100 protein-coding genes and 1 tRNA gene (2 of these 101 cut by a window edge) are annotated in these 115,343 nt (G+C 62.2%); 56 read left to right on the forward strand and 45 right to left on the reverse strand.

Annotated elements, in window-relative coordinates; genetic code table 11:
* Nucleotides 1-222: the 5' portion of an ABC transporter ATP-binding protein gene (locus NP503_RS06030; RefSeq protein WP_127272218.1), read on the reverse strand. Its footprint begins 519 nt before the window's first position; 222 of the gene's 741 nt are visible here — the first part of the coding sequence; the start codon lies at nucleotides 220-222; the stop codon falls past the left edge of the window.
* 7 nt (nucleotides 223-229) lie between these two features.
* On the reverse strand, nucleotides 230-1,117 hold the full coding sequence (locus tag NP503_RS06035) for an ABC transporter permease (RefSeq protein WP_236382859.1): 888 nt from the start codon (nucleotides 1,115-1,117) through the stop codon (nucleotides 230-232).
* A 321-nt stretch (nucleotides 1,118-1,438) separates the two neighbouring features.
* Between NP503_RS06035 and NP503_RS06040 the strand changes: the two genes are divergently transcribed.
* From NP503_RS06040 to NP503_RS06050, 3 genes are all read left to right on the forward strand, one after another.
* Nucleotides 1,439-3,427: a nucleoside-diphosphate sugar epimerase/dehydratase gene (locus NP503_RS06040; protein ID WP_164748808.1), complete on the forward strand. Its 1,989-nt coding sequence runs from the start codon at nucleotides 1,439-1,441 to the stop codon at nucleotides 3,425-3,427.
* A gap of 33 nt (nucleotides 3,428-3,460) precedes the next feature.
* Nucleotides 3,461-4,396: a glycosyltransferase family 2 protein gene (locus NP503_RS06045; protein WP_127272219.1), complete on the forward strand. Its 936-nt coding sequence runs from the start codon at nucleotides 3,461-3,463 to the stop codon at nucleotides 4,394-4,396.
* Between the two features lie 122 nt (nucleotides 4,397-4,518).
* Nucleotides 4,519-5,061, forward strand: coding sequence for a sugar transferase (locus NP503_RS06050; protein WP_127271926.1), 543 nt, complete (start codon nucleotides 4,519-4,521; stop codon nucleotides 5,059-5,061).
* Between the two features lie 52 nt (nucleotides 5,062-5,113).
* Here NP503_RS06050 and NP503_RS06055 read toward each other — a convergent pair whose 3' ends face one another.
* Together NP503_RS06055 and NP503_RS06060 are read right to left on the reverse strand one after the other, a co-directional pair.
* The gene (locus NP503_RS06055) at nucleotides 5,114-6,049 is read right to left on the reverse strand and encodes an NAD-dependent epimerase/dehydratase family protein (RefSeq protein ID WP_127270009.1); all 936 of its coding nucleotides are present in this window, start codon (nucleotides 6,047-6,049) and stop codon (nucleotides 5,114-5,116) included.
* Nucleotides 6,046-7,371, reverse strand: a complete 1,326-nt coding sequence (locus NP503_RS06060) for an O-antigen ligase (protein WP_127270015.1) — start codon at nucleotides 7,369-7,371, stop codon at nucleotides 6,046-6,048. The genes NP503_RS06055 and NP503_RS06060 overlap by 4 nt, the downstream gene beginning before the upstream one ends.
* A gap of 480 nt (nucleotides 7,372-7,851) precedes the next feature.
* Here NP503_RS06060 and cysD point away from each other — a divergent pair, with 480 nt between their 5' ends.
* From cysD to cysQ, 3 genes are read left to right on the forward strand one after another with little or no spacing between them, the layout of a single operon-like run.
* Nucleotides 7,852-8,757, forward strand: a complete 906-nt coding sequence (cysD, locus tag NP503_RS06065) for a sulfate adenylyltransferase subunit CysD (protein ID WP_027035869.1) — start codon at nucleotides 7,852-7,854, stop codon at nucleotides 8,755-8,757.
* Between the two features lie 2 nt (nucleotides 8,758-8,759).
* On the forward strand, nucleotides 8,760-10,697 hold the full coding sequence (gene cysN, locus NP503_RS06070; RefSeq protein WP_164748813.1) for a sulfate adenylyltransferase subunit CysN: 1,938 nt from the start codon (nucleotides 8,760-8,762) through the stop codon (nucleotides 10,695-10,697).
* A gap of 10 nt (nucleotides 10,698-10,707) precedes the next feature.
* The gene (gene cysQ / locus NP503_RS06075; protein ID WP_164748814.1) at nucleotides 10,708-11,496 is read left to right on the forward strand and encodes a 3'(2'),5'-bisphosphate nucleotidase CysQ; all 789 of its coding nucleotides are present in this window, start codon (nucleotides 10,708-10,710) and stop codon (nucleotides 11,494-11,496) included.
* 15 nt (nucleotides 11,497-11,511) lie between these two features.
* Here cysQ and NP503_RS06080 read toward each other — a convergent pair whose 3' ends face one another.
* From NP503_RS06080 to NP503_RS06095, 4 genes are all read right to left on the reverse strand, one after another.
* A complete protein-coding gene (locus tag NP503_RS06080; protein WP_127270003.1) occupies nucleotides 11,512-12,654 on the reverse strand; it encodes a DegT/DnrJ/EryC1/StrS aminotransferase family protein in 1,143 nt (380 codons plus the stop codon).
* A gap of 248 nt (nucleotides 12,655-12,902) precedes the next feature.
* Entirely contained in the window at nucleotides 12,903-13,826 is a 924-nt protein-coding gene (locus NP503_RS06085; RefSeq protein WP_127270001.1) for a carbohydrate kinase, read from the reverse strand.
* Nucleotides 13,823-14,269, reverse strand: a complete 447-nt coding sequence (locus NP503_RS06090; protein WP_023808513.1) for an RbsD/FucU family protein — start codon at nucleotides 14,267-14,269, stop codon at nucleotides 13,823-13,825. Before NP503_RS06090 ends, NP503_RS06085 begins: the two co-directional genes overlap by 4 nt.
* Complete coding sequence (locus NP503_RS06095) at nucleotides 14,269-15,495, reverse strand: ROK family transcriptional regulator (protein WP_127269999.1); 1,227 nt, start codon at nucleotides 15,493-15,495, stop codon at nucleotides 14,269-14,271. The genes NP503_RS06090 and NP503_RS06095 overlap by 1 nt, the downstream gene beginning before the upstream one ends.
* A 266-nt stretch (nucleotides 15,496-15,761) precedes the next feature.
* Between NP503_RS06095 and NP503_RS06100 the strand changes: the two genes are divergently transcribed.
* From NP503_RS06100 to NP503_RS06145, 10 genes are all read left to right on the forward strand, one after another.
* Nucleotides 15,762-16,739 (forward strand): sugar ABC transporter substrate-binding protein, encoded by a 978-nt coding sequence (locus NP503_RS06100; RefSeq protein ID WP_372958880.1) that lies wholly within the window; start codon nucleotides 15,762-15,764, stop codon nucleotides 16,737-16,739.
* Between the two features lie 159 nt (nucleotides 16,740-16,898).
* Complete coding sequence (locus NP503_RS06105) at nucleotides 16,899-17,960, forward strand: ABC transporter permease (RefSeq protein ID WP_127269995.1); 1,062 nt, start codon at nucleotides 16,899-16,901, stop codon at nucleotides 17,958-17,960.
* Between the two features lie 2 nt (nucleotides 17,961-17,962).
* Nucleotides 17,963-18,745 carry an ATP-binding cassette domain-containing protein gene (locus NP503_RS06110; RefSeq protein ID WP_164748811.1) on the forward strand — a complete coding sequence of 261 codons (783 nt, stop codon included), beginning with the start codon at nucleotides 17,963-17,965 and terminating at the stop codon, nucleotides 18,743-18,745.
* Between the two features lie 233 nt (nucleotides 18,746-18,978).
* On the forward strand, nucleotides 18,979-21,447 hold the full coding sequence (locus NP503_RS06115) for a glycogen/starch/alpha-glucan phosphorylase (protein WP_127269993.1): 2,469 nt from the start codon (nucleotides 18,979-18,981) through the stop codon (nucleotides 21,445-21,447).
* A 107-nt stretch (nucleotides 21,448-21,554) separates the two neighbouring features.
* Nucleotides 21,555-23,768 (forward strand): 1,4-alpha-glucan branching protein GlgB, encoded by a 2,214-nt coding sequence (gene glgB, locus NP503_RS06120; protein ID WP_127268704.1) that lies wholly within the window; start codon nucleotides 21,555-21,557, stop codon nucleotides 23,766-23,768.
* Between the two features lie 35 nt (nucleotides 23,769-23,803).
* Entirely contained in the window at nucleotides 23,804-25,069 is a 1,266-nt protein-coding gene (gene glgC, locus NP503_RS06125; RefSeq protein ID WP_127273144.1) for a glucose-1-phosphate adenylyltransferase, read from the forward strand.
* A 3-nt stretch (nucleotides 25,070-25,072) separates the two neighbouring features.
* Nucleotides 25,073-26,518, forward strand: coding sequence for a glycogen synthase GlgA (gene glgA, locus NP503_RS06130; RefSeq protein WP_127269989.1), 1,446 nt, complete (start codon nucleotides 25,073-25,075; stop codon nucleotides 26,516-26,518).
* 3 nt (nucleotides 26,519-26,521) lie between these two features.
* Entirely contained in the window at nucleotides 26,522-28,150 is a 1,629-nt protein-coding gene (locus NP503_RS06135) for an alpha-D-glucose phosphate-specific phosphoglucomutase (RefSeq protein ID WP_127269987.1), read from the forward strand.
* Nucleotides 28,151-28,358: 208 nt separating this feature from the next.
* Nucleotides 28,359-30,362 carry a glycogen debranching protein GlgX gene (gene glgX / locus NP503_RS06140; protein ID WP_127269985.1) on the forward strand — a complete coding sequence of 668 codons (2,004 nt, stop codon included), beginning with the start codon at nucleotides 28,359-28,361 and terminating at the stop codon, nucleotides 30,360-30,362.
* Nucleotides 30,349-31,974: an alpha-glucosidase family protein gene (locus NP503_RS06145; protein ID WP_127267929.1), complete on the forward strand. Its 1,626-nt coding sequence runs from the start codon at nucleotides 30,349-30,351 to the stop codon at nucleotides 31,972-31,974. Before glgX ends, NP503_RS06145 begins: the two co-directional genes overlap by 14 nt.
* A gap of 13 nt (nucleotides 31,975-31,987) precedes the next feature.
* On the opposite strand, the gene NP503_RS06150 is transcribed toward NP503_RS06145, so the two are convergent.
* Together NP503_RS06150 and NP503_RS06155 are read right to left on the reverse strand one after the other, a co-directional pair.
* Complete coding sequence (locus NP503_RS06150) at nucleotides 31,988-33,742, reverse strand: TadG family pilus assembly protein (protein ID WP_127267928.1); 1,755 nt, start codon at nucleotides 33,740-33,742, stop codon at nucleotides 31,988-31,990.
* Nucleotides 33,743-34,156, reverse strand: a complete 414-nt coding sequence (locus NP503_RS06155) for a TadE family protein (protein ID WP_164748810.1) — start codon at nucleotides 34,154-34,156, stop codon at nucleotides 33,743-33,745. It abuts the gene before it with no gap.
* Nucleotides 34,157-34,567: 411 nt separating this feature from the next.
* On the opposite strand from NP503_RS06155, the gene NP503_RS06160 reads away from it, so the two are divergent.
* The 4 genes from NP503_RS06160 to NP503_RS06175 all read left to right on the forward strand — a co-directional run bounded on the left by NP503_RS06160 (nucleotide 34,568) and on the right by NP503_RS06175 (nucleotide 39,998).
* Entirely contained in the window at nucleotides 34,568-36,160 is a 1,593-nt protein-coding gene (locus tag NP503_RS06160; protein WP_127267926.1) for a peptide ABC transporter substrate-binding protein, read from the forward strand.
* Between the two features lie 164 nt (nucleotides 36,161-36,324).
* Complete coding sequence (locus NP503_RS06165) at nucleotides 36,325-37,248, forward strand: ABC transporter permease subunit (RefSeq protein WP_027035849.1); 924 nt, start codon at nucleotides 36,325-36,327, stop codon at nucleotides 37,246-37,248.
* Nucleotides 37,241-38,362 carry an ABC transporter permease gene (locus tag NP503_RS06170; protein ID WP_127267925.1) on the forward strand — a complete coding sequence of 374 codons (1,122 nt, stop codon included), beginning with the start codon at nucleotides 37,241-37,243 and terminating at the stop codon, nucleotides 38,360-38,362. Before NP503_RS06165 ends, NP503_RS06170 begins: the two co-directional genes overlap by 8 nt.
* A 16-nt stretch (nucleotides 38,363-38,378) precedes the next feature.
* Nucleotides 38,379-39,998 (forward strand): ABC transporter ATP-binding protein, encoded by a 1,620-nt coding sequence (locus tag NP503_RS06175; protein WP_127269983.1) that lies wholly within the window; start codon nucleotides 38,379-38,381, stop codon nucleotides 39,996-39,998.
* Between the two features lie 33 nt (nucleotides 39,999-40,031).
* On the opposite strand, the gene NP503_RS06180 is transcribed toward NP503_RS06175, so the two are convergent.
* The 4 genes from NP503_RS06180 to NP503_RS06195 all read right to left on the reverse strand — a co-directional run bounded on the left by NP503_RS06180 (nucleotide 40,032) and on the right by NP503_RS06195 (nucleotide 42,126).
* Nucleotides 40,032-40,376, reverse strand: a complete 345-nt coding sequence (locus NP503_RS06180) for a hypothetical protein (protein WP_127270013.1) — start codon at nucleotides 40,374-40,376, stop codon at nucleotides 40,032-40,034.
* 225 nt (nucleotides 40,377-40,601) lie between these two features.
* Nucleotides 40,602-41,045, reverse strand: a complete 444-nt coding sequence (locus NP503_RS06185; RefSeq protein WP_236382860.1) for a hypothetical protein — start codon at nucleotides 41,043-41,045, stop codon at nucleotides 40,602-40,604.
* A 6-nt stretch (nucleotides 41,046-41,051) separates the two neighbouring features.
* Entirely contained in the window at nucleotides 41,052-41,267 is a 216-nt protein-coding gene (locus NP503_RS06190; RefSeq protein WP_164748709.1) for a hypothetical protein, read from the reverse strand.
* A 782-nt stretch (nucleotides 41,268-42,049) separates the two neighbouring features.
* A tRNA-Pro gene (locus NP503_RS06195) sits at nucleotides 42,050-42,126 on the reverse strand.
* Between the two features lie 200 nt (nucleotides 42,127-42,326).
* Here NP503_RS06195 and NP503_RS06200 point away from each other — a divergent pair.
* Together NP503_RS06200 and NP503_RS06205 are read left to right on the forward strand one after the other, a co-directional pair.
* Nucleotides 42,327-43,847, forward strand: coding sequence for a phosphomannomutase/phosphoglucomutase (locus tag NP503_RS06200; protein WP_127269880.1), 1,521 nt, complete (start codon nucleotides 42,327-42,329; stop codon nucleotides 43,845-43,847).
* Between the two features lie 11 nt (nucleotides 43,848-43,858).
* Nucleotides 43,859-46,099 carry a mannose-1-phosphate guanylyltransferase/mannose-6-phosphate isomerase gene (locus tag NP503_RS06205; RefSeq protein WP_127269980.1) on the forward strand — a complete coding sequence of 747 codons (2,241 nt, stop codon included), beginning with the start codon at nucleotides 43,859-43,861 and terminating at the stop codon, nucleotides 46,097-46,099.
* A 7-nt stretch (nucleotides 46,100-46,106) separates the two neighbouring features.
* Here NP503_RS06205 and betB read toward each other — a convergent pair whose 3' ends face one another.
* From betB to betI, 5 genes are read right to left on the reverse strand one after another with little or no spacing between them, the layout of a single operon-like run.
* Complete coding sequence (gene betB / locus NP503_RS06210) at nucleotides 46,107-47,570, reverse strand: betaine-aldehyde dehydrogenase (protein ID WP_127267971.1); 1,464 nt, start codon at nucleotides 47,568-47,570, stop codon at nucleotides 46,107-46,109.
* Nucleotides 47,571-47,626: 56 nt separating this feature from the next.
* Nucleotides 47,627-49,279: a choline dehydrogenase gene (betA, locus tag NP503_RS06215; protein ID WP_127267970.1), complete on the reverse strand. Its 1,653-nt coding sequence runs from the start codon at nucleotides 49,277-49,279 to the stop codon at nucleotides 47,627-47,629.
* The gene (locus NP503_RS06220) at nucleotides 49,272-50,273 is read right to left on the reverse strand and encodes a threonine/serine dehydratase (RefSeq protein ID WP_127267969.1); all 1,002 of its coding nucleotides are present in this window, start codon (nucleotides 50,271-50,273) and stop codon (nucleotides 49,272-49,274) included. Before NP503_RS06220 ends, betA begins: the two co-directional genes overlap by 8 nt.
* The gene (gene betC / locus NP503_RS06225) at nucleotides 50,273-51,802 is read right to left on the reverse strand and encodes a choline-sulfatase (protein WP_127267968.1); all 1,530 of its coding nucleotides are present in this window, start codon (nucleotides 51,800-51,802) and stop codon (nucleotides 50,273-50,275) included. The genes NP503_RS06220 and betC overlap by 1 nt, the downstream gene beginning before the upstream one ends.
* Nucleotides 51,799-52,389, reverse strand: coding sequence for a transcriptional regulator BetI (gene betI, locus NP503_RS06230; RefSeq protein WP_127267967.1), 591 nt, complete (start codon nucleotides 52,387-52,389; stop codon nucleotides 51,799-51,801). Before betI ends, betC begins: the two co-directional genes overlap by 4 nt.
* A gap of 203 nt (nucleotides 52,390-52,592) precedes the next feature.
* Here betI and NP503_RS06235 point away from each other — a divergent pair, with 203 nt between their 5' ends.
* Nucleotides 52,593-53,759, forward strand: coding sequence for an acetyl-CoA acetyltransferase (locus NP503_RS06235; RefSeq protein ID WP_127267966.1), 1,167 nt, complete (start codon nucleotides 52,593-52,595; stop codon nucleotides 53,757-53,759).
* A 25-nt stretch (nucleotides 53,760-53,784) separates the two neighbouring features.
* The gene (locus tag NP503_RS06240; protein WP_127269978.1) at nucleotides 53,785-54,789 is read left to right on the forward strand and encodes an asparaginase; all 1,005 of its coding nucleotides are present in this window, start codon (nucleotides 53,785-53,787) and stop codon (nucleotides 54,787-54,789) included.
* Here NP503_RS06240 and NP503_RS06245 read toward each other — a convergent pair.
* On the reverse strand, nucleotides 54,782-56,158 hold the full coding sequence (locus NP503_RS06245; protein WP_127269976.1) for a TIGR03808 family TAT-translocated repetitive protein: 1,377 nt from the start codon (nucleotides 56,156-56,158) through the stop codon (nucleotides 54,782-54,784). The two genes, NP503_RS06240 and NP503_RS06245, sit on opposite strands and share 8 nt — an antisense overlap.
* Nucleotides 56,159-56,278: 120 nt before the next feature.
* Between NP503_RS06245 and greA the strand changes: the two genes are divergently transcribed.
* Complete coding sequence (gene greA / locus NP503_RS06250) at nucleotides 56,279-56,752, forward strand: transcription elongation factor GreA (RefSeq protein ID WP_127269974.1); 474 nt, start codon at nucleotides 56,279-56,281, stop codon at nucleotides 56,750-56,752.
* Here greA and NP503_RS06255 read toward each other — a convergent pair.
* The 4 genes from NP503_RS06255 to NP503_RS06270 all read right to left on the reverse strand — a co-directional run bounded on the left by NP503_RS06255 (nucleotide 56,749) and on the right by NP503_RS06270 (nucleotide 60,989).
* Nucleotides 56,749-57,138 (reverse strand): type II toxin-antitoxin system death-on-curing family toxin, encoded by a 390-nt coding sequence (locus NP503_RS06255; RefSeq protein ID WP_127269972.1) that lies wholly within the window; start codon nucleotides 57,136-57,138, stop codon nucleotides 56,749-56,751. The genes greA and NP503_RS06255 overlap by 4 nt on opposite strands.
* Nucleotides 57,135-57,356, reverse strand: coding sequence for an AbrB/MazE/SpoVT family DNA-binding domain-containing protein (locus NP503_RS06260; RefSeq protein ID WP_127269970.1), 222 nt, complete (start codon nucleotides 57,354-57,356; stop codon nucleotides 57,135-57,137). Before NP503_RS06260 ends, NP503_RS06255 begins: the two co-directional genes overlap by 4 nt.
* Nucleotides 57,357-57,426: 70 nt before the next feature.
* Entirely contained in the window at nucleotides 57,427-59,550 is a 2,124-nt protein-coding gene (gene scpA, locus NP503_RS06265; protein WP_127269968.1) for a methylmalonyl-CoA mutase, read from the reverse strand.
* A complete protein-coding gene (locus NP503_RS06270; RefSeq protein WP_127269966.1) occupies nucleotides 59,547-60,989 on the reverse strand; it encodes a methylmalonyl-CoA mutase subunit beta in 1,443 nt (480 codons plus the stop codon). Before NP503_RS06270 ends, scpA begins: the two co-directional genes overlap by 4 nt.
* Nucleotides 60,990-61,298: 309 nt before the next feature.
* Here NP503_RS06270 and NP503_RS06275 point away from each other — a divergent pair, with 309 nt between their 5' ends.
* Nucleotides 61,299-62,846, forward strand: coding sequence for a helicase HerA-like C-terminal domain-containing protein (locus NP503_RS06275; RefSeq protein ID WP_127268345.1), 1,548 nt, complete (start codon nucleotides 61,299-61,301; stop codon nucleotides 62,844-62,846).
* 89 nt (nucleotides 62,847-62,935) lie between these two features.
* On the opposite strand, the gene NP503_RS06280 is transcribed toward NP503_RS06275, so the two are convergent.
* From NP503_RS06280 to NP503_RS06300, 5 genes are all read right to left on the reverse strand, one after another.
* Nucleotides 62,936-63,412 carry a nuclear transport factor 2 family protein gene (locus NP503_RS06280; protein WP_236382862.1) on the reverse strand — a complete coding sequence of 159 codons (477 nt, stop codon included), beginning with the start codon at nucleotides 63,410-63,412 and terminating at the stop codon, nucleotides 62,936-62,938.
* A gap of 57 nt (nucleotides 63,413-63,469) precedes the next feature.
* Nucleotides 63,470-64,258: an N-acyl homoserine lactonase AttM gene (gene attM / locus NP503_RS06285; RefSeq protein ID WP_127268346.1), complete on the reverse strand. Its 789-nt coding sequence runs from the start codon at nucleotides 64,256-64,258 to the stop codon at nucleotides 63,470-63,472.
* Nucleotides 64,255-65,853 (reverse strand): sugar ABC transporter ATP-binding protein, encoded by a 1,599-nt coding sequence (locus NP503_RS06290; RefSeq protein WP_236382864.1) that lies wholly within the window; start codon nucleotides 65,851-65,853, stop codon nucleotides 64,255-64,257. Before NP503_RS06290 ends, attM begins: the two co-directional genes overlap by 4 nt.
* A complete protein-coding gene (locus NP503_RS06295) occupies nucleotides 65,810-66,850 on the reverse strand; it encodes an ABC transporter permease (RefSeq protein WP_236382866.1) in 1,041 nt (346 codons plus the stop codon). Before NP503_RS06295 ends, NP503_RS06290 begins: the two co-directional genes overlap by 44 nt.
* 168 nt (nucleotides 66,851-67,018) lie before the next feature.
* Nucleotides 67,019-68,122: a substrate-binding domain-containing protein gene (locus NP503_RS06300; RefSeq protein ID WP_127269964.1), complete on the reverse strand. Its 1,104-nt coding sequence runs from the start codon at nucleotides 68,120-68,122 to the stop codon at nucleotides 67,019-67,021.
* 284 nt (nucleotides 68,123-68,406) lie between these two features.
* Between NP503_RS06300 and NP503_RS06305 the strand changes: the two genes are divergently transcribed.
* Nucleotides 68,407-69,117, forward strand: a complete 711-nt coding sequence (locus tag NP503_RS06305) for a FadR/GntR family transcriptional regulator (RefSeq protein ID WP_127269962.1) — start codon at nucleotides 68,407-68,409, stop codon at nucleotides 69,115-69,117.
* Nucleotides 69,118-69,277: 160 nt separating this feature from the next.
* On the opposite strand, the gene NP503_RS06310 is transcribed toward NP503_RS06305, so the two are convergent.
* Both NP503_RS06310 and NP503_RS06315 read right to left on the reverse strand, forming a co-directional pair.
* Nucleotides 69,278-70,102, reverse strand: coding sequence for a L,D-transpeptidase (locus NP503_RS06310; RefSeq protein ID WP_127269960.1), 825 nt, complete (start codon nucleotides 70,100-70,102; stop codon nucleotides 69,278-69,280).
* Between the two features lie 170 nt (nucleotides 70,103-70,272).
* Complete coding sequence (locus tag NP503_RS06315) at nucleotides 70,273-70,935, reverse strand: haloacid dehalogenase type II (protein WP_127269958.1); 663 nt, start codon at nucleotides 70,933-70,935, stop codon at nucleotides 70,273-70,275.
* A gap of 157 nt (nucleotides 70,936-71,092) precedes the next feature.
* Here NP503_RS06315 and NP503_RS06320 point away from each other — a divergent pair, with 157 nt between their 5' ends.
* From NP503_RS06320 to NP503_RS06335, 4 genes are all read left to right on the forward strand, one after another.
* Entirely contained in the window at nucleotides 71,093-71,971 is an 879-nt protein-coding gene (locus tag NP503_RS06320) for a branched-chain amino acid aminotransferase (RefSeq protein WP_127269956.1), read from the forward strand.
* 106 nt (nucleotides 71,972-72,077) lie between these two features.
* On the forward strand, nucleotides 72,078-72,677 hold the full coding sequence (locus NP503_RS06325; RefSeq protein WP_013532667.1) for a superoxide dismutase: 600 nt from the start codon (nucleotides 72,078-72,080) through the stop codon (nucleotides 72,675-72,677).
* 157 nt (nucleotides 72,678-72,834) lie between these two features.
* Entirely contained in the window at nucleotides 72,835-73,272 is a 438-nt protein-coding gene (locus NP503_RS06330; RefSeq protein WP_127269954.1) for a cytochrome c, read from the forward strand.
* Nucleotides 73,273-73,281: 9 nt separating this feature from the next.
* A complete protein-coding gene (locus NP503_RS06335; RefSeq protein WP_127269952.1) occupies nucleotides 73,282-74,232 on the forward strand; it encodes a cytochrome c in 951 nt (316 codons plus the stop codon).
* Here the strand turns inward: NP503_RS06335 and NP503_RS06340 are convergent.
* The 3 genes from NP503_RS06340 to NP503_RS06350 form a co-directional block, all read right to left on the reverse strand.
* Nucleotides 74,229-74,633, reverse strand: coding sequence for an SET domain-containing protein (locus NP503_RS06340; RefSeq protein WP_127269950.1), 405 nt, complete (start codon nucleotides 74,631-74,633; stop codon nucleotides 74,229-74,231). The genes NP503_RS06335 and NP503_RS06340 overlap by 4 nt on opposite strands.
* A gap of 156 nt (nucleotides 74,634-74,789) precedes the next feature.
* Nucleotides 74,790-75,416 carry a LysE family translocator gene (locus NP503_RS06345; RefSeq protein ID WP_127269948.1) on the reverse strand — a complete coding sequence of 209 codons (627 nt, stop codon included), beginning with the start codon at nucleotides 75,414-75,416 and terminating at the stop codon, nucleotides 74,790-74,792.
* Nucleotides 75,413-77,536 carry a S9 family peptidase gene (locus NP503_RS06350; RefSeq protein WP_127268167.1) on the reverse strand — a complete coding sequence of 708 codons (2,124 nt, stop codon included), beginning with the start codon at nucleotides 77,534-77,536 and terminating at the stop codon, nucleotides 75,413-75,415. The genes NP503_RS06345 and NP503_RS06350 overlap by 4 nt, the downstream gene beginning before the upstream one ends.
* A gap of 180 nt (nucleotides 77,537-77,716) precedes the next feature.
* Here NP503_RS06350 and NP503_RS06355 point away from each other — a divergent pair, with 180 nt between their 5' ends.
* From NP503_RS06355 to NP503_RS06365, 3 genes are all read left to right on the forward strand, one after another.
* A complete protein-coding gene (locus tag NP503_RS06355) occupies nucleotides 77,717-78,085 on the forward strand; it encodes an SH3 domain-containing protein (protein ID WP_127268166.1) in 369 nt (122 codons plus the stop codon).
* A gap of 40 nt (nucleotides 78,086-78,125) precedes the next feature.
* The gene (locus tag NP503_RS06360) at nucleotides 78,126-78,377 is read left to right on the forward strand and encodes a hypothetical protein (protein ID WP_127269946.1); all 252 of its coding nucleotides are present in this window, start codon (nucleotides 78,126-78,128) and stop codon (nucleotides 78,375-78,377) included.
* 151 nt (nucleotides 78,378-78,528) lie between these two features.
* Nucleotides 78,529-78,954 (forward strand): MucR family transcriptional regulator, encoded by a 426-nt coding sequence (locus NP503_RS06365; protein ID WP_013532660.1) that lies wholly within the window; start codon nucleotides 78,529-78,531, stop codon nucleotides 78,952-78,954.
* A 167-nt stretch (nucleotides 78,955-79,121) separates the two neighbouring features.
* Here NP503_RS06365 and NP503_RS06370 read toward each other — a convergent pair whose 3' ends face one another.
* The gene (locus NP503_RS06370) at nucleotides 79,122-79,550 is read right to left on the reverse strand and encodes a SufE family protein (protein ID WP_127268169.1); all 429 of its coding nucleotides are present in this window, start codon (nucleotides 79,548-79,550) and stop codon (nucleotides 79,122-79,124) included.
* 100 nt (nucleotides 79,551-79,650) lie between these two features.
* Nucleotides 79,651-80,004: a DUF5330 domain-containing protein gene (locus NP503_RS06375; RefSeq protein ID WP_127268168.1), complete on the reverse strand. Its 354-nt coding sequence runs from the start codon at nucleotides 80,002-80,004 to the stop codon at nucleotides 79,651-79,653.
* A 536-nt stretch (nucleotides 80,005-80,540) separates the two neighbouring features.
* Here NP503_RS06375 and NP503_RS06380 point away from each other — a divergent pair.
* From NP503_RS06380 to NP503_RS06390, 3 genes are all read left to right on the forward strand, one after another.
* Nucleotides 80,541-82,271 (forward strand): PAS domain-containing sensor histidine kinase, encoded by a 1,731-nt coding sequence (locus NP503_RS06380; RefSeq protein WP_127268165.1) that lies wholly within the window; start codon nucleotides 80,541-80,543, stop codon nucleotides 82,269-82,271.
* Nucleotides 82,246-83,043 (forward strand): peptidoglycan-binding protein, encoded by a 798-nt coding sequence (locus NP503_RS06385; protein WP_127268164.1) that lies wholly within the window; start codon nucleotides 82,246-82,248, stop codon nucleotides 83,041-83,043. Before NP503_RS06380 ends, NP503_RS06385 begins: the two co-directional genes overlap by 26 nt.
* 69 nt (nucleotides 83,044-83,112) lie before the next feature.
* On the forward strand, nucleotides 83,113-83,460 hold the full coding sequence (locus NP503_RS06390; RefSeq protein ID WP_127268163.1) for a DUF1491 family protein: 348 nt from the start codon (nucleotides 83,113-83,115) through the stop codon (nucleotides 83,458-83,460).
* Here NP503_RS06390 and NP503_RS06395 read toward each other — a convergent pair.
* Nucleotides 83,438-84,475 carry a hypothetical protein gene (locus NP503_RS06395; RefSeq protein WP_127272731.1) on the reverse strand — a complete coding sequence of 346 codons (1,038 nt, stop codon included), beginning with the start codon at nucleotides 84,473-84,475 and terminating at the stop codon, nucleotides 83,438-83,440. The two genes, NP503_RS06390 and NP503_RS06395, sit on opposite strands and share 23 nt — an antisense overlap.
* 188 nt (nucleotides 84,476-84,663) lie before the next feature.
* Here NP503_RS06395 and NP503_RS06400 point away from each other — a divergent pair, with 188 nt between their 5' ends.
* A complete protein-coding gene (locus tag NP503_RS06400) occupies nucleotides 84,664-84,852 on the forward strand; it encodes a hypothetical protein (RefSeq protein WP_127272037.1) in 189 nt (62 codons plus the stop codon).
* A gap of 134 nt (nucleotides 84,853-84,986) precedes the next feature.
* Here the strand turns inward: NP503_RS06400 and NP503_RS06405 are convergent, their stop codons facing one another.
* From NP503_RS06405 to NP503_RS06430, 6 genes are all read right to left on the reverse strand, one after another.
* On the reverse strand, nucleotides 84,987-85,556 hold the full coding sequence (locus NP503_RS06405; protein ID WP_127271883.1) for a DUF1254 domain-containing protein: 570 nt from the start codon (nucleotides 85,554-85,556) through the stop codon (nucleotides 84,987-84,989).
* Nucleotides 85,549-86,133 (reverse strand): DUF1214 domain-containing protein, encoded by a 585-nt coding sequence (locus NP503_RS06410; protein ID WP_127271885.1) that lies wholly within the window; start codon nucleotides 86,131-86,133, stop codon nucleotides 85,549-85,551. Before NP503_RS06410 ends, NP503_RS06405 begins: the two co-directional genes overlap by 8 nt.
* 205 nt (nucleotides 86,134-86,338) lie before the next feature.
* Nucleotides 86,339-88,492, reverse strand: a complete 2,154-nt coding sequence (locus tag NP503_RS06415) for a transglycosylase domain-containing protein (RefSeq protein WP_127272265.1) — start codon at nucleotides 88,490-88,492, stop codon at nucleotides 86,339-86,341.
* Nucleotides 88,493-88,722: 230 nt separating this feature from the next.
* A complete protein-coding gene (locus NP503_RS06420; RefSeq protein ID WP_127272266.1) occupies nucleotides 88,723-90,162 on the reverse strand; it encodes an FAD-binding oxidoreductase in 1,440 nt (479 codons plus the stop codon).
* A 239-nt stretch (nucleotides 90,163-90,401) separates the two neighbouring features.
* Entirely contained in the window at nucleotides 90,402-91,334 is a 933-nt protein-coding gene (locus tag NP503_RS06425) for a dimethylarginine dimethylaminohydrolase family protein (RefSeq protein ID WP_127267591.1), read from the reverse strand.
* A gap of 28 nt (nucleotides 91,335-91,362) precedes the next feature.
* Entirely contained in the window at nucleotides 91,363-92,958 is a 1,596-nt protein-coding gene (locus tag NP503_RS06430) for an amidohydrolase (protein WP_164748712.1), read from the reverse strand.
* An 84-nt stretch (nucleotides 92,959-93,042) separates the two neighbouring features.
* Here NP503_RS06430 and NP503_RS06435 point away from each other — a divergent pair, with 84 nt between their 5' ends.
* The 5 genes from NP503_RS06435 to NP503_RS06455 all read left to right on the forward strand — a co-directional run bounded on the left by NP503_RS06435 (nucleotide 93,043) and on the right by NP503_RS06455 (nucleotide 97,998).
* A complete protein-coding gene (locus NP503_RS06435) occupies nucleotides 93,043-93,939 on the forward strand; it encodes a LysR substrate-binding domain-containing protein (RefSeq protein ID WP_013532647.1) in 897 nt (298 codons plus the stop codon).
* Between the two features lie 119 nt (nucleotides 93,940-94,058).
* Nucleotides 94,059-95,153, forward strand: coding sequence for an ABC transporter ATP-binding protein (locus NP503_RS06440; protein WP_127267593.1), 1,095 nt, complete (start codon nucleotides 94,059-94,061; stop codon nucleotides 95,151-95,153).
* Between the two features lie 67 nt (nucleotides 95,154-95,220).
* Nucleotides 95,221-96,336, forward strand: a complete 1,116-nt coding sequence (locus tag NP503_RS06445) for an ABC transporter substrate-binding protein (RefSeq protein ID WP_023812803.1) — start codon at nucleotides 95,221-95,223, stop codon at nucleotides 96,334-96,336.
* Nucleotides 96,337-96,361: 25 nt separating this feature from the next.
* Nucleotides 96,362-97,195 carry an ABC transporter permease gene (locus tag NP503_RS06450; protein ID WP_127267594.1) on the forward strand — a complete coding sequence of 278 codons (834 nt, stop codon included), beginning with the start codon at nucleotides 96,362-96,364 and terminating at the stop codon, nucleotides 97,193-97,195.
* The gene (locus tag NP503_RS06455) at nucleotides 97,195-97,998 is read left to right on the forward strand and encodes an ABC transporter permease (protein ID WP_127267595.1); all 804 of its coding nucleotides are present in this window, start codon (nucleotides 97,195-97,197) and stop codon (nucleotides 97,996-97,998) included. Before NP503_RS06450 ends, NP503_RS06455 begins: the two co-directional genes overlap by 1 nt.
* Here the strand turns inward: NP503_RS06455 and NP503_RS06460 are convergent.
* The gene (locus NP503_RS06460; RefSeq protein WP_127272267.1) at nucleotides 97,995-98,783 is read right to left on the reverse strand and encodes a 2-keto-4-pentenoate hydratase; all 789 of its coding nucleotides are present in this window, start codon (nucleotides 98,781-98,783) and stop codon (nucleotides 97,995-97,997) included. The genes NP503_RS06455 and NP503_RS06460 overlap by 4 nt on opposite strands.
* A gap of 272 nt (nucleotides 98,784-99,055) precedes the next feature.
* On the opposite strand from NP503_RS06460, the gene NP503_RS06465 reads away from it, so the two are divergent.
* From NP503_RS06465 to NP503_RS06525, 13 genes are all read left to right on the forward strand, one after another.
* Nucleotides 99,056-99,463, forward strand: a complete 408-nt coding sequence (locus tag NP503_RS06465; protein WP_127269159.1) for a DUF3168 domain-containing protein — start codon at nucleotides 99,056-99,058, stop codon at nucleotides 99,461-99,463.
* Nucleotides 99,464-99,638: 175 nt separating this feature from the next.
* The gene (locus tag NP503_RS06470; protein ID WP_127269164.1) at nucleotides 99,639-99,941 is read left to right on the forward strand and encodes a hypothetical protein; all 303 of its coding nucleotides are present in this window, start codon (nucleotides 99,639-99,641) and stop codon (nucleotides 99,939-99,941) included.
* Nucleotides 99,942-100,078: 137 nt separating this feature from the next.
* The gene (locus NP503_RS06475) at nucleotides 100,079-100,744 is read left to right on the forward strand and encodes a response regulator transcription factor (RefSeq protein WP_023812809.1); all 666 of its coding nucleotides are present in this window, start codon (nucleotides 100,079-100,081) and stop codon (nucleotides 100,742-100,744) included.
* Complete coding sequence (locus NP503_RS06480; RefSeq protein WP_127269160.1) at nucleotides 100,728-102,161, forward strand: ATP-binding protein; 1,434 nt, start codon at nucleotides 100,728-100,730, stop codon at nucleotides 102,159-102,161. The genes NP503_RS06475 and NP503_RS06480 overlap by 17 nt, the downstream gene beginning before the upstream one ends.
* Nucleotides 102,162-102,345: 184 nt before the next feature.
* Entirely contained in the window at nucleotides 102,346-102,783 is a 438-nt protein-coding gene (locus NP503_RS06485; protein ID WP_127269161.1) for a hypothetical protein, read from the forward strand.
* Nucleotides 102,784-102,876: 93 nt separating this feature from the next.
* A complete protein-coding gene (ccmI, locus tag NP503_RS06490) occupies nucleotides 102,877-104,016 on the forward strand; it encodes a c-type cytochrome biogenesis protein CcmI (RefSeq protein ID WP_127269162.1) in 1,140 nt (379 codons plus the stop codon).
* An 8-nt stretch (nucleotides 104,017-104,024) separates the two neighbouring features.
* Entirely contained in the window at nucleotides 104,025-104,468 is a 444-nt protein-coding gene (gene ccmE, locus NP503_RS06495; protein ID WP_127269163.1) for a cytochrome c maturation protein CcmE, read from the forward strand.
* Between the two features lie 32 nt (nucleotides 104,469-104,500).
* Nucleotides 104,501-106,492: a heme lyase CcmF/NrfE family subunit gene (locus tag NP503_RS06500; RefSeq protein WP_127270960.1), complete on the forward strand. Its 1,992-nt coding sequence runs from the start codon at nucleotides 104,501-104,503 to the stop codon at nucleotides 106,490-106,492.
* A complete protein-coding gene (locus tag NP503_RS06505) occupies nucleotides 106,489-106,956 on the forward strand; it encodes a cytochrome c-type biogenesis protein (RefSeq protein WP_127270956.1) in 468 nt (155 codons plus the stop codon). The genes NP503_RS06500 and NP503_RS06505 overlap by 4 nt, the downstream gene beginning before the upstream one ends.
* Nucleotides 106,957-107,086: 130 nt before the next feature.
* Nucleotides 107,087-108,640, forward strand: a complete 1,554-nt coding sequence (locus NP503_RS06510) for a Do family serine endopeptidase (protein WP_127270962.1) — start codon at nucleotides 107,087-107,089, stop codon at nucleotides 108,638-108,640.
* Between the two features lie 353 nt (nucleotides 108,641-108,993).
* Nucleotides 108,994-109,668, forward strand: coding sequence for a response regulator transcription factor (locus tag NP503_RS06515; RefSeq protein WP_023812818.1), 675 nt, complete (start codon nucleotides 108,994-108,996; stop codon nucleotides 109,666-109,668).
* A 7-nt stretch (nucleotides 109,669-109,675) separates the two neighbouring features.
* Complete coding sequence (locus NP503_RS06520) at nucleotides 109,676-111,154, forward strand: HAMP domain-containing sensor histidine kinase (protein WP_127269422.1); 1,479 nt, start codon at nucleotides 109,676-109,678, stop codon at nucleotides 111,152-111,154.
* Nucleotides 111,154-114,102 (forward strand): bifunctional [glutamine synthetase] adenylyltransferase/[glutamine synthetase]-adenylyl-L-tyrosine phosphorylase, encoded by a 2,949-nt coding sequence (locus NP503_RS06525; protein WP_127270965.1) that lies wholly within the window; start codon nucleotides 111,154-111,156, stop codon nucleotides 114,100-114,102. Before NP503_RS06520 ends, NP503_RS06525 begins: the two co-directional genes overlap by 1 nt.
* 93 nt (nucleotides 114,103-114,195) lie before the next feature.
* Here NP503_RS06525 and NP503_RS06530 read toward each other — a convergent pair whose 3' ends face one another.
* A protein-coding gene (locus tag NP503_RS06530; RefSeq protein WP_127270967.1) for a PAS domain-containing sensor histidine kinase crosses the window boundary here: on the reverse strand, nucleotides 114,196-115,343 show its 3' portion. Its footprint extends 1,174 nt past the window's final position; only the last 1,148 of its 2,322 coding nucleotides appear in the window; the start codon falls outside the window, past its right edge; the stop codon is at nucleotides 114,196-114,198.

Below are 115,343 nucleotides of genomic sequence, written 5' to 3' on the forward strand. Positions count from 1 at the left end.
GAGCAGTGTCGTCTTGCCGGCCCCGTTTGGGCCGACCAAGCCTAACCGATCGCCTGCTTTGAGTTCAAAGCTGACATCTTCCAGCGCCTGCACGACCTGCTTGCCGCCGGAACGTCCGATTTTGCCTCCAAGACCACCCAGGCGCCGGTCAGGCGCCGTAAGCGTCAACTTTTCGTAGAGGCGGTAGGCGAGGCTGACATTGTCCAGCTTGATGGAAATCATTTTGAGCTCAGATCAGGAAAACGACGCGCTTGCGATATCCGCCCAGCAGCAGCAACGCAACCGCCCAGAAAGCCAAAGAGATGTAGGCGGTCACAGCAAAGGCATGCATTGGGAAGTCGCCGCTCGCGATTGGCGCGCGCACCACTTCCAGAAAATATGTGAACGGATTCCAATGATAGGCATAGTTCTGTATACCGCCTTGCCCATGATAGGCCCAGAAGACTGGCGTAAGAAACGTACCGACCCGCATGATGTTGCCGACGATGAACTGGGCATCGGGAAAGAATGCACCCAGGAATGCGAAAACCGTTACGATTGCAGGGGTCGCGAGCACAATCAGCAATAACCCCGGGACAGACAATAGCCACTCAGCGCTGATTCCCAAGCCGCTCAGCAGCAGGATGACGATGCAACCCGCCACCGAATAGCTCGCTCGGATGACACATTGCACCGTCAGCCGCATCACATACACGAAGAGTGGCAGCCTCGTGCCTTGAATGAAACTGGCTTCGCGGGAGAACAGGGGCACGCTCAGGCTGATCATCTCCATGAGGTAGAACCAGACAACCAGGCCGATCGAAGCATAGGCCGTGTATCCGGCCGAATCCGTGTCTTTGGTCTTGAAAACGAAGATGAAAGTGCCAATGAATGCCAGATAATTGACCAGCATCCAAAGCGGGCCGAGCGTCGTGCGTCTGTGCTGATCGCCGATGTCCTCGTGGGCAAGCGCGATCCAGACCCGGTGTAATCTCATGGCCTTTGAGATGTCGTCAAAAGCGCCGTTTAGTGCCGCAATCATAGCTGGGAGTATCGCAATCCGTTGTTCTGGCGCATTATTCTTCGCTGGCCATAGCGAACCACCAAGCCCGTCTCTAATAGCCATTTCGATGGGCATATGGCAACGCATTGCGTCGTAACGCGGTGGGGAGCAGAGTCAACTGCGGCAAAACTGAGCGCATGCTGATGCTGCGTGGCTTATCTATTAGCGTTTGATAATGTTGACTTTACGGCAATCGCCCGAGCATGATCCATGTTCTCCACTGGAAGCCTCTTGTCCGAAAAAAAACCTCTAGCTATGCCCCCGCCCCCGAAGTATGCGATATAGGACGGCGGGGGCCGGGGATAGCACTTGAGCAAGGTGATTGGTCGCGAAGTAACTTCGTGTTCGCACCTCGCTGGTGTCGATGCCCTTGAGCCTGGAGTCTAGTGCCGTCCAATGAATTCCCACCTAGAAGCTGTGTTCGGGCTCAGGCCACAGATGCGGCGCGCCTTCATCATGGTCCAGGACGTGGTCATGGTCCTGGTCGCCGTGGCACTCAGCCTCGTGCTTTCGCGGTCTAATCTTTCGTTCGACGCGCTCTCCAAGGAGGGTCTGGCGACATGGGCGGGCATCGTCGTCATCAGCCATTTGCTGTTCCGCTACAGTGGCCTCTACACCACCGTCTGGCGCTTCGCCTCGACGCCGGACTTTTTCAACATCCTGAAGAGCTGCGCGATTTTGACGTTCACTCTTTACATGGCATCGCTGCTGCTGCGTTTTTACCGGCCGGTGGCGGGGCTCAACGAGCGTCAGTTCATCGTCTTCTTCCTCGTCTCCTTCACCATCATATCGGCACCCCGGCTATTCTACCGCTTCCTGCGTGACGGCGCGAGCTGGGGCATTCTTGGCCGCAAGTCCGATGATACTGAGCCCAAGCGCGCGCTGTTCGTTGGCCGGCTCGGCGAGGCCGACCTGATCATTCGCTTCACGCGCACGGCGCAACCGGCTGACTATTCCATCGCAGGCATCATGGCGACCGAGCGCGGCGCGCCATTGGGCACGCGGATTCAGGGTGTTCCCGTGGTGGCGACCCTGCCGCGTCTGATCGATGTCCTGGAAGATTACGCGACCGGCACCAAAAGCCTGGACCTGCTGATTTTCGGCAGCGGCGCCGAGCACGAAATCGAGGACTATTCGGAACTCGTGCGCATTGCCCGGCACGGCGACATAAATGTGGTGCAGTTCTCAGGCCTTTCGGAGTTGGAACAGCACGGAAAGCTGGTTCTCGACACCGTCGAGATGGAAACGATCCTGCGCCGTCCGGCGGTCGCGTCCGACATCCAGCGCATCGGCGCCTTTGTCAGCGGCAGACGCGTTCTGGTGACCGGCGGCGCCGGTTCTATCGGCCAGACGCTGGTCAAGCGGTCGCTGGAACTGGGAGCCGAGGCGGTGCTGGTCGCCGACAACTCCGAGTTCGGCATCTTCCAGCTGAGCCAGTATGTTGACGAGAAGGACCATGACCGACTCAAGGTCCGCATCGTCGATGTCTCCGACCGGCGCCAGATAATGCGTGTCGTCACGGAATTCCGGCCGGACATCATCTTTCACGCCGCGGCGCTCAAGCACGTGCCGCTGCTCGAGGAGAACTGGGATTCGGCCATTCAAACCAACATTTTCGGAACGCTCGTCTGCGCCGAGGTTGCCGCCAAGTGCGGGGTTGCGCAATTTGTCCTGATATCGAGCGACAAGGCGGTGGATCCCTCATCGGTGCTTGGCATGACGAAGCGGGCCGCCGAACAGATCATCAGTGCCTTGCACGGCACGCCGGCAGGCGAGACGGGCGGGCGCCTCCCGGCCACCAAGTTCATTGCAGTGCGGTTCGGCAATGTCTTCGGCAGCAATGGTTCGGTGGCGACCATATTCCAGGCGCAGATCGAGGCTGGGGGGCCCGTCACCATCACCGACCGGCGCATGACGCGCTATTTCATGACCGTGGCCGAAGCCGTCGATCTCGTCATCATGTCGGCGGCCGATGCCGGGTCGCGGCAGAGCGGAGACGATTATGCCGTCTATATGCTCGACATGGGCAAGCCGGTGCCGATCCTTGAAGTGGCCGAAACGATGATCCGCTTGTCCGGAAAGAGCCCATACAAGGACATCGCGATCCGGTTCACGGGCATCAGGCCGGGCGAAAAACTTCACGAAACGCTGCATGGCGAAGACGAGGAACTCGTCGAACTCGGCATCTCGAAGGTTTTCGGTCTCAGCACGGACGTCGTGGAATGGTCGGATGTCCAGGTCGCGCTCTCGGCCCTGCAGCAGTCGGCGAAAAATCAGGACAAGGCTGCCGCGCTCGCCGCATTGGCAGGTCTCGACCGCGCCAAGAAGGCCAGGGCAAGTGCACGTCAAGACGCGATCCCGAAAACGGCGGGGCAGGCGAGCTAGGCCCGGTTCAGAATTCAGAAAGCGATCTTGCTCGTGAGCAAAGATGATCTGCGCATCGCGGTCCTGATGGGCACGAAAGACGGCGCCGCCTTCATCGAGGAGCAGCTGCAGTCCCTGCTCGAGCAGTCGCACCCTCTGGTCGACTTGTGGATTTCAGACGATGGCTCCACCGATGGCACGACCGCCATCATCGAGACATGGAAATCCCGCTGGCGGCCCAAGGGGCGGATGACGCTGGTAGAGGGGCCGCGGCAAGGCTTCGCCGCCAATTTCCGCTCCATGATCGTCGACCGACGCATCGAGGCGGACTGCTATGCCTTCTGCGACCAGGACGATATCTGGGAGCCCGACAGGCTGGAGAGCGCTATCAGCTGGATGCGGACCCAAGATGCGAAAACCCCGCTGATGTTTTGTTCGCGAACCGCAACCATGACGGAAACAGGAAGCCTTGTCGGCCATTCGCCGCTGTTTGCCCGGCCGCCATCCTTTCGCAACGCGCTTGTGCAAAGCATCGCCGGCGGCAACACAATCCTGCTCAACGCCGCGGCACGCGACCTGCTGGCCAGGGCCTCCACGCGGACCGGGTTCGTCAGCCATGACTGGTGGGCCTATCTCATCGTGACCGCCGCCGGCGGCATCGTCCGCTACGATCCGCAGCCGCTGGTGCGCTACCGGCAGCACGCGGCGAACCTGGTCGGCGCCAACGTGTCCTGGAAAGCAAGGTTCTCCCGGCTTGGCCGCCTGTTCAAGGGGGAATTCGCCGGCTGGACGGACCTCAACCTCGACGGTCTCGCCGTCAATCGCGATCTCCTGACCGAGGACGCGACGGCGTGCCTCGACCTTTTCATCCGCGGGCGCAACGGTGGCCTTTCCCGCCGCTTGGCAGGCTTGCGCCAAAGCGGCGTCTATCGGCAGACCGTTTCCGGAAACATTGGGCTCTATCTCGCCTTCATCCTGGGGCGCATCTGAACATTGCGACGGCTGCGTGGCGCGCTTGGTCAAGAGATCGGCTCATGCTACGTCGACCGGATTGACGGCATTGGCCTGCGGCGTTGCCTCGGGACTTCGGCAGGGAGCACTATCGGCCGTTCATGAAGGCAGCCAAGCAAATCTTCGATATTGCCGGTGCGGCTCTGCTGCTGGTGGCGACATCTCCTGTCTTGGCGCTCACCGTCCTTGCCGTTCGAGCATCGTCGCCGGGCCCGGCTATTTTTTCACAGGTGCGGGTCGGCCGTGACGGTCGGCTTTTTCGCTGCCACAAGTTGCGCACCATGTATGTCGGGACGCCGTCACTACCCTCGCATGAGGCGCCGGCGGATTCCGTGACATCGGTCGGGAAGGTCCTACGGAAGTTCAAGCTCGACGAGCTGCCGCAATTCTGGAATGTCCTGAAGGGCGAAATGAGCCTGGTCGGGCCGCGCCCCTGCCTGCCGACCCAAACCGAGTTGATCGAGTGTCGCAGGCGGCTGGGGGTTTTGGCGGCGCTGCCGGGCATAACCGGCCTGGCCCAGATCAGGGGCATCGACATGTCGAACCCGGAGCTTTTGGCCGAAACGGATGCTGCCTACCTCCGCACTGCGTCGTTCTGGCTCGACCTTCGGATCCTGTTTGGAACGCTCTACCGCAGACCATGATCCCAAAAAGTGGAAGCCGGTTTTTGGAAAAGATCATGGTCAAGCAAGAAAGTCAGGATCTACCGAGCCGCGCCAGCTCGACCAGCCGCTCGAGCGTGCCGGCTTCAGGCGTCCACCCCTGCGATACCAGCAGGGCGGGGTCGCATATCTGTGTCGCGGTCAGGCTGTCCCAGAACGCCCGCCTGCCGAGCGCGGCCACGACCGGCCGTATCAGACCGGCCGGCACAGCCATCAGGCGCACAGGCCGCCCCAAACCTCTGCGAAAGGCGGCGATGATGGCCTCGGCGGCGACCGGCGGCACATCGGCGCCGACATAGATCGGGCGAAGCGGTCCGGAATGGCTGAGCAGGTGCGACACTGCTCGCACCGCGGCCTCGGAAGACATCAGCGAGCGGATTCCGGTCAAGGCACCCGTCGGCAGCGGCAGCGGCGTATCGGCAAGGCGCATCAGCGTTGCCAGATTCCCCCTCATGCCGCTTCCATAAACCGGAGGCAGGCGCAACACGGCGGCGTCCGAGCGGCCGTGTAACGCGTAGGCGTCCAAAACCTTGATCTCGCCTTCGCGCTTCGAGCGTCCATAGGCGCATTGTGGGGCAGGAAGCGTGTCCTCGTCGATCGTTGCGCTGACATGCGCGCCGATCACCGCTCGGATCGAGGAGAGATGGATGAAACGTCCGCTTATCTGGGCGGCCGCGGCATGCGCCAGCCTTGCGCTCAGTTCCACATTGGCCGCCTGGTAATCGGCTTCGGTTGCATTTCCCTGATCATTGTTGAGGCCGGCGCAATGGACGACGTCAGTAATATGCCGGGTCAGTTCCAGGAAGGCGGCGGCCGGCGCATCGAAGCCGGGCATCGGCACAGTCTCGTTCTCCGAACCAAGCCTCTCGGGATGGCGGGAGGCGAGGCGAAGCTCGGCACCGGCTTCGCGAAGGTGGCGCACGACAAGGCGCCCGATGAAACCTGTCGCGCCCGTGACCAGAACCTTCATGGCCTTACCCGAAACAGCTCTCTGGTGACTGATGGAAGTGCTCGCTCTTCCATCACTGGTGCAAGTGCCTGCTCTTCCAACAAAGGAACATGGCGTCCGGAGGCGAGATATGTTCCGCTCACCATGAAGACCATCAGCACCGAGTCCAGAATGTCATGGCCGATCAGGATGCCTGTCATTCCGGCCGTCAGATAGGTGATCACCACGACAACAATCATGGTCGCGCCGAACCGCTCGCTCGGATCGTTGCTGTTTCGCAAGACCCGGGCGGCATTTCCGGCGGCAACGATAAAGATCGCCGCCAGCGTCACGGCACCCAGAATTCCCGCTTGCACCAAGGCGGTCAGGAAGCCGTTGTGAAAATGGTTGAAGCCTGTGTCCATCGCGAACTGCTCATGAAAGCCCTGCTTGATCAGATGCTGGGTTGCACCCACACCGTGCCCGAACAGTGGCATGTCATGGAATGCTTTGAGGCCGATCTCCCAAAGCGCAACACGTATTCCCAACGAGGTGTCGTAATTGCCGCCAGCCCCAAGCGCACCCCAATCGGAGCGCAAAAAGTCGACCCGCCCGGATATCGCCTGGAAGCTGGAAGCGGCGATCACGACGCCGACCGCTGCCAGCAGCAGCAGCAGGCGAACGGCATTCCTGCCTCTGAGCCTGTGCCGGTTGATCAGCATGACGGCGATGCCGGCGATCAGCAGTGCCAGCCAGACGATACGCGAGCCGGAATAGATGACGGCGATCGTCCCGGCCAGTGCCGCGTAGAAGAGTGGGGTCCGGGCTTGCTCAACACCGGACAAGGCGCCAGCCACACACATCACCACGGCAAGGCACACCACGGTTGCGAAGACGATCGGATTTCCGGCTCCCCCCTCGGCCCTGACGCCAATCCAATATTGCTGGATGACGGCCATGAGCAGCGCGGCAAAACAGGCGGCCATGCTGGAAAGCACGATGATGCGGGTAAGCGTGGTTTTCTGCGTGATGCTCCAGGTCGAATAGGACACGGGAAAAAACAGGAAGGTGACGAGCGGGATAAGATGTGGCGCATCACGGGCGAACGAATTGTTGACGATGGAAGCCAGGAGATTGGAGGCGCAGTAGGCATAGATCGCGACCGTCAACCAGATCATGGGCCGGTCGGCGTTGAAGCGCCTTTTCCGTAAAGCAATCAGCAGGGCTGACGAAAGGCCTCCGCCAGCGAATACAAAGCTGACCACCGATCCCAGTACCGGTGGAAAAAAGAAGCAAAGGACGGAGAAGTAGTTGTTGATCCGCGAAGGCGTGAATTGCTGTCTCAGGGGTGAAAGCCGGGTCAATTTTCGGGCTCGCTGTCTTCGGCAAGTTTCATGCGGCGGATCTTGTTTAGCGAAGTTGAATACGCTCGCCTCGAAATTGCCCATGATGCACTTGCCCACTTCCCGAGGCTGGTATAGCGGCTGCCCCCCATTTTCGATAGTGTATAGGGCAGATTGCCACCGAAAAGCGGCGGCAGGCGCGGGCCGACCAGAGGAAGTCCCTTGAAAGCCGCAGCTGATCCATTCAAGCAATATTTTCCCCGCGTTTTCTGGGCCGTTGAGCTTGCAGGCAGGAATTTCCGGATTTGCCGGCATCTGTGGAAAATTCATTCTCGAACCATGTGCGGCCGGGTCAGTACAGCATTGTTCTTGATAATGGCGATCTGCTAGAACGCCGGCACGAGAAGATTGTCCAGAAACAAGGCTCGAACCGGGTGCGAAGAGCTCGATGATTTGAGGCAAGGTCTTCTGTTGGAAGATACGAAAGAACGCCCACGGCCCATGACAACAGCGCTTACGCATCTTCAACGGCTTGAAGCCGAGTCCATCCATATATTCCGTGAGGTTGCGGCCGCTTTTGCCAAGCCGGTCATGCTCTATTCGGTTGGCAAGGATTCATCCGTGTTGATGCATCTGGCGATGAAGGCGTTTTATCCCGCCAAGCCGCCGTTCCCCTTTCTTCACGTCGACACGACGTGGAAGTTCCGCGAGATGATCGCCTTTCGCGATCAGATGGCGCAGAAACTCGGCTTCGATCTCCTGGTTCATGTCAATGAAGACGGCGTGCGCGACAACATCAATCCCTTCGACCATGGTTCGAACACCCACACCCATGTCATGAAGACCGTGGCGCTGCGCCAGGCGCTCGACAAATACGGTTTCGATGCGGCCTTTGGCGGCGCTCGTCGCGACGAGGAGAAATCGCGCGCCAAGGAGCGCATCTTTTCCTTCCGCAACGCCCAGCATGTGTGGGATCCGAAGAACCAGCGCCCCGAAATGTGGAAGATATTCAACACCCGCATCGCATCGGGTGAATCGATCCGCGTCTTTCCGCTGTCGAACTGGACCGAACTCGATATCTGGCAGTACATCCTGCAGGAAAGTATCCCGATCGTGCCGCTCTATTTCGCCAAGGAACGACCGGTGGTGGAACGCGACGGCATGCTGATCCTGCGGGACGACGAGCGCATGAAACTGCGCCCCGGCGAGACGGTGGAGAACAGGCTGGTGCGGTTCCGCACGCTTGGCTGCTATCCGCTGACCGGCGCCATCGAATCGGATGCCGACACGCTGGAAGCCATCGTCGGCGAAATGCTGACGGCACGCACGTCCGAACGGCAGGGTCGCCTGATCGATCGCGATGAAGCCGGCTCGATGGAAAAGAAGAAGCGCGAGGGGTACTTTTGACCATGCGCCACATCATGGCAAAGAGCCTCGCCCCCACCGACGGCGTTCGCGACTATCTGGCGGCGCAGGAGAAGAAGTCGCTGCTGCGCTTCCTGACCTGCGGCTCGGTCGATGACGGCAAGTCGACGCTGATCGGGCGCCTGCTGTCCGATACCAAGCAGATTTTCGAGGACCAACTCGCCGCGCTCGAACGCGATTCGCGCAAGCATGGAACGACGGGCGACGACATTGATTTCGCGCTGCTGGTCGACGGTCTGGAGGCCGAGCGCGAGCAAGGCATCACCATCGACGTCGCTTACCGCTTCTTCGCCACGCCGAAACGCAAATTCATCGTTGCCGACACACCTGGCCACGAGCAATACACCCGCAACATGGCCACCGGCGCCTCGACCGCCGACCTGGCGATCGTGCTGATCGATGCCCGGCAGGGTGTGCTTCGCCAGACAAGGCGGCATTCGATCATCGCCTCGCTGCTCGGCATCCGCCACGTCGTGCTGGCCGTCAACAAGATCGATCTTGTCGATTTCGATCAGGCGGTTTTCGACCGGATCGTCGAAGACTACGGGCAATTCTCGCGCGATCTCGGCTTCCAGACCATTGTGCCGATCCCGATGTCGGCCCGTTATGGCGACAATGTCAGCCGCCGGTCGGAAAGCATGGAATGGTATTCCGGTCCGACGCTGATCGAGCATCTCGAAACCGTGTCGGTCGACGAAGCGATGGTCGAACTGCCGTTTCGTTTCCCTGTCCAGTATGTCAACCGTCCCAATCTCGACTTTCGCGGCTTTGCCGGCACGGTCGCCTCCGGCTCGGTTGCGCCCGGCGACGAGGTCGTTGTCGCCAAGTCCGGCAAATCCTCGCGCGTCAAGCGGATCGTCTCGTATGGCGGCGATCTCGCCCAGGCGGCCGCCGGCCAGGCCGTCACGCTCGTCCTCGATGACGAAGTCGAAATCTCGCGCGGCAACATGCTGGTTTCGCCTGCCGCACGGCCGCAGGTCGCCGATCAGTTCGCCGCCAACATCGTCTGGTTCGACGAGCATGCGTTGCTGCCAGGCCGCTCTTACATCCTGCGCACCGAGACCGACCAGACCAGCGCCACCGTCACCGACCTGAAATATCGGATCAACGTCAATGACTTTGCCCATGAAGCGGCAAAGTCGCTCGAAATGAACGAAGTCGGCATCTGCAACATTTCGACGCGGACGCCGATCGCCTTTGATCCCTTCGCCGAAAACCGCACCACCGGCGCCTTCATCCTGATCGACCGCATCTCCAACGCCACGGTCGGCGCCGGCATGATCCTGCACTCGTTGCGCCGCGCCGAAAACATCCATTGGCAGTCGCTCGATGTCGGCAAGCGCGTGCGCGCCGACATGAAGAACCAGCGGCCCGCCGTGTTCTGGTTCACCGGGCTGTCGGGTTCCGGCAAGTCGACCATCGCCAACCTGTTCGAAAAGAAGCTGTTCGCCACCGGCCGCCACACTTATATCCTGGACGGCGACAACGTCCGTCACGGTCTCAACCGCGATCTTGGTTTCACCGACGCCGATCGCGTCGAGAACATCCGCCGCGTCGCCGAAGTGGCGCGTTTGATGGCCGATGCCGGGTTGATCGTCATTGTTTCGTTCATTTCGCCCTTCAGCGCCGAGCGGCGCATGGCACGTGAATTGATGGCCGACGGAGAATTCGTCGAGGTGTTCGTCGATACGCCTTTCGAGGAATGCGCCAGGCGTGATCCGAAGGGCCTCTATGCGCGCGCGCTGAATGGCGAGATCAAGAATTTCACCGGCGTCGATTCCCCTTATGAAGCGCCGGAAACCCCGGAGGTCCATCTGCGGACACTCGGCAAGTCGGCCGAAGAGATGGTCGACGCCCTGGAACACTGGCTGAACGAGCGCGACATTGCCGAAGACCAATACGATAGCGGCGGCGGCATCTGACGACAGGCTGATGCTTGAAATCTTCGAGCGCTTGGCCTTGTCGGCCGGGCGCGAGGTGATGCGCGTGTTCCACGCCGGCTGTGCGGTTGACCGTAAGTCCGACGCCTCGCCGGTGACCGAGGCGGACCGCGAGAGCGAAAAGATCATACTCGCCGGACTGCGTGCCGCATTTCCCGATATCCCCTGCGTGGCCGAGGAAGAAGCTTCCGCCGGCATCGTGCCGCCCGATCTGGACGGGGCTTTTTTTCTGATCGATCCGCTCGATGGGACCAAGGAGTTCGTTAACCGCCGCACCGATTTCACGGTCAACATAGCGCTGGTTCGCGATGGCGTGCCGGAAGTCGGCGTCGTCTTTGCGCCCTGCACGGGCCGCTTCTTTTCCGGCCTGCCGGGCAGGGCGGAATCACTCGAAATCGATGGCGATTACCAGATCGTCGGCCGCCGGCCGATCGCGGCGAGAACGGCCGCGACGCCGCTGGCCGTCGTCGCCAGTCGGTCTCACAACACACCGGAAACCGAGGCCTATATTCGCGACCTCGGTGCCGCCGAAATCGTTTCGGTCGGTTCGTCCTTGAAGTTCTGCCTTCTCGCCAGCGCCGAGGCTGATGTCTATCCGCGCTTCGGCCGCACCATGGAATGGGACACAGCGGCGGGCGACGCCATCCTGCGCGCCGCCGGCGGCATGACGCGCACGCTCGACGGCCAACCTCTGGTCTATGGCAAGCGCAGGCAAAGCGACGACGAGGATTTTGCCAATCCGCATTTCATTGCCAGCGGCAGGGCGGCGGGCCCCGGCTGAGAAAGGCTCGGCAGCTTACTCTGCCGCGGCCTGCGCCGAATTCGAGCCGATATAGTTGCGGATCGTCTCGATGATGCGGTCCTGGTCGGCTTCGCTGAGATAAGGGTGCATGGGCAGGCACAGGATCCGCTTCGGCAGGTCTTCCGATACGGCAAGGCCGGTCGGCGTGCGCGGGTAGTCGCGATAAGCGACCTGGGCATGCAGCGGCTTCACGTAGTAAATGACAGACGGAATGCCCTTTTCGCCGAGATGCGCCCTCAGCCCGTCGCGCTTGGGCGTCTCGATCGCGTATTGCGCCCAGGCCGAACGGCTGCCGTCCAGATTGCGCGCCGCAGTGACGATATCGCCAAGCCCTTCGGCATAGCGCTTTGCCACCACCTGCCGGGCGACCATCTCGTCTTCCAGGATAGCCAGCTTCTCGATCAGGATCGCCGCCTGGATCGTGTCGAGTCGCGAATTGATGCCGACGCGGACATTGTCGTACTGCGTCTCGCCCTTGCCATGGAAGGCGAAGGAGCGAAGCTGCTCGGCCAGCGCATCGTCATTGGTGAACATCGCGCCGCCGTCGCCGTAGCAGCCAAGCGGCTTGGCCGGATAGAAGCTGGTCGATCCGACATGGCCGAAAGCACCGCACATCTTGCCGTCGAGCGAACCGCCCATCGACTGGGCGGCATCCTCGATCACCATCAGCCCTTCGCGGTTGGCGATCGCCATGATCGCCTCGTAATCGGCGGCTAGGCCAAACAGATCGACAGGAATGATAGCCTTCGGCTTCAGCCTTCCTTCCTTCTTGATCATGGCGATGGCCGCTTCGAGGCTGGCAATGTCGATGTTGTAGCTATGCGGGTCGACATCGACGAACACCGGCTCGGCCTTGGCCAGTGCCACCACTTCGGCGGTGGCGGCGAAAGTGAAGCTCGGCACGAACACCGCGTCACCCGGGCCGATGCCGGCCGCAAACAGTGGCAACAGCAGCGCGTCGGTGCCGTTGGCGCAGGCCACGACATGCTTGGTGCCGATATAGGCGGCAAGCTTATTCTCGAATTCGGTGACTTGCGGGCCAAGAATATAACGGCCTTCGTCGACGACACGGTCGATCGCGGCCTTCAGCCGGTCGCGGATTTGTTCGCGCTGCGCGCCAAGATCGATGAACTGCATGTCGGCCTCAAAACGGGTTAGCCAGATAATCGGCCGCTGGTACCAGAGTTGCGCTTGCCGAGAAAGCCGGGCAGGCGGAGCCCTAAATTGCCCAAGTGTCGCAGTCCGTTACCAGTATTTCCCGGCGAATGTCAGTCAGATGCCGGAAATCCGGGCTTCGTCGGGCACCATCCCGCCCTTATAGCCCTGTAAAGAGCCCCTGCGAAACATAAAGTGATCGATTGGGCTCAACTTATGTTGAGCGTTGCTCAGGCGATTTCATGTCGCCAGGGTGGATTGGCGCCGGCCCGCGACACGGTCACTGCCGCCGCCTTCGCACCGAGCGCCAGCGCCTTGTGGATGGCGTCTTTCGACAAGCGGGAAATCGCCGCCTTGGTCAGCAGGCCCTGCTCATGCAAGGAGGCGAGGATGCCGGCGTTGAAGGTATCGCCGGCGCCGACCGTGTCGACCACCTCGACCTTTTCCGGCATGACGGTGACGGCATGTTCCCTGGTATAGCCGACGGCGCCTTCGCTGCCATGGGTGACGACGATCAGCTTCGGGCCTCGATCCAGCCAGTTGCGGATGACATCCTCGTGCGAGCCGGCTTCGCCGAACCAGGTCAGGTCTTCGTCCGACAATTTCACGATATCGGCCATCGCCATCATCGCGCGAATGCGCCTGAGGTGCTTGGCCTTGTCCGGTATGAAGTTCGGCCGGATGTTGGGATCGAGCATCATCACTCGACTTTCATGCTCGCGCCGCATGAACTCCTCATAGGCACTGCCGGCGGGCTCCGAAATCAGGCTGATGGCACCGAACAGCATGGCTTCGATCTCGCTGCCAAGCTGCGGCAGGTCGTCGACGGTCAGCATGCGGCCGGCGGTGTTCTCGTCATAAAAAGTGTAGGTCGCCTGGCCGTTGGTGAGCTTGACGAAGGCCAGCGTCGTTGGCCGTGGTGAGGTGTGCGCATAGGTGGAGCTGACCTTGCTTGCCCCCAGCGCATCCCGGAACTGGCCGCCGAACAGATCCGACGACAGGCCTGAAAAGAAGCCTGCCGGCGCGCCGAGCCGGCCAAGCGCGATCGCCGTGTTGAACACCGCGCCGCCGACATAAGGCGCAAAGGCCGGCTCACCCGCTGTCGTCGTGCGCGGCAGCATGTCGATCAGGGCTTCGCCGCAGCAGAGGATCATGGCTTCCTGGTCTCCGGCGGATGGATCACGCCCTTGCGTATGATGATGTTGGCGTAGAGCCGCGGCTCGCTTGTCGCGACGATGGCATGCGCCGATTTGACCCGTGCATAGAAGTCGGCGCCGGCTAGCGCAACCACCTTGCGGCCTGGCGCCCGTTTGGCGCAGATCGCCTCGATCTCATGATGGACGGGATCGGCAAGCGAGGGATCGCCCTTGACCGAGGCGCGAAACAGCGCCTCCGGCACGGCGTCATCGACAGGCAGCACACTCAATATCGCGTCGAGTACGGGGATAAGAGGGTGACCATCGGCGCGCACCAGCCGGGTTGCCTGCTGTTCCGCCGGATAGTTTCCGTCGACAAGGGCGATTTCGTCGCCATGACCCATGCCGCGCAGGATCGCCAGAAGCTCCGGACCGAGCAGCGCCGGAATTCCGATCAGCATCAGGCGCTCCTGGAAATCGTCGTCGAGCCGATCAGGAAGCGTTCGGAAAGTGGCAGGCTGGCGCCGCCGAGCGCCCGGGCATGGATGCCGACGGTTCCCTCGCGAATGGCGGGCAGCTTCAAGCCTTCGCCATCGATCGTGGCGATTGCCGCGATGATGGCGTCGACCAGCCGGCGGCGCACCGCCTTCGGCATCCAGCCGTCGATCACCGCCGCTTCGAAATCGATGATCGAGGATGCGGCGACGATGGCGTAGGCGAGCGCCCTTGAGGCGCTGGCGATCCAGTCGTCAAGCTCGGGTCCGATCTCGCCCCAATCTTCCGGCGAGGTCCACAGATGCGAGGCTTCGGTGCCGCGCGCATTGAGCGCCTTTTCGAGCATGGCGATGGAAGCGACATCGATCAGTTGGGTCGGCTTGCCGTCCGGCCCGGGCACCGGCATGGAGCCGAGCGCTCCGGCATTGCCGGTCGGGCCGCCAAAAAGCCGGCCGTTCAGCACAATGCCGCCGCCGGCAAAGGCGCCGATATAAAAATAGACGAAGTCGCGCGCAGCGCCCGCCTGGCCGAAGACGAGCTCGGCGCCGCAGGCCGACGTGGCATCGTTCTGCAAATAGACCGGAAAATCGCATTGCGCCTGGATGTCGGCCCGGATGTCGCGGTGACGCCATTCGTCCATCACGTCGCGGGGGGCGCCGGCGGTATCGGCCCAGTTCCACAATTCGAACGGCATGGCGATGCCGAGCCCGGCGATGCGCTTGTCTTGCGCGGGCGTCAGCGCACCGCGCATCTGCCGCATGCCGTTGCTGACGAAGTCCACCGTCTCGCGCGGCGCCGGGTAGCGATAGGAATGCTGCAGCATCGAACGGACATGGCCAAGGAAATCTATCAACACCAGTTCGGCGCTGCGGCGGCCGATCTTCAGCCCAATGAAGAAAGCGCCTTCGGGATTGAGCGCCATCGGAATGGAAGGCTGGCCGATCTTGCCGCGCAACGGCGCCTGGCGCAGCAGGAGGCTTTCTTCCTCCAACTCGCGCATGATGACCGAAACCGTCTGCGCCGAAAGGCCGGTCATGCGGGCGATGTCGGATTTTGCCAGGCTGCCGTGCTGGCGCACCAGCGACAGCACCAACCGCTCATTGTGGTCGCGCATGCCGCTCTGGTTGGTGCCGCGGTGAATGAGACTGTCATTCACCTCGGGCGAACCGTGCCTCGCAATGGCCGTTTCCACCCTGTTCCTCCCGTCGTTTCCCCTCAATGCTTTTGGGCCAGAATGGGTGAACGAAGCAAGGCTGTCAATAATAAATAAGAGTGATTTAATTATTGACAGAGGCTTCGTGCTGGTGTCTGTTGAGGCAGCGTCCACGCTGGGAGAATTTCGTTGGACGCGCTGCAGGTGCCGGTTGGCCGGCATCCGGATGGATCCACTGGGAGGAAATCGTGACCAATACAAAACTGTTGAAATCGACCGTGTTTGCCGCCGCGGCTCTGGGGCTGATGGCGTTTGCGTCGTCCGCATCCGCGGCTGGTGTCGGTGCCTGCCTGATCACCAAGACCGACACCAATCCCTTCTTCGTCAAGATGAAGGAAGGCGCGACCGCGAAGGCCAAGGAACTCGGCGTCGACCTCAAGACCTATGCCGGCAAGATCGACGGCGACAGCGAGAGCCAGGTCGCGGCCATCGAGAGCTGCATCGCCGACGGCGCCAAGGGTATCCTGATCACTGCATCCGACACCAAGGGCATCGTGCCGACCGTGAAGAAGGCGCGTGACGCCGGCCTGCTGGTGATCGCGCTCGACACGCCGCTCGATCCGATCGACGCCGCCGACGCGACCTTTGCGACGGACAATCTCGAAGCCGGCAAGCTGATCGGTGCCTGGGCAGCCGCCACGCTCGGCGACAAGGCCAAGGACGCCAAGATCGGCTTCCTCGACCTGACGCCTTCGCAGCCGACTGTCGACGTGCTGCGTGATCAGGGCTTCATGATGGGCTACGGCATCGACGTGAAGGATCCCAACAAGATCGGCGATGAGGACGATCCCCGCATCGTCGGCCACGACGTCACCAACGGCAACGAAGAGGGCGGCCGCAAGGCGATGGAGAACCTCCTGCAGAAGGACAACACCATCAACGTCATCCACACCATCAACGAGCCTGCCGCTGTCGGCGCCTACCAGGCGCTCAAGGCTGTCGGCCTCGAAAGCCAGGTGTTGATCGTTTCCGTCGACGGCGGCTGCCCCGGCGTGAAGTCGGTGGCCGAAGGTGTCATCGGCGCGACGTCGCAGCAATATCCGTTGCAGATGGCAGCACTCGGCATCGAGGCGATCGCTGCTTTCGCCAAGGACGGAACCAAGCCGAAGCCGACCGAAGGCAAGGACTTCTTCGATACCGGCGTCAACCTGGTGACCGACAAGCCGGCCACCGGCGTGAAGTCCATCGACACCAAGGAAGGCCTCGCCAAATGCTGGGGCTGATGCCGGTCTGACAGGCATCTACCGAACCTGGGCGGCTGGGGCTTGATCCCCGGCCGCTTCGGGTGGACGATGGCTCGCGTGACCGCGAACAATCCCGGCGACAGACCGGAAAGGCGTGGACTGGCGTCGGCGTTTGGCTGAAGCCTTCGGGGAGAAAACATGGCTCAAGCTCAGGAATTCGAGAAAGTTCTTTCGAGCAGCGACACAAGCGTTGCCGCTTTCGACGAGCACAAATCGGCCGTCAAGCGCATCCAGCATTTCCTGCATTCGACGCCGGCCGCAGTGCCGCTGATCGTCCTGGTTCTGGCGATCATCGTTTTCGGCATCACCATCGGTGGGCGGTTCTTTTCGTCCTACACGCTGACGCTTATCCTGCAGCAGATCGCCATTATCGGCATTCTGGGTGCTGCGCAGACGCTGGTCATCCTGACCGCGGGCATCGACCTGTCGATTGGCGTGATCATGGTGATTTCAGCGGTGATCATGGGCAATTGCGCGGTCAGCTACGGTATGCCGAGCGCGCTCGCCGTGGCGATCGGGCTTGCCGCCGGCGCGGCATGCGGGCTGCTCAACGGCGTGCTCGTCGCCTACATGAAGCTGCCGCCCTTCATCGTGACGCTTGGCACCTGGAACATCGTCATGGCCACGAACTTCATCTATTCGGCCAACGAGACGATCCGCGACACCGACGTCGACACCCAGGCGCCGCTCCTGCATCTCTTTGCCATCAGCTTCAAGGTCGGCACGGCGGTGCTGACGCTCGGCGTCATTGCCACGGTCGTGCTCGTGATGATCCTCTGGTACGTGCTCAATCACACGGCATGGGGTCGCCATGTCTACGCCGTTGGCGATGATCAGGAGGCGGCGAAGCTGTCGGGCATCCAGACCAAGAAGGTGCTGATGACGGTCTACACCCTTGCCGGGCTGATCGCCGCTTTCGCTGCCTGGGTCTCTATCGGTCGCAACGGCTCGATCTCGCCGTCGGCTGCCGTCACCGACTACAATCTCCAGGCGATCACCGCGACGGTGATCGGCGGTATTTCCCTGTTCGGCGGACGCGGCTCGATCCTGGGCACGCTGTTCGGCGCGATGATCGTCGGCGTCGTCTCCATGGGCCTCAACATGCTGGGCGCCGATCCGCAATGGAAGGTGCTGCTCACCGGTGTGCTGATCATCGGCGCCGTGGCGGTCGACCAATGGATCAGAAAGGTTTCGGCATGACCATGACCCAGGAACCCATTCTCACCGCGCGTGGCCTAGTCAAGCGCTACGGCCGCGTCACCGCCCTCGACAACGCCGACTTCGACCTCTACCCCGGCGAAATCCTTGCTGTCATCGGTGACAATGGCGCCGGCAAATCGTCGCTCATCAAGGCGATTTCCGGCGCTGCCGCGCCCGATGAAGGCGAGATCCGGCTCGAAGGAAAACCCGTCTCCTTCAAATCGCCGATGGAGGCCCGCGAAGCCGGCATCGAGACCGTCTACCAGAACCTGGCGCTGTCGCCGGCGCTGTCGATCGCCGACAACATGTTCCTTGGCCGCGAAATCCGTAAACCGGGTTTTCTGGGCGATTGGCTTCGCATGCTCGATCGCCCGGCGATGGAAAAGCGCGCCCGCGACAAGCTTACCGAACTTGGCCTGATGACCATCCAGAACATCAGCCAGGCTGTGGAGACGCTCTCGGGCGGCCAAAGGCAGGGCGTTGCCGTGGCGCGTGCGGCCGCCTTTGGCAGTCGTGTGGTGATCATGGACGAGCCGACAGCCGCCCTTGGCGTCAAGGAAAGCCGCCGCGTGCTCGAGCTGATCCTCGACGTCAAGAAGCGCGGCCTCCCGATCGTGCTGATCTCGCACAACATGCCGCATGTCTTCGAAGTGGCCGATCGCATTCACATCCATCGGCTGGGCCGTCGCCTCGCCGTCATCGACCCCAAGCAATATACGATGTCCGACGCCGTCGCCTTCATGACAGGAGCCAAGGCCCCGCCGGAGGCGGCGCTGGCGGCTTGATACATGTCGCCCAAGTGGCTGGCGCATGGCGACACGGCAAGCACGGAACAGGGATTTGAAGCGCGGCGCGCGGGCCGTCTTGGCGCGTCACACTTCAGAATTGCCAAATTGCCGCAGGGGGCAAGCCGGATCGAACCTGTTTAAATCGATTGAATAGTTGGCGGTATCAGCTAGCATGGGCTGGGAGGAGCGATGAAAGCCGGTATGATCATGGCAACCGCACGAGAGGCATCATGACGAGCGCGATGACATCCGAACCCCTTCCGCCACTGCTCGAAAATCCTGACCCAAAGACGCTCGCACGTGAAGTCTTGGTTGCCCTCAAATACAGGGTCGGCAAGGACACCACCGTTGCGACCCAGTACGACTGGCTAACCGCCTCGATCAAGGTCGTGCGCGACCGGATCGTCGATCACTGGATGCAGGCGACGAGAGAGGCTTACGACCAGAAGGAAAAGCGCGTCTATTATCTGTCGCTGGAATTCCTCATCGGCCGCCTGATGCGCGATGCTTTCTCCAATCTGGGCCTGATGGACAACATGCGCGAGGCGCTGTCGTCGTTGGGTGTCGACCTCGACTTGATTGCAGCACTCGAGCCCGATGCGGCGCTCGGCAATGGCGGTCTCGGGCGGCTCGCGGCCTGCTTCATGGAAAGCATGGCGACCGTCGACATTCCCGCGCATGGCTACGGCATTCGCTATGCCAATGGCATGTTCCGGCAGGAGATTCACGACGGCTGGCAGGTCGAACTGCCAGAGACCTGGCTTGATCACGGTAACCCGTGGGAATTCGAACGTCGCGAACGCTCCTTCGAGGTTGGTTTCGGCGGTTCGGTGGAATCGATCACCTCCAAGGACGGCCGCCTCGAACGCCATGTCTGGAAGCCGACCGAGCATGTGCTGGCCGTCGCCTATGACACGCCCGTCGTCGGCTGGCGGGCCAATCGCGTCAACACGCTGCGGCTCTGGTCGGGCATGCCGATCGATCCGATCCTGCTCGACAAATTCAATGCCGGCGACCACATCGGCGCGCTCGCCGAAAGCAACAAGGCCGATGCCTTGTCGCGCGTGCTCTATCCCGCCGATTCCCACAAGGCCGGGCAGGAACTGCGGCTCCGGCAGGAGTATTTCTTCTCCACCGCCTCGCTGCAGGACATCGTGCAGCGTCATCTGAGCCAATATGGCGACCTGAAGTCGCTGCCCGACAAGGCTGCGATCCACCTGAACGACACCCATCCGGCCATCGCCGTGCCGGAGTTGATGCGCCTGTTGATGGACGTCCACGGCATGGACTTCGACCAGGCCTGGGATATCACCCAGCGCACCTTCGGCTACACCAACCACACACTGCTGCCCGAGGCGCTGGAAAGCTGGCCGGTGCCGCTGTTCGAGCGGCTTTTGCCGCGCCACATGCAGATTGTCTATGCCATCAACGCTGAAGTGCTTCTGGAGGCGCGTGCTTCCAACCAGTTCTCGGACGAGCAGATTGGCCGCATCTCGCTGATCCAGGAAAATGGCGATCGCCGGGTGCGCATGGGCAATCTGGCCTTTGTCGGCTCGCATTCCATCAACGGCGTTTCGGCTCTTCACACCGACCTGATGAAGGAGACGGTGTTCGCCGACCTGCACAAGCTCTATCCCGATCGCATCAACAACAAGACCAACGGCATCACGCCGCGGCGCTGGCTGATCCAATGCAATCCCGGACTGACGTCGCTCGCCCGCGAGGCGATCGGCGACCGTTTTCTCGATGACATCGACGCCATCAAGGATCTCGACGGTTTCGCCGGCGATGCCGCCTTTCGCGACAAGTTCGCCGCCGTCAAGCGCGCCAACAAGGCGCGATTGGCCAACCTCGTCGCCGACCGGCTCGGCATCAAGGTCGATCCTTCGGCGCTTTTCGACATCCAGATCAAACGCATCCACGAATACAAGCGCCAGCTTCTGAACATTCTCGAGGCGATCGCGCTCTATGACCAGATCCGCTCGCACCCCGAGCGCGACTGGATGCCGCGCGTGAAATTCTTCGGCGGCAAGGCGGCGCCCAGCTACCACAATGCCAAGCTGATCATCAAACTCGCCAACGATGTCGCAAAAGTCATCAACCGCGATCCGGCCGTGCGCGGTCTGCTTAAGGTGGTGTTCCTGCCGAATTACAATGTCAGCCTGGCCGAGATCATGATGCCGGCTGCCGACCTTTCCGAGCAGATCTCGACCGCCGGCATGGAAGCGTCGGGCACCGGCAACATGAAGTTCGCGCTCAACGGCGCGCTGACCATCGGCACGCTCGACGGTGCCAATGTCGAGATCAAGGAATGCGTCGGCGACGACAACATCTTCATCTTCGGCCTGACCACCGCCGAGGTCGCCGAGCGGCGCAACAACGGTTACGACCCTCGCGCCGTCATCGAGGGATCATCTGAGCTGGCGCAAGCGGTCGCTGCCGTCTCGTCGGGCGTCTTCTCGCCGGACGATCCGGAGCGTTACCGCGACCTCGTCAACGGCCTCTACAACAGCGACTGGTTCATGGTCGCCGCCGATTTCGATGCCTATGCCACCGCCCAGCGCGAGGTCGATGCGGTCTGGCGCAACAGTCCCGACTGGTACGCCAGGGCAATCCGCAATGTGGCGCGTGTCGGCTGGTTCTCCTCCGATCGCACGATCCGCCAATATGCGAAAGAAATCTGGAACGTGCCTGCCTGATGTGATTGCATGAGGCCGCAAACAATGTGGTCCCGGTGGTGTGAACTTGAAAGTCGGATCACACCACTAGAAACAAACACTCGGTGCCTGGGGAGGGACACTGCCTGATGAAGAAGCCGCGCGCGACCGCTGCGACAAGCGGGCCGGACGGACTGGCGGCAGCCAGCGATGTTGCGGCGATTGTTGCCGGCACGCATGGCGATCCGTTTGCCGTTCTCGGTGTTCAGGAGGCTGGGAAGGGTTTTGTGGCCCGCTGCTTTGTTCCGAATGCCGAATTCGTCACTGCCTATACGCTGACCGGCATCATCGCGGGTGAATTGTCCAGGCGCGACGATGGCGGCTTTTTCGAAGGCAAGCTCTCGATCAAGAAGCGGCAGCCGCTTCGCTATCACGCGCGCAATGCCGGCGGCGACTGGTGGCTGACCGATCCCTATTCGTTCGGTCCGGTGCTCGGGCCGATGGACGACTACTACATCGCCGAGGGATCGCATCTCAGGCTGTTCGACAAGCTCGGCGCCCATGTCATCGAGCACGAAGGCGCCACGGGCGTGCATTTCGCCGTCTGGGCTCCCAATGCGCGGCGTGTCTCTGTGGTCGGCGATTTCAACGAATGGGACGGCCGCCGGCACTCGATGCGGGATCGCCGCGACACCGGCATCTGGGAGGTGTTCATTCCCGATATCGGTGCCGGCCGGCCCTACAAATACGAGATCATCGGCCCCGACGGCGTCAGGCTGCCGCTGAAGGCCGATCCGTTCGCCTTCAAGTCCGAACTGCGTCCGGCCACCGCTTCGGTCGTGGCCGTGCCGCCGGCGCATGAGTGGGGCGACGAGGCGCATCGCAATTTCTGGCGCAATGCCGATCACCGGCGCGAAGCCATTTCGATCTACGAGGTCCATGCCGGCTCCTGGCAGCTTCGCGACGACGGTACGTTCCTGTCATGGGACGAACTGGCCGACCGGCTGATCCCCTATGTGGTCGAGACCGGCTTCACCCATATCGAATTCATGCCGATCTCCGAACACCCGTATGACCCGTCCTGGGGCTACCAGACGACCGGCCTCTACGCGCCATCGGCCCGCTTTGGCGATCCGGACGGCTTTGCCCGCTTCGTCGACGGCGCCCACCGTGCCGGCGTCGGCGTTATTCTCGACTGGGTGCCCGCGCATTTCCCGGTCGATGAGCACGGCCTGGCCAATTTCGATGGCACCGCGCTCTATGAACATGCCGATCCGCGCAAGGGGTTTCATCCCGACTGGAACACCGCGATCTACAATTTCGGCCGCCGCGAGGTGGTGTCGTTCCTGGTCAACAATGCGTTGTTCTGGGCCGAGAAATACCATGTCGACGGACTTCGCGTCGATGCGGTCGCCTCGATGCTGTACCTCGACTATTCGCGCAAGGCCGGCGAATGGATCCCCAACGAGAAAGGCGGCCGCGAGAATCTCGAGGCGGTCAGCTTCCTGCAGAAGATGAACAAGGAGGTCTACGGCCACCATCCGGGCGTGATGACCATCGCCGAGGAATCGACCTCTTGGCCGAAGGTCTCGGCACCGGTGCATGAAGGCGGGTTGGGCTTCGGCTTCAAGTGGAATATGGGCTTCATGCACGACACGCTGGAGTATTTCTCCAAGGAACCGATCTTCCGAAAACACCACCACAACGACCTCACCTTCGGCCTGACCTACGCCTTTTCGGAGAATTTCGTGCTGCCGCTCTCGCACGACGAGGTTGTGCACGGCAAAGGCACGCTGCTTGGCAAGATGGCCGGCGACGACTGGCAGAAGTTTGCGACGCTGCGCGCCTACTACGCTTTCATGTGGGGCTATCCCGGCAAGAAGCTGCTTTTCATGGGGCAGGAGTTCGCGCAGCGCCGCGAATGGAGCGAGGCGCGCGCGCTCGACTGGAACCTGCTTGAATTCCGGCCGCATCGCGGCGTCTGGCAGACGGTGCGCGATCTCAACTATCTCTACCGTTCGCGCCCGGCACTGCATGGCCGTGATTGTGAGCCGGAAGGGTTTTCCTGGCTGATCGTCGATGACAGCCAGAATTCGGTTTTTGCCTGGCTGCGCAGCGCACCGGGCGGCAGCCCGGTGGCCGTCATTTCCAATTTCACGCCGGTGCCGCGTGACAATTATCGCGTGCCGTTGCCGAAATCAGGCAAATGGCGCGAGATCATCAACACCGACGCTTCGGAATATGGCGGTTCCGGCAAGGGCAATGGCGGCATGGTCGAGGCGCGGGCGGAGGGAGGAAACATCTCAGCGACGATGCTTTTGCCGCCGCTGTCGACGATCATGCTTGAACTCGTTGCCGACTGAGCCATGTCGATATCGAGTAACTTGGGAGGGTAGAAATGGCAGACTTGAAACGGACCCAGCCGCTGGCGCGCGATGCCATGGCCTATGTATTGGCCGGCGGCCGTGGGAGCCGCCTCAAGGAACTGACCGATCGGCGTGCCAAGCCGGCCGTCTATTTCGGCGGCAAGACGCGCATCATCGATTTCGCGCTCTCCAACGCGCTTAACTCCGGCATTCGACGCCTCGGCGTCGCCACCCAGTACAAGGCACATTCGCTGATCCGCCATCTGCAGCGCGGCTGGAACTTCCTGCGCCCTGAACGAAACGAGAGTTTCGACATCCTGCCGGCCAGCCAGCGCGTCTCGGAAACGCAGTGGTATGAAGGCACCGCCGATGCCGTCTATCAGAACATCGACATCATTGAGGCCTACGGCCCCGAATACATGGTCATCCTGGCCGGCGACCACATCTACAAGATGGACTACGAGATGATGCTTCGCCAGCACGTCGACGCCAATGCCGACGTCACCGTCGGCTGCCTCGAAGTGCCGCGCATGGAAGCCACCGGCTTCGGCGTCATGCATGTCGATGCCAAGGACAACATCATCGCCTTCGTCGAAAAACCCGCCGATCCGCCCGGCATTCCCGATAAGCCGGAATTCGCGCTGGCTTCGATGGGCATCTACGTCTTCAAGACCAAATTCCTGATGGAGCAGTTGCGCCGCGATGCGGCCGAGGCGGGCTCAAGCCGCGACTTCGGCAAGGACATCATCCCCTATATCGTCCAGCACGGTAAGGCGATCGCGCATCGCTTCGCTAAATCCTGCGTCCGCTCGACCGCCGAGAACGAAGCCTACTGGCGCGACGTCGGAACGGTCGATGCCTATTGGGAAGCCAATATCGACCTGACCGATATCACGCCCGAGCTCGATCTCTACGACCGCGACTGGCCGATCTGGACCTATGCCGAATTGAAGCCGCCGGCAAAGTTCGTGCATGACGAGGATGGCCGCCGCGGTTCGGCTGTGTCTTCGCTTGTCTCGGGCGATTGCATCGTCTCGGGGGCTTCGCTGAAAAAAAGCCTGATCTTCACCGGCGCGCGCATCAATTCCTATTCGACGCTGGAAGAAGTCGTCATGCTGCCCGACGTTCATGTCGGCCGGAACGCAAAGTTGAAGCGCGTGGTCATCGACCATGGTGTTAGGATACCGGAAGGGCTGGTGGTCGGCGAAGATCCTATTCTCGACGCCAAGCGCTTCCGCGTTTCCGAAAAGGGCATCTGCCTGGTCACGCAGGACATGATCGACAAGTTAGGGCTCTAACGCATGCAGGTTCTGTCGGTCACGCCCGAGATCTTTCCGCTGATCAAGACCGGAGGGCTTGCCGACGTGACCGGCGCGCTGCCCATCGCCTTGGCGGCCAAGGGCGTGACCGTGCGCACGCTCATCCCGGGCTTTCCGACCGTCATGGCCGCCTTCAAGAAGAAGCGGGCGGTTCTGCAATATCCCTTGCTGCAGGGCGGCAAGGCCTCCGTCCATTCAGTCCAACTCGCCGGGCTCGAACTGTTCGTGCTCGATGCGCCGCATCTGTTCGACCGTCCCGGCGGTCCCTACGGCAATGCCACCGGCGTGGACTGGCCAGACAACTGGCGGCGCTTCGCAGCACTAAGCCAGGTCGGCGGCGATATCGCCGGCGGCGCCATCTCGGGCTACCAGCCCGACATCGTCCATGCCCATGACTGGCAGTCTGCGATGACCCTGGCCTACATGCGCTACGGCAAGGCAGTTGGCATTCCCTCGATGATGACCGTCCACAATCTCGCCTTCCAGGGCCAGTTCGGCGCCGGCATCTTCGGTGAACTCGGCTTGCCGGCGGCGGCGATGGCGCTCGACGGCGTCGAATATTATGGTGGTGTCGGCTTCCTCAAGGCTGGCCTGCAGGCCGCCTGGGCGATCACCACGGTCAGCCCGACCTACGCGCAGGAGATCCGCTCGGCGGAATTCGGCATGGGTCTCGACGGCCTCATCAACATGCGCTCCAGCGATCTCTATGGCATCGTCAACGGCATCGACACCGGCATCTGGGATCCGGAAACCGACAAGCATCTGGTATCCCCCTACAAGGCGAGCACACTGAAGGCGCGCGCGCCCAACAGGACTGCCGTGGAGGACCGCTTCAGTCTTGAGCGTGACGACAGCCCGATCGTCTGCGTGGTCAGCCGGCTGACCTGGCAGAAGGGGATGGACATACTGGCGCTGGTGATCGACGGCATCGTTGCCACTGGCGCGCGGCTGGCCATCCTAGGATCGGGCGATGCTGGTCTCGAAGGCGCGCTGCTTGCCGCTGCCGCCCGGCATCGCGGCCGTATCGGTGTGGTCGTCGGCTACGATGAGGGGCTGTCGCACATCATGCAGGGTGGCTGTGACGCCATCGTCATCCCCTCGCGCTTCGAACCGTGCGGGCTGACGCAGCTTTACGGCCTGCGCTATGGCTGCGTGCCGGTGGTCGCGCGCACCGGGGGCCTCGCCGATACGGTCATCGACGCCAATGAGGCCGCCGTCTCTGCCGGTGTCGCCACCGGCCTCCAGTTCGCGCCCAACAATGGCGGTGCCTTGCTGCACGCCATCCGCCGCCTCGTCGACGCCCATGCCAGTCCGACGGTCTGGGAATCGCTGCAGCGCCAGGGCATGAAGGCCGATGTGTCGTGGGACAAGAGCGCCGAAAAATATGTCGAACTCTATCGCTCGCTACTTTCGAAAAGGGTTGCCTGAAGCATGATACGGACCGTCCCCACCAAGCCTTATTCCGACCAGAGGCCCGGCACGTCGGGCCTGCGCAAGAAGGTGCCTGTCTTTCAGCAGGAGCACTATGCCGAGAATTTCATCCAGTCGATCTTCGACGCGCTCGACGGTTTCAAGGGCAAGACCCTGGTGATTGGCGGTGACGGCCGGTTCTACAATCGCGAGGTCATCCAGAAGGCCATCGCCATGGCCGCCGCCAACGGCTTCGGCAAGGTGATGGTCGGGCAGGGCGGCATCCTGTCGACGCCGGCCGCCTCGCATGTCATCCGCAAGTACAAGACCTTTGGCGGCATCATCCTGTCGGCCAGCCATAATCCCGGCGGCCCGCATGAGGATTTCGGCATCAAGTACAATGCCGGCAATGGCGGCCCGGCGCCGGAAAAGCTGACCGACGCGATGTTCGAGAAAACCAAGACAATCTCAAGCTTCAAGATCGCCGATATCGATCCGATCGACATCGACACAACAGGCACGGTCAAGGCCGCCGGCATGACGGTCGAGATCATCGACCCGGTCGCCGACTATGCCGAACTGATGGAAAGCCTGTTCGATTTCGATGCCCTGCGCAAACTGTTCAAATCCGGCTTCCGCATGCGCTTCGACGCCATGCACGCGGTGACCGGCCCCTACGCCAAGGAGATCCTGGAGAACCGGCTTGGCGCGCCCAACGGCACCTGCCGCAATTTCAAGCCGCTGCCGGATTTCGGCGGCCATCACCCGGATCCGAACCTCGTCCATGCCAAGCACCTCTATGACGAGATGATGGGACCGGACGCGCCGGATTTCGGCGCTGCCTCGGATGGCGACGGCGACCGCAATCTGATCATCGGCAAGGGCATTTTCGTCACCCCGTCGGATTCAGTTGCCATGCTCGCCGCCAATGCCCGCCTGGCGCCCGGCTACAAGGCCGGTTTGAAGGGTATCGCCCGCTCGATGCCGACCAGTGGCGCTGCCGACCGCGTCGCTGAAAAACTCGGCATCGCCCTCTATGAGACGCCGACCGGCTGGAAGTTCTTCGGCAATCTGCTGGATGCCGACATGGCGACGATCTGCGGCGAGGAGAGTGCGGGCACCGGCTCCAACCATGTCCGCGAAAAGGACGGCCTATGGGCGGTGCTTTTGTGGCTCAACATCCTTGCCGCGCGCGGCGAAAGCTGCAAGCAGATCGTCACTGAGCACTGGGCGACCTACGGTCGCAACTACTATTCGCGGCACGATTATGAAGAGGTTGAGAGCGACCGCGCCAACGCATTGGTCGACGAACTGCGCGCCAAGCTCGGCGCGCTGCCGGGTACCAGCGCTCGCGGCATGAAAATCGCCAGCGCCGACGATTTTGCCTATCGCGATCCGGTCGACGGTTCGATCAGCGAGCATCAGGGCATCAGGGTGCTGTTCGAAGGTGGTTCGCGGGTCGTCTTCCGCCTCTCCGGCACCGGCACGTCGGGCGCGACGCTGCGCGTCTACATCGAACGTTACGAGCCGGACAAGTCGAGGCACGACCTCGACACCCAGGCCGCCCTTGCCGATCTGATAGCCGCAGCCGATGATATTGCCGGGATTCACAGCCATACCGGCCGCCCCAAGCCAAGCGTGATTACTTGAGGGTGGCGGTTCGCGCTTTCCCTTCTCCCCTTGTGGGGTTCGAAGGACGGGGCGAGACCCGTGGCTCGCCCCAGGGCGGTGGATCGGCGCGTAGCGCCGAGACGGTTGAGGGGTGCGCGAAGGATCGCTGTCCTTGCCAAGCGGGAACATCCCTCATCCGTCGCCTTCGGCGACACCTTCTCCCACAAGGGGCGAAGGGGGAGACTGCATGACCCAGCTCGGCGCCACCGTCACCCGCGAAGGCATCCGCTTTGCCGCCTGGTCGCAGGCCGCCCGTCGGCTTTGGGTCTCGATCTTCGACGAGCAGGGCAACCGGGAAATCGAACGGCTCGAACTGCAGCCGGAAGGTGAGGGCGTCCATGCGCTGTTCATTGCGGGCCTTGGCCAGGGCATCCGCTACGGCTTTCGCGCCGATGGCGACTACGCGCCGGAACGCGGACTGTGGTTCGATCCCGCCAAGCTCCTGACCGATCCATATGCCGTCGAGATCGACAGGTCCTATGTCTATGACTGGCGGCTGGCCCAGCGCCGGGGCGAGGGCGCCGATACCGCACCGCTGATGCCGAAGGCGATTGCCGCTGCGCTGCCGAAGCCGGTGCAGGCTGCCCCGCCGCTATTCCAGCCGGGCGGCCTTATTTACGAAGTGCCGGTGCGCGCCTTCACCATGCTGCATCCGGACATTCCCGAAAAATTGCGCGGAACAGTCGCCGCACTTGCTCACCCGGCGGTTATCGAGCATCTGAAAAAACTGGGGGTTGACGCGGTCGAACTGATGCCGGTGACCGCGTGGATTGACGAGCGACATTTGCCGCCGCTCGGGCTGCGCAACGCCTGGGGCTACAATCCCGTGACTTTCATGGCCCTCGATCCGCGTTTGGCGCCGGGCGGCATCATGGAGTTGCGAAACACGGTCGCCGTGCTGCGTGAGGCTGGCATCGGCGTCATCCTCGACCTCGTCTTCAACCACACCGGCGAGAGCGACTGGCTTGGCCCGACGCTGTCGCTGCGCGGCCTGGACAACCAGGCCTACTACCGGCACTCATCAGACGGCGGGCTGGCCAACGATACCGGCACCGGCAACACGGTCGCTTGCGATCATCCTGTCGTCCAGGAGATGGTCCTCGACACGCTTCGCCATTTCGTCAGGGATGCCGGCGTCGACGGCTTCCGCTTCGACCTGGCGCCCATTCTGGGCAGGGTTGAAGGAACATTCGATGCCGAGGCGCCGATGCTGAGAGCGATGCGCGACGACCCGCTGCTGGCCGATCGCGTGTTGATCGCTGAGCCGTGGGACATCGGTTCCGACGGCTATCAGCTCGGTAATTTCCCGCCGCCCTTCCTCGAATGGAACGACAAGTATCGCGATGACGTCAGGCGCTTCTGGCGCGGCGACGCCGGCATGGTCGGTGCGCTGGCGACCCGGCTTGCCGGTTCGTCCGATGTGTTCGCAACGAACCGGCAAAACGCCAGTCGGACCGTCAATTTCATCGCCGCCCATGACGGCATGACGCTCGCCGATATCGTGCGCTACGAGCGCAAGCACAACGAAGCCAATGGCGAGCAGAACCGCGACGGTCACAATGAAAACCTATCCTGGAACAACGGCGTCGAAGGGGATGCGGACGATCCGGCCGTATGGGAGTCTCGCCAGAACGATCAGTGCGCGCTGCTCGCCACGCTGTTTGCCTCGCGCGGCACCATCATGCTGACCGCAGGCGACGAGTTCGGCCGCACCCAGCAAGGCAACAACAACGCCTATGCGCAGGACAACGAGATCACCTGGCTCGACTGGGCCGGCCGTGACCAGGTGCTGGAGCGCTACACGGAGGAACTCTCGAGGCTGCGCCGGTCGATGCCGGCGCTCTCCGATACAAGCTTCCTCACTGGCCAGCCACCGGCAGGTTCAGAGATACCGGACGTCGCATGGCTGACCGAGACAGGCGCGCCGCTCAATGAACAGTGCTGGCAGGACCCGCAGCGGTACCGCCTCGTCATGATCCTGGGTGGCGTCAGCCGCCTTGCCGTCATCATCAACGGCGATCGCCGGGCCTGCATGTTCACCTTGCCTGAGCGAGACGGATTCTTCTGGGCTCCAGCCATCGAAGCGCCGGATGCGGCGGACAGATCGCGACCGATATCGGGACGGGCGGTGATCTTCATGATCGAACGAGCGCAAGCCGGCACAGGGGAGAAGCGCAATGGCGGCGAGTGACAAGACCGGATGGTGGCGTGGTTGCGTCATCTACCAGATCTATCCGCGCTCCTTCCAGGACACGACCGGCGATGGCAGCGGCGATCTCGCCGGTATCACCTCGAGGCTCGCCCATGTCGCCTCGCTTGGTGTCGATGCCGTCTGGCTGTCGCCTTTCTTCAAGTCGCCGATGGCCGATATGGGCTACGACGTGTCGGATTACTGCGATGTCGATCCGATGTTCGGCACGCTCGAGGATTTCGATGCGCTGGTCGCCGAGGCGCATCGTCTCGGCCTGAAGATCGTCATCGACCAGGTGCTGTCGCATTCGTCCGACAGGCACGACTGGTTTGTCGAAAGCCGCGCCAGCCGCGATAACCCCAAGTCGGACTGGTATGTCTGGGCCGATGCCAAGCCAGATGGCGGGGCACCCAACAACTGGCTCTCCGTGTTCGGTGGCCCGGCCTGGGAATGGGATTCGACCCGCCGGCAATACTACATGCACAACTTCCTAGCCTCGCAGCCCGACCTGAATTTCCACAACCCGGAGGTCCAGGACGCGCTTCTCGACACGGTGCGGTTCTGGCTGGAGCGCGGCGTCGACGGCTTCCGGCTCGATACGGTCAATTACTATGTCCACGACCGCTGGCTGCGCAGCAATCCGCCCCTGGCGTCGAGCGTCGCCGGCACCAACGGCGAGACCAACACCTACCTCTACCAGGAGCATCTGTTCGACAAGACGCAGCCGGAAAACCTGGCGTTCCTGCGCCGCTTCAGGGCGCTGCTCGATGAATATGACGACCGCGCCGCGGTTGGCGAAATCGGCGATGAAGGCCGCTCGCTGCAGACGCTCGCGGCTTACACCTCAGGCGGCGACAAGCTGCATATGTGTTACACCTTCGACCTGCTCGGTCCGCAGTTCTCGGCCGCGCATGTGCGTGGCTGCGTCGAAGCCTTCGAGGCGGCCGTCTCCGACGGCTGGGTCTGCTGGGCGTTCTCCAACCATGACGTGGTGCGCCATGTCAGCCGCTGGACAAGGCCGGGCAGCGATCCCGACGCCGTCGCAAGATTCTCGATCATGCTGTTGTCCTGCCTGCGCGGCTCGATCTGCCTCTATGAGGGCGAGGAGCTGGGCCTGGAGGAGGCGGAGCTGGCCTATGAGGATCTGCGCGATCCCGTCGGCATCCGCTTCTGGCCAGGCGTCAAGGGCAGGGATGGGTGTCGCACGCCAATGGTCTGGGAGGCCGGCGCCGACAATGCAGGCTTCTCCACGGCCAGGCCCTGGCTGCCGATACCGGCCAGCCATCGCACCCGCGCGGTCGACGTCCAGAATGCCGACACGGCCTCGGTGCTGAAGTCCTATCGGACCACGCTGGCCTTGCGCGGGAAGCATGAGGCGCTGGTATCAGGCTCGATCCGCTTTCTCGACGCCGAGGGTGACGTGCTGGCTTTCGTTCGCGAGGGCGGCGGCGAAAGACTGCTCTGTGTCTTCAATTTTGCTGGAGGACCGGCCAATTGGCCGTTGCCGCAAGACTTAGGAGCGGTTACGGAACTTGACGGCGATGCCTCGCTCACCAGGGAGGTCGAGCTTTTGCTGCCGGGACTTGGATGCTTCCTCGGTAGGCTCGACTGATGCCTCGACTGCTCTACTGCACCAGCACGGAGCGTCCACAAGTCGCGCCGGTGACCCGGACATCCGCCTCGCCGAGACGCACGCCAAGGGCTCCAAGCAGGTTGGCAAGCAAGGTATCGATCGGGGCCGCCACGCTGTTCAGAAGTGCCACCACCGGCGGCTTCACAAATCCCAGAAGGGCGTCAAGATTCAGCGGCAGGCCGAGTAAATTCGCCGTCAGCGACAGGCCGCTGACCAGCGACGTAGTCAACGATTGGGTAAAATTTTGCGTGTAAGCGGTCCTTATCGTCTTGGCATCGATGTCGGCCTTGTTGAAAGTCAGCGTCGTCGCGGGGTTATTGGCCATGTTAAACGCCGCTGAGCCCACTACGGACACCACGGGGATGAGCAGAAGTTTCACGGCCGCGATTTCGGTGTTGGAAAACGTCTCCTTATTGGTGAAATCGGCAAAGCCGGCGCTGCTGCTGTCACCGAGATGTCCTTCGACGATACCGGGACGTGTAGCAACGGTGACCTTGATACTGTCAGGGCCTGTTGGACAACTTATGTCCATGAGCTTGGCCTCGGCATAGGCGACTTCGACATGCAGGGGCAAACTGACCGATACCAAGGTGATACCGCCTCCGACATTTTTGTTACCGCCCCCGATCTTCACTATTAGCTTGATGCGGGTCTGCGCCGTCCGCACAATGGCGCCGACCTCGCCAACCGCCAGCCATGGCGAGGATTGCGGCGGTTCGCCGATGGCGATGGCGAGCGTGGTCGACAGCACCCCCGGAATGGCGGCGCCGAGGGCGACGTCGACCTGCTTCGAACCGTTTGCCAGTCCGGCGGCGGCGGTCAGCATGCCCATCGCGCTGGCATCGACGCCAAGGCCGGCCGGCTTTTGACCGAGGCCCAACTTGCCGACGGAGCCGAGATCGATCAGATGACTGAGCGGGATCTGGACCGTACTGGTCGACTTGGAAGCGATCGTCTGCAGGGCGACCTTGGCCGTGTTGCCAAGCCCCGGCACATTGGCCATGGCCGTGGCGATCTGGCCGACGGTCGCCTTCGATGCCAGCACATCCGAATACGACACGCCGGTCAGGTTCAGCTGTGTGGCAAGGCCGTCGACGAAGGAGAGCACGCTCACATCGGCGGAGAGCAGCGCGTTGTAGTCCATGACGCTGAGCGAGATGTTGCTGCCGAGAAGTCCGCCGAGAAGCGCGTTGAGGATACCGCCATCGAGGCTGGCGAGCCTCGATCCGACCGAGAACGTCGCCTGCGGCGTCATGCTGGCGATGGCTTGGGTGCCGATGACGGGAGTTGGGATCAGCGAACTCGCGAAATAGCGGGCCGGGATCTTCTTCAGGGTGACATGGACGGCATTGTAGGGTGTTACGCTGGCCTGGAAACGCTGGCCCACATTGGCGCCGGATGCCACATATCGCCCGGGCGTGACCGTCACGACGGTTTTGCCGGCCGCCGGCTCGATCGTCTGTCCCGAGCTTTGAACGATAACCCCTGGCATGCCGTTGTCGGTCAGTGTGGTGACAACCGCGGTGTTGACATTGGTCATGTTCGAGGCGGCGGTGATCGCCGCCAGGTCCACCATTGCCTGGGCTTCGCGGCGCTCGGTGTAGATCGAGGCTTCGTCGATGGCCACCGCGGCCAGCGCCAGCGCCACCGGCGCGCTCAATGCCGCCATGACGGTGAAGTTCGCTTTCCTGTCACTCAGCATCAACCGGGCAAGCCGACCGATCCCATTGCACGCATGCAGCAGCATTCAAATGCCCCCGACCCTGATCGTTGACTGGCGCTTGATCGTGGTCCCGGGCATGGCTATGCCCGGGAAAAGGTTCCAGATCGGCAGGTTGCGGGCGTCGTACTGGATGGAAACCACGAACTGGCTTCCATCAGCCGTGCTGTCGTTGGCCTGGTAGGTCAACTTGCTGACATCCACGAAGGGATATCCGCCGGCATTGTTGGTGACGAAGCTGGCTACGAGCGTCTGGCGTTCGGTCTGGTTCAACCCGGCAATTGCCGTGCGGGCGGCATCCGCTGCGATCTGTTGGATCGAGTTGGCGGCGCCGAAGTATATACCATATGCAACCATTCCGAGTAGAAGAAGAATGAAAATCGGTGAAAGCAAGGCAAATTCGACCGCAGAAGTGCCGTGTTCTTCTTGAAGTTTCCGCATTAATTGACGGATTTTGGGCAATTTACTTGCTCTGTTACTCATAGCCGCCACGCGTCTGAAGTTCGAACCATATAGAAGGTACTCATAATGTAACCCCAGGTTGCTTAAGAACGCATTAAGACATTCCGGCAAACTGGCATGGCTCCGATTCGCGGTGAAAAATGGCGTCGAGGTGAAGAAACCAAGTCAAGCTTCTGGTTTCGGCTGCTGTTTCAGCGGCCACGCCATAGCTTTCGTCCGCCTTACTTTGGGTGACCCAGAGAGTCTGTTGAAATAAAAATTCTCCGCGTTAGTGTCTGGGCACGAGCCGCAGGACGGGAACCAGCGGCGCGCTCAAAGGGGTCAGATATCGGCTTCAGGGCGTCAACACTTAATAGGCGCGCCAACGGCAGCGCCGACAGGGAGAACTTCATGCTGAAAAACATGCTGAAGGCGACGGTGCTCGCCACGACCATGGCGCTGGCCGCCGGCACCTTCTACACGCCGGCTTTCGCCGAGACCGTCTATAACAGAGGCAGCGCCGCCGAAGCGGAGACGGTCGATCCGCACAAGACCTCGACCGTCTACGAAGCCGATATCATACGCGACCTGTTCCAGGGCCTGGTCATGCATGACCAGAAGACGAACCTCATTCCGGGCGCGGCCGAAAGCTGGACAGTGTCAGACGACGGGACTGTCTACACCTTCAAGCTGCGCAAGGATGGCCTCTGGTCGGATGGCAGCCCGGTGACGGCGGACGACTTCGTCTATTCGTTTCGTCGGCTGGAAGACCCGGCCACCGCTGCCGAATACGCCTCGATGCTGTACCCGGTGAAGGGTGCGGAGGACGTCAACACCAAGAAGGGCAAGCCGGAGGATATGGGTGTCAAAGCGATTGACGCAAATACCCTCGAAGTCACGCTGAAGGCGCCGACGCCTTACTTCCTGGAGATGCTGACCCACCAGGCCGCCTATCCGGTCAACAAGGCTTCGATCGACAAGCTCGGCGCCGACTGGATCAAGGCGGGTAATCTCGTTTCGAACGGCGCCTATACGCTGGCCGAGTGGATACCCAACGACCACATGAAGCTGGTCAAGAATCCGAAATTCTGGGACGCCGCGACCGTCAAGATGGACGTCGTCAACTATATCCCGACCGAAGACCGCTCATCGGCGATGAAGCGGTTCGAGGCCGGCGAACTCGACAGCTACGGCGACCTGCCGACCGAACAGCTCGCTGACCTCAAGACCAAGTTCGGCGACCAGGTCCGCGTCGGACCTTATCTCGGCACCTATTATTATGCGATCAAGACCGACAAGGCGCCGTGGGACAATGTCGAACTGCGCAACGCCATCTCGATGGCGATCGACCGCGACTTCCTCGCTGAGAAGGTCTGGCAGAACTCGATGCTGCCTGGCTATTCGATGGTGCCTCCGGGCATCGCGGGCTACACGCCGGCAATGGCCAAATACGCCGACATGTCGCAGATCGACCGCGAGGACGCTGCCAAGAAGACCCTCGAGAAACTCGGCTATACGCCCGAGCATCCATTGAAGATGGAGATCCGCTACAACACTTCGGAAAACCACAAGAACACGGCCGTCGCCATCCAGGAACAGTTGAAGCCGCTCGGCATCGACGTCTCGCTCGTCAACACCGACACCAAGACCCACTACTCCTTCCTCGAGCAGAAGGGCGACTACGACTTGGCGCGTGCCGCCTGGATCGCCGACTACAAGGATCCGGAGACCTTCCTCGGCATCACCCGCAAGGCCAGCGGCAACAATTATTCGAGCTATGTCAGCCCGGCATATGAAGCGGCCATGGACAAGGCTGCGGCTGCCGGCGGCAAACCGGAAGAGCGCATGAAGGACCTCACTGAGGCCGAGCGCATCCTTGTCGATGACGTCGGTAACATTCCGCTTCTCTACTACAGCTTCCACGACATCGTTTCCTCGAAGCTGCATGGCTTCGACGACAATGTGATGGACATCCATCCGTCCCGCTTCATCAGCAAGGACTGATCCTTAGCCGGGCCGCCGCGCAACGAGATGCGCGGCGGTGCTGGTTTGCCATCGCATCGGCCCGGGAACCGGAATCGATTTTCGGCATGTCGGTGCGAAGATTTGAAGGCTAGAGCGCAACCGTCCAGCTGGACGCGCGTTGCTCTGGGTCAAGCGGGGCACCGATGCTGCGATACGTATTACGGCGGCTTCTGACCGCCATCCCGACGCTGTTCGTCATCGTGACCATGGCGTTTTTCCTGATGCGCGTCGCGCCGGGCGGCCCATTCAACCAGGAGCGGGGGCTGAGCCCCGAGATCAAGGCCAATCTCGAAGCCCAGTTCGGCCTCAACGACCCGCTCTGGCTGCAATTCGTCCATTATCTCGGCAATCTGCTGCGCGGCAATTTCGGCCCGAGCTACAACATGCCGGATTTCACCGTCACCGAACTCTTCGCCAAGGGCCTGCCTATATCGGTTCAGCTCGGCGCCTCGGCGCTCGTCCTGGCGCTGCTACTCGGTTGTGTGCTCGGCACCATTGCGGCGCTTAACCAGAACAAGCTTGGCGACTATACGGTGATCGCGCTGGCGACGGCCGGCAGCACTATCCCAACCTTCGTCATCGCGCCGGTGATCCAACTCCTGTTCGGGCTGACCTGGAGGCTGCTGCCGATCGGTGGGTGGGGCGATGGCGCTTTCATCAACAAGGTCGGTCCGGTGTTGACGCTCGCTCTGCCGCAGATCGCCATCGTCGCCCGGCTGATGCGTGGCTCGATGATCGAATCCTTGCGGTCCCACCACATCCGCACGGCGCGCGCGCTCGGCCTGTCCGATTGGTCGGTGGTGGTCAAGCACGCGCTGCGCGGTGCCATCCTGCCGATCGTCTCCTTCACCGGTCCGGCGGCGGCGGCATTGCTGACCGGCTCGGTCATTGTCGAGACGATCTTCTCCATTCCAGGCGTCGGCCGCTATTTCGTCGATGCCGCGCTCAATCGTGACTACACGCTGGTGATGGGAACGGTGGTGGTGATCGCCATCTTTACCATTGTCTTCAACCTGATCGTCGACGTCATGTACGCGGTCGTCGATCCGAGGGTGCGCTATGACTGACATCGCAGCCACAGCCCCCACCGTCATCGGCCGTTCGCTCTGGGGGGATGCCTGGGCGCGGCTCAAGGCCAATCGCGCCGCCATGTTCAGCCTGTACTACCTTGCCCTGATCGGTGTCGTCAGCGTGTTCGGACCGTGGTTCGTGCCGCATCAATACACCACCATCTATGCCGACTATGTGCGTATGCCGCCAAGCCTGTCAGCCTATCCGAAGGCCGACATGATCGAGACGGCGCTTACCGAAGCGATCAAGCGCATGCGGGTCGACATCAAGGAGTGGCGGCAGGAAGGCAACCAGGTCTTCGTCACCGTCAAGTCGACCAGGCCGATCGACGATCGCAATATCCGTTATCTCGACCGTTCCGATGCCTTTGACGGCACCAAGATCGAGAGCAAGTCGCCCGACGGTCTCGAAGTGACGATGAGCGCCTCGATCAAGCAGCAGTATTTCCTGTTCGGCACCGACAACACCGGCCGGGATCTGTTGTCGCGCACGCTGATGGCCGGGCGCATATCGCTGGCCATCGGCCTGCTCGCGGGTGTCGTGGCGGTGGTCATCGGCGTGGTCTACGGGGCCGCTGCCGGCTTTGCCGGCGGCAAGGTCGACGAGGTGATGATGCGCATCGTCGACGTGCTCTATTCCTTGCCCTTCATCTTCTTCGTCATCATGCTGGTAGTGTTTTTCGGCCGCAACTTCGTGCTGATGTTCCTGGCGGTCGGCGCCGTGCTGTGGCTCGACATGGCGCGCATCGTGCGCGGCCAGGCGCTGTCGATCCGCCGGCAGGAATATGTCCAGGCGGCGGAAGCCATGGGTGTCGGCCAGCGCGGTATCCTGCTGCGCCACGTCATCCCCAACCTGCTCGGCCCGGTGGTGATCTACATGACGCTGCTGGTGCCTCAGGTCATCATCCTGGAAAGCTTCCTGTCGTTTCTCGGCCTCGGCGTGCAGGAGCCGATGACCAGCTGGGGCGTGCTGATCTCGGTCGGCGCCAAGAACATCGGCACCGCCAACTGGCTGCTCCTGTTTCCCGCCTTCTTCCTCGTCTCGACGCTGTTCGCGCTGAACTTCGTCGGCGACGGCCTGCGCGACGCACTGGACCCGAGAGATCGATAAGATGGGGATCGCTAAGATGGCTGCTTCCGAAACGATCCTCAGCGTCAAGGATCTGCGTGTCCGCTTCCGCACGCTCGACGGCGCAGTCGAGGCGGTGAAGGGCATCAGCATCCACGTCAATGCGGGCGAGACCGTTGCCGTGGTTGGCGAATCCGGGTCCGGCAAAAGCCAGACGATGATGGCGGCGATGAGCCTGCTGGCATCGAACGGCGAAGCGACAGGCAGCGTTGATTATCGCGGCCGCAATCTTCTGACGCTCAGCAAATCCGAGCTCAACCAGGTTCGTGGCCGCAAGATCAGCATGATCTTTCAGGAGCCGATGACTTCGCTCGATCCGCTCTATTCGATCGGCAACCAGTTGATCGAGCCGATCCGCCGGCACCGGGGCCTGAATGCCGCCGAGGCGCGGGAAGAGGCGCTCAAGCTGCTGCGGCTGGTGCATATTCCCGATCCCGAGCGGCGGATGAAATCCTATCCGCATGAAATGTCCGGTGGCCAGCGCCAGCGTGTGATGATCGCGATGGCGCTCGCCAACGACCCTGACATATTGATCGCCGACGAGCCGACGACGGCGCTCGACGTGACCATCCAGGCGCAGATCCTGATGCTTCTGGCCGAATTGCAGCGCAAGCTCGGCATGGCGATCGTCTTCATCACCCACGATCTTGGCATCGTCCGCCGCTTTGCCGACCGGGTCTATGTCATGCGCCAGGGCGAGGTTGTCGAGGAGGGGGAGGCGGAGGCCATCTTCGTCAATCCCCAGCATGCCTACACGAAAATGCTGCTGGCGGCCGAGCCGGCCGGCAGCAAGCGGCCGCCGCCCGCCAATGCTCCGGTGCTGCTCGAAGGTAGAAATGTCGAAGTGACGTTCAGGATTGGCGGCGGGTTTCTTGCTGGTGAACCGCTGATGCTGCGTGCCGTCGATCACATCTCGATCCGGCTGCAGCGAAACCAGACCATCGGCATCGTTGGTGAATCCGGCTCGGGCAAGTCGACGCTCGGCCGCGCCTTGCTGCGGCTGTTGCCGAGCGACGGGCTTATCCGTTTCGGTGATCGCGACATTTCCCAAGCCGACAGGCAGGCGATGCGGCCGCTGCGGCGCCAGATGCAGCTCGTCTTCCAGGATCCGTTCGGCTCGCTGTCGCCGCGCATGACCGTCGGCCAAGTCATCACCGAAGGACTTCTGGTGCATGAGCCTGATCTTTCGGGCAAGCAGCGTGATCAACGCGCGGTCGACGCCTTGCGCGAGGTCGGCCTCGACCCCAACGCACGCAATCGCTACCCGCACGAATTCTCCGGCGGCCAGCGGCAGCGCATCGCCATTGCTCGCGCCATGATCCTGAAGCCCAGGCTGGTGGTATTGGATGAGCCGACCTCGGCGCTCGATCGCTCTGTGCAGAAACAGATCGTCGAACTGCTGCGCAAGCTGCAGGCGGACCACGAATTGTCCTATCTCTTCATCAGCCACGATCTGTCGGTCGTGCGCGCCATGGCCGACTACATCATCGTCATGAAACAGGGCAAGATCGTCGAGGAAGGGCCGACTGAGGCGATCTTCAGCGATCCGCGGCACGCCTACACACAGACGCTGATGGCCGCGGCGATCGACGTGACGCGATTTCGCCTGAGCGCCTGAACCGGGCTCCGCACCGAGGCATTGGCTGTCCGCTCAATTCGCGGACCTGGGGCACTTGCGTGCTCGCACAGCGGCAATGGCATCCTGTTGCTGCTTAAGCCGGTCGATCCTGGCTGTTTCGCGGTTGGCTACCGCGGTCTTCACGCGTGAGCCGCCGAGCAGCCAGCGTGGAACATTGGTGTTGGCCACCTTGCCGCGCGTGATTGCCGTTTGCGAGATGTCACGGGCGACGTCTCCCATCGCCCTGTTGAGGTCGGTGCACGTCATCGAATCGTATTTCGCTGCATCGACGGTTCTGCCGAGCGATGAACAGCCAGTGAAGAGAACCAGCGTCATCACAAGAATCAAGGGCGGGGCTGTGGTTGAATTCAAATTCATGTCGCACTCGGCCCGCCGTTTGGCTGACTCCATCAGGTCCATCGACCCTAAAGCCGACGGACCTTTTCGTCAAAATATGCGGCCCGCGAAGAAACCTGCCACCGGCCAGCCTTTGCGTCCGGCGCAGGAACATTCTCTGCCACTCGAATTGCTATCTGGCGCGTGTTGGGTTCAATCACTGGTGAACGCAGAGAGCCCGTCCCGGCGACGTCGGGCGGTCCTTTCCTACGCTGCTTCGGCCACGAACGTCGACGGGGAGCAACCGCCGAGCACTGTCTGAGCGATGTCGGCGTCATTTTCATCGACATGCGCCATCACCAGAACCACCCCCTCGGCAACGTCTTGATCATCCGCCTTCATGGCGGCCATGGCGAATGTTCCAAACAGACCGCCGGCAACGCCGCCGCAGACCGCGCCAGCCACCGCTGCTGGCAACACGCTCGCAGCAAGAGGATTGATGCCATGGGCCGCAACGGCGCTCAGGCAGGCCAACACGCCGGCGGCAGCGCCAAGTAACGATCCCAAAGCGGAAACCCTAAGAGATCCCGCCTCGTTATTGTAAGGCCCGATGATGGCGATCTGTACGCGAGGAATTCCGGCCGCCACCAAGTCGCTGGCGACCCGCGCCGCATCGGCGGGGGAATCAAAAAGTCTGCTAATCGTCGGCATGGTCGCTTAACGCTTCTGGCTGTTCAGCGTCGTGTCGGTGAGGAATGACGCGGCAATCAGGTCGTCAACCTCGATTAGGCCCTCGTCGCCCTCCATGATGGCCGCGACCTTCTGGAAGGTCTTCATCTCGTCTTCGGTAATCTGGGCTTCCTGCATCCTGGCTTTGATCTCTGTCATCCGCATGCCAAGGGCATGGGATTTCTTGGTCTCACGGTTCGACATGCTGCTGCTCTTTAGTTTTTCATTGATCATTTTCGCCCACCACCCGAATTTGGGGCAAGGGCAAGCGTTTCCAACCTGGACTTCGGTCGGGCAGGGGCTGGACTTAAGTCTGGTTGCGGGCGTGATTGGGATGCGTGCCAAAGGCCTCTCGTGGCCCCACTCCCATCAAGACCCGACTCCCATCAAGAATCGGGGCCGGATTCCTGCGTCGGTACCCGTCGTTCGATCACCACGGGATGGTGCCGATGGGTTAGGACGAAACCTGTCACGACAGTGCTGTCGTGGTGATGATGCCGGCGCCTATGATCATGGGACGCACGACGGAACATTAGGCGTGCCTGATGGTTTATTTCTCGCAGCCGGGATCACGATTTGGTGGTCTGCTGCAGATCAGTCGGCAAAGGCTGGTCGGCCCGCGTTCTCCGCCAGAGGCGCGGGCTTCCCCAGGCAGCAGGAGAGAGATCATGAACAACATCATTTGGCTCGTTGGAGCTGTAGTCATCGTGATAGCGATCTTGAGCTTTTTTGGCCTCCGCTGAGCGGAAACGCGCGTACCAGTTGAGATGTTTTCCGGGATCTGTCCGCGAGCGCAGGCATGAAGGCATCAGGCGGCCGGTTGGACCGTCTGGTTACTGTCCAGTGCAAGAGGCATCGCTGTCGGCCGAGTCACAGAGGCACGGCGAATAGAAATTCGCCCATCCGACTGACGGGGGACGCGAGTAGTCTCGCTTGAGGGGCAGGTGGAGCGCCGAAGTCGGGATGCGCTAACTCTTTGTTTTCTCTGGTCGGAGTGGCAGGATTTGAACCTGCGACCCCCTCGTCCCGAACGAGGTGCGCTACCAGGCTGCGCTACACTCCGTGACCAGACCGCGGGCTTATAGCCGCCACACTTGGTTCCTGCAAGCGGCACGGCGGCACTTCTGTCGCATTTCGTCGGCTTTCGTCGAGCATTGCCCGAAAGGCCCGGATTCCCTTCCGGAATAAACGTGGCCTAAAGCCTTGTGTGCTAAGCCGCAGCCCTCGACAATTCGTAATTTCTGCCATTCGGAGTTTCCAGTCTTGTCTTTCAGCATCGTTGGCGACGCCCGGCCCAACAGTTTCGAATTCGAAACCGAAGCGCTGATCAAGCCATCCGGCTTTCGCGAATATGATGCGCGCTGGTGGTTCGGCCATCCCGGCTCCGCGCAACTGCCGGAGCTCAATCTGATCGGCGTCCAGGCGCTCGGCATGGGGCTTGGCACGCTTATTCGCCGTCTCGGCGCCGGTCCCGATATCGTCACCGGGCATGATTTCCGCTCCTATTCGCTGTCGATCAAACTGGCCCTGGTGTCCGGTTTGATGGCCGCAGGCGCACGGGTGAGGGACATCGGACTGGCGTTGTCGCCGATGGCGTATTTCGCCCAGTTCGCTTTGGATACGCCCTCGGTCGCCATGGTCACCGCTTCGCACAACGAAAATGGCTGGACTGGCGTCAAGATGGGTGCTGCGCGGCCGCTGACCTTCGGCCCGGAAGAGATGAGCGCGCTGAAGGCGATCGTGCTGGCAGGTGATTTCGATCTCGTCGGCGGCGGCTCCTACGATTTCATCCGCGACTTTCGCGCGACCTATCTCGACGATCTGACCCGCGACAAGCGCATCGCCCGAAAGCTGAAAGTGGTCGCAGCCTGCGGCAATGGCACCGCCGGCGCCTTCGCGCCGCGGGCGTTGCAGCGCATCGGCTGCGAGGTCATCGCGCTCGACGTCGAGCTCGACCATACATTTCCGCGCTACAATCCCAATCCCGAGGACATGCGGATGCTGCATGCCATCCGGGACAAGGTGCTGGCATCAGGCGCCGACATCGGCCTTGGCTTCGACGGCGATGGCGACCGCTGCGGCGTCGTCGACAATGAAGGCAATGAAATTTTTGCCGACAAGGTCGGTGTGATGCTGGCAAGGGATATTTCCAGCCGGCATCCCAACTCGACCTTCGTCGTCGACGTCAAATCGACCGGCCTGTTCCATACCGACGCAATGCTGCGCGCCAATGGCGCCGTCGCTGACTATTGGAAAACCGGCCATTCCTACATCAAGCGCCGCGTCGCCGAACTCGGTGCTGTCGCCGGTTTCGAAAAGTCGGGTCATTTCTTTTTCAATCCGCCGATCGGGCGCGGATATGACGACGGGCTGGTCACTGCCATCGCCATCTGCCAAATGCTGGATCGCAGCCTGGGCAATTCGATGGCCGATCTTTATCGCGCCCTGCCGCTGACCTTCGGCACGCCGACCATGTCGCCTCACTGCGCGGACGACGTGAAGTATGGCGTTGTCGAGCGGGTGGTTGCCGACTTTCGGGCCATGAAGCGGGATGGAATGGTTTTCGCTGGCCAGAAGATCGCAGACCTCATCACCGTCAACGGCGTGCGCGTCGTCGCCGACGACGGCACCTGGGGGCTGGTGCGCGCCTCATCGAACAAACCGGAACTGGTCGTGGTGGTCGAAAGCCCGGTGTCGTCGCAGCGTCGACGGGAGATGTTCGAGGCTGTCGACGCCGTGCTGCGCCGCAGCCCCGAGGTGGGCGCCTACAACCAGACCTTTTGAATGGTAGTTGAATGACCGAGCGGATTGTCAGTTTTGTCATGAGCGGCGGCGTCGGCTCGAGGTTGTGGCCGCTGTCGCGCGAGGACAACCCCAAGCAGTTCCACGATCTGTCCGGCGATGGCTCGATGCTGGCCAAGACCTTGCGTCGGCTGACGGCCCGGCCGGAAGGCGAAACGCCGATCTTCCTGATCGCCGCGGAGCGCCATGCTGATCGCGTTCACGCCGATCTTGCTGGTCTCGACCTGGCCGGCGGCGGTCCGCTGTTCGAGCCGACCGGGCGCAACACAGCCGCCGCCGTCGCACTGGCGACGCTGCGCACGCTGTCCGAATTCGGTGACAGCCTGGTGCTGGTGATGCCGTCGGATCATGAGATATCGACCCCGCGCCAATTCTGGCATAGCGTCGAAGCCGGCACCGAGGCAGCGCGTAGTGGACGGCTGGTGGTGTTCGGCATCAAGCCGACACAGCCCGAGACCGGCTACGGCTATATCGAGGTCGCGGCCGAAAGCGGCGGCACCTTCGATGTGTCGCGCTTCGTCGAAAAGCCGGATATTGAGACTGCGCAAAGCTATCTCAAGGCCGGAAATTTCTACTGGAACACCGGTATCTTCCTGTTTCGCGCCGTCGCCATGCGTGATGCCTTCATAGCGTTCCAGCCGGATATCTGGCTGGCCACCGAAGCAGCTTACAGGGCAGCGACATCGGATCTGTCCGGCCTTTACATGCCGCTAGAACTCTACGCCGCCATTCCGTCGAACTCGATCGACTACGCCATCATGGAGCGGGCAAAAGACATCGCCATGGTGCCGGCCGGCTTCCGCTGGAACGATCTCGGCTCCTGGCAGTCGCTGCTCGATGTCGGCCCCGCCGACGACCGGGGCAATGTCATCATCGGCGATGTCGTCGCTATCGATTGCGAGAATTCCTACATTCGCAGTGATGGCCGCCTGCTGTCGGCGATCGGCATGAAGGACATCGCCATCGTTTCGACATCGGATGCCACCTTCGTCGCCCCGGTCAGCCACAGCCAGCACGTCAAGAAGATCGTCGAGCAGCTCGAAAAATCGGGTCGCCTGGAAACCAGGTTCACGCCGGCGCATGACCGCGTCATCGAAAGCGGCGCCTGGCGCCGGCGCGTGCATCACTGGCTGTTTCAGGAGACCTTGCCGCTGTGGTCGACATCGGGGGTCGACGAACGCCATGGCGGCTTTCACGAAGCGCTCGGCCTGGACGCCTCGCCGCTGATGAAGCCCAAGCGCATGCGCACCATGGCAAGGCAGGTCTATGCTTTCGCCGTCGCCCGAGCGCGCGGCTGGGACGGTCCGGCCGACCGGCTGATCAGCCACGGCATCACCTTCATGGCCGGCAAGGGCCGCACCGACAAGGGCGGCTGGGTTCGCACGCTGAATGTCGACGGCTCGGTCGCCGACGCCACCGAGGATGCCTACGATCATTCCTGCGTGCTCCTGGCGCTCGCGCATGCGCATATGTCTGGCAATCCAGACGCCTTGCGCCTCGGCGAGGAAACCTTCGCCTTTCTCGATGCGCATCTCGAAGACAGCCGCATGACCGGCTTCCTCGAGACATCGGACGGCAAAGGCGAGCGCCGCTCCAACCCGCATATGCATCTGCTCGAGGCCTTCCTCGCTTGGCATCAGGCGACTGGCGAGCGCGCCCATCTGCGCCGCGCAGCGCGCATCATCGACCTCTTCCGAAGTCATTTCTTCGATCCGGAAAGCTGGACGCTTGGCGAGTATTTCGATGCCGAATGGAAGCCATCCGCAGGAGAGAAAGGGTCATGGACCGAGCCTGGCCACCATTTCGAGTGGGCCTCGCTGCTGGTCGATTTCGCTGGACGCAGCGGCCAGGCCGAATTGAGCGGCTTTGCCAGAAAACTTTACGCGTCGGCCACTGCCAATGGCCTCAACCGCGCCACCGGCCTTGCCTATGGCGCCGTCTCGCGGCAGGGCCTGCCGCTCGACCTGATATCACGCAGCTGGCCGCAGGCCGAAGCGGTGAAGGCGGCTATCGCGCTGGATGGTTCGGGCGGGCCGGACCTGAAGCCCGAGATCGAAGCGCGCGTCGGCCGGCTGTTTCGCTGGCACATCGACCCGGCGCCGCTCGGCCTGTGGATCGACCGCATCGACGAGCGCGGCCGCTCACTGGCATCGGACGTGCCGGCCAGCATCTTCTACCACCTGGTCTGTGCGCTGACCCAGTATCTGGATGGGACGGCCGATCCGAAGGCGTAGGACTTGATCAGTACGGGCTCGCCACATCCCCGGTCTCGACATAGATCGACTTCAGCTGCGAATAGAGTGCCAGCGCCGCCAATGAATTCTCACGTCCGATGCCCGACTGTTTGAAGCCGCCGAACGGGATTTCGACCGGCGTCAGATTATAGGCGTTGATCCAGCAGGTGCCGGCCTGTAGCTCGGCAATGACGCGGTGGGCGCGCGGCAGGTCACGCGTGAAGACGCCGGCGGCAAGGCCGAATTCGGTGTCGTTGGCGCGGTTGATCACCTCGTCCTCACCGTCGAATTTCAGCACGCTCATGACAGGCCCGAAAATCTCCTCGCGGGCGATGCGCATTGTGTCGGTGACGCCGGTGAACACCGTTGGCTCGACAAAGAATCCGCCCTGGAAACCCTGCAGCGAAGGCACGTTGCCGCCACAGGCAAGCGTTGCTCCGTCCTGCTTGCCGATCTCGATATAGCCCACTACCTTGTAGTGCTGCGCCTTGGAAACCAGCGGTCCCATCTGGGTTTCGGGGTCGAGCGGGTCGCCGATGCGGATTTTCTTGGTCCGCTCGATCAGACGCTCGACGAAGCGGTCGTGAATGCCGCTCTGCACGAAGACGCGCGTGCCGTTGGAACAGATCTGCCCGGTCGAATAGAAATTGCCGAGCATGGCGCCGCCAATGGCGTTCTCGATGTCGGCATCGTCGAACACGATCAGCGGCGACTTGCCGCCAAGCTCCATCGTCGCGTGCTTCATCTTCGAGCCGGCGAGCGACAGCACCTTGCGGCCGGTCGGCACCGAGCCGGTCACCGAGACCTTGGCGACGACATCGTGGCCGACGAGCCCGGCGCCAACATCGCCATAGCCTTGCACCACGTTGAACAGGCCGTCAGGCAGCCCGGCCTCGCTGTAGATCTCGGCCAATGCGAGTGCTGAAAGCGGCGTGTTTTCCGATGGCTTGAACACCATGGCGTTGCCCATGGCGAGCGCCGGTGCCGATTTCCAGCCGGCGATCTGGATCGGGTAGTTCCAGGCGCCGATGCCGACACAGACGCCGAGCGCTTCGCGCCTTGTGTAGGCGAAGGGTCCGCCGAGATCGACCGACTCGCCATTGTAGGCGGCAACCGCACCGCCGAAATATTCAAGGCAGTCCGCTGCCGATGGGGCGTCCGCCACCAGCGTTTCCTGGATCGCCTTGCCTGTATCCAGTGTCTCGATGCGGGCGAGGTCGGCGTTGCGGGCGCGCAATATGTCGGCGGCGCGGCGCAGGATGCGCCCGCGCTCGACCGGCTTCAGCCGCGCCCAGGCGGGCTGCGCCGCCCGCGCCGCCTCGACGGCGAGTTCCAGCACGTTCGGCGTTGCCGAACGCAGCATGGCGATGGTCTCACCGGTTGCCGGATAGATGACCGGCAGCGGCGCGCCGCCTTCGTCCTCGATGTAGCGTCCGTTGACATAGTGCGATGCCGTGGGCTGGGCGCGCATGGGAGGTCTCCAAATCGTCTTCGCGGCATGCATGATCGTGCAGTCACGATCATGCTCTATCTGTCCGACGCCTGCCAGCTCGGATTGATCCATGGTTCCTGGTTGGACGGCGCCAGCGGCGTCCGGCCAAGGATGTGATCGGAAGCCTTCTCCCCGGTCATGATCGATGGCGCATTGAGATTGCCGTTGGTGACGCGCGGGAAGATCGAGGAATCGGCGACTCGCAAGCCTTCGACGCCAATGACCCGGCATTCCGGATCGACGACGCTCATCATGTCGTCGGCGCGGCCCATCTTGCAAGTGCCGCAAGGATGGTAGGCGCTCTCGGCATGATCGCGGATGAAGATGTCGAGCTCGTCGTCCGACTGCATGTGGCTGCCCGGCGAGATTTCCTTGCCCCGATAGGGGTCGAACGCCGACTGCCCGAAGATCTCGCGCGTCAGCCTGATGCAGTGGCGGAACTCGGCCCAATCGTCTGGATGCGACATGTAGTTGAAGCGGATCACCGGCTTGGATTTCGGGTCCGGCGAACGCAGCGTCACCGAACCGCGCGACTTCGAGCGCATCGGTCCGACATGCGCCTGGAAGCCGTGCGATTTCGCAGCCGCCTTGCCGTCATAGCGGACTGCCGCCGGGATGAAATGGTACTGGATATCGGGGTAGTCGACGCCGGCGCGCGAGCGCACGAAGGCTGCCGCTTCGAAGTGGTTGGTGGCGCCAAGCCCGGTCTTGAGGAACAACCACTGCGCTCCGATGAGTGCTTTCGAGAACGGGTTCAGCACCGAATTGAGCGTGATCGGCAGCAATGATTCCTGCTGGATGTAGAGCTCCATATGATCCTGCAGATTGCGGCCGACACCGGGCCGGTCGGCCACCACCGGAATGCCGTTTGCGCGCAAATGCTCGGCCGGGCCGATGCCGGACAGCATCAGTATCTTGGGCGAATTGATCGACGATGCGGCGACGATCACCTCACGTCGCGCCTTAACGACCTGAATCTGTTTGTGAGCTTCGATCTCGACGCCGATGGCGCGTTGATTCTCGATGATCACGCGCCGCGCAAAGCCCTTGACCAGACTCACATTTTTGCGCTTCAGCGCCGGCTTCAGATAGGCTGATGCCGCCGACCAGCGGCGGCCGCCGCTGATGGTCTGCTCCATCGGCCCAAACCCTTCCTGCTTGGAACCATTGTAGTCGTCGGTCAGTTCGAACCCGGCCTGGCGACCAGCCTCGACAAAGGCGCCATAGAGCGGATTTTTACGCGAGCCGCGCTGCACATGCAGCGGCCCGCCGTGGCCGCGCCAGCCATCCTCGCCGCCGTCCGAATCTTCCATACGCTTGAAATAGGGGAGCACGTCGGCGAAGCCCCAGCCGGCCGCACCCTCTTCGGCCCAATGGTCGAAATCGCGGGCGTGGCCGCGCACATAGACCATACCGTTGATCGAGGACGAGCCGCCGATCACCTTGCCGCGCGGTGTCGCCAGCACACGGCCGCCGAGATGCGGCTCCGGCTCGCTGGCAAAGCCCCAGTCATAGAGGCTCATGTTGAGCGGGATCGAAAGCGCCGACGGCATCTGGATCAGCGGCCCGATATCGCTGCCGCCGAATTCGATGACGATGACCGAATGCTTGCCGTCTTCAGACAGGCGATAGGCCATGGCCGAGCCGGCCGAGCCGGAGCCGATGATGACGAAATCTGCTTCAAGCATCGTTCATATGCGCCATGAAATCGGCGAGCGAGACATTGCCGCCGGTAGCCACAACAAAGGCGGTCTTGCCCCTCACATCCACCTTGCCGCCGAGCAGTGCGGCGAGCGAGGCGGCCCCCGAGGGCTCGAGCACCAGCTTCATGCGCTCGAAGGCGATCCGCATGGCGCTGCGCACCGATTGGTCGTCGACGGTGATGCCGCGAACACCGGCGGTCTTGACTGCCGCGAAAGGCGCGTCGCCCGGCCGTCGCGACATCAGCCCGTCGCAGATCGACTTCGGCCCGATCGGCATCGTCTCGATGCTGCCATGTGCCAGCGACGAGCCCATGCCGTCGAAACCTTCAGATTCGACGCCGATGATCTCAGTGGCGGGCGACAGATAGTGGAAGGCGAGCGAAACGCCGCCGATCAGCCCACCGCCACCGACCGAGCAGAACAAAAGATCGGCGCTGGCGCCTTTGGCTTCGAGTTGGTCAAGCGCTTCGAGGCCGGCGCCCGCCTGGCCGGCAACGATCTCCGGATCGTCAAATGGATGCAGCAGGGCCAAGCCTTCGGTCTCGGCGATCTCGCGTGCCTTGGCGGCGGCGACTTCCTCACGCGCGCGTTCGCCATGGTCGGTCAGCACGACGCGGGCGCCATAGCCGGCCGTAGCATCACGCTTGGCGGTCGGTGCGTCGATCGGCATGACGATGGTGACGGGAATGCCGAGCGCCTGGCCGGCAGCCGCCAGCCCTTGCGCGAAATTGCCGGAGGAGTAGGCGACGACGCCTTTCCTGGCCTCTTCAGTGGAAAGCTGCTTCAGGCGCCAATAGGCGCCGCGCACCTTGAACGATCCGGCCCATTGCAGCGATTCCGGCTTGATGAAGACGCGGGCCGCACCCGTCTCGCGGGCCAGTACCGCCGATTCCAGCAGCGGTGTGATCTGCGTCGCCCTGGAGGTGACGGCGTAGGCCTGCTTGAGGTGGTCGAGGGAGGGGACGAGAAGGTCTGACATCATTCGCCTCGCGGATACCTTTTGCTCTCTTCGAGATTGTCGAGGTTCATGTGATTGCGCATGTAGCGCTCGGACGCTTTTTGCAGCGGCTGGAAATCCCAGGGGTAATAGGCGCCGTTGCGCAGCGCCGGATAGACGACCCAGCGGCGCGCCTGGCTTTCGCGGACAGCGGCGTCGAAGCCGGCCATGTCCCAGCGCGACTGGACCTTGTCCATGAATGCCGCCACCAGGCCCGCATTGGCCGCGTCATCGACCAGATTGTCCCGTTCGAGCGGATCGGCTTCGAGATCGAACAGTTGCGGCGGATCGAGTTCGCAATGGACGAATTTGTATCTGCCGTCGCGGATCGCCACCAAGGGCGCGTTGGACCCTTCGGCCGCATATTCCATCAGCACCGGCGCGGTGCGCTCAAACCCCTTGGTGAGCGGCAGCAGCGACTGGCCGTCGGTCCACGGCGCGATTGCAGCGATGTCGATGCCGGCGAGGTCGCAAAGCGTCGGCGCCACGTCAAGATTGGAAACCGGCGTCTCGATCAGCCCGGCGTGAACGCCCTTGCCGGCAATCACCAGCGGCACCCGCGCCGAGCCCTCGAAGAAGCTCATCTTGAACCATAGGCCGCGCTCGCCGAGCATGTCGCCGTGGTCCGAGCAGAACAGGATGATGGTGTCGTCGGCCATGCGGGTGCGCTCGAGAACATCCAGGATCTCGCCCAGCTTGTCGTCGACATAGGAGATGTTGGCGAAATAGCCCTGCCGCGAACGACGCACCTGTTCCGGCGTGATCTCGAAGGAAGGATAGTCGCTGGCGTGGTACAGCCGCCGGGAATGCGCATCCTGCTCGTCATGCGCGATGAACCCGGTTTCCGGGTTCAACGCCTGGCAATGCTCATAGAGATCCCAATACTGCTTGCGCGCGACATAGGGATCATGCGGGTGCGACAGCGAGACGGTGAGGCACCATGGCCGATGGCTCGCATCGTCCTGTTCGCGCGAAAGCTGATAGAGCTTCTGTGTGGCTAGGAACACGACCTCGTCGTCATACTCCATCTGGTTGGTGATCTCGGCAACGCCGGCGCCGGTCACCGAGCCCAGATTGTGATACCACCAATCGATACGCTCGCCGGGCTTGCGGTAGTCCGGCGTCCAGCCGAAATCGGCAGGGTAGATGTCGGTCGTCAGCCGTTCCTCGAAACCGTGCAGTTGGTCCGGCCCGACGAAATGCATCTTGCCCGACAGGCAGGTGTAGTAGCCGGCAGCGCGCAGATGATGGGCGAAGGTCGGGATCGACGAGGCGAATTCGGCGGCATTGTCGTAGACGCCGGTGCGCGACGGCAATTGCCCGCTCATGAACGAGGCACGGCCTGGTGCGCAGAGCGGCGAGGCCGTGTAGTTGTTGGCAAAGCGCGCCGATCGCGCAGCCAACGCTTTCAGATGCGGTGTGTGCAGAAAATCCGCCGGGCCGTCCGGAAACAAGGTTCCGTTGAGCTGGTCGACCATGACGATCAGAAAATTGGGTCGCTTCGTTGTCACTGTTTGCGCCGCTCGCCGAGTTTTGTTTCGAGATAGTCCTCGACCAGCGCGATTGCGGTCGCGGCATCAGGCACGCCGTCTTTCAGCGCCCGCCTGATGTAGAGCCCGTCGATCATCGCCGCGGTCGCTTCGGCGGCGCGGTCGGCCTCGGCCCTGGGCAGGATGCCGACAAGCCCGCTCATCAGGTTCGAGTGCAGCCGCCGCGCATAGACCCTGAGCAGCCGGCGCAAGGCCGATGATTTCTGCGCCTCGACATAGAAGGCGAGCCAGGCGGCGATGGTTTCCGGCTGGAACTGGATGTCGGAGAAGTTGACGGTGACCACCGCCGAAACGCGCTGGCGCGCGGTACCAGCCGATTGAAGGGCGCGTCGCATGTCGATGGTCAGTTCGGCCAGGATGTGCCGCATCGTCGCCAGCAACAACTCGTCCTTGGCGCCGAAATAGTGATGGGCAAGAGCCGACGAAACCCCGGCGCGTCCGGCGATCTCGGACATGGTGACGTCGAGCGAGCCGCGCTCGCCGATCGCCGAGATCGTCGCGTCGATCAGCGCCTTGCGGCGCAGCGGTTCCATTCCGACTTTCGGCATCTCGCGATGATCCTTTGAGAAAACAGGATTATTTTTTATTGACGCGTCAATCAACAAAAAAATCGACCGCGATCTTGGCTGTACCAAGCGATTGTCCGCCTCCCGCCCTTCACGAAGTGGGCAAGATTGTTTATATTTGAACAATAAAGGCGAAATGCGCCGTGAGCCCACATGTTAGGCTGGCGCCAAGGATGGAGACCGCCATGACCGCATGCATCGTTGGCTGGGCGCATTCGCGCTTCGGCAAGCTCGAGGGCGAAACGCTAGAAAATCTGATCGTCAAGGTGGCAACCGACGCGCTCGACCATGCCGGCATCGGTCCCGACGAGGTCGACGAGATCGTGCTCGGACATTTCAACGCCGGCTTTTCGGCGCAGGATTTTACCGCCAGCCTGGTGCTTCAGGCCGACGACCGGCTGCGCTTCAAGCCGGCGACGCGCGTCGAGAACGCTTGCGCCACCGGATCGGCCGCGGTCCGTCAGGGCATCCGCGCCATCGACGCCAATGCCGCCCGCATCGTGCTGGTGGTCGGCGCCGAGCAGATGACGACGACGCCGGGGCCGGAGATCGGCAAGAACCTGCTCAAGGCGTCCTATCTGCCCGAGGACGGCGAGACACCGGCGGGTTTCGCCGGCGTCTTCGGCAAGATCGCGCAGGCCTATTTTCAGCGCTACGGCGACCAGTCGGATGCGCTGGCCATGATTGCCGCCAAGAACCACAAGAACGGCGTCGACAACCCCTATGCACAGATGCGCAAGGATTTCGGCTACGAGTTCTGCCGCCAGGAGAGCGAGAAGAACCCGTTCGTTGCCGGCCCACTGAAGCGCACCGACTGCTCGCTGGTCTCCGACGGCGCCGCCGCCCTTATCCTTGCCGACACCGCCACGGCGCTGAAGATGCGCCGTGCCGTTGCCTTCCGCGCCAACGAGCATGTGCAGGATTTCCTGCCGATGTCGAAGCGCGACATCCTGACCTTCGAAGGGTGCGAACAGGCCTGGAACCGGGCGTTGAAATCAGCCGGCGTGACGCTCGACGATCTGTCCTTCGTCGAGACGCATGACTGCTTCACCATTGCCGAACTGATCGAATACGAGGCGATGGGTCTTGCCAAGCCGGGAGAGGGGGCAAAGCTTGCGCTGGACGGCACAACGGCCAGGGATGGCCGCCTGCCGGTCAATCCATCCGGCGGGCTGAAGGCCAAGGGCCATCCGATCGGCGCCACGGGCGTGTCGATGCATGTCTTGACCGCCATGCAGCTTGTCGGCGAGGCCGGCGGCATCCAGGTGCCGGGCGCCAAGCTTGGCGGCATCTTCAATATGGGCGGTGCGGCGGTCGCAAACTACGTTTCCATTCTCGACCGGATCAGGTAAACCGCCCGCATTTACGGGAGGGTTCATGACAAATCCGGTTCTGATCGAAGTGTTGCGCGGCGCGATCGTCGAGAGCGCGCATCGCGGCTCAGTCGCGGTCTTCGATGGCGATGGCAAGCCCGTCTGGGAGATCGGCGACACAGCCAAGTCGGTGTTTCCGCGCTCGGCGGTCAAGGCGATCCAGGCACTGCCGCTGGTCGAAAGCGGTGCGGCCGATGCCTATGGCTTCGGCAACCGCGAACTGGCGCTCGCCTGTGCGTCCCACTCGGGCGAGCCGGCCCATGTCGATCTTGCGCGATCCATGCTGGCCAAGGCCGGGCTGGACGGATCAGCACTCGAATGCGGCACACATTGGCCGTCCAACCATGACGCCGAGATTGCGCTCGCCCGCGCCGGCGGTTCACCGAACGCGTTGCACAACAATTGTTCCGGCAAGCATTCCGGCTTCCTCTGCACCTGCGTCCACGCCGGCATTGCGCATCGCGGCTATGTCAAGCCGGGACATGGCCTGCAGGAAATGGTGCGCGACGCCATGCAATCGGTGACGGGCGCTGTCCATGGTGAGGACCAGCGGGCCATCGATGGCTGTTCGATCCCAACCTATGCGGTGCCGCTCAGGAGCTTCGCGCTCGGCTTTGCCCGCATGGCCACGACATCAGGTTTTGGTCCCGAGCGAGCCAAGGCCGCGAGGCGGCTGCTGGCTGCATGCATGGCCGAGCCCTTCTTCGTTGCCGGCAGCGGCCGCGAAGACGTCGCACTGATGGAGGCCGCACCCGGGCGGATATTTACGAAAGGCGGCGCCGAGGGCGTCCATTGTGCGGCAATTCCGGAACTTGGTCTCGGCATCGCGCTCAAATGCGATGATGGCGCCGGCCGCGCCGGCGAAGCCATGATTGCCACCGTCCTCGCCAAACTGTTGCGCGCCGACGAGGCATTGGCGTTCAAGCTGAGCGAGTTGGCAAACACGCCCATCGAAAACCGCAACGGTGCCAAGGTCGGGGCGCTGAGGCCGACGGCAGCCCTCAACTGACGTGATTGCGCTCGACGGTCAGATGCGCATAGCCGGTATCGTTTGACGAGGCGAGGTCGCCCGTTGCGGGCTCGGCCCAGCGCTGGCCGACAACCGCACCGTTGAGCGCGCCGTCGATGATATTGTCTGAAATGACCGCCGTGCCGGCACCCTCGACCACGGACACGACGATACCGGTTCCGGCGTTGCGGATGATGTTGCCCGTAGCGACGACATTGCGCAGGTAGGGACCCCAGCCGATCTGCATGCCATAAAGCGGCGCGTTCTCGATGACGTTGTTGGAAACGGTGGTGTCGGCCTCAACGCCGATGCCGACGCCAAATCCCGGCGAGTCGGCGGGGTAGGGACCGCTGGTCGACAGATTGCGCACGATGTTTCCGGAGCAGACGCCCATGCGGCCGCCTTCGTTGAAATTGACGATCGAGATGCCGTTGGCGGCGCCGTCGACGATGTTGTTGCTGATGATGGCGCCTTCGAACGAGAACTCGGAATAGACCGCCGTTTCGCCCGAGCGCGAGCAGGTGTTACCCGATATCTGCAGGTTGCTGGCGCTGTTGGCGCGGATCGCCGAGAAGGCGCAGTCCGAGACGATGTTGCCCGAGATGACGACATTGCCGGCGCGAAAGGCATTGATGCCGTTGCCGTTCTGCCCGGTTCCGCCGCTGCGTGCCTGGATCCGTTGGACGCGGTTGCCGGTGACCATGGTGCCGTCTTCGGCCACCTGCCAGCGGTGCACGAGGATGCCGCCATTGGCGCAATCGGAGACGGTGTTGCCCGTAATGGACAGCCCGCCAGCCTCGACCGAGTAAATGCCGGCATCGGCGGCGCCCGATATCTCGCTGCGCTCGATCCGGCCGATCGCGTGTTCCAGCGCCAGTCCGTTCTTGCCGCTGCCGGTGATCTGACAATTGTCGATGGCGAGGTGCGCGATACGGCGCAGATCGAGCAGCCCTTGCGTGTAACCGCCCATCGTGCGGTTCGAACCATCAAAGACCAGACCGCTGAGTTCGATATGGTCAGCCTGTTCGGCCATGAAAAGGTGGCCGTCACCGCCGTAAACGACGCGCGTCGCGCCCGGCACGCCGGAAAGCCGCACGCGGCCGGGCAGCGAGAGATTGGAGACGACATAAGTCCCGGGCGGCAGGAACACCGGCATATCGCGGGCATTGGCGTCACGCAGCAGCTTGGCGAAGGCCTTGCTCTGATCGTCTGATGTGCCGGGCTGCACGCCGAGTTCTGTGGCATTGATCGAGCCGCGCATCGAGGCTTTCTCGATGCCGCTCAAGCTTGCGGCCACCGCCTTGCCGAGCGCAAGGCCCATAACGGCAAAGCCTGCGGTCCCGGTCAGCAGCGTTCGTCTGTTCAACATCGGCACAGAATCCCAGCGTTCAAGCCTGATATCGCAGGAATCGTGCCAGCCGTTATGTCTCTCCCACCGAGGCCGCTACGATGGCTTGTCGTGCAGCCTTTCCGCGCCTAAGTTCAAGGAATGAGCAGAGCTTTCACCCGCGAGGAAGACAGCGAAAATGCCATTGCCGGTGTCGGTGAACGGCCAGTCAGCCACCACCGCAATCTGGTGACGGAACGCGGCTTGGCGCAGATCGAGGAGAATCTGGCCGATCTGCGCGACATATTGGCAAAAGCCGAACGCAAAGCCGACCGCGAGCGCATCGCGGTCGTGTCGCGCGACCTGCGCTATTGGACCGCCCGGCGTGAAAGCGCCGAACTCTCCGTACCGGAGCCGGGCAGCGACGTGGTGCGCTTCGGCATGGGCGTCACGATCGAGGGCGACGACGGCAGGAAGGTCCACTGGAAAATTGTCGGCGAAGACGAGGCTGATCCCACCAAGGGTAGCATTTCGCATGTTTCGCCGATGGCGGTCGCCCTATTCGGCAAGAAGATCGGCGACTTGGCCAGCGTCAACGGCAAGGAATGGGAAATCGTCAAGCTTTCCGAGAGCTAATCCTCGATCTTGACGACATGGTCGCGGAAGAACGCCGCGGCTCCGGCTTCATCGATCTCGCCTGAAGCAACGGCCATGACGAATTCGTAGAGCGTGCCGTTGTCGGCTGTCAGGACATGGCCGTTCACGATCAAAAATGCACCGGCTGCAACTATGGCCGTGCGCTTGTTGCCGTCGACAAAGGCGTGATTTCTTGCGATGCCGAAGACATAGGCGGCTGCTAGGTCTTCAACCGAAGGGTTTTCGTAGTTGGCCTTGTTCTCGGCACGCGCGAGCGCAGATTCGAGAGCATTTTCATCTCTCAAACCTTGAGCACCGCCATGCCTGCGCAACTGCTCGGCGTGCATCGCTTCAACCGCACGCCGGGTAAGGAACTCCCAGCTCATTCGGCGAGCTTCTGAAGCGCGACCTTGTATTTGTCCATGACCTTGCGAGCAGCTTCCATCTGCCGCTCGAAACTGTCGTCCATCGGCTCAAGGGCAATGCCCTTGTCCGTTTCGACGATCTGGAGCTGATCACCTGTCTTCATGTTCAGACGATCGAGCAGATCCTTGGGCAGGATCACACCTTCCGAATTACCGATCTTGCGAATGGTCGTGTTCATGACAGATATCCTGTTGCAACGCCGATTATAACTCGACCGGCGAGAAGTTGCAACAGATATTATAACAAGCCTAGCGGACCGCCAGCAGCCGGTCCAGCAAACGATCCGCCGCCTCCGGAATGACCGTGCCCGGTGGGAAGATTTCCGCAGCGCCGGCTTGCAGCACCGCGTCATAGTCCTGCGGTGGAATGACGCCGCCGGCGACGATCAGCATGTCGCCGCGGCCGAGCTTTTTCAGCGCGTCGCGCAGTTCGGGGATCAGCGTCAGATGTCCCGCCGCCAGCGACGAGGCGCCGACGATGTGGGCGTCCTGTTGAACCGCTAGTCTCGCGATCTCCTCCGGTGTCTGGAACATCGCGCCGACGGTGACGTCGAAGCCGAGATCGGCGAAGGCCGTGGCGATGACCTTCTGGCCGCGGTCGTGGCCGTCCTGTCCCATCTTGGCGACCAGGATGCGCGGCTTGCCGCCGGTCTTCTTCTCGAAGGCGTCAAGCTTGTCCTGCAGACCGTCGACCACGGGATGATCGCCAAGCGCCTTCCGATAGACCCCGGAAATGGTCTGTACCGTGGCGACGTGGCGCCCAAACGCCCTTTCCAACGCGAATGAAATCTCGCCGACCGTGGCATTGGCGCGCGCCGCTCGGATGGCGAATTCCAGCAGGTTTTCATTGCCTTGCGCGGCACGGGTCAGCTCATCGAGCGCGCTTTCGACGGCGGCGACGTCGCGCGTGCCCTTCAGCCGTTGCAGCTTCGACAATTGCCGGGCCCTGACCTCGGCATTGTCGATCTTCAGCACGTCGACCTCGATGTCGGTCTCGGGCCGATGGGCGTTGACGCCGACCAGCATCTGCTCGCCGGAATCGATCCGCGCCTGCGTGCGCGCGGCGGCTTCCTCGATGCGCAGCTTGGGAATGCCCTGTTCGGTCGCCGCCGCCATGCCGCCGAGCGCCTCGACCTCCTCGATATGGGCAAGAGCGCGCGCCGCCAGATCATGCGTCAGCCGTTCGAGATAGGCCGAACCGCCCCACGGGTCGATGATGCGCGTGGTGCCGGATTCCTTTTGGAGGATGAGCTGGGTGTTGCGGGCGATCCGCGCCGAGTGGTCGGTCGGCAGCGCCATCGCCTCGTCGAAGGAATTGGTGTGCAGCGACTGGGTGTGGCCCTGCGTTGCCGCCATCGCCTCGATCATGGTGCGGACAATGTTGTTGTAGGGATCCTGCGCTGTCAGCGACCAGCCAGAAGTCTGGCAATGGGTGCGCAGCGACAGCGAGCGCTCGTCCTTGGGCGAAAAATTCTTCTGCATCAGGGTCGCCCACAACAGGCGCGCGGCCCGCAGCTTGGCGACTTCCATGAAGAAATTCATGCCGATGGCCCAGAAGAAGGACAGGCGAGGCGCAAAGCGGTCGATGTCGAGGCCCGCCGCGACGCCGGCGCGGGCATATTCGATGCCATCGGCGATCGTGTAGGCGAGCTCAAGGTCGGCCGTCGCGCCGGCCTCCTGCATGTGATAGCCGGAGATCGATATCGAATTGAACTTCGGCATGTTCTTCGATGTGTATGAGAAGATGTCCGACACGATCCGCATCGAAGGCTTTGGCGGATAGATGTAGGTGTTGCGGACCATGAACTCCTTCAAAATGTCGTTCTGAATGGTCCCGGCGAGATCCCTCTGTGCAACGCCCTGTTCTTCCGCGGCGACGATGTAAAGCGCCATGATCGGCAGCACCGCGCCGTTCATCGTCATCGATACCGTCATCTCGTCGAGCGGAATGCCGTCGAAGAGCTGCCGCATGTCGAGGATGGAATCGATGGCGACGCCCGCCATGCCGACATCGCCGGCAACACGCGGATGGTCGCTGTCATAGCCGCGATGCGTGGCGAGATCGAAGGCGACCGACAGCCCCTTCTGGCCGGCGGCAAGGTTGCGCCGGTAAAAGGCGTTGGAATCTTCGGCCGTCGAGAAACCGGCATATTGCCGGATCGTCCAGGGCTGCTGGACATACATGGTCGGGTAGGGGCCGCGCACGAAGGGTGGCAGGCCGGGATAGGTGTCGAGATGCGGCAACCCCTTGAGGTCGCTTTGATTGTACAGATGCTTGGCAATGAGCCCTTCCGGCGTGGTCCGCTGGCCTTTGACCTCGACAGGCGTGCGGCGTGGCGGGACCCAGCCGATCTGGCCGAAGTCCGGGATCAAGAGCCGGCTCCGATCGATTGGTCGACGCGGACTGGAAACAGCGGCTCGCAAACGGCAACGCCTTCGGTGAAGGCCGGTCGCCGTTCCGCCGCCAGCGTCTCGACGGGGCGTTCGTTCTTCGATGGATAGAGCGTGGTGCCGATGATGGCCCGTTCACCTGTGCGGTAGGCTGCATTGCGCTGCTCCGCCGCTGCGTGAACGCGCTTCTGGATGTGTCCGTCCTGAAGGCTGGACAGGACACCGCCCTCGGCTTCGATCGTCTGCAACTCCGCCCAGGCCAGTTCGCACAATTCCGCGGTCAGCGCTTCCACAGCGCCGGAACCATAGGCGGGATCGGTGACATGATCGATATGGCTTTCATTGGCCATGATCAGCTGCGTGTTGCGGGCAACACGACGGGCAAAACCCGCCGGCAGACCGTGCGCGATCGTGTGCGGCAGGATGGAGATCGAATCGGCGCCGCCGCACGCCGCGGCAAAGCATGCAATGGTGGTGCGCAGGATGTTGGTCTCCGGGTCCATCGCCGTCATCATGCGAAACGACGTCTCGGCATGGATACTGGCCGTGGATGTCGGGATCGAACAAGCCTCCTGCACCCGCGCCCAGAGCCTGCGCAGCGCCCGCATCTTGGCTATCGAGAGCAACTGGTCCTGGTCGACGCTGAGTGCAAAACCGATATGAGGTGCGGCATAGACAAGCGGCTGCCGCGCCGTCTCGAACATTCTGAGGTAGGAGACAGCCGAAGCCAGCATGATGCCAAGTTCCTGCGCTTCCGTGGCGCCGGCATTGTGGAACACGCGCCCGTCAGCTTCCAGCAGCACGCCCGGAACGCCCATCGCGAAGAAATGCGCCAGCGACTGCGGCATGGAGGCCCGCAGCGCCTCGATCGACATGCGCAGCCGACCGGTTCCCGCGAAGATCGCTGCTGGATCGATGCCGAAGGAGAGGTTGAGTTTTGCCGGGTCCGACCGCCGCTTGCTCAGGAAAGCGACCAGCCAGTCGGCCACGGCGCGGCTCCAGGGATGGGCGTCGATACGAACCTGGATGCGGTTGAGCGGAATGCCGTCCAGCACCGCCTCCAACGCCTCCGCCGTTCTCGGCAAGCCGTATCCGAACGCGTTCGGCGCCCCCTCGAAGACCAGCGACAATCCCGTGGCACCCTGTGCCACATCCTCCAGCGCTTGGCTTTTGGCGCGGTTGGTGTCGGGATCGTCGACTCGCTGGCTGACGATCCATGGCGATTTCGGGTTTGCGCGTACGATCGGTTCCGCCGCGGTGCTGCGGTCGTAGAGCGGTTCGATACGGATGTTGTCGTCGCTGTGCGAGACCAGCCTTTCCTCGAAGGAAGCGCCTGCCAAAGCCTTTTCCGCCAATGCGAGCCATCGCTGGCGCTCGATGTTTTCGGGTTCCACGTCCTGGATCAAGGCTCCGGCGCCCATCCGTCCTCCTCGTTTCATACGGCCGCACCAGCCGGGAGCAGTCCAGTCTACGGTCCCTGGTCCGATATCGCAATGCAATGCGCTTCCAGTGACCGGATTCGATCCATCAGATATAGGTCAATCCGCGTGGACGACGATTGCCAAACAGCGGCAAAATCCGCAAGCTCCAAAAACCCGATTTGAACGAATGGGGCGATTTGGGCGAATGGCCCGGATTTGGACGAATGGCATTGTCGCTGTGCAATGGCCTCACTATACCTGCGGCAAGGCCACTGGCTTTAGACACATCAGTTTGCGGAGACCGGACATATGGCTGACGACACCAGTATTTTCATCGGCGCCAGCCGCAAGCCCGACGACAGCTATCAGCGTGCCGAGCAGCTGTTGCTACGATATGGGAATCGTCATGGCCTGGTGACGGGCGCCACCGGTACCGGCAAGACAGTCACCTTGCAGATCCTGGCCGAAGGATTTTCCAACGCCGGCGTGCCTGTGTTCTGCGCCGACATCAAGGGGGATCTGTCGGGCATCGCGATGATGGGCACGGCACAGGATTTCCTCGTCAAGCGGGCCGAACAGGTCAAGCTCGATCCTTATAACTTCCAGGAATTCCCCGTCATCTTCTGGGACTTGTTCGGCGAACAGGGTCATCCGATCCGCGCCACGGTCTCGGAAATGGGGCCGTTGTTGCTGTCGCGCCTGATGAACCTGACCGAGGCGCAGGAAGGCATCATGAACATCGCCTTCCGCCTGGCTGACGAGGAAGGTCTGCTGCTGCTCGACATGAAGGACCTGCAGGCGCTCTTGGCCAACATCGCCGAGCGTGCCGACGAGATCGGCTCGCGCTACGGCAACGTGACGAAGCCATCGGTCGGGGCGATCCAGCGCACGCTGCTGGTCCTGGAGCAACAGGGAGCCGCAAATTTCTTCGGCGAACCGGCACTGCGTATCGCCGATATCATGCGCACCACCCGCGACGGACGCGGCGCCATCAGCGTGCTTGCCGCCGACAAGCTGATGATGAATCCGCGGCTCTACGCGACCTTCCTGCTATGGCTGATGTCGGAACTGTTCGAGGTGCTGCCGGAAGTCGGCGACCCCGACAAGCCGAAGCTGGTGTTCTTTTTCGACGAGGCGCATCTTCTGTTCGACGAAGCACCCAAGGTGCTGATCGATCGCGTCGAACAAGTGGTCCGACTGATCCGCTCGAAGGGCGTCGGCGTCTATTTCGTCACTCAGAACCCGTTGGATATCCCTGAAAAAGTCCTGGCCCAGCTCGGCAATCGCGTCCAGCACGCGCTGCGCGCCTATACGCCGCGTGAGCAGCAGGCGGTGAGGACGGCGGCCGAAACGTTCCGGCCGAATCCCGATTTCGACTGCATGACCGCCATTACCCAGCTTGCCACGGGCGAAGCGCTGGTCTCGACGCTGGAGGCCAAGGGTGTCCCGTCCATGGTGCAGCGGACCCTGATCCGCCCGCCGTCGTCGCGCCTTGGACCGATAACGGCAGCCGAGCGACAAAAGCTGATCCAGGAGAGCCCCGTCGTCGGCCAGTACGATCAGGCCGTCGATCGCGAATCGGCTTTCGAAATGCTGCAAAAAAAAGCCAAGGACGCGCAGGATGCCGAAGAGCAGGCCCAGCAGGCCGGCAGCGGCGGCTCGCGCTGGACCATTCCGGGCTTCGGCAATGACGATCCCGCGCCGCAATCCGGTGGCAGGCGCACATCTGCACCGCGCCCGTCCAACCGCCAGACGGTGGCCGAGGCGGCGATCAAGTCGGTGGTGCGCTCGGTTGGCTCGTCGGTCGGCCGGGCAATCGTGCGCGGGATATTGGGGAGTCTGTCGAGGGGCAGGTAAGGAGCGGCAGCTATGCGCCACCCGTCGCGCGAGTAGAACCCCCGTTGCTCAGCGCGGTTCCTGGCGAGCCTCGCCACTGTCCGTAGACTTTATTTATCCCGGATCAGCTCAGAGAAATGGTGCAGATAAATCTGCCAGTCACCATTGATTCTTGAAACAACGAACGAAGTCCTGACCCTATTTTTTACGACAGAGCCGTCACGATAGTAATTAACGATATCGCCAAACCCTTGCGCCGCGAACAGACCTCGACTCAACGATCTCGTATTCTGGTCGACAAGCGTTAAATTCACTTTTTCTAGTATGAGTTGATAGCTTCCAAAATACTCCTCTATTTCAGATCGTCCGACGTACAACCTAGGCAGTAGACCGAAAAAAAGAGCGTCCTGCGTATAAATCTGGGAGAGCAATTTCTTATCCCATGGCGCGGAGGCCTCGTTCCAGCGCTGCTGGATTTGATCGAGAGCAGCCTTGTGCATCTGGTAAATACTCTCGTGCAACCCGCCACGCGTACCGCGCCGCCTTGTTGAGGCGGTCCGCGCGCGCAACTGATTTTGAAGGACCATTTTGGTTTTTAGCGGTGCGGCCGGCGATCTTCAGCCGGCCGCATATTTCAGCGGAACCTAGTCATAGTATTCCGCCGGAGCTTTCTTGAACTTCTTCCAGGTTTCCATGTCGTGGCCTGGCACGACAATCGCGTTTTCTTTCTCGGCGATGCGCCGCAGCCTTCTGACGGAAGCAGCGGCTTCCTGCGCGGACGTCAGCGCGCCGGGCAGGCATTTCTCTTCCCAGTGATCCATCGTGTAAGCGGCGTCGATTGCGAGAAGGATCGAACCGGTGTTGGGCAGCCGTACCATGATGGACTGGTGGCCGGGGGTGTGTCCCGGAGACAGGAATGTCTGCACGCTGCCATCGCCGAAGACATCATACTGGTCCTCGCCCTCCATCACGTCCCAGTTGATGCCATCCTTGGTCAGATCCTTCTTGATATAGCCGCCTTGCATGAACCAGTCGGCGGCGAACGCCCATGCAATCTCCCGCCGCTGCACAAGATGGCGGGCTTTTGGGAAATTGCCGCAGGCGCCGGAGTGATCGAGATGCAAATGCGAATGCAGCACGAACTTGATATCGTCGGGCTTCATTCCGATCTTGCCGAGTTGGTTCACGCAGCCCTCTTCGGGATCCATGATAGGATAGTATTTCTTTGTGGTGTCGCCCCACCAGCCAACCGGATCACGCGCTGCTTCAACCGCTGTGCCGCCGTCGATAACGATGTTTCCCTTGGGATGGACGATTAGGTACCAGGGGATTGGGGTGAAGAACTCGTCCTGGCTGTAGCCAAGCTTGATATCGACCTCCTTCTGTCGAATCTGCCCAGTCTGGAACATGTAGAGCCTGATATCCGTGCTCATCTGCTTTCCTCTTCTGTTGAACGGGTGACGTGCGGCGGCGACGCCGTGTGTCGCGACTTGCCGCTCAGGGTGACGGCCAGAAGGTCGTCATATGTCCAGCTCTTTTTCGGTGCCTCCGCGACGCAGTTGCCGTCATGAATGACCATGATCCGATCGGCGAGCGCGAGCATTTCGTTCAGGGACGACGAAATGAGCAGGACTGCGGCGCCATCGCGGGCAAGTTGCAGTATGATATCGTAGATTTCCTTGATCGCACCGACATCGACGCCGTTGGTCGGCTCCACGATGATATAGACGGTGGCTTTCGCACTCATCCATTTGCCGATGACCAGCTTCTGTTGATTGCCACCGGAGAAGAAGCGCACCTGCGTGGAGGAAGCGCGTGGGCGCACCGCAAGCTGGTCCAGCACGGCTTCTGCATATCTTTTCATGGTGCCGGGCCGGATCATCAAAAAATGTTGCAGCGAATGCAGGACCGGCAGGCAGATGTTTTCGGCAGCCGAGAGTGCGGGAAAAAGGGCTTGTTTGCGCCGGTCCTCGGGGATCAGCGCGATGCCTGAACGACGTGCAGCGATCGGGGTGGCCAGATTGACCGCTTTGCCCCGCACCTTTGCCGTGCCGGAATGCCGGCTGATGCCGCCAAGCGCCCGTGCGACATCTTCCATCCCGCCGCCAACGGGACCGGTGAAGCCCAGCACCTCTCCGGCTTGCATCTTGAAGCTGAGGGGCGCCAACTGCGCCGTGCCGAGGCCAGCAACCTCAACCAGGACTTCTGGACGGACGCTGTTGCCATCATTGTAGGTCGCAAGCTCAGAGCGGCTGCGGTCCACCATGAGTTCAGTAACGCGGTCTTCGGTGACCTCGCCACGATTAAGGGTTCCGGAAACAAGTCCCCCTCGAAGGATCGTGGCGCGGTCGCAGATCTGCTGGACCTCTCGAAGGCGATGGGAGATGTAAACGATGGCTATCCCCTGCGCTTTGAAGCCATCGACGATCCGAAAAAGAACTTCCGATTCCGCTGCCGAAAGGCGAGCTGTCGGCTCATCAAGAACGATCAGTTTGTAGCGCCGATGGAACAAGGTCGCCAAGGTGACGAGTTGCATCTCGGCTGCGGACAGTGCGCCGGCAAGCCGCCGCACGTCGAGCTCGATGCCCATTTGCGACAGAATCTCCGCAGCTTCGTCATGGATCGCCCGGTCGCTTATACCGATCCTCCCGGGCTCATTGCCGAGAAGGATATTTTGCCCAACCGTGAAGCTGGATACCAGTTCTGCGTCCTGATAGACCGCTCCGAGGCCCAGCCGATGGGCTTCCGGCGGGCTGGAAACCCTGACCGGTGACCCTTCAAGGAAAATCTCACCGGCGCTCGGGGCATAGACACCCGTCAAGATTTTGATGAGGGTCGACTTGCCCGCACCGTTTTCACCAAGCAGGCCGTGCACCTCGCCGCGCAGAAAGCTAAGGCTCACGCCCTTCAACGCTTTGGTGCCGGCGAACTCCTTCTCGAGATTCTTCAGTTCAACCAGTGGTGTCGCGTTCATCGCCGTCACCTCAGATAAACTTGAGATGGACTTCTTCACGGTTGAGAAGCGCATTTGCTCCAACCGCGACGATGAGCACCAGTCCCTGGAAGATGTGGCGGGCGGCAAAGGGGAAGCCGACCATATTCATCCCGGAATCCACCATATACAGGAAAAAGACGCCAACGAGAGTGCCAAACAGATGTGGCTTGCCCTTTCCAAGCACGGTTGCGCCAAGGAACACCGCGGCGAAGGCCTCGAGGAGGTAGCCCTCGCCACCGACCGGTTGCGCCGAGGATGAGATAGCGGTCACGATCACGCCCGCAATCCCCGACATCAATGCCGAAAGCACGAATGCGAGGATGACCCATCGATAAACGTTGATCCCGGAGTAGAACGCCGCCATCGGATTGTCGCCGACCGCCGCGATGTAGTGGCCGATCCGTGTCCGCGCTGCGGCGATGAGGGCTACGATGAACACCGCTACCAGGATGATTACGGGCACGCCGACGATTCCGAGCTTACCCTGGCCGAGATAAAGGAATGCGGTTTCGTCGTAGCTAACAGGGACCTGATAACCGCCCGTGATAAAAACGTTGATCCCATCGAGCACGAACATCACACCAAGCGTGACGACAATGCCCGATAGCCGTCCATAGGTCACCAGAAGCCCGTTCACCACACCGATCAGGCATGCGGCAAGCAGAGCAAACACGATTGCAAGCCAAGGGCCGGTGATAGGGATCAGAAAGGCGACGAGGATTGATGACGTCGTCACTGTGAGACCGATCGAAAGGTCAAAGCTCCCCGCGGTCACGACCCAGGTCAATCCCATAGAGACCAACGCACTGACGATCATCGAAAAGAGGATGTTGTTCAAGTTGGAAGCGGTGGCGAAGTAGGGCGAGGCTATGGAAAATCCAACGGCGGCCACGACCAGGACGATGATTGTTCCCCATTGCCTGAGAAACCGCATGACGGCGGGTTCGCGTCTTCCCGCTGGCACTGCGTTGACGGCAGTACCCTTGGCTGTGTTCGCCTTGGCAAGGCTTTCCTGCTCCACATGCGTCACTTTTTAGATTCCAGTCGTTCGTTGATCAGATGCAAGGGTACGGTTCAGTGCCCACGCGATTGCCGTCACCAAATGGATTGGGTCCCGGCACCCTTCGGCACGAGTCGCATTCTGCTGAAAGCGGGGCATACGGCGGCAACGCTCTGCTCGCCGTATGCCAGTTCGCGTCTAGCCGCCGTACTGTTTCAGCAGGGCGATTGCCTGCTCGTCCCAGCTTTTGAGTTCGGCGAGGGCCTCGCTCGCCTGATCCGGCGTCTTGGTGATCACGGGGATGCGGTAGACGATATTTGGCACGTCCTCGCCTCGCGCGAGCTTAACCGCGAGTTCGCCGGTCTTGCGGCCGATTTCAGGGAAGGGCGAGTCGCAGCTGAAGACCACCGGCACCTGCTTGGCCGCCCAGGCTTCAAGGAACTGGGTCGACAGGTAGTGATTGAACAGCGGAACGTCGTCCCTGTTCATCTGTTTCAGCGCCTGCGCCGCGCCGAGCGTGAATGGCCACCACCACGAGATGAAGGCCGCAAGCGAACCAGGCTCCGGATGGGCCTGCAAAAGCGACAGCATGTTCTTACGGCCGACCGAAATCTCATCGGTCGTGCCCTGGCCGCCGTCGATGAAGGGCAGCACCTTCATGCGCGGCTCGTAGCGGCACATGAGTTCGAACATGTCCACTTCCATGTCGAACGGCGTGAAATAACCACGCTGTTCCGCGGTCTGGGCGAAGGTGCCCTGGCGGCCGGTATAGTTCTGAACGAAGTAGCCGAGCGTGGTCGCAGTTCCCCAGACATCGTCCATGACGGCCGGTGAATTCTTGACCGGAATGGTGAAGCCGACCGTCTTGATGCCTCTCTTGTGCGCCTCGTCCGCAATATAGGCGGTTTCGGATTCTTGCGAGTAGATCCCCATCACAAGCGCGTCGATCCCGCGGTCGAGCAGCGCCCGCTCGGCGGACTGTTCGCTTGGCTTTGTCGGCTCGCCGCGAATCGTGACGACCTCGCCTCCGGCATCGAGCACCGCCTTGACGATCTGCCAGCAGCCACGGCGCCACGGCTGATTGAACGGCCCGTAGGTCAGCGGGACGCCAATGCGCACCTTCTTGCCGGCAGCGGGCGGCGTTATTTCCTCGGCGCTGGCAAGTATCGATGTGCTTGCAAGCGCTGCGCCGCCGATCAGACCGCCCACACTCTTCAGAAGAGTCCGGCGATTGAAATCGGTGTATTCGGTGGCCTCTTGTGCAAGCCGGCGTAACCGTTGCGGATCATCAAAAATATTCATGCGCTTCCTCCCGTTTCTCTATCCGTTCTTGCGAAGACCCGACCGGTCACCTCAGCGACTGAGCGTTCTCACGCTTCGGACCGTTGCCGACACGACATCCCAGCGTTCGCGCACCAGCAAGGCGTTGGTACCGCATGCCGCAGTTGCCAATGAACCATATTGCCAGGTTGCCTGACAAGTTAAATCTGCTACTCTGACAAAAGAAAATTCGCGGCAGCGTGGGTACAACAGAGCCACAACGGCTTAGATGTGCCGTCCGAAAGCGACGATGGTTGGAGCACCGTATGGTTTATGATGAAAAGGTTAGACGAGGACCTTCACTTGCCGATTCCGTAGCCTCGAGGATCAGGAGTGACATCACTTCGGGCGCACACGCCAAGGGCGACAAGCTGCCAACGGAGCACGAGCTATCGGAAAAATATGGTGTGAGCCGGCCGATCGTCAGGGAAGCAATCGGCATCCTCAAACGCGATGGACTCGTTGCAACCCGGCAGGGTCTAGGGGCGTTCGTAATCGAGACGAAGGAGATGGCGTTTCGATTGGCCGGTGTTGATCTGACCGATGCATTGGATGTTGAAAACATCATCGAGCTTCTGATGGCGGTGGAATCGGCTGCAACAGCTTTGGCTGCCGAACGGCGCTCAGCAAAGCAGCTTGCGGCGATTGAAATGCAATTGCATGCCATCCAGCGGGCGTTCGACAACGATGAAGCCGGCGTTGAGGAGGATATGGCCTTTCACAGAGAGATCGTCGATGCCTGCGGCAATCCGCATTTCAAGGAAATGTCCAATTTCCTGGAGTCGCATGTACGGAATTTTATCCGAAAGGCTCGCGCCAGTTCGCTGCGAAATGCCCTACTCTCCCAAGTTCAGGAAGAGCATATCGCCATATTCAACGCGATCGCGGAGGGGAATCCACAAGAGGCTCGCAAAGCTGCGGAAAAGCACCTTCGAGGAGCTGCAAATCGACTGTCCTTGCATCTGGGACTGAAGTGAGCCCGTTCCCCTAAAGTGCGCTCCCCAGGGAGATCAGGGTGTGAACGTCCTGCACGGCGCGACGGCAATCTCTGCATGGTCCATGAAGGTTGCTACATTGGCGCCCGCTGAGGAACAGCTAAAGCTCCTCAGGGGGCAAACCTCGTCACGCCCCCGCAGATCAGAAGATCGAATTGGTGATCGCCTTGACCGGTCCAAGCAGCACCGATCCGTCCGGCACGCCGGCGTCGATCGGAATCGCCTGCCGGTTGGCCGTCGCCACCATGGGTTGGCTGGCGTCGCTGGTCACGACGACCGGAGTCTTCGAGGGCACGCGATCATAGAGGTCGATAATGTCCTGGTTCATCAGACGCACGCAGCCTGACGAGACCGACTTGCCGATCGACCGCCACTCAGGCGAGCCGTGCAGACGATAGAGCGTGTCGACATTGCCCTGGAACAGATAGAGCGCGCGTGCGCCGAGCGGGTTCTTCAGGCCGCCGGGCATGCCGCCATTGTCGGCGCTATAGGGCTTCAATTCCGGCTGACGGGCGATCATTTCGTCCGGCGGCGTCCACTTCGGCCATTTCTGCTTCCACTGAACGACGGCGTCGCCAGACCATTCGAAGCCGGCACGGCCAAGGCCGACACCGTAGCGTATCGCCTGACCGCCTGGACGAACCAGATAAAGGAAGTGGCCGGTGGTATCGACGACTATGGTTCCCGGCTTCTGTCCCGTCGGGTCGGGAACGATCTGACGCAGGAACTGCGGATCGATCTTGTCGACGGGGATGGCCGGCAAGTCGAAGCCGCCGTCGCTGACAGCGGCGTACATCGTCACATAATCGGCCAGAGGCGGCTCGACATAGGTTGGTGGCGGCGGCTCGACCGGACCCGGCCCGGTGGTAGCGCATGCGGAAACCGCGATCGAAGCGGCGCCCAGGGCTGCGGCGTTGAGAAAGCCGCGACGGCTCAGGCGAAAAGATTCGATTTCGGTAATGGACATGGTTGCCTTCTTTAAGTCTCAAATCGCAACAAAACGTGAATTCGCCGACAGTTGCGCGGGTGCCTGACAACACCTGGGGCGATAGGCGGTTCCGATTCTGGCCCGAACGTGGGCAAACAAAGGCGAAGCTGTGACCAGGCTGCTACTGTGGCGCCAGAGACACAGGTTTCCTAGCTGCCGGGCACAAGGGCTTCGAGCGACGGCAGGATAAGGGCCGGTGGGAAATCCCGGTATTCTTCGGGCTGGTCGGAGCGGTTGATCCACACCGTGCGAAAACCGAATTTGGTGGCGCCAGCAATGTCCCAGCGATTGGACGACTGAAAGGAAACCGCGCCGGGGTAGAGGCGCCAGCCGGTGGCGACCATATCGTAGACCGCCGGGTCGGTCTTGAAGCGCCGCACCCTATCGACGGAATAGATGTCATCCAGAACCTGGTCGAGCGCGGCGGATTTGACCGCCGCCTGCAGCATTTCGGGCGAGCCGTTGGACAGGATCGCCAGCCTCGCTCCCGAAGCCTTGAGCGCCTTGAGCACGGCCGGCACTTCCGGATAGCAATCCAGCCGCCAGTAGGCATCCAGCAATATCGCCTTGAGACCGGGGTCGGCCGAGGGAACTTTGCGCAAGGCGAAATCGAGCGCCTGTTCGGTCAGTTGCCAGAAATCGGCATAGGCGCCCATCAGCGTGCGCACCCAGGAATATTCGAGCTGCTTGGCGCGCCAGATCTCGGACAACAATTGGCCGTCCGGCCCGATCCGGTCGGCATGACGACGCACGGCGGCATGCACGTCGAACAGCGTGCCATAGGCGTCGAAGACATAGGCGGCGTATTGCATGACAACAGTTTTGAGGGCAGGTGCGACAAGGTGCAAGCTTTGATTGCATTGCGCCCCGGCACTGGCCTCAACAAAACTCCATGATGCCGGTTGACGGCGCCCGCCAAAGCATCTTCCAATGGCCGTCACACGAGACCGATTGAGGCGGGACCACACGATGACACTGGCGGCTGCGGCGCAATCCGCGACATGGACTTTCGTCGATGGTGATTGGCACGAGGGCAACGTCGCCATTCTGGGGCCGCGCAGCCACGCCATGTGGCTCGGCACCAGCGTGTTCGACGGTGGCCGCTGGTTCGAAGGCGTGGCGCCGGATCTCGACCTCCATGCCGCCAGGGTGAATTCTTCGGCGATCGCACTCGGCCTGAAGCCGAACATGAGCGCCGACAAGATCGTCGGGCTGACATGGGACGGGTTGAAGAAGTTCGACGGCAAGACGGCGGTCTATATCAGGCCGATGTACTGGGCCGAGCATGGCGGCTATATGGGCGTCCCGGCCGATCCGGCGTCTACCCGCTTTTGCCTTTGCCTCTATGAATCGCCGATGATTCCGGCGACTGGCTTTTCGGTGACCGTGTCGCCGTTCCGGCGTCCGACCATCGAAACCATGCCGACCAACGCCAAGGCCGGCTGCCTTTACCCCAACAACGGCCGGGCCATTCTCGAAGCCAAGATGCGCGGCTTCGACAACGCAATGGTGCTCGACATGCTGGGCAACGTTGCCGAGACCGGGACCTCGAACATCTTCCTGGTCAAGGACGGTCATGTCTTTACACCGGCGCCGAACGGCACCTTCCTGTCCGGCATCACCCGCTCGCGCACGATAACGCTGCTTGGCGAGTATGGGTTCAAGACCACGGAAAAGACGCTGTCGGTGCGCGATTTCCTCGAAGCGGACGAAATTTTTTCGACCGGGAACCATTCCAAGGTCGTGCCGGTCACGCGTATCGAGGATCGCAATCTGCAACCCGGGCCGGTGGCCAAAAAGGCGCGCGAACTCTATTGGGATTGGGCGCATTCGACTTCCGCTGCTTGAGCGGATAAAAAGGCGACCGACGCTTCATCCGGAGTTGTCCCAATCCATTCCAGACCTATCTTACTCCGGTGTCGACACCGGATTTTTCCACGAGGGAGTACTATCCATGGCCTTTGAATTGCCCGCTCTGCCTTACGACTATGAGGCCTTGCAGCCTTACATGTCGAAAGAGACGCTGGAATATCACCACGACAAGCACCACAAGGCGTATGTCGATAACGGAAACAAGCTCGCCGCCGAGGCAGGCTTGGGTGATCTGTCGGTCGAAGAGGTGGTCAAGCAGTCGTTCGGCAAGAATGCCGGCCTCTTCAACAATGCCGCCCAGCACTACAACCATATCCATTTCTGGAAGTGGATGAAGAAAGGCGGCGGCGGCAACAAGCTGCCGGGCGCCCTGCAGAAGGCAGTTGATAGCGATCTCGGTGGCTATGACAAGTTCAAGGCCGACTTCATTGCCGCCGGCACGACCCAGTTCGGTTCCGGCTGGGCCTGGGTTTCCGTCAAGGATGGCAAGCTGGCGATCTCGAAGACGCCGAACGGCGAGAACCCGCTCGTCCATGGCGCGTCGCCGATCCTCGGGGTCGATGTCTGGGAGCATTCCTATTACATCGACTATCGCAACGCCCGGCCGAAATATCTCGAGGCGTTCGTCGACAGCCTGATCAACTGGGACCATGTCCTTGAATTGTACGAAAAGGCGAAGTGATCGATTTCCAGGAAGCCCCGGTATCACCCGGGGCTTTTCTTTTTCAGTGTCCCATAAAAAGCAAAGATCTGGCAAAAGTCGTCCGGGGAGGGAATTTTCCTCCTACGGCATCCGTTAACGTCCTGTCCCGAAATGCCTTCATCATGGAGCCAATTGAATGAGAAAGCTTGTTATCGCCATCTCTATGCTCGCACTCGCGGCCTCGGCGGCTTTTGCCGACCCGGTCCTCGACCGGCAGGCACTGATGAAGGAACGTGGAAAGATCGTCGGCGGCCTGTCGAAAGTTGTCAAGGGCGAGGAGCCCTTTGATGCCGCGGCTGTGCTGACGCAACTTCAGGCGTTGCAGGCGAATGCGGAAAAATTCGATGCCGATGCGCTGTTCCCGGCCGGCAGCGACACCGGCGATACCACGGCCTCGCCGAAGATCTGGCAAGACATGGCTGGCTTCAACGCAGCCGAGGACAAATATCTCGCAGACGTGAAGGCCGCGGTCGCTGCGGCTCCCGCCGATGCCGACGCGCTGAAGGCGCAAGTCGGCGCTATCGGCTCGGATTGCGGCACCTGCCATCAAGGCTACAGAATCAAGAAGGGCTGATCACCAGCCATGGCATGGCTGAAGAAACTTGTCGGCGCCGTCGTCATTCTGGGCGGCGTCGGCGCGGTTGCCGGGTGGGTCCTGTCGGCGCCGGTGACGCTCGACAGGGAAACCCTGGCCAAGCTCGGTCCTGGCGACGCAGCCAGGGGCAAGCGCATCTTTTATGCCGGCGGTTGCACATCCTGCCATGCAAAGCCGGGCTCACAGGGCGACGCCCGGCTTCAACTCGTGGGTGGCCTTGAACTCAAGACGCCGTTCGGAACCTTCGTGCCGCCCAACATTTCGCAAGATCCCAGGGACGGTATCGGCGCATGGTCTGTCGAGGACCTCGCCAATGCCATGCTGAAGGGCGTGTCGCCTTCTGGTGAGCATTTCTATCCGGCGTTTCCCTATGCATCCTACGCGCGCATGAATCCGGCTGACATTGGCGATCTCTATGCCTTCTTGAAGACGTTGCCGGCCGTCGCCGGCAAGGCAGCGGGCAATTCGCTCGGTTTTCCCTTCAATATTCGCCGCGGCATCGGCCTGTGGAAATTGCTCTATCTCAGCGATCAGCCGGTTGTTGCCTTCCCCGAAGGCAAGCCTGATCCGGTGATGGCAGGCCGCTATCTGGTCGAAGGGCCAGGCCATTGCGGCGAATGCCACACGCCGCGCGATCTTGCGGGCGGCACGAAGAAGAACGAGTGGCTGGCGGGCGCCGTGGCCGCCGAAGGCAATGGCGTCGTGCCGAACATCACATCGGGCGAGGGCGGTCTCGCCGACTGGTCGGAGGCCGATATCGCCAACTATCTCGAAACCGGCTTCACGCCCGATTTCGATTCGGTCGGCGGCGCCATGGTCGATGTCCAACGGAACATGGCCGAACTGACGCCGCAGGACCGTGCGGCCATCGCCGCCTATCTGAAGGCGATACCGGCGCATCCAAACGGCTATCCGGCCCGCAAGAAGACGGCAAACTAGACCGAGTCTTCAGACAGGTGGCGGTCGCCGAGAAAATCGAAACCCGTCTCGAAGAAATGGTTGTAGTTGCAGGTCAGCTCTTCGCCAGGCGCGATGTCGTGCAGCGCAAAGCTCTCCTCCGGTGAGGAGACGTCGCAGTTCGGCTCGTCGGCATGGTTCATGTAGCGCGCGTCGTCGGCTTCGAAGACGATGTAGTTCGGATCGCGGCGGTCGGGATAGGAGTAGCGATCGAGATAGCTCTTCACCGGGCCGGCCGCACGTTCATAAGTCTCGACCTCGATGAGCCGATCGAACCTTGGGTCCAGCTTCCAGATCAGAGTGCCGCGAGGAATGTGGTTCTTGGCAAAGACGCCGATTCCCTGGATAGGCGATTTGTCGAGATAGACGTCGACGAGCAGCATAATGGACCTTTACGCGATTGGAGGCTGTCGGGCCGGGAAAAACCGCGCACTGGGTAGCGCGCGGTCATCGCAATTGCGAGTGAAAATGAGCAACGGGAACTTAAAAAGCCCTGATCACGCAGCCTCTTCGGAAGGCGCGTCGATCATCGTCTGGAGTCAGCGTTGCTGCAGCGCCAGACGGACGCCCAAAGCGCAGTAGATGCCGCCGACAACTTTGCCCTGCCATCGTAACACCGACGGATTTCGGCGCAGGAACGTGCCGAGCCGGCCAGCGCTCACGGCAAAGACGACCGTGCTGAAAAGGCCCAGTACGACGAAGATGGCCCCCAACACGGTCATCTGAAGCATCACCGTCCCGTTTTCAGGCCGCACGAACTGAGGCAGGAAGGCAAGGAAGAACAGAGCGGTCTTGGGGTTGAGCACTTCGGTCAGGACAGCCTGTCGAAACGCCTTCCCGGCAGAGATCGCAAGCGCGCCGGCAGCCGGGCCGCCTGGTGTTTTCTCCATGATCGCGCGAATGCCGAGATAAACCAGGTAGGCCGCGCCGATGTACTTTATGACGCTGAACAGCGTCGCCGATGCGGCGATGATCGCCGATATGCCGATCATGGCCATGACGGTGTGAAAGATGTCGCCGACAGCGATCCCAGCGCCGGTCGCGATGCCAACCTTGGTTCCGGAACTCGTTGCCCGCGCTATGGTAAGGAGCGTGGCCGGACCCGGGATGAAGACGAAGCCGAGCACAACCGCGACATAAGCAATCAGTGTAGCGAGATCGATCATCGGTCGATTTCTCCCGTAGGCTGCGCCTTACCCATCACCTTCAGCGCGAAGGAATAGGTGTAGGCGATCTCCTCCAGCCGCGAAAACCGGCCGGAGGCACCGGCATGGCCGGAATCCATGTTGATCTTGAACAGGACCGGATTGTCCCCGCTCTTGCGGTCGCGCAGCCGGGCCACCCATTTGGCCGGTTCCCAATAGGTGACGCGCGGATCGGTGAGACCGGCCAGCGCCAGGATCGGCGGATAGTCGTGATCAACGACATTGTCATAGGGCGAGTAGGCGGCAATGGTCCGGTAGTCGTCGGCGGACGCGATCGGGTTGCCCCATTCGGGCCATTCCGGCGGCGTCAGCGGCAGGGTCGCATCGAGCATGGTGGTGAGGACATCGACGAAGGGTACCTCGGCGACGATGCCGCCAAAACAATCCGGCGCCATGTTGGCGACGGCACCCATCAGCATGCCGCCGGCCGAACCGCCCTGGGCGACGATACGGTCATGCGCCGTGTAACGCTCCGTCACCAGATGGCGCGCGACGGCGATGAAATCGGTGAACGTGTTCATCTTGTTCTCCCGCTTGCCGTCATCGTACCAGCCATAGCCCTTGTCCTTGCCGCCGCGAACGTGAGCGATGGCGAAGACAAAGCCCCGGTCGACCAGCGAGAACCAGTTGGTGTTGAAGGCGGCCGGCACGGTGATGCCATAGGAGCCGTAGCCGTAAAGCAGGCAAGGTGCGGATCCGTCCAGCGGCGTGTCGCGATGGTGCAAAAGCGAGATCGGCACCAGTTCGCCATCGCTGGCCGGCGCCATCAGGCGCCGCGTGACATAGTGGTCCGCATCATGGCCGGATGGCACTTCCTGGGTCTTCAGCAGCACCCGCTCGCGGGTACGCATATTATAGTCGAACACCTGCGCAGGTGTCGTCATCGACGAATAGGAAAAGCGCATGATCTCGGTGTCGTACTCATAGGAACCCGACAGGCCGAGCGAGAAAGCCTCCTCGTCGAGGGACAAAAGATGCTCCTCGCCGCTGGTGCGGTCGTGCACGACGATGCGCGGCAGGCCTTCCTTGCGTTCGAGCCGAACCATGTGGTCTCTGAAGCCGATCACCGACAGGATCAGCCGGCCGGGTTCGTGCGGCACCAGTTCCTGCCAGTTGGCGCGCACGGGATCGCCCGCTGGTGCCGTCATGATCTTGAAGTCCTTGGCGCCGTCGGCATTGGTCAGGATGAAGAAGATATCGCCGCCTTCTTCCAGCTCGTACTGCAGGCCAATCTCGCGCGGCGACACCAGTTTCGGTTCGGCAAACGGATCGTCGGCGCGCATCAGGCGGTATTCCGAGGTCTCGTGGTCGTTGATGCCGATCATGATCCACTCGTTGTTGCGGGTGCCGTCGACATTCATGAAGAAGCCGGGATCGGTTTCCTCATAGATCAGCCGGTCGCTTTGCGGGCTGTCGCCAAGCGCATGGAACAGCACCTTCGACGGGCGGTGGTTGGGGTCGAGACGTGTATAGAAGAAGCCGTCATTGGCGGCGTTCCAGACACCTGAACCGCCGGTGTCGGGGATCTGGTCCGCAAGTTCCCTGCCGTCGGCAAGGTCACGCACGTGAAGCGTGTAGAATTCGGAGCCCTTGTCGTCGAATGCCCACAGCAGCCTTGCGTGGTCGGCCGAATGGTCGACGCCGCCAAGACGGAAATAGGCCTTGCCCGCGGCCTCCGCGTCACCATCGAGCAGGATATGCTCGGCACCGCCGTCTCGCGGCATGCGGAAATAGCGCGGCTGCTCGCCACCAAGTTTGAAGGACGAGCCATAGGCATAGGGCCCATCCTTCATCGGCACGGAAGAATCGTCTTCCTTGATACGGCCCTTCATCTCCTTGAAAAGCTGCTTTTGCAGTTCGACCGTGTCGGCCATCAGCTTCGACTGGTAGGCATTCTCCGCCTCGAGTTCTGCGCGGATTCCCGCATCGAGCAATGAGGGGTCGCGGAACATCTCCTGCCAGTTGCCGGCCCGCAGCCAGGCATAGTCGTCGGTTCGCGTGATGCCGTGATGCGTGTCGGAAACCGGCCGCTTCTCGGGCGTTGGCGGGCTGACGATCGGAAATATGGATGTCTTGGTCATTGCGTCTCGCTTTGCCAGTATCTTCAATGGGCCAGTATCTTCAATGGGCCAGTATCTTGAATGGACCATCTCGAATGGAGAATATCTTGAACGGCGAATGAACACGCCGATCAGGGCAGGTTCAAGAGCCGGAGCGTATGGATTGTGTCGGCTCCAGGAGATGAGCCGGGAGGAGAGATGATGACTATTTGGTCTCGGACTGCTGCGGCTTTCGCCGTTGCTTCACTAACTCTGGCCTTTGCCGGCCAGTCTCATGCGACCGTATTCGCGGCTTGGCAAGTGGCCAATGTGCCGTTCGGCGACACGCTCAATGTGCGCAAATACCCTTCGGGCGCATCCCAGAAGCAGGCGGCATATCCGAACGGGACCGTTCTGCAGATGACCGGGCGATGCACCGGCGGAATAAACCTGCTCGACATCGCCAACCAGCCGGCATGGAAGCAGGAACAAAAGATTCGTTTTCGCTGGTGCGAAGTCTGGCATGATCCGGCCCAGAACGGCAAATTCGTCACCGGCTGGGCGTATGGCAAATACATCACGCCGCATTGATTGATCCGGCAGCAATCAGCCGATCCGCCGGATGACAGGCATGTCGCCTGATTGCTTGCGTATGACCACGGCAACCTTTGGTTTTGTGGACAAATATGAACAACCAATATTGCCCGACGATAGCCAAGCAAAATCAAACATTAAAACCCATTTCGTGAGATGCCGCGAATGTAACGGTGAGCTGACGTTGCGTCAGCCGTTGCCGACGAGCGCGCGAAATATCGATAAATTACACAATGCACGAAAGATTGAAGCTGATCGCGGAATAATTGATCAATATCGTTCAATATAGCGTAAGGGCCGAATTGACTTACTTGGTCTGGGCGCTCATTGATGTGCCCGCGACACGAATCGTAGAAACTCTACCTGCACAAAATTCGTGCGATGCCCTGCTTGTAAAAAAGGGCGCAGATCGATGTAACTCTTGTTGGGGCCCGAAGACCATGGATATTGTCGAAACACCTTCCAGAAACAGCGATGCGCTGATCGAATTGACCGCCGATGTGGTGGCCGCCTATGTCAGTAACAATCCCGTGCCGGTCGGCGAATTGCCGAACCTGATATCCGATGTCCATGCTGCGCTCGGGCGTGTGGGCGGAACCGCCGAACAGCCGCCTGCCGACAAGCAGAAGCCGGCGGTCAACCCGAAGCGGTCGGTTCATGACGACTACATCGTCTGCCTTGAAGACGGCAAGAAGTTCAAGTCGCTGAAGCGCCATTTGATGACCCACTATGACCTGACACCGGACCAGTATCGCGAAAAGTGGAACCTTGACCCGACCTATCCGATGGTTGCACCCAACTATGCGGCTGCCCGGTCACAGCTTGCCAAGAAGATGGGCCTCGGCCGCAAGCGCAAAGCGCGGTAATCGCTGCCAGAGCAATTCAAGGAAAAGTGAAACGGTTTTCCCGGGAAAGCGCATAGAGCTCTCCCTTGGGAATTGCGTCAAAATAAGCCAGATCGGATCGACATCAACGGCGCCTTCGGGCGCCGTTTGATTTTTGCGCCGCGAGGCGCGGATCCGGTATGAAGGTGTCAGGCGGTCTGCTTGAGCGCTGCCTCGGCGTCGCGCTTGATGCGCTTGACCATCGAGCGAAGGCCGTTGGCGCGCTGCGGCGACAGATGTTCGTCGAGGCCGAGTTCTTTCAATGTCGCTTCCGCATCGGTCTGCTGGATTTCGCTGGCGGTCCTGCCGGAAAACAGCGCAAGTATGATCGCAACCAGTCCACGCACGATGTGAGCGTCCGAATCGCCCGTGAAGGTGATGACTGGGTCGGCTCCAGCCCCGCGTTCGGTGGTCAACCAGACCTGACTGACGCATCCCGGCACCTTGTTGGCGGCGCTGCGCTGCTCGTCGGGAAATGGCGGCAGCGCCTCGCCGAGTTCGATGACGTAGCGATAGCGGTCTTCCCATTCCTCGAGGAACGAAAAATCGTCGCGGATCGTCTGGATCGTGGTGGTCATAATGCCGGATATAGTCACGCGGCGGCTCCGCGTCACGGAAAAACAAGGACACCGCGGGCGTCGAGAGGGCAGACAGCCCGCGGTGCGCCGTCGAAGCGGCTTAATTCTGAGGCGGCAGGTTGACGGTCTCGGGCAAGACGATTTCTACGGGCAGGCTGCCGGTCATCGTCGACGTGTCGGGGCCGGCGGCGGACTTGTCGTCCATCATCGCTGCCGCGATCTTGGCGGTCTCCTTGGCGCGGGCGGTGATGGTGTGCATTGCCGACTTGCCGGTCTCGCAGACATCGGGCTTGCGTTCGCAAATGCCGGCGATATCGCCAACCGCTTCGCGTGCCGCAAACAAGGCCTGGATCGGCCCGACGCTTTCGCGGCCCGCTTCATCGGGGCCGACAGTCAGCGGCAGCGCCAGCAGCACCAGCGAAAACCAGAAAGCCATTCTTATGAGGAAGACCATGCCCTTGCCCTCTCGTCGTGACCGGATCATGCATCCATATGGCATGACCTCTTTTGTAGGCAGGATCTTGGCACACAGGCGCAAAGGACGGCTTGCGGGCAAAGAGAGAATTTTCCTCAAATTTTAGGCAAATTCGAAACGAAGCGTTCTGCGATCCATTTGTCTCAATTGCCAGTGATTTTCCTTAACAACAAATAACCATACATCCCCATGATTTTCCTGTATTTTTCTTGGAATGTGGAAGTCCGGGTGCCGTGTGCGCCTGTCCGATAGGTGCCGTCGCCGGATAACTCTCCGTTTACTATGGCTGCATTTGCCCGTGCTTTCGGCGGCCGGCATCCCGATATTTGCCGCAGGCCAGGGCCTTGGTCGGCCCTGCCTTATCCATTCCTTAAACGCTGGATGCGAGTTTCAAAGCCAACCAGAACCATCTGCAAAGCAGAGCTGTCCACGACAAGTGCGAGTGCGTTGAGTTGAGTTCAATCAAGGCCAGATACGTTGAATTGCCTGGCGCGATTTCTGCCGGTTGCGAACGTATGGTCCATCCGTCCATCCTTGGGCGGAGCGACCGCGAGCGCCAGCGCCGTTTCATCGGCGTCATGCTCGCCGCTCCTTTCTTTGCCGCCGGCGCCGCGGTCACCCTGGTCACTTCAGGCATGGGCGTTGCCGTCACCATGGCCGCCATCTTCGCCGCCTTTGGCCTGTGCTGGTTCGTCGCCTTACTGGTGGCGGCGACCGGCAAGATGGCGATGGCGAGTGGGCTCGCCCTGATGCTGGCCGGCATTTCTCTCGGCAGTCTCATTGCCGCCGCGGGCGGGCTGAGTTCGCCTGTCGCCATGCTTGTCCTGGCGCTGCCTTTCGAAGCCTGGTGGATCGGCGGCTCGCGACGTGCAGCACTGTGGGGAGCCGTGTCGGCCGCTGTCGCCATCCTGGCTCAGCCTTTGGCTGGAACCGTATTTCCGTTCGCAGGAGCGCAGATCGCGGCGTGGCACTGGCTGGTGCCGTTGGCGTGGGCGCTTACGCTGATGCCGCGTGCATCGGCGTTTCAAAACACGGCCGACGCGGCTGTGGTCGACACTGCCGACCGGCTCGAAGAAATCATCGATGCGGTGGTCTTGCGGGTCGCCCGCCATGGCGAGGTCCTGGACGCGTCGCCGAAAGCGCGCACGCTTTTGAAACTGCCGCCCGAACTGCTGTCTGGAAACGGCCTCTTCGATCGCGTCCATCTGTCGGATCGCGTTTCCTATCTCAGCGCAATGGCCGACATGCGCGACGGTGCGCTGTCGCGCCGGCTCGAATTGCGCATCCGCCTGCCTCAGAACGGCAATAGCCTGACGGCCGACAATTACCGCCCGTTCTCGCTTGATCTGGTGCGCGGTGAGGAACAGAGTGACGTCTTTACGCTCGTCCTGCGCGAGAATGACGAGATCGCCCGGTTGCGCGAGGATCTCGCGGCGGCCAATGAGGCGGCCGCATCCGCCGAAGTGGCGAAGGGGCGCTTCCTGGCGGTGGTCAGCCACGAACTGCGCACGCCGTTGAATGCCATCATCGGCTTCTCGGATATGCTGCTGCATGAGATGTTCGGCGGCTTCAAGGATCCGCGCCAGAAGGAATATGTCGGCCTGGTGAGGGATTCGGGCCAGCATCTGCTCGCCGTCGTAACCTCGATACTCGACGTGTCCAGGATTGAATCTGGCGTTTATGCGACCGAGCCGGAGCCGTTCCGGTTCGCGGAAGCGGTCGACATGTGCCAGTCGATGATGCAGCTGCAGGCGCAGGCCAAGAACATCGATCTGCGGGCGCAGATCGCGCCGGACGCCGGCGACATCAATGCCGACCAGCGCGCCGTACAGCAGATGCTGATCAACCTGGTCTCCAATGCGATCAAGTTCACCCCCGACGGCGGCGACGTCGTCGTCGGTGCCAAGCGGATCGGTTCGCGCCTGCATTTCTGGGTCAGGGACACCGGCATCGGCATCGCCGAGGAGGATTTCGCCAATCTCGGCAAGCCCTTCATGCAGATCCAGAACGACTATACCCGCCGTTTCGAGGGGACTGGTCTTGGCCTTTCACTGGTCAAGGGCCTGGTGGCGCTGCACGAAGGCACGATGTCCATCGAAAGCATGCCGGGCGAGGGCACCACGGTGACCATCAGCTTGCCGGTGAACGGACCGAAGGGACATCAGGCGGAGAAGGCCGGCGTGCTGACCATGCCTGTAGCGATGGCGAAAGGGGACAGAAATGGCTCGCTCCGCAAAACAGGCTAAGGCGGTCAAGCGTCGCAGCAACGCCTTTCAGGACGGCGCTGTCGCCGTCGGCGGAATGATCTCGCGCAACCCTGTCCTGGTGGGCGGCTCGACGGCATTCCTGGTGACGCTGTTCTACGTCTCTGCGAATGCCTTGTGGTACCAGCCTTTCCCGCATGCCGGCGCATTCTTCGCGACCCGCAGCATTGCGGGCTTTCCGCACGCGGCGCCCGACGAGCCGGAAACGACGTTCAACATCGTGCGGCCATCCGGCGCGCCGGCACCGATCAAGGGCGATCCGGTTGTCGAGCAGGTGCAAGGCATATTGAAGGATCTTGATTTCTATTCGGGAACGGTCGACGGCATTTCCGGACCCAACACCCGCAAGGCCATCCAGGACTATCAGCAGAAGGTCGGGCTCAACGCGTCCGGCGAGATCGACGCGCTTCTGCTCGATCAACTGGGCGCGACGCCGAAAACCGCTTCCGTCGTACCCAGGCCGCAGCCGCGCCCGGATATGCCGGCCGCCGTTCCGGTGTCTTTGCAGACAGGTTCAGGACAGACAAATTCCGGGCAGGCGGATGCCGAGACGCAAGCGCCCGATGCCCGCATCGTCAAGATCCAGGCCGGGCTCAAGGCGTTCGGCAATGACGACATGCAGCTGGATGGTGTCGTCGGCGCGCGCACCAAGGCGGCGATCAAGGAATTCCAGTCGCTGTTCGGGCTGCCGCAGACCGGCGAGCCCGATGAGATCGTCTACGTCAAGATGCGCGAGATCGGCCTGACCAACTGACGGCTGAAACGACGGCTCGCCCAGCGGCGGAAATATCGATAGAGAACCGGCAGTTTCGGGAGCTCTCTCATGCGCGTCACATCGGATCTGTGGGTCTCGGCCCTGTTGCGCCGGGTTTTCGGCGCCGGGGGATTTGCCGCCGTGGTCAAGCGCGGCGCGACCGAGGCCGGCGCTGTGTTCGTGCTGGCGCGGGGCAGGCTGGGTGAGGTTGCCCTGTTCGGGCCGGCGCCGCAGACAAGCTATGATTCGGCCAAGCCCGACGACCGGTTTTTCACTCAGCTCGGAACCGGCGAGGATGCCACAGTGCTCGACGCCAGGCTGGAAAGGGAGAAAAAATTCGATCCCGATATCTGGGTGGTCGAGATCGAGGCCGGCACCGTGCCCGTCGAGGAGCTTATTTCCGTGAAGACGCCCTGAGGCCGGACGAAGCCGCCGCATCGTCGCTGTTCGAGGCGGTGCGTGTATCGCCGTTGGCAGGTGCTGCGCCGCGAACCACCCTTGAAAGGGCTTCCGCCCGCCACGATCGCATCTTGTCCTGGGCCGCTTCACGATGCAGCAGCCGGTAACGGTCGAGGAAGGTGCGGATAGCCTGCGGATGCGGGAACTGGTTGGGATAGACGGCAACCGTGATCAGGAAGGCCCTGTCTTCGCTGAGGTCGAGCGAGCGCAAGGCGGCAAGCAGCGAGGCATAATTCTGGTTGGCGGTGAGCGATCGCGCGATCTCGAAATCGATATCGAGTGCATCGGCGAGCGCGGTCTGGAAGAACGCGGCGTTTCCCGTCAGCGCTGTCTCGCGCAATTTCACATAGGTGTCGGCGCCTTTGAAAGGATCGGCGTTCGTCGCTGCCGCCTCGTCGCCCGTGCGCATCATCGAGCGCAGCCTGCGCCGTGCATTCTCAGCCGCGATGCCGAGTGCCTGTTCCCGGGCGGGCTCGTCAGAGGCGGTTTCCGTGCTCGCTGGCGCGATCTTGTCTGCCGCGGCGGCGTTCGCATCCGGTTGCGGAGCGCGCACCAGGGTTGGCCTCTCGAGGGCCCTGATCAGATCAGCGATGGTCGGGTTCAAGCCCTTGCGGCGCGCGATGGCACGTGCATGCGGCAGGCCATGTCGCCCGATCAGCGCGATGAGATCGATGTCGCTGACGGCGCGTGAGCGGATGAGCAGCGGCGCGGCAATGTCGACCGGTTCCTCGCAAAGGCGGCGCACCAGGGCGGCGGGGGCGTATTCGCATTCGGAAAGGGCGGCTGCCACGTAACGGCGAGATTCGACGGACACGTCATTGAACAGCGGCAGCGTCAGGTCTTCGAGTTGACCGATCTCGCGGCGTGATGGGCGGGTGAGCGAACAGAACGCCGACACTGCGGCGCGGAACAGCCTTTCGGCCTTTCCCGAGTCTTTTCGCACCGCGATTTGCCTGAAGTCCGAAGATGACACGAAGGATACGCCCGTACTCGACACAACCTTGACGACGCTCGACCGGGACCGTGCCGGTTCCGAGAGTGCCAAGAACAAAGTTCAAGTTAGCGACGATCCGTTAGCGTTCCGTTAACCCTCTGCCGGCCTTAATGACATTTGGAGGCGTTGCGTTGTGCTCCGGGGAAACCGAGAGGAATGCGCGAACCATGGGCATGGTACTGTCTTTCGTGCCGCGTACGGCACCAAACACCAGAGTAAAGCAAACCGCCGAAATGCCGGCAGCGGTGATCATCTTTCCCGGCATCCGCTACGAGCGGCCGCATGCCGGCGAAGTGCGGCCGGTCGATCCCGACAAGCCGGGTTCGCCAGGACCAAAACCGGTCCCGCACCACTGAGTTTCGGCGGCCACGGACCTTTGGTCCGGGATCATGTCTAGTGCATGTCGCCCAAAAGTGACCTCGGTTTTGGGAGAACGACATGCACAAAGATCCAAAGCGGGTCGTCTGAATCCGTTCAGACGCGACTCGCTTTAGAAGTCCTGCAACTCGCAGGAACTCTGTTCGAAGAAGCGCGAAACGATCGGCTTCCAGCTGCTGTCGGGCACGAAGGCGCGGATGACGAAGATGCCTTCCTCGATCGGCGCTTCGACGAAGATCGCTCCTTGAAGATCCTCTGGAAGATCCTTGCGCACGTCGATCATCTGCGCCGGCGTCAGCACGACGGCATCCAGAACGCCGCCGGTCGCTGTGTGGTCGTTGAAGGAATAGATGTTGTGGCCGCTGCGGTCATAGACCGACACCGACCAGAACGGGACATGCCCAGGTGCCTTGACGCGGACCATGCCTTCGCCCAGATCGAACCGGCAGGCCGTCGCGTAAAACAGCGGGTCGACGGATTTCACCACGGGCGCGCCACCGGCCTCGGCATCGAGCCGCGTCATCTTGTACAGATCCGACGCCATGGACAGCCGCGACCAGGCATCGCGTTCGGAAAACTCGGGCACCAGCAGCAGCACGGCGATGTGCACGATGCCGGCGCCGAGCAGACCGAGCAGGACGGCATGCAGAAGTCCGCGCATCGCAGCGTAAAAACTACGCATTGCAGCCGACCTTGACGATATGCGGCAGCGAGACGTCCGACAGGCCGGTGCTGCTGGCGATTGGCGTGTCGTAGAAGGTCAGCACGAAATACATCCTGCCGAAGCCGTCTGTCAGCAGCCAATTGCCCGGCATCGGGTGATGGCCGGCGGAAATGATCACCGAATTGTCGGGCTGGCGCACCACCCCGTAGGATTGCAGCGCCGCCAGCCGGGGTTTGCCGGTTTCGACCACGCCGAGCGACTGGTCGGCGGCATAAAGCGTCCAGAACCGTGCTGTCGGAAAATCACCCTCGATTGTGTAGGTGCATTCGCGCTTGAGCTCGGCGCCGGCCGCGTCTCGCTCGGCGACGAAGGACAGCCCCTCGGCGCGGCCGAGCGCAAGCACACCCTCGCGCGCCACGCGGGCCTTGGAATAGGGATCGGCGGCCGGCGTGCCGATATCGGGAAAGGCTGTCCATTGGCCGATCCTGATGGCGCCGACACCATCCTGGACTTTCAGCGCATACCAGACGCTGCCGCCACCGCCGACGATGGCTATGGCAAGCGAAAGCAGCGTCAGGAAGGCAGTTTTGAGCATGAGGGGCCGGGGACACGAAGAGTTGCCGCTCGGGGATATCGCGGCGCAGGGCCTTGTGGCAAGCGGGCCGACGTAGAATTGCAGACGGCTCTCCCTTCTCCCCTTGCGGGAGAAGGTGGCCGAGCGAAGCTCGGTCGGATGAGGGGTGTTCCAGCTTGGCAATGGCGGTGATCCGGCCATCACCCCTCAACTGTCTCGGCGCCAATCACAGCGCCGACAGCGTCTCCGGCAGTTGCGGCGTACTGAGGACGGGCGCCGACTGGAACAGCGTGGTCATGTCCCGCAGCGTCTGGGTCGTGCGGCTGGACAGCACCGGCGGCCGTTCGGCGGCTGCATCGGCCGCCGCCTGATCGTCGCTCTTCTTCTGTGCTTCCTCGGCCTTGGCAGCGATCTCCTCATCGACGAAGGGCTTGTCGATGCCCGGGATCGGCTTGAGGTCGATGTTCTGGTGCGCATAGACCATCAGTCGCTGCCACACCATCGCCGGCAGTGAGCCACCGGTCATGTTCTTGGTCGGCGTGAAGTCGTCATTGCCCATCCATACCGCCGCCGTGTAGTTGCCGGTGAAGCCGACAAACCAGGCGTCGCGGTAGGACTGCGTGGTGCCTGTCTTGCCGGCGACGACGATGTTGGGAAGTTGGGCTCGCCGCGCCGTACCCATCACCGGCACTGCGGCCAGCATGGTGTTCATCGATTTGAGCGCCTGCTCGGACAGCACCCGGTGTGGCGGCGGCGCGTCCTTGGCGAAATCATAGACCACCTCGCCGGTCCGGGTGACGAGTTGGCTGATGCCGTGCCGGGAGCCGACGAAGCCGTTGTCGGCGAACACGCTGTAGCCCGTCGCCTGGTCCATCACCGTCATGCTCGAGGTGCCGAGCACCATCGTCTTATGTGCTTCGATCGGCGATTCCACGCCCATCGCCTCGGCCATGGCCTTGATCGGGCCGATGCCGAGATGATCCTTGGCCAGCCGCACCGGCACGGTGTTGATCGACTTGGCCATTGCCATGATCAACGTGACGTTGCCGGCCGATCCGCCGTTGTAATTGTGCGGCGACCAGCTGCCCCAGCTGATCGGGCCGCCGGAAATGATGGAGTTGGGGGTGAAGCCGTGTTCCATCGCGGTTGCGTAGACATAGGGCTTGAATGATGAGCCGGTCTGGCGCAGCGCCTTGGTGGCGCGGTTGAACTGGCTGGCCCCATAGTCGCGGCCGCCGACGATGGCGCGCACGGCGCCGTTGGTCTCGATGACGACGACGGCACCTTCGGTGACGTTGTACTCCTTGCCGAACTGGCGCAGGTGGAACTCCACCGATTCTTCCGCCGCCTTCTGGATGTTGGCGTCAAAGGTGGTGTGGGCGAGAAGCGAGTGCTGGCCAGGTTTGGCGATCTTCTTGACCTCGTCGAATGCCCAGTCGAGGTAATAGTCAGGGCTTTTCTGTTCGCCGCGGTCGACGACATCGGCCGGATGCAGCCTGGCCTGCAGGACCTGGCCTTCGGTCATGAAGCCGGCATCGACAAGGTTGGACAGCACCACATTGGCGCGCGCGCGCGCCGCCGGCAGGTTGATGTGCGGCGCATATTTGGTCGGCGCCTTGAACAGGCCGGCCAGCATCGCCGCCTCGGCCAGGTTCAGGTCCTTGACGCTCTTGCCGAAATAGAAGTCGGCGGCAGCCTCGATGCCGAACGTGCCGCCGCCCATATAGGCGCGGTCGAGATAGAGCTGCAGGATCTCCTTCTTCGACAGATTGGCCTCGAGCCACAGCGACAGGAAGGCTTCCTTGATCTTGCGCTCCAGCGTGCGCTCGTTGGTGAGGAACAGGTTCTTGGCCAACTGCTGGGTGATGCTCGAGCCGCCCTGGACGACGGAGTTCGCCCGCACATTCTCGAAGATCGCGCGCGACAGGCCGAGCACATCGATGCCGTAGTGGTCGAAGAAGCGACGGTCCTCGGTGGCAAGCACCGCCTTGATGACGTGATCGGGCATCTCGTCGACCGGCACGGAATCGCGCTGGATGATGCCGCGCTGGCCGATCTCGTTGCCATAGCGGTCGAGGAAGGTGACGGCGAAGTCGCCCTGGGCGCGCCAGTCGCCAGCCGTGTCCTGGAAAGCCGGAATGGCCAGCGCCAGCATCACCACGATGCCGACGGCGCCGAGCGTGAAACCTTCGCTCAACAGTTCGATGATGCCACGGCGCCAGCCGTTGACGCGGAAGCGCCGCGAGAAGATCGTCGCTGATTCCCAGAATTGGCGCGCCTTGAAGCCGATCTCATAGAGCGAGGAATCGATCCACGCATCGAGCGCCAGCAGCCGGGCGGCGATCGGACCTCTTCTTTTGCGCGGTTCGGGACTGGCCATTCGGAATCCGGCTAGCAATTGCACGACCTGAGAACCGCAAACCGGCAATTTCAGGGCGATGCATTCCGGGAGACTATTCCTCCATTTTTCCAGCACTCACAAGGGCGGCGAAGACACAGTATTGGGTTTGTTGCTGATGGGCCGGCCCAAGAATACAGCCCGGCGCCAACAGCATGTGCCCGCGCCTCCAGCGGAGGCGTGAACTTGTTATCACTGCAGCTCGGCGCGCCTCATGCGGCTCGCAAGCTTTCTTTCGGACGCAAATTCTGGTTCATGCGGAACAGGTTCAGCGGGTCGTAGCGCTGCTTGATTTCCAGAAGCCGTCGATGGTTGCCACCATAGGCCGCTTCGACCCGGTCGACCTCGTCCTCCGGCATGAAGTTCACGTAGGCGGTGCCGGCGGCATAAGGTTTGGCCGCCTCGTAGATTGAACGAGCCCAGTCGGTGCAAGCCTTGTCCATGGTGGGTTCGCGCCAGCGGGCGTGAATGTTCATGACGAAATGCGAACTGCGCTGTGGGAACGCCGTTGCATCCGCCTTGACGCGACCTGCCGCGCCGCCGACATGGCCGATAAATATCTCGCATTCGGGTCCCGGCAGCTTGGCTATTGCCCCCGTTACGACCGCAGCCGCCTCCTCGGAAAACTCGGTGAAGTCATGGCTCTTCCAGTAGTTGCGGGCGCCGGGCGTGAGCAGTGGGTCGAATGCCTGCTGCCAGCCGGTGAACGGGCTGGGGCCCACGACATCGGCAATCGGCGTGCCGATGGCTCGAAGTTTTTGCGTCGCCTTTTCGCCTGCCTCGATGTCGCCGCAATAACACATGGCCAGAACCAGAACCTCCTTGCCATGCCATTCCGCGGGCAGGAAGGGCAGCGGCGGCGCCTGCCGCATGACTACCCAGCAGGTCAACTCGTCAGGAGCGGTTTCGAGCGCCTTGCGATACTCCCGCAGCACCTTTTCGGCATCGGCGAAGGGATGGACGACAAGCCCTGCCAGCACTTGCGGTCCAAACTCATGGAGATGGAACTCGAATGCCGTGACGACGCCGAAATTGCCGCCGCCGCCGCGCAGCGCCCAGAATAAATCGGGATTTTCAGTCTTGCTGGCCCGGAGCAGTTTGCCGTCGGCGGTGACCACATCGGCGGAGGCAAGATTGTCGATGGTCAGGCCGAATTTGCGGGTGATCCAGCCGAAGCCGCCACCCAGCGTCAGGCCGGATATGCCGGTGGTCGAGTTGATTCCGGTCGGCACCACCAGCCCGAAGGCCTGCGTCTCCTTGTCGACATCGGCAAGCGTCGCGCCAGGCCCGACCCATGCCCGCCGCCCAGCGACATCGACCCGCACCGATTTCATCAATGACAGATCAATCATCAGGCCACCATCGCAGACCGCACTTCCGGCAATGTTGTGGCCGCCGCCGCGCACGGAGACGAGAAGCCTGTTCTCCCTGGCGAAATTCACGGCACTGACGACATCGGAAGCGCCGACGCAGCACACGATCAGCCCGGGCAGCCGGTCGACCGTGGCATTCCAGACGGTCCGTGCTTCGTCGTACGCGGCATCGCCTTCGCTCAGCATTTTGCCGCGCAATTGTGCCGAAAACGCTTCCAGGGCTGCGGCGTCGATTGTCGTTTTTCCGCGTTCAAGCGTGGTGAGGCTCATGGTGTTCATGGTTTCCTCCCGATTTGCAGATGAGCTGTCCTCTCCCAAAAGACGTTTTTACTGTGCGCTTATATTAGCTATCGCGCAAGTTTCGCGTCGGCCAGCGTTGCGACTCGCAAGCGGGGCACATGGTGCCGCCAGCCGGCGATCTCAGCCGTTTTGCGCGCGCGACCTTGCACCCTCGGCCGCCAGGATGCCGATCATGCTGATGCGAATGTGAGCGAAGCAGCGTAGCGCTATCCCACTCCTCAGGCCGGTTCGCGCTTCAGCGCCTGCGCCATGCAGTGGATGCCACCGCCGGTCTTCGAAATCTCGCTCATGTCGACGGCCGCGACTTCGAAACCGCGCGCCTTGAGCTGACCGATCAGCGCCTGGCTGGAGGTCGGCGCGATCACCCGGTCCCTGCCCAGCGACATGAAGTTGCAGCCGAGCGCCATCGTATCCTGGAACGGCACGTCGATGATCTCGTGGCCCTTGCCCTTCAACCAGTCGACAATGCCGGGTTCGGTGCAGGCGAGGCAGACAGCGGTCAGTTTTTCGGCGATCGGCACCACCATCAGGTCGATATGGACGTAATATTCGTCGATGAAGGCGATGCGGGTTTCCCAACCCTCCTTGTCGAACCAGGCCTGTACCTGGCGCGCACCTTCCTCCTGCGTGCGGGCGCCGCCGCAGCCGATCAGCACGACGCCGTCCTCGATGACGTTGAAGTCGCCGCCCTCGAACGTGCCTGCGGTGACCATGTCGTAGATCGGGATGCCGAGCTTTTCGTAGGTGCGGATCGCGGCATAGTTCTCGCCGCGCCGCCACCAGTTGGCCATGGCGGTGATGAAGGCGCCGTAAGGCGTCATGACGCTGGAATCGCGGGAATAGACCTGCATCGGCAGCTCAGGCGTCGGCTCGTGCCAGTGGATGTTGACGCCGAAATGCTCGTAGGCGGCGACCAGGTCCTTGTGCTGTGCCTGGGCGATCTGGACGTTGCAGGGCGCCTCGCGCAGATGCTTGCGCGACAGCGAACTGGTCGACAGATGCCGCAGGAAATTGGGCGAGCCGAGCAGGACGTCGGTTAGCACGTCGGTCTCGTTGGCAAAGCCCCAGGCGGTCAGCGGCTTGGTGCCGCCGGCTGGGTTGCGGCGCTGCAGCGAAAACGGCTCGGCGACAATGCGGTCATGAACGGTCATGGGGTTCTCCTCGTGATCAGATCGGCGGTCATTTGGCTTGGGGAATGCTCGGTATCCACCAGTCGCGTCCGCGCGGGGTGGTGACATATTCAGGCCAGCGAAAATGGATAGGCGGCTCGTAGTCACAGAGCGGGGCGATCCAGTTCGAGCCGCCGATTCCGCCGCCGGTGCGGGCGACGAATTCATTCATCGCCGCATCGCGGGCGGTCTGGTCTTCCAGCAGGCGGAGCGCCGCCAGCGCGACCGTCTTGGACGCGCAGATGACCATCGGGTCGATCGTCGCCGAAATGCCGCCCAGCGCATTCATCACCCATGCCGGATAGGGGTAGCCGGTCTCCGAACGCAGCGCCGGGCGGGCGACATAGAACCGCGCTGTCGGCGTATGCCAGCTCATGTCGGTGTAATCGTCGGAGGTCGAATTGACTTGCGAGGGCGGCAGATCGCGGCGCAGGATCGCTTCCGCCGCCTGCGGCTCGATCAAGCGCTCGAGTTCTTCGATGAACGGCTCGTCGCTCGCCATGCGCCCGGCATTGACCTGTATTTCGCGGGCAACTGCCTTGGCGTCCTCGTCCCAGCGCGGCGGCCCAGCCGTCGACAGCGCTTCATAGGCGATTTCGGCCATGGCATGGTTGGCAAGTCCCGGTCGTGACTTCGACACCCAATGCCGCTCATGGCGGCAGCCGCTCATGCTGGCAGCGGCCTCGGCATTGCGGTCGAGCACCGCGGTGACCTGCTCGGCCATGGCAAGCGTCGGCACGCGGATCATGTACTGGATCTCGGCCAGCCCCGCCGGCAAATTGTCGGCGGTTGCTTGCCCCGCCGTCAGGATCGCTTCGCTGATCGACCAGCCGCCCTGGTGCGGCAGCATGGAATCGCGCAGAGCCTTGGAGGCCATGTACATCATCATCAATGCGTCGTTGGCGCCGGGGGCGCGCGCCGCCGAATGTGCTTGCGGAATGGGTGCAGCACCCGCAGCCAGCGCCCAGCGCTCCGGTTGGTCGCAGATGAAGCGATAGATCATCGCGTAGGCCGCGCCGCAATGCGTGTCCCAGCGCGCCGTGTTGCAGAGCGGCAGCATGTAGAACGGATGAAAGGAGATCATGCCGGCAAGGCCGTCATAATAGCCCTTGGCGGCATGGATCGGCTTTGACCCGCGCACCTTTTCCGCCGGCTCGCCGGTGAAGCGCAGCGTGCCTGATATGCCGTGGCGCTGCATCGCCGCCTTGGTCGCCAGCAGCCCGCCGAGGCTCGAAATCCCGAGGCCGGAATGCGGGTCGGTGTGGCCGCCGGCCTGGTTGCCAAGTCCCCGGCGCGGACGCTCGACCGTAGCGGCATCCTGGCAATTGCCCGGCACCGCGTCGTATTCGGCGTACATGCCGATGGTCGGGCCGGGGCCGTTGGTCCAATGCGCGCAGAAGGCGGTCGGCATGCCGGCGGAGCCTTCTTCGACGGAAAAGCCTTCGAGTTTCAGCCGCTCGACATACCAGGCGGCTGATTGATACTCCCGCCACGCGGTCTCGCCGTAATCGAAGATGGTGCGTGTCCACGCGGACAACAACGGCTGGATGCCGTCGAGACAGGCAAGGGCGGTTGCTTGCGCCGAGGTGGCCACCGGTTTCTCCATGGCATGAGAAGAAAGCAGTGAAGCGGGTCGCTAAAAAGTGATATGTTTTCCCGGTTCGTGCAAATTCGGTTCACCTGAGGTTCCTTGCGTATACCATCGACACAAGCGCTGCGCGCGCTCGACAGCTTCGCCCGCCACGGCAGCGTCTGGCGCGCCGCCGACGAGTTGCACCTAACCCGCAGCGCTGTTAGCCATCAGCTTCGCCTGCTGGAGCGCGACCTCGGCTTCGACCTGCTCGAACGCATCGGCAAGGGCGTGGCGTTGACGCCGCGCGGCCAGCGCTACGCCAGCGATGTGCGCAAAGCGCTCACCGTTCTGGGCGACGCGGTGACGCGCGATGCCGGCACCGGAGTCGGCGGCTCGTTCGCCGTCAGTTGCACGCCCGGCTTCGCCTCGCTGTTCTTGTGCACCCATATCGGCGAGTTCCGGCAGATGTATCCTGACGTGGCGCTGCGCATCCTGACGCCGCGCCGGCTCGACGATGTCAGCAATGCCGATGCCGATGCCTTCATTGCGTTTGGTGTCGGCAATTGGCCGAACCGGGCGGTCGAGCCGCTCTGTGAAATCTCGTTCACGCCGCTCTGCAGCCCGACACTGCTCAACAAGGTCGGTGGTTTTTCCCGGCCGTCGGACGTGCTGCGCGCCAACCTGCTGCATCTCGATGACACCGAGGATTGGGCGCGCTGGCTGGCGCTGTCCAAGGTGGAAAACCCCGACATTGAGGGCGGCATCTTCTTTTCGGACATGAACCTCGTCTTTTCGGCGGCGATTGCCGGCCAGGGCATCGCCATGGGCGACGAACTGACCAGCCGGCGGGCGCTGAGCGAGGGCCGGCTGGTCAGGCCGTTCGACATAGCGATCAAGTCGCCGCGTTCCTATTTCCTGGTCTCCGAACACGCCAAGGCTTCGCATCCGGTGCTGGAAGCGTTCGCAGGATGGCTGCGGTCGAAACTCCAGGAGAACCGCATTCTGCCGTATTGAGGGCAGGTGGCGACATCTCGCCATAGATGAATGGAATTTGCCGATCACGCGAAAACTATTCGGTTGCGGTGAGCCGGCACCCTGCCTACGATTTCGACAAGCGTTAGGGAAAGGGCAGTATGCAGCAACCCGGCCGTGCCGCAGAGATCAAGGCAATCGGGATCGGCAAGAGCTTCGGCTCATTCCGTGCGCTGGACAATCTGTCGCTCGATATCGGCCGTGGCGAGTTCCTGACCCTGCTCGGGCCGTCCGGTTCGGGCAAGACCACCTTCCTGATGATCCTTGCCGGCTTCGTGCAGCCGACCGAAGGCAAGCTGTTCAGCGACGGCGTCGACATCACCGACCGGCCGGCCGAGCAACGTGCCGCCGGCATGGTGTTCCAGGGCTACGCGCTGTTCCCGCATATGAGCGTCGAAGCCAACATCGCCTTCCCACTCAAGGTGCGCAAGAAATCGGCCGCCGACATCAAGCGCCGCGTCGGCGAGATGATCGAGCGCGTCGGCCTCAAGGGCCACGAGAAAAAACTGCCGGCGCAATTGTCAGGCGGTCAGCAGCAGCGTGTGGCGCTGGCCCGCGCGCTGGTGTTCGAACCGGGCGTGCTGTTGCTCGACGAACCGTTTTCCGCGCTCGACAAGGGCCTGCGCGGCCAGATGCAGGCCGAGATGAAGCGGCTGCACCAGGAGACCGGGACCACCTTCGTCTTCGTCACCCACGACCAGAGCGAGGCGCTGGCGCTGTCGTCACGCGTTGCCATCTTCAACCACGGCAAATTGCTGCAGGTTGGAGCGCCCGACGAGGTCTACGACCGGCCGGACAACCGCTTCGTCGCCGAGTTCCTCGGCGAGATCAACATGCTGCCGCTGAAGGGGGTCAAGCCTGCCGGCAATGGCTCGACCGGCCTGTGCGAGGACCGCGCGGTCAGCATGGGCTGCAAGGCCGAACTCGTGCGCGGCGATGCCATCCTGGCGATCCGGCCCGAATACATGTCGATATCGAGCGAGGCGGCAGATGGTGAGAATGGGATCGCCGCTACCGCCACCAACTCCACCTATCTCGGCGCGGCAACGCGGCTCGACCTGACGACGCGGCAAGGCGCCAAGGTCACGGTCTCGGTGCCGAGCGAGGTGGCTGCCGCGGCGTTGAGCAAGGGCAACTCCGTCTGGCTCACCTGGCCGGCGGAAAAGGGTTTCCTCCTTCCGCATGGAGGGCAATGACGAACGGTGTGGCGAGATATCGCAGCACCGATTCCGGCACTATCAACAACAAAAAAGGGGAACTGACATGACACATGATACCAAGAAACAAGCCATCGAGAGCCTGTCCGCCAGGGCAGGCCGCGGTGAGATCTCGCGCCGGCAGTTCACACAGTTGGCGGCACTCGTGCTGGCCGGCACGCCGATGCTGCTGCGCTCGACAGGTGCCTTTGCGCAGGCCAAGGAGCTGGTGCTGGTCAACTGGGGTGGCGATGCCATCACCGCCTACGATGCCGCCTATGGCCAGGCCTTCACCAAGGACACCGGCATCACCGTCAAGATGGACGGTTCGGGTCCGACCGAAGGTGCCATCGCCGCGCAATTCAAGAGCGGCGCGCCGACCTGGGATCTCGTCGATGTCGATCCGTTCTCGGCCATCACGCTCGGCGCCCAGGGGGCTCTCGAGCCGATCGATTACAACATCGTCGACAAGAAGAAGATGCGGCCCGGCTTTGGTTGGGAATACGCCGCCTCGACCTATTTCTTCTCCTATGTCATCGCCTATGATTCCGAGAAGTACGGCAAGGACGCGCCGACCGGCATGGCCGATTTCTTCGACGTGAAGAAATTCCCCGGCAAGCGCTCGCTCTACAAATGGGGCGTGTCGAGCTGGGAAGCGGCGCTGCTCGCCGACGGTATCGCGCCTGCGTCGCTCTACCCGCTCGATCTCAAGCGCGCCCATGACAAGATCGCCGCCTTCAAGGAAAACGTCGTTGCCTATTGGGGTGGCGGCGCCGAAAGTCAGAGCGTGCTGCTCAATGGCGAGGCCTCGATGGCAATCGTCTGGTCGACCCGCGCTTCACTGATCGAGCAGGATAGCGGCGGCAAGATCAAGTTCATCTGGGACCAGGGCCTGATCTCGCCCGGTGCGCTCGCCGTGCTCAAGGGCAATCCCGGCGGCAAGGACGCTGCGATGAAGTTCATCGCCAGTGCCCAGGACCCTGAAAAGCAGCTGGTCATGTTCGACAAGCTCGGCCAAGGTCCTGCAAACCCGGCGGCAGACGCGCTGATCCCTGCCGACAAGAAGCGCATCAACCCGGTCGATCCCGAGAACATGAAGAAGCAGATCGCGCTCGACATGGACTGGTACGCCAAGAACTACGGGCCGGCGCTCGACGAATACACCAAGATCATCTCGGCCTGATCAGGGCAGGGGTAATCGGGTCGACATGAGATCCTATCTCTCCGACAGGATGGGCGCGGCGCTGTTGATGGCGCCGCTGCTCCTGTTTCTTGTCCTGGCCTATGCCTGGCCGTTCCTCGGCGTCGTCAAATGGAGCTTCACGCTGCCGACGCCCGGCCTCGGCCAGTATGAGGCGCTGCTTACCGACGATCTCGTGCAGTCGGTGTTCATCCGCACGCTGCGCATCGCGGCGGTCGTCACCGTGGTTTCGGTGGCCGCTGCCTACGCCATCACCGTCGTCTGGGTGCGTGGAACCCCGGCACAGCGCCTGGTCGCCGAGTTCTGCATTCTCGTTCCCTTCTGGATTTCCGTGCTGACCCGTGCCTTCGGTTGGGTGGCGCTGCTCTCCAATCGCGGCCTGATCAACAGCTGGCTGCAGGCGATCGGCTTCATTTCCGAACCGTTGGCGCTGGTGCGCAACGAATTCGGCGTCATCGTCGGCATGACGCATTTCCTCATTCCTTTCGCCGTCTTCCCGCTGGCATCGGCTATGCGCAGCCTCGACGACCGCGTGCTCCTGGCCGCGCGCGGGCTCGGCTCCAGCCGCATGCGCACCTTCTGGACAGTGTTCGTGCCGATGACGCGCTCCGGCATCATCGGCGCGGCGATGATCGTGTTCGTCTTCTCGCTCGGCTTCTTCGTCACGCCGGCGATCCTCGGTGGCGGCCGCAGCGTCATGATCGCCGAGCTGATCTATCTCAGGATCTTCCAGAGCCCGGACTGGGGCCTGGGGGCGGCGATCAGCGTCGTGTTGGTGCTGTTCGTCGGCGCGCTGATGGCGCTTTTGTTCCGATACGTCAGACCGAAGCAGTTGATCTGATGCCGACCTACCGCCCCGGTCCCGTCTCGCTGATCATCGCCGCCCTCGTGGCGCTGTTCCTGCTGATGCCGCTGCTCGCCGTCATCCCGGTGTCGCTGACGCCGAGCCGCATGCTGGCGATGCCGTCGGGCGAACTGTCGCTGCGCCACTACCGGGCGCTGGTCGAGGACCCGCGCTGGCTCCAATCGATCCTGCTCTCGATCCGCATCGGTGTCGTCAGCAGCGCCTTTTCAACCGTGCTCGCGCTGTGCTTCAGCCTCGGCGTCTGGATGTTCCAGCCCCGCTTCACCGCGGCCCTGGTCGGCTTCGTGCTACTGCCGATGGTGGTGCCGCCGGTGGTCTCGGCGATCACGCTCTACTTCCTGCTGACCTCGATCTCGGGCTTCAGCACGTTCTTCGGCTATGACACATGGCTCGGCGTCGCCATGGCGCATTCGGTGATGACGGTGCCCTTCGCCACCGTGCTGATGCTGGTCTCGCTCAGCCAGCTCGACCGGCGCATCGACCTTGCCGCGCGGGGCTTAGGGGCCACTGTGTGGGAGCGCGCCACCCGCATCATCATGCCCAACATCAAGTTCGGCATCATCACAGCGGCACTGCTCTCCTTCGTGCTGTCGTGGGAAGAAATCGGCGTCACCCTGTTCATCACCTCGGTCAACGCCATCACCCTGCCGAGGCTGATGTGGATGGGCCTGCGCGACAACATCGACCCGGCGATCGCCGCGCTCTCGGTGATCCTGATCATCATCACCGTGCTGGTGCTGGCGGTGCGCAGTTTCGTGGCCAGGCAGCGCGGAGCCTAGACAAACCGCACCGAGACGCGGCCAAACCGGCCGAGATCGCCGGTGACTTCGTCGCCTGCCTCGACGCTTATCGGCGTCACGCAGGTGCCTGTAATCACCACCTGTCCCGGTTGGAGCGCTATGCCCAGGCCCGACAGCTCGTTGACGAGCCAGGTGAGCGCGATGCGAGGATCGCCCAACACGGCCGCTCCCGATCCGTTGTGCTGCGACTTTCCGGAAACGAAAGCGACCACGGGGTGCTTTGCAAGGTCCACGCCGCGCCAGTCGTCTTCCGCCGCCTCGCCGATGACAAACAGATTGGCGCAGGCATTGTCCGCAATGAGCTGCGGCGCCCCGACGGCGCAGAAATCGTCATAGCGTGAGTCCGGAATTTCGATCGCCGGGTGCAAGGTCGCCACGGCTTTCATCACTTCGGCGATTTCATAGGGCGCAGGACGAGGCGGCAACTCGCGGCCGAAGCGGAAAGCGAACTCGATCTCGGCCACGCGCATCTTGCTCGTCGCCAGCGAAACGGTCCCGCCGACCTCCACCGCTTTTTCGGCCAGGAGACGTCCGGCCATCGGCCTGTCGACGTTGATGTGCCTTTGTCCGGCCAGACTGGTCGCGGCAATCTTCCAGCCGAAAAGCGAGGCCGCCGAGCGATCTATGACATGCGACTGGATGGCGTAACCTTCGAGCCGTGTTTGTGGGCGCAACGCCTCAGGTATGGCGCCGAGACGGGTGCCCTGGTCCCAGTGGCCTACCAACAACCGCGAGGCAGCCCTGGTCTTTTCTGGATCCAACATCATCAGCTTCCGAAATTGCTTCGTGGATCGTCATGCGACCCTGTATCGAGCGAGAATATGTAACCAGGAATCGAGAGTCCATGTTCACGGCGCGGTGCCCGCGGACGATGGTGTTGGCAAAGTCGCCCTTTCGAGATCATCGGCATCCATCATTCCGATGACGAATCGCCATCGCCTCCGCGCGTCGAATGGCTATATTTGTCAGAACACGCAGAACGCGGACAGCTTCCGAAAAGCAATAATCGGCAGCGCAGGAACTGGAGGAAAAGACGATGACCGCGCCAGGCGATTTACAGCAGGCACTGTTTCTCAGGCTGAAAAGCGATGCATCGCTGTCGGCCTTGCTGGGCGGCGCCGGACTGCTCGAACGGCCAACCGACAATGCCGCTTTTCCGTACGTGACCTGCGGCCAGACCTCCGCTTTCGACTGGGATACGGGCACCGAGAACACCGACGATCAGTTGATTACGCTGCATGTCTGGTCGAAAGCCCATGGCGACGCCGAAACGCTTGCCATCATGGCCGCCATCCAGGCGCGCCTTGCCGACGCAGCATTGGTGATTGGCCCTCGCGGCCAGACACGACTGTCGCTGGAATTCGCCGAAGCCCGCCATGACGAGGATCTGCTCGTCCATCACGGGCTGCTGCGTTTTCGCGCGATAACGCAGGAAAATGCCTGATGCGCTTTCAATATGGTCAAAACCGAGTCTAGACTGGACTTTCGCGGGATTTCACCTGTTCGAGGCGGTGAAATTCCAGGTTGATTGTCTCGCGTTGCAGGGGTGTGGCGAGGATGTTTTCAGCGGCATTCACCGTTCATTTCACGTTCAGCACCGATACGTTACAACGCCGGTCATGAAAACGCTTCGCTCCCACTTCCGAATCGCGACACTGGCGCTTTGTGCTGCCGGGCTGTTCGCGTCGCGGGCGATGGCGATGCCGGTCATCGCGCCGCCCGACCTGGCCAGTCCGATCGTACTGGCGGCGTCCGATTGCTACGCCATCGGCCAGCAGGTGGCCGAGCAGAATGGCGGAACGCTGGCCAAGGCCTCGCAATCGACGCGCGGCGGTCAGCCTGTCTGTGTCATCGTGGTGCTCGTTCCAGGCAAGGACGGACAACGTCCGCGCCGTTCCGAGATCGTCGTTCCGCTGAACTGACCCAATCAACCTTAGGCTACGTTTCCCAGGCCGCCGGAATCGGCCTATATCTGCCCCAGTCTTCAATCTGACAAAGCTCTTCAATCTGACCAAGCCCTTCAATCTGACAAAGCTCTTCAACAGGTATCGAACTCCGCATGCGTGTACTCGTCGTCGAAGATGACAAGGATCTCAATCGGCAGATATCGGATGCGCTGGTCGATGCCGGCTATGTCGTCGACCGCGCCTTCGACGGCGAGGAAGGCCATTTCCTTGGCGACACAGAGCCCTATGACGCGGTCGTGCTCGATATCGGCCTGCCGCAGATGGACGGCATAAGTGTGGTCGAGCGCTGGCGGCGCGGCGGCCGCAAGATGCCGGTGCTGATCCTGACGGCGCGCGACCGCTGGAGCGACAAGGTCTCCGGCATCGATGCCGGCGCCGATGACTACGTCACCAAGCCGTTCCACATCGAGGAGGTGCTGGCCAGGCTGCGGGCCCTGATCCGGCGGGCTGCCGGCCATGCCTCGTCCGAACTGACCTGCGGGCCGCTGCGTCTCGACACCAAGGCCTCCAAGGCCGATGTCGACGGCGTGCCGCTGAAACTGACGTCGCACGAATTCCGCCTGCTCGCCTATCTGATGCACCATATGGGCGAAGTCGTCTCGCGGACCGAACTGGTCGAGCATCTCTACGATCAGGATTTCGACCGCGATTCCAACACCATCGAGGTGTTTGTCGGGCGGCTGCGCAAGAAGATGGGCATCGACATGATCGAAACCGTGCGCGGCATGGGCTACCGCATGCGTGAGCCGGAGGCGTAACTCGGAACCGCTCAAACCAACCGCAAGGACGCCGCTTTCGCTGCGTTTGTGGCCGCGTTCGCTGACGTTCCGCGTTATCGCCTTTTCCACGGTCTGGGCGATCGTGACGCTCGTTGTCATCTTCACCTTGATCACCACCCTATACCGCCAGGCCAGCGAGCGCGGCTTCGACAGCCTGCTTTCGGCGCATCTGTTCAACCTGATCGGTTCGATCGGCATCTCCGATAGCGGGGCGCTGACTGGCGCGCCAGACCTCGGCGACCTTCGGTTCTCGGAGCCGAATTCGGGCTGGTACTGGTCGGTCGAGCCCGCTTCGGAGGGCGTGCATGGCGATCTCCACTCGTCGTCGATGACCACGACGATCCCATCACCGAGCGTTGCCGAGGTGCCGTTCAATGCCAGCTTTCAGCGCAGCTACGCAGCTGAAGGCATCGACGGCGAGCAACTCGAAGTTTTCGAGAGCGAATTCGTTCTCGACGCCAAGAACCGGGCCGCGCGTTTCCGCGTCATGGGCAACCAGAGCGAACTCGAACAGGAAATCGCTACCTTCCAGCGCCGCCTGCTGACCTATCTCAGCCTGTTCGGCGTCGGCATGATCGCCATCAACGCGATCGCCATCCTGCTCGGCCTGCAGCCGCTGCGCCGGGTCAGGAACGCGCTCGCTATGGTGCGCGAAGGCACCGCCCAGAGGCTCGACGGCCGCTTCCCGGCCGAGATCGAACCACTTGCCAACGAAACCAATGCCTTGATCGAAAACAACAGGCGCATCGTCGAGCGGTCGCGAACACAGGTCGGCAATCTCGCCCATTCGCTGAAGACGCCGCTGGCGGTACTGCTCAACGAGGGCCGCGCGCTCGGCGGTGCCAAGGGGCAGCTGATCGCGGAACAGGCCGCTTCCATGCAGAAGCAGGTCGAACACTATCTCCAGCGCGCCCGCGTCGCGGCACAACGCGACAGCGTCGTCTATCGCACGCCGGTGACGCCGCTGGTGCAGCGCATGGTGCGGGTTCTGCAGAAGCTCAATCCGCAGACAAATCTGTCGCTGTCGCTGCCGGCGGCCGAAATCGTCTTCGCCGGCGAGCGCGAGGATCTTGAGGAATTGCTGGGCAATCTCCTTGAAAACGCGATGAAATGGGCAAAGAGCGCGGTGCAGGTTTCGGTCGTGCCCTTGACCGGCAAGGACGACCCGGCCGGCCTGTTCGAGATCAGCATAGAGGATGACGGTCCGGGCATTCCCGAGGACAAGGCGCGCGAGGCTCTGAAGCGGGGACGGCGTCTGGACGAGACGAAGCCCGGAACAGGTCTGGGGCTGGCCATTGTCGCAGACCTTGTCAACGAGTATGGAGGCGTTCTGGCGCTCGAACGGTCCGGTATGGGCGGATTGAAGGCGGTGGTGCGATTGCGGAGCCTTCAGTGATGTTCACCAGGTCCAATCGACATAGAAGGACGGGAGATGTTATTGGCGGCATGTCGATTGGTCCCGCAGTGGCAGCGGCCAAATTTCCGACAAATATCAATACTATGGCCACGCCAACTTCTCCGATGACGCGGCCCCCGGCGCATCCATGGCAGGCTCCCACTCAAGAAAATCGGTTGTTGGCATGAAGATTCGCGTCGCTCTCGTTTCCGCATTGCTGGCCGTTTCCGGCTGCACCACCTTGAGCGGCAAGGGTCCAGCCATAGCAGTGACACCGGCCTCGACACCTCCTTCCAGCGGCAAGGTGACCACGACGATCATTTCGGCGATGGGCGGCGGCCTCATCAGCGGGACGATCGGCAACGGCCTCAGCGAGACCGAGAAGCGCAGCGCGCTCGAGGCTGAATACAAGGCGCTGGAATATACGACCAGCGGCCAGAAGGTGACGTGGAAAGGCGCTCAGGCTTCGCGCTACGGCGAGGTGGTTCCGGCCCAGCCGTACCGCGTCGGTTCGCAGGACTGCCGCCAGTACACGCAGACGGTGTTTTCCGCCGGCGCCGGGGTCACGGCGCGTGGAACCGCTTGCCGCAACGCCGATGGCAGCTGGACGCCGCTGACCTGACGACCGTCTGCCGACGATTGGCGGCTGGCGTCGTCAAAGCGTCGCAGCATGCATCTGTTGGCACGGCAGAGCTCTGCCGGTATTGGAAGAACCATGCTGTTCTGGGTCATAGCCGCCATTCTCACGCTGGGTGCAAGCCTGGCGGTGCTGCTGCCGCTGGCCGCCAGCGCCAAGGGCGCGTCGTCGAGCGGCGAACATGATCTCGAAGTCTATCGGGACCAATTGTCCGAGCTTGACCGCGACGCCGCGCGTGGCTTGATCCAGCCGGCCGAAGCAGCCGAGGCCCGCGCCGAGATCGCTCGCCGCATCATTCGCCTTGACAATGCGGGTACCGCCAGCGGCGCAAACCCTGGCCGAGCGTCGATCACGGCAAGGCTGGTGGCAACCGTAGCCGTGCTGGCGGTGCCGCTGGTCAGTTGGGGGCTCTATGTCAAGCTTGGCTCTCCCGACCTGCCGTCGCAACCGCTCAGCGAGCGGTTGGCCAAGAATCCCGCCGACAGTTCGGTCGACGAGCTGGTGGCGCGGGCCGAAGCCCATCTGGCCGCCAATCCCACTGACGGCAGGGGCTGGGACGTGCTCGCACCGGTCTATCTGCGCATGCAGCGCTTTTCCGACGCGGCGGGAGCCTATCGCAACGCCATTCGGCTCGATGGCGACAGCGCCGTTCGCCAGGCCGGTCTCGGCGAGGCGATCGCCAGCGCGGCAGGCGGCATTGTCTCGGCCGATGCCCAGGATGCCTTCGAGGCAGCCCTGAAGCTCGATCCGGCCAACGCGAAGGCGAGTTTCTACCTGGCCATGGCGTTGGCGCAGGAGGGGCGCGCCAAGGAAGCGACCACGGCATGGCAGGCGATGCTGGGCAGATTGCCGCCGGACTCGCCATGGCGCGGTGCCGTCGAGCAGGCGCTGGCCAAATCCGGAGGCTCCGACGTCGCCTCCAGCGGCGCCAGCAACGGTCCCGATGCCGGCGATGTCGACGCCGCATCCTCGATGTCGCCGCAGGATCGGGAGGCCATGATCAATACGATGGTCGCCGGCCTCGACGACAAACTGCGGCAAAATCCGCGTGATCCGGAAGGATGGATGCGGCTCGTTCGTTCCTATGTCGTGCTCGGCAAGGCCGATCAGGCGCGTGAGGCGCTCGGTCGCGCCATCGCCGTCTTTGGCGCAGACAGTGAGCAGGCGAAGAAATTCACCGCCTTTGCCGCTTCGCTTGGCCTTGCGGCGACGGAGTAGAACAAGACATGACGCGCAAGCAGAAACGATTGTCGGTGATCACGGGCGGGCTGGTCTTTCTGGGTGCCGCGACGGGGCTGACTTTTTACGCGCTTGGCCAGAAGGCCTCCTTTTTCTACATGCCGGCCGATCTCACCACCGCCAGTGTCCAGCCTGGCCAGCGCATCCGGTTGGGTGGATTGGTCGAAAAAGGCACGATCCAGCGCGGGCAGGGGGCAACGGTCGGCTTTTCGGTGACCGACACGCACAAATCGGTCAAGGTCACCTACACCGGCATCCTGCCCGACCTTTTCCGCGAAGAGCAGGGCGTCATCACCGAGGGTACTTTCGGCCCGGACGGGGTTTTTGTTGCCGATAGCGTGCTGGCCAAGCATGATGAGCGCTACATGCCCAAGGAGGTTGCGGACGGCCTCAAGGCCAAGGGCGTCTGGCAGGAGAACAAGAGTGAATAGCTCCGGCAGGAGAGCGACAATGGATCACGGGCATGGTTGAAACCGGACATTTCGCCCTCGTCCTGGCGTTTGCGCTTTCGCTGGTGCAGACGGTGGTGCCGCTGTTTGGCGCGCGCCTGAACAACCAGCGCCTCATGGCCGTCGGCGGTCCGGTCGCGGTGACCGGCTTTGCCTTGACGGCGCTGTCCTTCGCAGCGTTGGCGAGTGCCTATGCAAGCTCCGATTTCTCGGTGGCAAGCGTGTGGGAAAACTCGCATTCCTTGCAGCCGTTGATCTACAAGATCACCGGAACCTGGGGCAATCATGAAGGCTCGATGCTGCTTTGGGTGTTGATCCTGACCTTCTTCGGCGCGCTCGTCGCCGCTTTCGGCTCCAACCTGCCGGCGACGCTGCGCGCCAATGTGCTTGCGGTGCAAGGCGCCATCGGCGCCGCCTTCTTCCTCTTCATCCTGGCGACGTCCAATCCGTTCATCCGGCTCAATCCGGCGCCGATCGAAGGCCGCGATCTCAACCCGATCCTGCAGGATCTCGGCCTCGCCATCCACCCACCGTTCCTCTATCTCGGCTATGTCGGCTTCTCGATCTGTTTTTCCTTCTCGGTCGCCGCCCTCATCGAAGGCCGCATCGACGCGTCCTGGGCGCGCTGGGTGCGGCCGTGGACGCTGGTCGCCTGGATGTTCCTGACCGGCGGCATCGCCATGGGATCGTACTGGGCCTACTATGAACTTGGCTGGGGCGGTTTCTGGTTCTGGGATCCGGTCGAGAACGCCTCCTTCATGCCGTGGCTGGCGGGCACAGCGCTGCTGCATTCGGCCATCGTCATGGAGAAGCGCTCGGCGCTGAAGATCTGGACGCTGCTGCTCGCCATCCTGACCTTTTCGCTGTCGCTGCTCGGCACCTTCCTCGTGCGTTCAGGCGTGCTGACCTCGGTGCACGCCTTTGCCACCGATCCGACGCGCGGCGTGTTTATCCTGTGCATACTGACGCTGTTTATCGGCGGCTCGCTGGCGCTGTTTGCGCTGCGCGCTTCCCGGCTGACGACCGGCGGCCTGTTCCAGCCGATTTCCCGAGAAGGGGCGCTGGTCCTCAACAATCTGTTCCTGACGACGGCGACGGCGACCGTCCTCGTCGGCACACTCTATCCGCTCGCCGTCGAAGCCTTTTCAGCCGACAAGATCTCGGTCGGCGCGCCGTTCTTCAATCTCACCTTCGGACCGCTGATGGTACCGTTGCTGCTCGTGGTTCCGTTCGGGCCGTTGCTGGCCTGGAAGCGCGGCGATGTCTTCGCCGTCGCGCAGCGCCTGATGGTGGCATTTGCAGCGGCGCTGCTGGCGACGTTGGTCACCGCTTTGTTCATCGACGGCGCCTCGGTGTTCGCAGCTCTGGGCGTTGGCCTTGCCGTCTGGCTGATCCTTGGCGCGCTCACCGATCTCGCCGTCAAATCGGGGGTCGGCAATGTCGCAGCGGGGATCATGGTCAGGCGCTTGCTCGGCCTGCCGCGCTCGGTCTTCGGCACCGCCTTCGCTCACCTTGGCCTCGGCCTGACCACGCTCGGCATCGTCGGCACACTTTGCTTCGGCACCGAGAAGATCCTGTCGATGCATGCCGGTGAGACCGTCGAACTGTCCGGCCATACGCTGCGTTTCGTCGGGCTTTATCCGGCCCAGGGACCGAATTACAGCGAGGATCTCGGCCGCTTCGAACTGATCGGCGTCAGCGGCAGCCCTGTTGGCGAAATCAGCTCCGCCAAACGGTTTTATCCGGTGCGGCAGATGACGACGACGGAATCGGGCATCAGGACGATTGGTTTCTCGCAGCTCTACATCTCGCTCGGCGACGAGGGCAATGACGGTTCCGTCGTCGTGCGTTTGTGGTGGAAGCCGCTGGTGACGTTGATCTGGGGCGGCGGCCTGATGATGATGGCGGGCGCGGCGATGTCACTGATGGACCGGCGCCTGCGCGTCGGCGCGCCGTCGCGGCGGCGCAAGCAGGCGAGCGCGGTGCCATCCGCGACCCTGCCATGAACGCGCGGTTTTCTCTGACCTCCATTGTCCTGCTGCTGGCGCTGTTCTTTGCCGGCACGGCCTCGGCGGTGAAGCCTGACGAGGTGCTGCCTGATCCGACGCTGGAGGCGCGGGCGCGGGCGCTGTCGGAAGGCTTGCGCTGCATGGTCTGCCAGAACCAGTCGATCGACGAATCCGATGCCGACCTTGCCCGCGACCTGCGCGTCCTTGTGCGTCAGCGCCTCGTCGCCGGCGACACCGACCAGCAGGTCATGGACTACGTGGTTTCGCGATATGGCGAGTTCGTGCTGCTGAAGCCGCGATTCGACCTGCGCAATGCGTTGCTGTGGGGCACGCCCGTCCTGCTGTTGCTGGTGGGAGGCGTTTTCATCGTGCTGACCGCGCGGTCGCGCCGCGTGCTGGCAACAAAATCACTGTCCTCCGAAGAACAGGCATCGTTGGACGCCATATTGCGCCGCGACTGATGTCCGCCGTCACTCCCAAACATTACCAAAGTTTCATGTGTCGGAAATGGCGCTGTAATGTGTGCCGCTCTAATTCTCCTTTCCGAGGATGCCGACCAAGCAGCGTCCGTTGAAAGAGGATAAGAGATCCATGAATATTGCCCCCAATTCATATTCCGTCACCCGCAAGCGTCTCATGGCTGCCGTCGCATCTGTCGCCGTGGCCGGTGCGATCGGGGTTGGCGCGCTGACCAGCGGAACCAGCCCTGTTCTGGCCGATGCCGTACGCGTCGAGGCGCCGCAGGTGCCGGGCTTCGCCGATGTCGTGGAGCGCGTTTCTCCCGCCGTTGTCAGTGTCAAGGTCAAGGCCAAGATCAGCCCGGCCGCCGATGATGGCTCCGACCCGTCCGACGACCAGGATGGCATGAACAACCTGCCCAACAATCCACAGCTACGCCGCTTCTTCAAGGAATTCCGTGGCTTTGGTGACCAGGACGGCCAGGGTGGCGGCAACAGGCGCTTCAGCCACCGCGACCGCAACAACGATCAGCCGCGGCCGGTTGCCCAGGGCTCGGGCTTCTTCATCTCGGATGACGGCTATCTCGTCACCAACAATCACGTTGTTTCAGAAGGCTCGGCCTTCACCGTGGTGATGCATGACGGCAAGGAACTCGACGCCAAGCTGGTCGGCACCGACCCGCGCACCGATCTCGCCGTGCTCAAGGTCGACGGCGTCGGCAAGTTTACCTATGTCGACTTCGCCGATGACTCCAAGGTTCGCGTCGGCGACTGGGTGGTGGCCGTCGGCAATCCGTTCGGCCTTGGTGGAACCGTCACCGCCGGCATCGTCTCCGCCCGCGGCCGTGACATCGGCGCTGGCCCTTATGACGACTTCATCCAGATCGACGCATCGGTCAACCGCGGCAATTCTGGCGGTCCGACCTTCAACCTCAACGGCCAGGTCGTCGGCATCAACACCGCGATCTTCTCGCCATCCGGCGGCAGCGTCGGCATCGCCTTCGACATTCCCGCTTCGACCGCCAAGCAGGTCGTTCAGGACCTGATGAAGAGCGGCTCCGTGCAGCGCGGCTGGCTCGGTGTGGAAATCCAGCCGGTCACCTCCGACATCGCTGAGTCGCTTGGTCTGAAGTCCAACAACGGCGCACTGGTTTCCAGTGCCCAGGATGATGGTCCCGGCAAGAAGGCGGGCATCACGGCCGGTGACGTGATCACCCAGGTCGACGGAAAAGATGTCGCTTCGCCGAAGGAACTGGCCCGGCTGATCGGCGCCTATTCGCCTGGCAAGTCGGTCGACGTCACCGTGTGGCGCGACGGCAAGAGCCAGACGGTCAAGGTCGATCTCGGCAAACTGCCCTCGAGCGACAAGCAGGCCTCTGTCGACCAGCAGCAGCCCGCCGCCCCGGCCAAGCCCGACACGCTGGCTGATCTCGGCCTGACCGTTACCAAGTCTGAAAACGGCAAGGGACTGGTGGTGACCGATGTCGATCCCGACAGCGATGCCGCCGATCGCGGTATCCAGCCAGGCGACGTCATCACATCGGTCAATTCGACCGAAGTGAACGGCACCGACGACGTCACCAAGGCGATGACCGATGCAGTCAAATCCGGCCGCAAGGCAGTGCTGATGCAGATCACCCGCGACGACACCAATCGTTTCGTCGCGCTGCCCGTCGCCAAGGGCTGAGGTCAGCCCCGGAGCGTTCTCTCGGCCTTTCCAGGGTGGGTGAGGGCGTTTCGGCGGCAGGTTGGGCTTTTCCAGTGCGGCAGTTTCAACACCCCCGAGCCGCCGTACGGGAAAGCATGGAGGAGCGCGCGTTAGTCAGTCATCGCGCCTTCCCCCGGCGGCAGCGGGCTTCCCATCGTCCGCTGCCGCACACTTTCAAAAGCGCTTCCGCGATCCGACGCAAAATGACATCGGCAGCGAGCAGCTTTATCTCGCACGGCTTCGGGCAATCTTGATCGCGGTGCGCTTTGGCAAAGGCCACAATGCAGATGTCTGCCACTCAACCTTCCGGCGAAATCGCGTATAACAGCCCTATGAAGATTCTCGTCATAGAAGACGATCGCGAGGCTGCGGACTACTTGCAGAAAGCCTTTGCCGAGGCCGGTCACACTGCTCATGTCGCCGGTGACGGCGAAACCGGCTTTGCGCTCGCCGACGCCGGCGACTACGACGTGATGGTGATCGACAGGATGATGCCGCGTCGCGACGGCCTGTCGGTCATTGCCGGTCTCCGGTCCAGGGGCAACACAACGCCGGTGCTGATCCTCTCGGCGCTCGGCGAGGTCGATGACCGGGTCACGGGTCTGCGCGCCGGCGGCGACGATTACCTGACAAAGCCCTATGCCTTCTCCGAGCTTCTCGCCCGCGTCGAGGTTCTGAACCGGCGCGCCAGCGCCAAGGAAGCCGAAACCGTCTACCGCGTCGGCGATCTCGAACTCGACAGGCTGTCGCATTCGGTCCGCCGTGCGTCACGCGAGATAACGCTGCAGCCGCGTGAATTCCGATTGCTCGAATATCTGATGCGGCATGCCGGCCAGGTGGTAACGCGCACCATGCTGCTGGAAAATGTCTGGGACTACCATTTCGATCCGCAGACCAATGTCATTGACGTCCATGTCTCCCGGCTGCGCGGCAAGATCGAGAAGGGCTTCGACAAGCCCATCCTGCATACGGTTCGCGGCGCCGGCTATATGCTGAAGAGCGGCTAGCTGCGGCATGGCTCTTTCCGTGCCAGCCATCATGAAGACAACGGCAGCGCGGCTTTCGGCGCTCTACCTCCTGCTCTTCGCGCTCTGCGCGGTGGCGCTCGTCTTCTATATGACCTCGTTGTCGGCGCGCATGCTGACCGGGCAGACACAGGACACCATCAATGACGAGGTGCTCGGTCTGGCTCGCGCCTATCAACGCGGCGGTCTGCCGGTGTTGGTCCGTGTAGTCGAGGCCCGCTCGCGCCAGCCCGGCGCCAACCTCTATCTGATCGCCGACGCCAACGGACAGATCCTGACCGGCAATGTGCAGAGCCTGGAGCCGGGCGTTCTCGAAACCGAAGGCTGGACCAGCAGTCCGTTCTCTTATCAGCGTTTTGGCGAGGGAGAGCTCGAGCGCCTGCGCAACCTTCCCGCCGAGCAGGGCACCACCACCCAATCCGAGCAGAACGATGCGCAGGCGCAGGGCGAAAAGGGCCACAACGCCATTGCGCTGGTGCTGCGGCTGCCGAACCAGATGATCATGCTGGTCGGCCGCGACCTTGGCGAGCCGGAGCGGTTTCGTGCGGTCATCCGCCGTGCGCTGATGCTGGCGCTCGGCATGATGGGGCTGGGCGGATTGCTGATCTGGTTTTTTGTCGGTCGCGCCGCGCTGAAGCGCATCGACAGCGTGTCGGAAGCCAGCCGTCGCATCATGGGCGGGGATCTGTCGGGCAGGCTGCCGGTGACGGGGGTTGGCGATGAGTTCGACCGGCTCTCCGAAAATCTCAATGCCATGCTGGCCAGGATCGCCACGCTCAATGAAGGCTTGAAGCAGGTTTCCGACAACATCGCGCATGATCTGAAGACGCCGCTGACCCGGCTCCGCAACCGGGCCGAAGCGACGCTTTCGGGCAAGCAAAAGCCCACCGACTACCGGCGGGCACTGGAAGGCACCATTGCCGAGTCGGACCAGTTGATAAAAACCTTCAACGCCATCCTGATGATTTCCCGGCTGGAAGCTGGCTACTCCTCGGAGAACACCAACCGCGTCGATCTGGCGGAGGCCGTGCGCGATGTCGTCGAACTCTACGAGCCGGTGGCGGAAGAGGCAGGCGTGTCGCTGGAAGCAGACGCGCCCGAGGCGGTGTCCGTCAACGGCAACCGCGAACTGATCGGTCAGGCGCTGTCGAACATCGTCGACAACGCCATCAAATATTCGACCGGTGCCAATGCCCAGCCGGCGGTGCGCGTCACGCTCGAGCGAGCCGGTACGGACGTTCGCCTGTCTGTTGCCGACAATGGACACGGCATTCCCGACGATGGCGACCGGGCGCGGGCCACGGAACGTTTCGTGCGGCTGGAGAAGAGCCGTTCGCAGCCGGGTTCCGGTCTTGGCCTCAGCCTCGCCAAGGCGGTCATGACGTTCCACAATGGCCGGCTTGAACTCTTGCCTGGCAATCCCGGATTATCCGTGGTCATGAGTTTCCCAGCACGGGAGGATCACTGATGAGCACGGCTGCGAGGGCGAAAGATTGGCTGCTGAAGCCGGCGACCAGCCTGGCTCCGCTGGACGAAGACCGTGCGCGGCTGGAACTGGCCGAGATCGCTTCCGCGGCGCGCGAAGAAGGACTGACGCGGCTGGCCAAGTTCCTGGCCGGCAAGGGCGAGGGCCAGGATTTCCTTGCTGCCGTCTTCGATCTGTCGCCGTTCCTGCGCGATACCGCACGTCGCCGGCCGCAAATCCTGGACGGGCTGTTCGAGCAGACGATCGAGGCTCGACTGAAGGTGATCGGCGCCGCCATCGACCAGGTGCATCTAGCCGAAGCAGTCTCGGAATCCGGCTTGATGATGGAGCTGCGCCAGTGGAAGGCGGAGGCGCATTTCCTCATCGCGCTGGCCGATCTTGCCGGCGAGGCCGAAACGGCGCTGACGGTCCGGCGGTTGAGCGACCTCGCAGACGCCTGCACCCGCGCCGCCGTCGACTTCCTGCTGCGCGACGCGCATAGCGAGGGCAAACTCAAACTGCCGGATGTCGGCAATCCGTCGAAACAGTCGGGCTGGATCCTGCTCGGCATGGGCAAGCTCGGCGCGCATGAGCTGAATTTTTCCTCCGACATCGATCTGGTGGTTTTCTTCGATCCGGAAGCGCCCGCCGTCGTCGATCCGCTCGACGCCACCGAGTTGTTTTCGAGGCTGACGCGCCGCCTGGTGCGCATCCTGCAGGACCGCACCGAACACGGTTATGTCTTCCGCACCGATCTGAGACTGCGCCCAGACCCCGGTTCGACACCGCTGGCGATCCCGGTCGAGGCGGCACTGCGCTACTACGAGGCGCGCGGCCAGAACTGGGAGCGCGCCGCGATGATCAAGGCACGCCCGGTGGCGGGCGATCTGGCCGCGGGTGCGGCCTTCCTCAAGGAGTTGCAGCCCTATATCTGGCGCAAATACATGGACTACGCGGCGATTGCCGACGTCCATTCGATCAAGCGCCAGATCCACGCCCACAAGGGCCATGGCGAGATTGCGGTCAAGGGCCACAACGTCAAGCTTGGCCGCGGCGGCATTCGAGAGATCGAGTTCTTCGTCCAGACCCAGCAGCTCATCGCCGGCGGACGCTTCCCTGAACTGCGTGGCCGCGAGACCGTGCCGATGCTCGGCGAGCTTGCGACCGGCGGCTGGATCACCGCCGAGGCGCGCGATGCGCTTGCCCGCCAGTACTGGTTCCTGCGACGCGTCGAACATGCCGTGCAGATGGTTGCCGACGAGCAGACGCACACGCTGCCGGAAGATGATGAAGGCTTGGAGCGTATCGCACGCATGCTCGGCTTTGCCGATGCTTCTGCCTTTTCTCAAGCGTTCCGTGCCTCGCTGCAGCAGGTCGAACGTCACTACGCGGCACTGTTCGAAACAGCACCCGAACTGTCGACCGGCATCGGCAACCTGGTCTTCACCGGCGATGTGGACGATCCCGATACGCTGCAGACCTTGCACGGGCTCGGTTTTCAGCGGCCAAGCGACATCTGCCGCGTCATCCGTGGCTGGCATTTCGGCCGCTATCGCCTCACCCAGTCGGCGGAGGCACGCGAGCGGCTGACGGAACTGACGCCGGCGCTGCTGCGCGCCTTCGGCCAGACGCGCCGGGCCGACGAAGCTCTGATGCGCTTCGACGAGTTTCTCGCCGGCCTGCCGGCTGGCATCCAGCTGTTCTCCCTGCTGCAGTCCAATCCTGCCCTGCTGAAGCTTCTGGCGACGATCATGGGGGCCGCCCCCCGGCTGGCGGCGATCATCACCCGCAGGCCGCATGTCTTCGATGGTTTGCTCGACCCGGCCATGCTCACCGAATTACCCGACCGCGCCTATCTGTCGGCGCGGCTTTCCGCCTTCGTCGAGGGCGACCGGCTTTACGAGGATGTGCTCGACCGGCTGCGCATTTTTGCCTCCGAGCAGAAATTCCTGATCGGTGTCCGGCTGCTCGCCGGCTCGATCGATCCGGCGCGGGCCGGCCGCGCCTTTTCCGATCTGGCGGATCTCACCATCGAGGCTGCGTTGCAGGCGGTGACGGCCGAATTCGCGGCACGCCACGGCACCATTGCCGGCGGCGTGGTTGCGCTGCTCGGTATGGGCAAGCTTGGCAGCCGCGAGCTGACCGCCGGATCGGATGTCGACCTGATCCTGCTCTACGACCACGCGTCGGATGCCGAAGAGTCCGATGGCGACAAGCCGCTGGCACCTTCGCATTACTACACCCGCATGACGCAAAGGCTGATCGCGGCGGTGTCCGCGCCGACGGCGGAGGGGGTGCTCTACGAACTCGACCTGCGCCTGCGGCCGTCCGGCAACAAGGGACCGGTGGCCACCCATATCGATGCCTTCAAGAAATACCAGCGCCAGGAAGCCTGGACCTGGGAGCACATGGCGCTGGCCCGCGCGCGCGCCATAGCCGGTGACGCTAGCCTGTGCGGCGAGGTTGAAGCGGAAGTAGCGGCTGTACTTGGCCAGCCGCGCGATGCTGCAAAGGTGATGGCCGAGGCTGCGGACATGCGGGCCATGATCGAGAAGGAAAAGCCGCCGCGCGATCTCTGGGACATCAAGCTTATTCCCGGCGGCCTCATCGATCTCGAATTCATCGCCCAGGTGGCCGTCATTACCGGGCAAGTCGAGACCGGGCGCCGCGCCACCGGCACCGCCGAGATCCTGTCGCGCCTGGCACCGGGCTTCGCGGCTGCCGGGGTGAGGCAGGAGCTTGGCGATGCCTACGCGCTCTATCTGGCGCTGACCCAGATGACGCGGTTGTGCCTCACGGGAGCCTTCGAGCGCGACGACGTTCCGCCGGGGCTTTCGGATCTGCTTCTGGCGGTGACCGACCTGCCGGATTTCGGTGTGCTGGAAGCACACCTCAAGGAGACGTCGCAGAAGGTCAGGAAGGATTTCGATCTTTTGCTTCGTACGGGATGACCGTGAAGCGGTCGTTCGGAGTATCGGACAAAAATGAGACCCTGTTTGGGGAAATCCGATGCTCAAGCAAAGAGATAGAGCCGGCGGAAAATCTCACGCTGCAACCTTGATCGCCAGCACGGCCCTCTTCACCGGAATGCGCACCGACACGATCGTGCCGACACCTTCGCTCGACCGGATCTTCAGCGCGCCGCCCTGAAGCTCGGCCAGCGAACGTGAGATGGCAAGGCCAAGGCCAGACCCGGCATGGCTCTTGGAGAACTGGTTCTGCACCTGCTCGAAGGGCCGTCCGAGCTTGCCGAGCGCCTCCTTGGGGATGCCGCAGCCATTGTCCTCGATCGTCAGCACCAGCGCACCGGATGTGTTGCGGGCCCTGACCGATATGTGGCCGCCCTGGCCGGTGAACTTCACCGCATTGGACAAAAGGTTGATGACGATCTGCTTGATCGCACGGCGATCGGCGACCAGCGTCAGCGCATCGGCAATGCGCGTTTCCACGGTGATGGCCTTTTGCGCCGCCTGCAGCGAAACGACGCGTACGGTTTCGCTGATCAGCGGGCCGAGGTCGATTTCTTCCCGGTCCAGAGAGAACTGGCCAGCCTCGATCTTGGACATGTCGAGAATATCGTTGATGACGCCCAGCAGATATTTGCCGCTGCTGTTGATGTCGGTGGCATATTCCTCGTAGCGCTCCGATCCGAGTGGGCCGAACAGCCCTTGCTCCATCAGTTCGGAGAAGCCGATGATCGCGTTCAGCGGCGTGCGCAACTCATGCGACATGTTGGCCAGGAATTCGGATTTGGCCCGGTTCGCCGCTTCGGCCCGTTCGGTTTCCTTCATGTATTTGCGGTTGAGGTCGACCAGTTCGCGCGAACGCTCCTCCTCGGCCCGCCGCGCCAGGCTGAGATCATGGATCGTTGCCATCAGCCGCCGCTCGCTGTCGACCAGCTTCTCCTGGTGCAGCTTGATCTGGGTGATGTCGGAGCCGACCGAGACGATGCCGCCGTCCCGGGTCTTCAGTTCGTTGACCTGCAGCCAGCGGCCGTCGGCCAGCTGCCGCTCGAAAGTGGCGCCGCCTTGCAGGCCGCTGGTGTGGGCAAGGCGCCGTTCGGAAGCAAAGGCCAGCATGCGTTCTTCCAGCGCCGCGCGCGCGGTGCCCGGCATCACGTCGCGGTCCGAAAGCCCGTTGTCCTGCTGGTATTTGGAATTGCACATGATCAGGCGCTGCGTCGAATCCCACA

Origin of the sequence: Mesorhizobium sp. SEMIA396 (genome assembly GCF_024518615.1) — a bacterium.
Classification (GTDB): Bacteria; Pseudomonadota; Alphaproteobacteria; order Rhizobiales; family Rhizobiaceae; genus Mesorhizobium.

Bases quoted from the DNA above. Each gene is read 5' to 3' on its own strand.
- NP503_RS06035 (WP_236382859.1), bottom strand. From the start codon at position 1,117: ATGCCCATCGAAATGGCTATTAGAGACGGGCTTGGTGGTTCGCTATGG.
- NP503_RS06040 (WP_164748808.1), top strand. From the start codon at position 1,439: ATGAATTCCCACCTAGAAGCTGTGTTCGGGCTCAGGCCACAGATGCGG.
- NP503_RS06050 (WP_127271926.1), top strand. From the start codon at position 4,519: ATGAAGGCAGCCAAGCAAATCTTCGATATTGCCGGTGCGGCTCTGCTG.
- NP503_RS06055 (WP_127270009.1), bottom strand. From the start codon at position 6,049: ATGAAGGTTCTGGTCACGGGCGCGACAGGTTTCATCGGGCGCCTTGTC.
- cysD (WP_027035869.1), top strand. From the start codon at position 7,852: ATGACAACAGCGCTTACGCATCTTCAACGGCTTGAAGCCGAGTCCATC.
- cysN (WP_164748813.1), top strand. From the start codon at position 8,760: ATGCGCCACATCATGGCAAAGAGCCTCGCCCCCACCGACGGCGTTCGC.
- cysQ (WP_164748814.1), top strand. From the start codon at position 10,708: ATGCTTGAAATCTTCGAGCGCTTGGCCTTGTCGGCCGGGCGCGAGGTG.
- NP503_RS06080 (WP_127270003.1), bottom strand. From the start codon at position 12,654: ATGCAGTTCATCGATCTTGGCGCGCAGCGCGAACAAATCCGCGACCGG.
- NP503_RS06085 (WP_127270001.1), bottom strand. From the start codon at position 13,826: ATGATCCTCTGCTGCGGCGAAGCCCTGATCGACATGCTGCCGCGCACG.
- NP503_RS06090 (WP_023808513.1), bottom strand. From the start codon at position 14,269: ATGCTGATCGGAATTCCGGCGCTGCTCGGTCCGGAGCTTCTGGCGATC.
- NP503_RS06100 (WP_372958880.1), top strand. From the start codon at position 15,762: ATGGCGTTTGCGTCGTCCGCATCCGCGGCTGGTGTCGGTGCCTGCCTG.
- NP503_RS06105 (WP_127269995.1), top strand. From the start codon at position 16,899: ATGGCTCAAGCTCAGGAATTCGAGAAAGTTCTTTCGAGCAGCGACACA.
- NP503_RS06110 (WP_164748811.1), top strand. From the start codon at position 17,963: ATGACCCAGGAACCCATTCTCACCGCGCGTGGCCTAGTCAAGCGCTAC.
- NP503_RS06115 (WP_127269993.1), top strand. From the start codon at position 18,979: ATGACGAGCGCGATGACATCCGAACCCCTTCCGCCACTGCTCGAAAAT.
- glgB (WP_127268704.1), top strand. From the start codon at position 21,555: ATGAAGAAGCCGCGCGCGACCGCTGCGACAAGCGGGCCGGACGGACTG.
- glgC (WP_127273144.1), top strand. From the start codon at position 23,804: ATGGCAGACTTGAAACGGACCCAGCCGCTGGCGCGCGATGCCATGGCC.
- glgA (WP_127269989.1), top strand. From the start codon at position 25,073: ATGCAGGTTCTGTCGGTCACGCCCGAGATCTTTCCGCTGATCAAGACC.
- NP503_RS06135 (WP_127269987.1), top strand. From the start codon at position 26,522: ATGATACGGACCGTCCCCACCAAGCCTTATTCCGACCAGAGGCCCGGC.
- glgX (WP_127269985.1), top strand. From the start codon at position 28,359: ATGACCCAGCTCGGCGCCACCGTCACCCGCGAAGGCATCCGCTTTGCC.
- NP503_RS06145 (WP_127267929.1), top strand. From the start codon at position 30,349: ATGGCGGCGAGTGACAAGACCGGATGGTGGCGTGGTTGCGTCATCTAC.
- NP503_RS06150 (WP_127267928.1), bottom strand. From the start codon at position 33,742: ATGCTGCTGCATGCGTGCAATGGGATCGGTCGGCTTGCCCGGTTGATG.
- NP503_RS06155 (WP_164748810.1), bottom strand. From the start codon at position 34,156: ATGCGGAAACTTCAAGAAGAACACGGCACTTCTGCGGTCGAATTTGCC.
- NP503_RS06160 (WP_127267926.1), top strand. From the start codon at position 34,568: ATGCTGAAAAACATGCTGAAGGCGACGGTGCTCGCCACGACCATGGCG.
- NP503_RS06165 (WP_027035849.1), top strand. From the start codon at position 36,325: ATGCTGCGATACGTATTACGGCGGCTTCTGACCGCCATCCCGACGCTG.
- NP503_RS06170 (WP_127267925.1), top strand. From the start codon at position 37,241: ATGACTGACATCGCAGCCACAGCCCCCACCGTCATCGGCCGTTCGCTC.
- NP503_RS06175 (WP_127269983.1), top strand. From the start codon at position 38,379: ATGGCTGCTTCCGAAACGATCCTCAGCGTCAAGGATCTGCGTGTCCGC.
- NP503_RS06180 (WP_127270013.1), bottom strand. From the start codon at position 40,376: ATGAATTTGAATTCAACCACAGCCCCGCCCTTGATTCTTGTGATGACG.
- NP503_RS06185 (WP_236382860.1), bottom strand. From the start codon at position 41,045: ATGCCGACGATTAGCAGACTTTTTGATTCCCCCGCCGATGCGGCGCGG.
- NP503_RS06190 (WP_164748709.1), bottom strand. From the start codon at position 41,267: ATGTCGAACCGTGAGACCAAGAAATCCCATGCCCTTGGCATGCGGATG.
- NP503_RS06205 (WP_127269980.1), top strand. From the start codon at position 43,859: ATGACCGAGCGGATTGTCAGTTTTGTCATGAGCGGCGGCGTCGGCTCG.
- betB (WP_127267971.1), bottom strand. From the start codon at position 47,570: ATGCGCGCCCAGCCCACGGCATCGCACTATGTCAACGGACGCTACATC.
- betA (WP_127267970.1), bottom strand. From the start codon at position 49,279: ATGCTTGAAGCAGATTTCGTCATCATCGGCTCCGGCTCGGCCGGCTCG.
- NP503_RS06220 (WP_127267969.1), bottom strand. From the start codon at position 50,273: ATGTCAGACCTTCTCGTCCCCTCCCTCGACCACCTCAAGCAGGCCTAC.
- betI (WP_127267967.1), bottom strand. From the start codon at position 52,389: ATGCCGAAAGTCGGAATGGAACCGCTGCGCCGCAAGGCGCTGATCGAC.
- NP503_RS06235 (WP_127267966.1), top strand. From the start codon at position 52,593: ATGACCGCATGCATCGTTGGCTGGGCGCATTCGCGCTTCGGCAAGCTC.
- NP503_RS06240 (WP_127269978.1), top strand. From the start codon at position 53,785: ATGACAAATCCGGTTCTGATCGAAGTGTTGCGCGGCGCGATCGTCGAG.
- NP503_RS06245 (WP_127269976.1), bottom strand. From the start codon at position 56,158: ATGTTGAACAGACGAACGCTGCTGACCGGGACCGCAGGCTTTGCCGTT.
- greA (WP_127269974.1), top strand. From the start codon at position 56,279: ATGAGCAGAGCTTTCACCCGCGAGGAAGACAGCGAAAATGCCATTGCC.
- NP503_RS06255 (WP_127269972.1), bottom strand. From the start codon at position 57,138: ATGAGCTGGGAGTTCCTTACCCGGCGTGCGGTTGAAGCGATGCACGCC.
- NP503_RS06260 (WP_127269970.1), bottom strand. From the start codon at position 57,356: ATGAACACGACCATTCGCAAGATCGGTAATTCGGAAGGTGTGATCCTG.
- NP503_RS06270 (WP_127269966.1), bottom strand. From the start codon at position 60,989: ATGGGCGCCGGAGCCTTGATCCAGGACGTGGAACCCGAAAACATCGAG.
- NP503_RS06275 (WP_127268345.1), top strand. From the start codon at position 61,299: ATGGCTGACGACACCAGTATTTTCATCGGCGCCAGCCGCAAGCCCGAC.
- NP503_RS06280 (WP_236382862.1), bottom strand. From the start codon at position 63,412: ATGGTCCTTCAAAATCAGTTGCGCGCGCGGACCGCCTCAACAAGGCGG.
- attM (WP_127268346.1), bottom strand. From the start codon at position 64,258: ATGAGCACGGATATCAGGCTCTACATGTTCCAGACTGGGCAGATTCGA.
- NP503_RS06290 (WP_236382864.1), bottom strand. From the start codon at position 65,853: ATGCGCTTCTCAACCGTGAAGAAGTCCATCTCAAGTTTATCTGAGGTG.
- NP503_RS06300 (WP_127269964.1), bottom strand. From the start codon at position 68,122: ATGAATATTTTTGATGATCCGCAACGGTTACGCCGGCTTGCACAAGAG.
- NP503_RS06305 (WP_127269962.1), top strand. From the start codon at position 68,407: ATGGTTTATGATGAAAAGGTTAGACGAGGACCTTCACTTGCCGATTCC.
- NP503_RS06310 (WP_127269960.1), bottom strand. From the start codon at position 70,102: ATGTCCATTACCGAAATCGAATCTTTTCGCCTGAGCCGTCGCGGCTTT.
- NP503_RS06315 (WP_127269958.1), bottom strand. From the start codon at position 70,935: ATGCAATACGCCGCCTATGTCTTCGACGCCTATGGCACGCTGTTCGAC.
- NP503_RS06320 (WP_127269956.1), top strand. From the start codon at position 71,093: ATGACACTGGCGGCTGCGGCGCAATCCGCGACATGGACTTTCGTCGAT.
- NP503_RS06325 (WP_013532667.1), top strand. From the start codon at position 72,078: ATGGCCTTTGAATTGCCCGCTCTGCCTTACGACTATGAGGCCTTGCAG.
- NP503_RS06330 (WP_127269954.1), top strand. From the start codon at position 72,835: ATGAGAAAGCTTGTTATCGCCATCTCTATGCTCGCACTCGCGGCCTCG.
- NP503_RS06335 (WP_127269952.1), top strand. From the start codon at position 73,282: ATGGCATGGCTGAAGAAACTTGTCGGCGCCGTCGTCATTCTGGGCGGC.
- NP503_RS06340 (WP_127269950.1), bottom strand. From the start codon at position 74,633: ATGCTGCTCGTCGACGTCTATCTCGACAAATCGCCTATCCAGGGAATC.
- NP503_RS06345 (WP_127269948.1), bottom strand. From the start codon at position 75,416: ATGATCGATCTCGCTACACTGATTGCTTATGTCGCGGTTGTGCTCGGC.
- NP503_RS06350 (WP_127268167.1), bottom strand. From the start codon at position 77,536: ATGACCAAGACATCCATATTTCCGATCGTCAGCCCGCCAACGCCCGAG.
- NP503_RS06355 (WP_127268166.1), top strand. From the start codon at position 77,717: ATGACTATTTGGTCTCGGACTGCTGCGGCTTTCGCCGTTGCTTCACTA.
- NP503_RS06360 (WP_127269946.1), top strand. From the start codon at position 78,126: ATGTCGCCTGATTGCTTGCGTATGACCACGGCAACCTTTGGTTTTGTG.
- NP503_RS06365 (WP_013532660.1), top strand. From the start codon at position 78,529: ATGGATATTGTCGAAACACCTTCCAGAAACAGCGATGCGCTGATCGAA.
- NP503_RS06370 (WP_127268169.1), bottom strand. From the start codon at position 79,550: ATGACCACCACGATCCAGACGATCCGCGACGATTTTTCGTTCCTCGAG.
- NP503_RS06375 (WP_127268168.1), bottom strand. From the start codon at position 80,004: ATGGTCTTCCTCATAAGAATGGCTTTCTGGTTTTCGCTGGTGCTGCTG.
- NP503_RS06380 (WP_127268165.1), top strand. From the start codon at position 80,541: ATGGTCCATCCGTCCATCCTTGGGCGGAGCGACCGCGAGCGCCAGCGC.
- NP503_RS06385 (WP_127268164.1), top strand. From the start codon at position 82,246: ATGGCTCGCTCCGCAAAACAGGCTAAGGCGGTCAAGCGTCGCAGCAAC.
- NP503_RS06390 (WP_127268163.1), top strand. From the start codon at position 83,113: ATGCGCGTCACATCGGATCTGTGGGTCTCGGCCCTGTTGCGCCGGGTT.
- NP503_RS06400 (WP_127272037.1), top strand. From the start codon at position 84,664: ATGGGCATGGTACTGTCTTTCGTGCCGCGTACGGCACCAAACACCAGA.
- NP503_RS06405 (WP_127271883.1), bottom strand. From the start codon at position 85,556: ATGCGTAGTTTTTACGCTGCGATGCGCGGACTTCTGCATGCCGTCCTG.
- NP503_RS06410 (WP_127271885.1), bottom strand. From the start codon at position 86,133: ATGCTCAAAACTGCCTTCCTGACGCTGCTTTCGCTTGCCATAGCCATC.
- NP503_RS06415 (WP_127272265.1), bottom strand. From the start codon at position 88,492: ATGGCCAGTCCCGAACCGCGCAAAAGAAGAGGTCCGATCGCCGCCCGG.
- NP503_RS06420 (WP_127272266.1), bottom strand. From the start codon at position 90,162: ATGAACACCATGAGCCTCACCACGCTTGAACGCGGAAAAACGACAATC.
- NP503_RS06425 (WP_127267591.1), bottom strand. From the start codon at position 91,334: ATGACCGTTCATGACCGCATTGTCGCCGAGCCGTTTTCGCTGCAGCGC.
- NP503_RS06430 (WP_164748712.1), bottom strand. From the start codon at position 92,958: ATGGAGAAACCGGTGGCCACCTCGGCGCAAGCAACCGCCCTTGCCTGT.
- NP503_RS06440 (WP_127267593.1), top strand. From the start codon at position 94,059: ATGCAGCAACCCGGCCGTGCCGCAGAGATCAAGGCAATCGGGATCGGC.
- NP503_RS06445 (WP_023812803.1), top strand. From the start codon at position 95,221: ATGACACATGATACCAAGAAACAAGCCATCGAGAGCCTGTCCGCCAGG.
- NP503_RS06450 (WP_127267594.1), top strand. From the start codon at position 96,362: ATGAGATCCTATCTCTCCGACAGGATGGGCGCGGCGCTGTTGATGGCG.
- NP503_RS06455 (WP_127267595.1), top strand. From the start codon at position 97,195: ATGCCGACCTACCGCCCCGGTCCCGTCTCGCTGATCATCGCCGCCCTC.
- NP503_RS06460 (WP_127272267.1), bottom strand. From the start codon at position 98,783: ATGTTGGATCCAGAAAAGACCAGGGCTGCCTCGCGGTTGTTGGTAGGC.
- NP503_RS06465 (WP_127269159.1), top strand. From the start codon at position 99,056: ATGACCGCGCCAGGCGATTTACAGCAGGCACTGTTTCTCAGGCTGAAA.
- NP503_RS06470 (WP_127269164.1), top strand. From the start codon at position 99,639: ATGAAAACGCTTCGCTCCCACTTCCGAATCGCGACACTGGCGCTTTGT.
- NP503_RS06475 (WP_023812809.1), top strand. From the start codon at position 100,079: ATGCGTGTACTCGTCGTCGAAGATGACAAGGATCTCAATCGGCAGATA.
- NP503_RS06485 (WP_127269161.1), top strand. From the start codon at position 102,346: ATGAAGATTCGCGTCGCTCTCGTTTCCGCATTGCTGGCCGTTTCCGGC.
- ccmI (WP_127269162.1), top strand. From the start codon at position 102,877: ATGCTGTTCTGGGTCATAGCCGCCATTCTCACGCTGGGTGCAAGCCTG.
- ccmE (WP_127269163.1), top strand. From the start codon at position 104,025: ATGACGCGCAAGCAGAAACGATTGTCGGTGATCACGGGCGGGCTGGTC.
- NP503_RS06500 (WP_127270960.1), top strand. From the start codon at position 104,501: ATGGTTGAAACCGGACATTTCGCCCTCGTCCTGGCGTTTGCGCTTTCG.
- NP503_RS06505 (WP_127270956.1), top strand. From the start codon at position 106,489: ATGAACGCGCGGTTTTCTCTGACCTCCATTGTCCTGCTGCTGGCGCTG.
- NP503_RS06510 (WP_127270962.1), top strand. From the start codon at position 107,087: ATGAATATTGCCCCCAATTCATATTCCGTCACCCGCAAGCGTCTCATG.
- NP503_RS06515 (WP_023812818.1), top strand. From the start codon at position 108,994: ATGAAGATTCTCGTCATAGAAGACGATCGCGAGGCTGCGGACTACTTG.
- NP503_RS06520 (WP_127269422.1), top strand. From the start codon at position 109,676: ATGGCTCTTTCCGTGCCAGCCATCATGAAGACAACGGCAGCGCGGCTT.
- NP503_RS06525 (WP_127270965.1), top strand. From the start codon at position 111,154: ATGAGCACGGCTGCGAGGGCGAAAGATTGGCTGCTGAAGCCGGCGACC.